The sequence below is a fragment of the Arthrobacter sp. Z4-13 genome (assembly GCF_054792705.1).
Window position 1 is genome coordinate 2,167,241 of record NZ_CP096459.1, and the last position, 113,764, is coordinate 2,281,004.

At 64.8% G+C, this 113,764-nt stretch carries 108 protein-coding genes, 7 tRNA genes, 1 other RNA gene and 1 riboswitch (2 of these 117 cut by a window edge); of the genes, 40 read left to right on the forward strand and 76 right to left on the reverse strand.

Annotated elements, in window-relative coordinates:
• The 4 genes from M1E07_RS11730 to M1E07_RS11745 form a co-directional block, all read right to left on the reverse strand.
• Positions 1-439, reverse strand: the start of a protein-coding gene (locus M1E07_RS11730) for a ribonuclease Z (protein WP_461186884.1). Its footprint begins 488 nt before the window's first position; the window shows 439 of its 927 coding nt (coding positions 1-439); it begins with the start codon at positions 437-439; the stop codon falls past the left edge of the window.
• A gap of 67 nt (positions 440-506) precedes the next feature.
• On the reverse strand, positions 507-695 hold the full coding sequence (locus M1E07_RS11735; RefSeq protein ID WP_461186885.1) for a hypothetical protein: 189 nt from the start codon (positions 693-695) through the stop codon (positions 507-509).
• 123 nt (positions 696-818) lie between these two features.
• On the reverse strand, positions 819-1,247 hold the full coding sequence (locus M1E07_RS11740; RefSeq protein WP_461186886.1) for a hypothetical protein: 429 nt from the start codon (positions 1,245-1,247) through the stop codon (positions 819-821).
• Positions 1,248-1,346: 99 nt separating this feature from the next.
• Positions 1,347-1,559, reverse strand: coding sequence for a hypothetical protein (locus M1E07_RS11745; RefSeq protein WP_461186887.1), 213 nt, complete (start codon positions 1,557-1,559; stop codon positions 1,347-1,349).
• A gap of 582 nt (positions 1,560-2,141) precedes the next feature.
• Between M1E07_RS11745 and M1E07_RS11750 the strand changes: the two genes are divergently transcribed.
• The 4 genes from M1E07_RS11750 to M1E07_RS11765 are packed head-to-tail and all read left to right on the forward strand — an operon-like array spanning position 2,142 to position 4,343.
• Complete coding sequence (locus M1E07_RS11750; protein ID WP_461186888.1) at positions 2,142-2,672, forward strand: hypothetical protein; 531 nt, start codon at positions 2,142-2,144, stop codon at positions 2,670-2,672.
• Entirely contained in the window at positions 2,669-2,866 is a 198-nt protein-coding gene (locus tag M1E07_RS11755) for a hypothetical protein (protein ID WP_461186889.1), read from the forward strand. Before M1E07_RS11750 ends, M1E07_RS11755 begins: the two co-directional genes overlap by 4 nt.
• A 57-nt stretch (positions 2,867-2,923) precedes the next feature.
• The gene (locus M1E07_RS11760; RefSeq protein ID WP_461186890.1) at positions 2,924-3,811 is read left to right on the forward strand and encodes an HNH endonuclease; all 888 of its coding nucleotides are present in this window, start codon (positions 2,924-2,926) and stop codon (positions 3,809-3,811) included.
• A gap of 10 nt (positions 3,812-3,821) precedes the next feature.
• Complete coding sequence (locus M1E07_RS11765; protein ID WP_461186891.1) at positions 3,822-4,343, forward strand: DUF2087 domain-containing protein; 522 nt, start codon at positions 3,822-3,824, stop codon at positions 4,341-4,343.
• Here the strand turns inward: M1E07_RS11765 and M1E07_RS11770 are convergent.
• Positions 4,340-4,513, reverse strand: coding sequence for a hypothetical protein (locus M1E07_RS11770; RefSeq protein ID WP_461186892.1), 174 nt, complete (start codon positions 4,511-4,513; stop codon positions 4,340-4,342). The two genes, M1E07_RS11765 and M1E07_RS11770, sit on opposite strands and share 4 nt — an antisense overlap.
• Before the next feature lie 70 nt (positions 4,514-4,583).
• On the opposite strand from M1E07_RS11770, the gene M1E07_RS11775 reads away from it, so the two are divergent.
• Positions 4,584-5,219, forward strand: coding sequence for a class I SAM-dependent methyltransferase (locus tag M1E07_RS11775; RefSeq protein ID WP_461186893.1), 636 nt, complete (start codon positions 4,584-4,586; stop codon positions 5,217-5,219).
• Between the two features lie 144 nt (positions 5,220-5,363).
• On the opposite strand, the gene M1E07_RS11780 is transcribed toward M1E07_RS11775, so the two are convergent.
• Positions 5,364-5,609 carry a hypothetical protein gene (locus tag M1E07_RS11780; protein ID WP_461186894.1) on the reverse strand — a complete coding sequence of 82 codons (246 nt, stop codon included), beginning with the start codon at positions 5,607-5,609 and terminating at the stop codon, positions 5,364-5,366.
• 322 nt (positions 5,610-5,931) lie between these two features.
• Complete coding sequence (locus M1E07_RS11785; protein WP_461186895.1) at positions 5,932-6,330, reverse strand: DUF5956 family protein; 399 nt, start codon at positions 6,328-6,330, stop codon at positions 5,932-5,934.
• Positions 6,331-6,783: 453 nt separating this feature from the next.
• Here M1E07_RS11785 and M1E07_RS11790 point away from each other — a divergent pair, with 453 nt between their 5' ends.
• The 5 genes from M1E07_RS11790 to M1E07_RS11810 all read left to right on the forward strand — a co-directional run bounded on the left by M1E07_RS11790 (position 6,784) and on the right by M1E07_RS11810 (position 10,815).
• Positions 6,784-7,131, forward strand: coding sequence for a DUF6176 family protein (locus tag M1E07_RS11790; protein WP_461186896.1), 348 nt, complete (start codon positions 6,784-6,786; stop codon positions 7,129-7,131).
• 345 nt (positions 7,132-7,476) lie between these two features.
• On the forward strand, positions 7,477-8,169 hold the full coding sequence (locus M1E07_RS11795) for a histidine phosphatase family protein (protein ID WP_461186897.1): 693 nt from the start codon (positions 7,477-7,479) through the stop codon (positions 8,167-8,169).
• Between the two features lie 24 nt (positions 8,170-8,193).
• On the forward strand, positions 8,194-8,748 hold the full coding sequence (locus M1E07_RS11800) for a DUF3090 domain-containing protein (protein WP_461186898.1): 555 nt from the start codon (positions 8,194-8,196) through the stop codon (positions 8,746-8,748).
• Positions 8,748-9,515, forward strand: a complete 768-nt coding sequence (locus tag M1E07_RS11805; RefSeq protein WP_461186899.1) for an SCO1664 family protein — start codon at positions 8,748-8,750, stop codon at positions 9,513-9,515. The genes M1E07_RS11800 and M1E07_RS11805 overlap by 1 nt, the downstream gene beginning before the upstream one ends.
• A 133-nt stretch (positions 9,516-9,648) precedes the next feature.
• Positions 9,649-10,815 carry a cytochrome P450 gene (locus M1E07_RS11810; RefSeq protein ID WP_461186900.1) on the forward strand — a complete coding sequence of 389 codons (1,167 nt, stop codon included), beginning with the start codon at positions 9,649-9,651 and terminating at the stop codon, positions 10,813-10,815.
• Between the two features lie 179 nt (positions 10,816-10,994).
• On the opposite strand, the gene nrdF is transcribed toward M1E07_RS11810, so the two are convergent.
• The 5 genes from nrdF to M1E07_RS11835 all read right to left on the reverse strand — a co-directional run bounded on the left by nrdF (position 10,995) and on the right by M1E07_RS11835 (position 16,641).
• Positions 10,995-11,969 (reverse strand): class 1b ribonucleoside-diphosphate reductase subunit beta, encoded by a 975-nt coding sequence (gene nrdF, locus M1E07_RS11815; protein WP_461186901.1) that lies wholly within the window; start codon positions 11,967-11,969, stop codon positions 10,995-10,997.
• Positions 11,970-12,059: 90 nt separating this feature from the next.
• The gene (gene nrdE / locus M1E07_RS11820) at positions 12,060-14,180 is read right to left on the reverse strand and encodes a class 1b ribonucleoside-diphosphate reductase subunit alpha (RefSeq protein ID WP_461186902.1); all 2,121 of its coding nucleotides are present in this window, start codon (positions 14,178-14,180) and stop codon (positions 12,060-12,062) included.
• A gap of 20 nt (positions 14,181-14,200) precedes the next feature.
• Positions 14,201-14,653, reverse strand: coding sequence for a class Ib ribonucleoside-diphosphate reductase assembly flavoprotein NrdI (gene nrdI / locus M1E07_RS11825; protein WP_461190385.1), 453 nt, complete (start codon positions 14,651-14,653; stop codon positions 14,201-14,203).
• Between the two features lie 128 nt (positions 14,654-14,781).
• Positions 14,782-15,027 carry a glutaredoxin-like protein NrdH gene (nrdH, locus tag M1E07_RS11830; protein WP_013601222.1) on the reverse strand — a complete coding sequence of 82 codons (246 nt, stop codon included), beginning with the start codon at positions 15,025-15,027 and terminating at the stop codon, positions 14,782-14,784.
• 414 nt (positions 15,028-15,441) lie between these two features.
• On the reverse strand, positions 15,442-16,641 hold the full coding sequence (locus M1E07_RS11835) for an FAD-dependent monooxygenase (protein ID WP_461186903.1): 1,200 nt from the start codon (positions 16,639-16,641) through the stop codon (positions 15,442-15,444).
• A gap of 175 nt (positions 16,642-16,816) precedes the next feature.
• On the opposite strand from M1E07_RS11835, the gene M1E07_RS11840 reads away from it, so the two are divergent.
• Entirely contained in the window at positions 16,817-17,734 is a 918-nt protein-coding gene (locus M1E07_RS11840) for a LysR family transcriptional regulator (RefSeq protein WP_461186904.1), read from the forward strand.
• 45 nt (positions 17,735-17,779) lie between these two features.
• Complete coding sequence (locus M1E07_RS11845; protein WP_461186905.1) at positions 17,780-18,283, forward strand: DUF2004 domain-containing protein; 504 nt, start codon at positions 17,780-17,782, stop codon at positions 18,281-18,283.
• A 50-nt stretch (positions 18,284-18,333) separates the two neighbouring features.
• Here M1E07_RS11845 and metE read toward each other — a convergent pair whose 3' ends face one another.
• From metE to M1E07_RS11885, 8 genes are all read right to left on the reverse strand, one after another.
• Positions 18,334-20,670: a 5-methyltetrahydropteroyltriglutamate--homocysteine S-methyltransferase gene (metE, locus tag M1E07_RS11850; protein WP_461186906.1), complete on the reverse strand. Its 2,337-nt coding sequence runs from the start codon at positions 20,668-20,670 to the stop codon at positions 18,334-18,336.
• A 59-nt stretch (positions 20,671-20,729) separates the two neighbouring features.
• On the reverse strand, positions 20,730-21,695 hold the full coding sequence (locus M1E07_RS11855) for a methylenetetrahydrofolate reductase (protein WP_461186907.1): 966 nt from the start codon (positions 21,693-21,695) through the stop codon (positions 20,730-20,732).
• Between the two features lie 354 nt (positions 21,696-22,049).
• Positions 22,050-22,787 (reverse strand): hypothetical protein, encoded by a 738-nt coding sequence (locus tag M1E07_RS11860; protein WP_461186908.1) that lies wholly within the window; start codon positions 22,785-22,787, stop codon positions 22,050-22,052.
• Positions 22,784-23,827: a vWA domain-containing protein gene (locus M1E07_RS11865; protein ID WP_461186909.1), complete on the reverse strand. Its 1,044-nt coding sequence runs from the start codon at positions 23,825-23,827 to the stop codon at positions 22,784-22,786. Before M1E07_RS11865 ends, M1E07_RS11860 begins: the two co-directional genes overlap by 4 nt.
• Positions 23,824-24,822, reverse strand: coding sequence for a vWA domain-containing protein (locus tag M1E07_RS11870; RefSeq protein ID WP_461186910.1), 999 nt, complete (start codon positions 24,820-24,822; stop codon positions 23,824-23,826). The genes M1E07_RS11865 and M1E07_RS11870 overlap by 4 nt, the downstream gene beginning before the upstream one ends.
• On the reverse strand, positions 24,813-25,289 hold the full coding sequence (locus tag M1E07_RS11875) for a hypothetical protein (protein ID WP_461186911.1): 477 nt from the start codon (positions 25,287-25,289) through the stop codon (positions 24,813-24,815). Before M1E07_RS11875 ends, M1E07_RS11870 begins: the two co-directional genes overlap by 10 nt.
• Positions 25,279-26,148, reverse strand: a complete 870-nt coding sequence (locus M1E07_RS11880) for a DUF58 domain-containing protein (protein WP_461186912.1) — start codon at positions 26,146-26,148, stop codon at positions 25,279-25,281. Before M1E07_RS11880 ends, M1E07_RS11875 begins: the two co-directional genes overlap by 11 nt.
• A gap of 7 nt (positions 26,149-26,155) precedes the next feature.
• A complete protein-coding gene (locus tag M1E07_RS11885; protein ID WP_461186913.1) occupies positions 26,156-27,163 on the reverse strand; it encodes an AAA family ATPase in 1,008 nt (335 codons plus the stop codon).
• A 139-nt stretch (positions 27,164-27,302) separates the two neighbouring features.
• Here M1E07_RS11885 and M1E07_RS11890 point away from each other — a divergent pair, with 139 nt between their 5' ends.
• A complete protein-coding gene (locus M1E07_RS11890) occupies positions 27,303-27,506 on the forward strand; it encodes a hypothetical protein (RefSeq protein WP_461171592.1) in 204 nt (67 codons plus the stop codon).
• 57 nt (positions 27,507-27,563) lie between these two features.
• Here the strand turns inward: M1E07_RS11890 and M1E07_RS11895 are convergent, their stop codons facing one another.
• From M1E07_RS11895 to M1E07_RS11920, 6 genes are all read right to left on the reverse strand, one after another.
• On the reverse strand, positions 27,564-28,445 hold the full coding sequence (locus M1E07_RS11895; protein WP_461186914.1) for a carbohydrate ABC transporter permease: 882 nt from the start codon (positions 28,443-28,445) through the stop codon (positions 27,564-27,566).
• Positions 28,442-29,323, reverse strand: a complete 882-nt coding sequence (locus tag M1E07_RS11900) for a carbohydrate ABC transporter permease (RefSeq protein ID WP_461186915.1) — start codon at positions 29,321-29,323, stop codon at positions 28,442-28,444. The genes M1E07_RS11895 and M1E07_RS11900 overlap by 4 nt, the downstream gene beginning before the upstream one ends.
• 3 nt (positions 29,324-29,326) lie before the next feature.
• Entirely contained in the window at positions 29,327-30,679 is a 1,353-nt protein-coding gene (locus M1E07_RS11905) for an extracellular solute-binding protein (RefSeq protein ID WP_461186916.1), read from the reverse strand.
• Positions 30,680-30,784: 105 nt separating this feature from the next.
• Positions 30,785-31,987 carry an ROK family transcriptional regulator gene (locus tag M1E07_RS11910; protein WP_461190386.1) on the reverse strand — a complete coding sequence of 401 codons (1,203 nt, stop codon included), beginning with the start codon at positions 31,985-31,987 and terminating at the stop codon, positions 30,785-30,787.
• Positions 31,988-32,180: 193 nt separating this feature from the next.
• Positions 32,181-33,335 carry a class I SAM-dependent methyltransferase gene (locus M1E07_RS11915; RefSeq protein ID WP_461186917.1) on the reverse strand — a complete coding sequence of 385 codons (1,155 nt, stop codon included), beginning with the start codon at positions 33,333-33,335 and terminating at the stop codon, positions 32,181-32,183.
• Between the two features lie 49 nt (positions 33,336-33,384).
• On the reverse strand, positions 33,385-34,467 hold the full coding sequence (locus M1E07_RS11920) for an FAD-dependent oxidoreductase (protein ID WP_461186918.1): 1,083 nt from the start codon (positions 34,465-34,467) through the stop codon (positions 33,385-33,387).
• Between the two features lie 67 nt (positions 34,468-34,534).
• Between M1E07_RS11920 and M1E07_RS11925 the strand changes: the two genes are divergently transcribed.
• The gene (locus M1E07_RS11925; protein WP_461186919.1) at positions 34,535-35,851 is read left to right on the forward strand and encodes a class I SAM-dependent methyltransferase; all 1,317 of its coding nucleotides are present in this window, start codon (positions 34,535-34,537) and stop codon (positions 35,849-35,851) included.
• A gap of 84 nt (positions 35,852-35,935) precedes the next feature.
• Here M1E07_RS11925 and M1E07_RS11930 read toward each other — a convergent pair.
• The 13 genes from M1E07_RS11930 to M1E07_RS11990 form a co-directional block, all read right to left on the reverse strand.
• Positions 35,936-36,008: transfer RNA gene (locus M1E07_RS11930), tRNA-Ala, on the reverse strand.
• A gap of 177 nt (positions 36,009-36,185) precedes the next feature.
• Positions 36,186-36,258 (reverse strand) — tRNA-Ala (locus tag M1E07_RS11935).
• A 114-nt stretch (positions 36,259-36,372) separates the two neighbouring features.
• Positions 36,373-36,774: a ribosome silencing factor gene (rsfS, locus tag M1E07_RS11940; protein ID WP_461186920.1), complete on the reverse strand. Its 402-nt coding sequence runs from the start codon at positions 36,772-36,774 to the stop codon at positions 36,373-36,375.
• A gap of 45 nt (positions 36,775-36,819) precedes the next feature.
• On the reverse strand, positions 36,820-38,166 hold the full coding sequence (locus tag M1E07_RS11945; protein ID WP_461186921.1) for a hypothetical protein: 1,347 nt from the start codon (positions 38,164-38,166) through the stop codon (positions 36,820-36,822).
• 7 nt (positions 38,167-38,173) lie between these two features.
• Complete coding sequence (nadD, locus tag M1E07_RS11950; protein ID WP_461190387.1) at positions 38,174-38,842, reverse strand: nicotinate-nucleotide adenylyltransferase; 669 nt, start codon at positions 38,840-38,842, stop codon at positions 38,174-38,176.
• Between the two features lies 1 nt (position 38,843).
• Positions 38,844-39,074 carry a hypothetical protein gene (locus tag M1E07_RS11955; RefSeq protein ID WP_163164071.1) on the reverse strand — a complete coding sequence of 77 codons (231 nt, stop codon included), beginning with the start codon at positions 39,072-39,074 and terminating at the stop codon, positions 38,844-38,846.
• A gap of 78 nt (positions 39,075-39,152) precedes the next feature.
• Complete coding sequence (locus M1E07_RS11960; protein WP_461186922.1) at positions 39,153-40,523, reverse strand: glutamate-5-semialdehyde dehydrogenase; 1,371 nt, start codon at positions 40,521-40,523, stop codon at positions 39,153-39,155.
• A 26-nt stretch (positions 40,524-40,549) separates the two neighbouring features.
• Positions 40,550-41,701, reverse strand: a complete 1,152-nt coding sequence (gene proB, locus M1E07_RS11965) for a glutamate 5-kinase (RefSeq protein ID WP_461186923.1) — start codon at positions 41,699-41,701, stop codon at positions 40,550-40,552.
• Complete coding sequence (gene obgE / locus M1E07_RS11970; RefSeq protein ID WP_461186924.1) at positions 41,691-43,280, reverse strand: GTPase ObgE; 1,590 nt, start codon at positions 43,278-43,280, stop codon at positions 41,691-41,693. The genes proB and obgE overlap by 11 nt, the downstream gene beginning before the upstream one ends.
• A 115-nt stretch (positions 43,281-43,395) precedes the next feature.
• Positions 43,396-43,659: a 50S ribosomal protein L27 gene (gene rpmA, locus M1E07_RS11975; protein WP_009372867.1), complete on the reverse strand. Its 264-nt coding sequence runs from the start codon at positions 43,657-43,659 to the stop codon at positions 43,396-43,398.
• Positions 43,660-43,718: 59 nt separating this feature from the next.
• Positions 43,719-44,027 carry a 50S ribosomal protein L21 gene (rplU, locus tag M1E07_RS11980; RefSeq protein ID WP_091422877.1) on the reverse strand — a complete coding sequence of 103 codons (309 nt, stop codon included), beginning with the start codon at positions 44,025-44,027 and terminating at the stop codon, positions 43,719-43,721.
• A gap of 263 nt (positions 44,028-44,290) precedes the next feature.
• Positions 44,291-45,814 (reverse strand): bifunctional hydroxymethylpyrimidine kinase/phosphomethylpyrimidine kinase, encoded by a 1,524-nt coding sequence (gene thiD, locus M1E07_RS11985; protein ID WP_461190388.1) that lies wholly within the window; start codon positions 45,812-45,814, stop codon positions 44,291-44,293.
• A gap of 7 nt (positions 45,815-45,821) precedes the next feature.
• A riboswitch (TPP riboswitch) is annotated at positions 45,822-45,919 on the reverse strand.
• Positions 45,920-46,091: 172 nt separating this feature from the next.
• Positions 46,092-49,562, reverse strand: coding sequence for an Rne/Rng family ribonuclease (locus M1E07_RS11990; protein WP_461186925.1), 3,471 nt, complete (start codon positions 49,560-49,562; stop codon positions 46,092-46,094).
• Positions 49,563-50,011: 449 nt separating this feature from the next.
• Here M1E07_RS11990 and M1E07_RS11995 point away from each other — a divergent pair, with 449 nt between their 5' ends.
• Positions 50,012-50,695 (forward strand): vitamin K epoxide reductase family protein, encoded by a 684-nt coding sequence (locus M1E07_RS11995; RefSeq protein WP_461186926.1) that lies wholly within the window; start codon positions 50,012-50,014, stop codon positions 50,693-50,695.
• Positions 50,696-50,772: 77 nt separating this feature from the next.
• Here the strand turns inward: M1E07_RS11995 and ndk are convergent, their stop codons facing one another.
• The 5 genes from ndk to M1E07_RS12020 all read right to left on the reverse strand — a co-directional run bounded on the left by ndk (position 50,773) and on the right by M1E07_RS12020 (position 57,468).
• Positions 50,773-51,192, reverse strand: coding sequence for a nucleoside-diphosphate kinase (gene ndk, locus M1E07_RS12000; protein ID WP_461186927.1), 420 nt, complete (start codon positions 51,190-51,192; stop codon positions 50,773-50,775).
• 39 nt (positions 51,193-51,231) lie between these two features.
• Positions 51,232-51,699, reverse strand: coding sequence for a DUF4233 domain-containing protein (locus M1E07_RS12005; protein WP_461186928.1), 468 nt, complete (start codon positions 51,697-51,699; stop codon positions 51,232-51,234).
• Between the two features lie 3 nt (positions 51,700-51,702).
• The gene (locus M1E07_RS12010; protein ID WP_461186929.1) at positions 51,703-53,061 is read right to left on the reverse strand and encodes a bifunctional folylpolyglutamate synthase/dihydrofolate synthase; all 1,359 of its coding nucleotides are present in this window, start codon (positions 53,059-53,061) and stop codon (positions 51,703-51,705) included.
• A gap of 3 nt (positions 53,062-53,064) precedes the next feature.
• Positions 53,065-56,385: an isoleucine--tRNA ligase gene (gene ileS / locus M1E07_RS12015; RefSeq protein ID WP_461186930.1), complete on the reverse strand. Its 3,321-nt coding sequence runs from the start codon at positions 56,383-56,385 to the stop codon at positions 53,065-53,067.
• Between the two features lie 324 nt (positions 56,386-56,709).
• Positions 56,710-57,468, reverse strand: coding sequence for an SDR family oxidoreductase (locus tag M1E07_RS12020; protein WP_461186931.1), 759 nt, complete (start codon positions 57,466-57,468; stop codon positions 56,710-56,712).
• Between the two features lie 128 nt (positions 57,469-57,596).
• Between M1E07_RS12020 and valS the strand changes: the two genes are divergently transcribed.
• Positions 57,597-60,218, forward strand: coding sequence for a valine--tRNA ligase (gene valS, locus M1E07_RS12025; protein ID WP_461186932.1), 2,622 nt, complete (start codon positions 57,597-57,599; stop codon positions 60,216-60,218).
• Positions 60,219-60,558: 340 nt separating this feature from the next.
• On the opposite strand, the gene M1E07_RS12030 is transcribed toward valS, so the two are convergent.
• From M1E07_RS12030 to M1E07_RS12055, 6 genes are all read right to left on the reverse strand, one after another.
• Positions 60,559-61,188 carry a mycothiol-dependent nitroreductase Rv2466c family protein gene (locus M1E07_RS12030; protein WP_461186933.1) on the reverse strand — a complete coding sequence of 210 codons (630 nt, stop codon included), beginning with the start codon at positions 61,186-61,188 and terminating at the stop codon, positions 60,559-60,561.
• Positions 61,189-61,290: 102 nt separating this feature from the next.
• Entirely contained in the window at positions 61,291-62,571 is a 1,281-nt protein-coding gene (gene clpX / locus M1E07_RS12035) for an ATP-dependent Clp protease ATP-binding subunit ClpX (RefSeq protein ID WP_461186934.1), read from the reverse strand.
• A gap of 175 nt (positions 62,572-62,746) precedes the next feature.
• Complete coding sequence (locus M1E07_RS12040; RefSeq protein ID WP_461186935.1) at positions 62,747-63,406, reverse strand: ATP-dependent Clp protease proteolytic subunit; 660 nt, start codon at positions 63,404-63,406, stop codon at positions 62,747-62,749.
• 36 nt (positions 63,407-63,442) lie between these two features.
• A complete protein-coding gene (locus tag M1E07_RS12045) occupies positions 63,443-64,066 on the reverse strand; it encodes an ATP-dependent Clp protease proteolytic subunit (RefSeq protein WP_461190389.1) in 624 nt (207 codons plus the stop codon).
• A 259-nt stretch (positions 64,067-64,325) separates the two neighbouring features.
• Positions 64,326-65,708: a trigger factor gene (gene tig / locus M1E07_RS12050; RefSeq protein WP_461186936.1), complete on the reverse strand. Its 1,383-nt coding sequence runs from the start codon at positions 65,706-65,708 to the stop codon at positions 64,326-64,328.
• 82 nt (positions 65,709-65,790) lie between these two features.
• Positions 65,791-65,865: transfer RNA gene (locus tag M1E07_RS12055), tRNA-Pro, on the reverse strand.
• A 152-nt stretch (positions 65,866-66,017) separates the two neighbouring features.
• Between M1E07_RS12055 and M1E07_RS12060 the strand changes: the two genes are divergently transcribed.
• A tRNA-Gly gene (locus M1E07_RS12060) sits at positions 66,018-66,091 on the forward strand.
• A 349-nt stretch (positions 66,092-66,440) separates the two neighbouring features.
• Here M1E07_RS12060 and M1E07_RS12065 read toward each other — a convergent pair.
• The 3 genes from M1E07_RS12065 to M1E07_RS12075 all read right to left on the reverse strand — a co-directional run bounded on the left by M1E07_RS12065 (position 66,441) and on the right by M1E07_RS12075 (position 68,968).
• Positions 66,441-67,379 (reverse strand): Fpg/Nei family DNA glycosylase, encoded by a 939-nt coding sequence (locus M1E07_RS12065; RefSeq protein WP_461186937.1) that lies wholly within the window; start codon positions 67,377-67,379, stop codon positions 66,441-66,443.
• Complete coding sequence (locus M1E07_RS12070) at positions 67,379-67,873, reverse strand: ribose-5-phosphate isomerase (RefSeq protein WP_461186938.1); 495 nt, start codon at positions 67,871-67,873, stop codon at positions 67,379-67,381. The genes M1E07_RS12065 and M1E07_RS12070 overlap by 1 nt, the downstream gene beginning before the upstream one ends.
• Positions 67,874-67,951: 78 nt before the next feature.
• Positions 67,952-68,968 carry a hypothetical protein gene (locus tag M1E07_RS12075; RefSeq protein ID WP_461186939.1) on the reverse strand — a complete coding sequence of 339 codons (1,017 nt, stop codon included), beginning with the start codon at positions 68,966-68,968 and terminating at the stop codon, positions 67,952-67,954.
• A gap of 168 nt (positions 68,969-69,136) precedes the next feature.
• Between M1E07_RS12075 and pepN the strand changes: the two genes are divergently transcribed.
• Positions 69,137-71,716, forward strand: a complete 2,580-nt coding sequence (gene pepN / locus M1E07_RS12080) for an aminopeptidase N (protein WP_461186940.1) — start codon at positions 69,137-69,139, stop codon at positions 71,714-71,716.
• On the forward strand, positions 71,713-72,186 hold the full coding sequence (locus tag M1E07_RS12085; RefSeq protein ID WP_461186941.1) for an OsmC family protein: 474 nt from the start codon (positions 71,713-71,715) through the stop codon (positions 72,184-72,186). The genes pepN and M1E07_RS12085 overlap by 4 nt, the downstream gene beginning before the upstream one ends.
• 6 nt (positions 72,187-72,192) lie before the next feature.
• On the opposite strand, the gene M1E07_RS12090 is transcribed toward M1E07_RS12085, so the two are convergent.
• Complete coding sequence (locus M1E07_RS12090) at positions 72,193-73,221, reverse strand: Rossmann-fold NAD(P)-binding domain-containing protein (RefSeq protein WP_461186942.1); 1,029 nt, start codon at positions 73,219-73,221, stop codon at positions 72,193-72,195.
• Between the two features lie 120 nt (positions 73,222-73,341).
• Here M1E07_RS12090 and M1E07_RS12095 point away from each other — a divergent pair, with 120 nt between their 5' ends.
• Together M1E07_RS12095 and M1E07_RS12100 are read left to right on the forward strand one after the other, a co-directional pair.
• Entirely contained in the window at positions 73,342-74,028 is a 687-nt protein-coding gene (locus M1E07_RS12095) for a mechanosensitive ion channel family protein (RefSeq protein ID WP_461186943.1), read from the forward strand.
• A 2-nt stretch (positions 74,029-74,030) separates the two neighbouring features.
• Entirely contained in the window at positions 74,031-74,480 is a 450-nt protein-coding gene (locus M1E07_RS12100) for a globin (RefSeq protein WP_461186944.1), read from the forward strand.
• Between the two features lie 66 nt (positions 74,481-74,546).
• On the opposite strand, the gene M1E07_RS12105 is transcribed toward M1E07_RS12100, so the two are convergent.
• The gene (locus M1E07_RS12105; protein WP_461186945.1) at positions 74,547-75,206 is read right to left on the reverse strand and encodes a hypothetical protein; all 660 of its coding nucleotides are present in this window, start codon (positions 75,204-75,206) and stop codon (positions 74,547-74,549) included.
• Positions 75,207-75,269: 63 nt separating this feature from the next.
• On the opposite strand from M1E07_RS12105, the gene M1E07_RS12110 reads away from it, so the two are divergent.
• Positions 75,270-76,250, forward strand: coding sequence for an acyl-CoA thioesterase (locus M1E07_RS12110; protein ID WP_461186946.1), 981 nt, complete (start codon positions 75,270-75,272; stop codon positions 76,248-76,250).
• 102 nt (positions 76,251-76,352) lie between these two features.
• Here M1E07_RS12110 and ettA read toward each other — a convergent pair whose 3' ends face one another.
• From ettA to M1E07_RS12125, 3 genes are all read right to left on the reverse strand, one after another.
• Positions 76,353-78,035: an energy-dependent translational throttle protein EttA gene (gene ettA / locus M1E07_RS12115; protein ID WP_461186947.1), complete on the reverse strand. Its 1,683-nt coding sequence runs from the start codon at positions 78,033-78,035 to the stop codon at positions 76,353-76,355.
• 52 nt (positions 78,036-78,087) lie between these two features.
• A complete protein-coding gene (locus M1E07_RS12120; protein ID WP_461186948.1) occupies positions 78,088-78,675 on the reverse strand; it encodes a DUF6993 domain-containing protein in 588 nt (195 codons plus the stop codon).
• 120 nt (positions 78,676-78,795) lie between these two features.
• Complete coding sequence (locus M1E07_RS12125) at positions 78,796-79,353, reverse strand: single-stranded DNA-binding protein (protein ID WP_461186949.1); 558 nt, start codon at positions 79,351-79,353, stop codon at positions 78,796-78,798.
• 212 nt (positions 79,354-79,565) lie between these two features.
• Here M1E07_RS12125 and M1E07_RS12130 point away from each other — a divergent pair.
• Positions 79,566-79,638: transfer RNA gene (locus tag M1E07_RS12130), tRNA-Arg, on the forward strand.
• 83 nt (positions 79,639-79,721) lie between these two features.
• On the opposite strand, the gene M1E07_RS12135 is transcribed toward M1E07_RS12130, so the two are convergent.
• Both M1E07_RS12135 and M1E07_RS12140 read right to left on the reverse strand, forming a co-directional pair.
• Positions 79,722-80,429, reverse strand: a complete 708-nt coding sequence (locus tag M1E07_RS12135; RefSeq protein ID WP_461186950.1) for a CPBP family intramembrane glutamic endopeptidase — start codon at positions 80,427-80,429, stop codon at positions 79,722-79,724.
• A 189-nt stretch (positions 80,430-80,618) separates the two neighbouring features.
• Entirely contained in the window at positions 80,619-81,845 is a 1,227-nt protein-coding gene (locus M1E07_RS12140; protein WP_461186951.1) for an ROK family protein, read from the reverse strand.
• A 141-nt stretch (positions 81,846-81,986) separates the two neighbouring features.
• Here M1E07_RS12140 and xylA point away from each other — a divergent pair, with 141 nt between their 5' ends.
• Positions 81,987-83,174 (forward strand): xylose isomerase, encoded by a 1,188-nt coding sequence (xylA, locus tag M1E07_RS12145; RefSeq protein ID WP_461186952.1) that lies wholly within the window; start codon positions 81,987-81,989, stop codon positions 83,172-83,174.
• A gap of 2 nt (positions 83,175-83,176) precedes the next feature.
• A complete protein-coding gene (xylB, locus tag M1E07_RS12150; protein ID WP_461186953.1) occupies positions 83,177-84,595 on the forward strand; it encodes a xylulokinase in 1,419 nt (472 codons plus the stop codon).
• A gap of 115 nt (positions 84,596-84,710) precedes the next feature.
• On the opposite strand, the gene M1E07_RS12155 is transcribed toward xylB, so the two are convergent.
• Genes M1E07_RS12155 through M1E07_RS12165 form a run of 3 tightly spaced genes read right to left on the reverse strand, consistent with a single transcriptional unit; the run spans position 84,711 to position 87,948 of the window.
• Complete coding sequence (locus tag M1E07_RS12155) at positions 84,711-85,568, reverse strand: sugar phosphate isomerase/epimerase family protein (RefSeq protein ID WP_461186954.1); 858 nt, start codon at positions 85,566-85,568, stop codon at positions 84,711-84,713.
• On the reverse strand, positions 85,565-86,779 hold the full coding sequence (locus tag M1E07_RS12160) for a dihydrodipicolinate synthase family protein (protein WP_461186955.1): 1,215 nt from the start codon (positions 86,777-86,779) through the stop codon (positions 85,565-85,567). The genes M1E07_RS12155 and M1E07_RS12160 overlap by 4 nt, the downstream gene beginning before the upstream one ends.
• Complete coding sequence (locus M1E07_RS12165) at positions 86,779-87,948, reverse strand: Gfo/Idh/MocA family protein (protein ID WP_461186956.1); 1,170 nt, start codon at positions 87,946-87,948, stop codon at positions 86,779-86,781. Before M1E07_RS12165 ends, M1E07_RS12160 begins: the two co-directional genes overlap by 1 nt.
• Positions 87,949-88,121: 173 nt before the next feature.
• Between M1E07_RS12165 and M1E07_RS12170 the strand changes: the two genes are divergently transcribed.
• Both M1E07_RS12170 and M1E07_RS12175 read left to right on the forward strand, forming a co-directional pair.
• Entirely contained in the window at positions 88,122-89,246 is a 1,125-nt protein-coding gene (locus M1E07_RS12170; RefSeq protein WP_461186957.1) for a LacI family DNA-binding transcriptional regulator, read from the forward strand.
• 2 nt (positions 89,247-89,248) lie between these two features.
• Positions 89,249-89,998: an alpha/beta hydrolase gene (locus tag M1E07_RS12175; protein ID WP_461186958.1), complete on the forward strand. Its 750-nt coding sequence runs from the start codon at positions 89,249-89,251 to the stop codon at positions 89,996-89,998.
• A 79-nt stretch (positions 89,999-90,077) separates the two neighbouring features.
• On the opposite strand, the gene mptB is transcribed toward M1E07_RS12175, so the two are convergent.
• Entirely contained in the window at positions 90,078-91,634 is a 1,557-nt protein-coding gene (gene mptB / locus M1E07_RS12180; protein ID WP_461186959.1) for a polyprenol phosphomannose-dependent alpha 1,6 mannosyltransferase MptB, read from the reverse strand.
• 167 nt (positions 91,635-91,801) lie between these two features.
• On the opposite strand from mptB, the gene orn reads away from it, so the two are divergent.
• From orn to def, 3 genes are all read left to right on the forward strand, one after another.
• Positions 91,802-92,431, forward strand: a complete 630-nt coding sequence (gene orn, locus M1E07_RS12185) for an oligoribonuclease (RefSeq protein ID WP_461186960.1) — start codon at positions 91,802-91,804, stop codon at positions 92,429-92,431.
• Positions 92,432-92,560: 129 nt separating this feature from the next.
• Positions 92,561-92,633 (forward strand) — tRNA-His (locus tag M1E07_RS12190).
• 100 nt (positions 92,634-92,733) lie between these two features.
• Positions 92,734-93,306 carry a peptide deformylase gene (gene def, locus M1E07_RS12195; protein ID WP_461186961.1) on the forward strand — a complete coding sequence of 191 codons (573 nt, stop codon included), beginning with the start codon at positions 92,734-92,736 and terminating at the stop codon, positions 93,304-93,306.
• 49 nt (positions 93,307-93,355) lie between these two features.
• Here def and M1E07_RS12200 read toward each other — a convergent pair whose 3' ends face one another.
• The 4 genes from M1E07_RS12200 to rnpB all read right to left on the reverse strand — a co-directional run bounded on the left by M1E07_RS12200 (position 93,356) and on the right by rnpB (position 96,742).
• Positions 93,356-94,153, reverse strand: coding sequence for an HNH endonuclease family protein (locus tag M1E07_RS12200; RefSeq protein WP_461186962.1), 798 nt, complete (start codon positions 94,151-94,153; stop codon positions 93,356-93,358).
• Between the two features lie 109 nt (positions 94,154-94,262).
• Positions 94,263-94,472: a hypothetical protein gene (locus M1E07_RS12205; RefSeq protein WP_461186963.1), complete on the reverse strand. Its 210-nt coding sequence runs from the start codon at positions 94,470-94,472 to the stop codon at positions 94,263-94,265.
• A 78-nt stretch (positions 94,473-94,550) separates the two neighbouring features.
• Complete coding sequence (locus M1E07_RS12210; RefSeq protein WP_461186964.1) at positions 94,551-96,029, reverse strand: glyceraldehyde-3-phosphate dehydrogenase; 1,479 nt, start codon at positions 96,027-96,029, stop codon at positions 94,551-94,553.
• A gap of 321 nt (positions 96,030-96,350) precedes the next feature.
• Positions 96,351-96,742, reverse strand: an RNA gene (rnpB, locus tag M1E07_RS12215) — RNase P RNA component class A.
• A gap of 56 nt (positions 96,743-96,798) precedes the next feature.
• On the opposite strand from rnpB, the gene M1E07_RS12220 reads away from it, so the two are divergent.
• Positions 96,799-97,563 (forward strand): YaaA family protein, encoded by a 765-nt coding sequence (locus tag M1E07_RS12220; RefSeq protein ID WP_461186965.1) that lies wholly within the window; start codon positions 96,799-96,801, stop codon positions 97,561-97,563.
• Positions 97,564-97,572: 9 nt separating this feature from the next.
• Here M1E07_RS12220 and M1E07_RS12225 read toward each other — a convergent pair whose 3' ends face one another.
• Both M1E07_RS12225 and M1E07_RS12230 read right to left on the reverse strand, forming a co-directional pair.
• Complete coding sequence (locus tag M1E07_RS12225) at positions 97,573-98,310, reverse strand: zinc ribbon domain-containing protein (RefSeq protein ID WP_461186966.1); 738 nt, start codon at positions 98,308-98,310, stop codon at positions 97,573-97,575.
• A gap of 207 nt (positions 98,311-98,517) precedes the next feature.
• Positions 98,518-99,441, reverse strand: a complete 924-nt coding sequence (locus tag M1E07_RS12230; protein ID WP_461186967.1) for a Nif3-like dinuclear metal center hexameric protein — start codon at positions 99,439-99,441, stop codon at positions 98,518-98,520.
• Between the two features lie 101 nt (positions 99,442-99,542).
• On the opposite strand from M1E07_RS12230, the gene msrA reads away from it, so the two are divergent.
• From msrA to epsC, 3 genes are all read left to right on the forward strand, one after another.
• Positions 99,543-100,067, forward strand: coding sequence for a peptide-methionine (S)-S-oxide reductase MsrA (gene msrA, locus M1E07_RS12235; protein WP_461186968.1), 525 nt, complete (start codon positions 99,543-99,545; stop codon positions 100,065-100,067).
• 65 nt (positions 100,068-100,132) lie between these two features.
• The gene (gene cysK, locus M1E07_RS12240; protein WP_461186969.1) at positions 100,133-101,068 is read left to right on the forward strand and encodes a cysteine synthase A; all 936 of its coding nucleotides are present in this window, start codon (positions 100,133-100,135) and stop codon (positions 101,066-101,068) included.
• A gap of 40 nt (positions 101,069-101,108) precedes the next feature.
• Positions 101,109-101,693, forward strand: a complete 585-nt coding sequence (gene epsC, locus M1E07_RS12245; RefSeq protein ID WP_461186970.1) for a serine O-acetyltransferase EpsC — start codon at positions 101,109-101,111, stop codon at positions 101,691-101,693.
• A gap of 87 nt (positions 101,694-101,780) precedes the next feature.
• Here epsC and gndA read toward each other — a convergent pair whose 3' ends face one another.
• Entirely contained in the window at positions 101,781-103,217 is a 1,437-nt protein-coding gene (gene gndA / locus M1E07_RS12250) for an NADP-dependent phosphogluconate dehydrogenase (RefSeq protein WP_461186971.1), read from the reverse strand.
• A gap of 198 nt (positions 103,218-103,415) precedes the next feature.
• On the opposite strand from gndA, the gene M1E07_RS12255 reads away from it, so the two are divergent.
• The gene (locus M1E07_RS12255; protein ID WP_461186972.1) at positions 103,416-104,141 is read left to right on the forward strand and encodes a FadR/GntR family transcriptional regulator; all 726 of its coding nucleotides are present in this window, start codon (positions 103,416-103,418) and stop codon (positions 104,139-104,141) included.
• Between the two features lie 224 nt (positions 104,142-104,365).
• Here M1E07_RS12255 and M1E07_RS12260 read toward each other — a convergent pair whose 3' ends face one another.
• From M1E07_RS12260 to M1E07_RS12280, 5 genes are all read right to left on the reverse strand, one after another.
• Positions 104,366-104,644 carry a hypothetical protein gene (locus tag M1E07_RS12260; RefSeq protein ID WP_461186973.1) on the reverse strand — a complete coding sequence of 93 codons (279 nt, stop codon included), beginning with the start codon at positions 104,642-104,644 and terminating at the stop codon, positions 104,366-104,368.
• A gap of 115 nt (positions 104,645-104,759) precedes the next feature.
• Positions 104,760-104,832 (reverse strand) — tRNA-Val (locus M1E07_RS12265).
• A gap of 110 nt (positions 104,833-104,942) precedes the next feature.
• On the reverse strand, positions 104,943-105,863 hold the full coding sequence (locus tag M1E07_RS12270) for an NAD-dependent protein deacetylase (RefSeq protein ID WP_461186974.1): 921 nt from the start codon (positions 105,861-105,863) through the stop codon (positions 104,943-104,945).
• 6 nt (positions 105,864-105,869) lie between these two features.
• Positions 105,870-106,364 carry a peroxiredoxin gene (locus tag M1E07_RS12275; RefSeq protein ID WP_461186975.1) on the reverse strand — a complete coding sequence of 165 codons (495 nt, stop codon included), beginning with the start codon at positions 106,362-106,364 and terminating at the stop codon, positions 105,870-105,872.
• A complete protein-coding gene (locus M1E07_RS12280; protein ID WP_461186976.1) occupies positions 106,361-106,780 on the reverse strand; it encodes a DUF3052 domain-containing protein in 420 nt (139 codons plus the stop codon). Before M1E07_RS12280 ends, M1E07_RS12275 begins: the two co-directional genes overlap by 4 nt.
• A 427-nt stretch (positions 106,781-107,207) precedes the next feature.
• On the opposite strand from M1E07_RS12280, the gene aceE reads away from it, so the two are divergent.
• The 5 genes from aceE to M1E07_RS12305 all read left to right on the forward strand — a co-directional run.
• Positions 107,208-109,949, forward strand: a complete 2,742-nt coding sequence (gene aceE / locus M1E07_RS12285) for a pyruvate dehydrogenase (acetyl-transferring), homodimeric type (protein WP_461186977.1) — start codon at positions 107,208-107,210, stop codon at positions 109,947-109,949.
• Between the two features lie 220 nt (positions 109,950-110,169).
• A complete protein-coding gene (locus tag M1E07_RS12290; protein WP_461186978.1) occupies positions 110,170-111,414 on the forward strand; it encodes a PucR family transcriptional regulator in 1,245 nt (414 codons plus the stop codon).
• An 88-nt stretch (positions 111,415-111,502) separates the two neighbouring features.
• Positions 111,503-112,432, forward strand: coding sequence for an ACP S-malonyltransferase (locus tag M1E07_RS12295; protein ID WP_461186979.1), 930 nt, complete (start codon positions 111,503-111,505; stop codon positions 112,430-112,432).
• Entirely contained in the window at positions 112,429-113,490 is a 1,062-nt protein-coding gene (locus M1E07_RS12300; RefSeq protein WP_461186980.1) for a beta-ketoacyl-ACP synthase III, read from the forward strand. Before M1E07_RS12295 ends, M1E07_RS12300 begins: the two co-directional genes overlap by 4 nt.
• 80 nt (positions 113,491-113,570) lie before the next feature.
• Positions 113,571-113,764: the 5' portion of an acyl carrier protein gene (locus M1E07_RS12305; protein WP_009359314.1), read on the forward strand. It continues 52 nt past the right edge of the window; 194 of the gene's 246 nt are visible here — the first part of the coding sequence; the start codon lies at positions 113,571-113,573; its stop codon lies off the right edge, out of view.

Here is a 113,764-nt window from a genome sequence, read left to right on the forward strand (position 1 = left end):
TGTCCGGTTCGACGAGCCTGTAGCCGTAGGTCTCAATGCGGTGCTTGAGTGGCCGGACTTCCAGCCCGTCTGCGACGGTTCCGCTGCCGCCGTGCGGATGAAGCCTCAGGTCTATCCCTGGCGAGCTGATGGACACCAGGGCGCGGACCACGCCCTCTCCGGACGCCGGGTAGTGCAGGTGGACGGGGTGCGCCGCCCCGTCCAGTGCCATGCGCGACAGCACGCCGGGCAGGCCGAAGCAGTGGTCACCATGCACGTGGGTGAGGCAGATGCGCGTAACTTGTGTTGCGGAGACGCCTGCAAGGATCATCTGGCGCTGAGTTCCCTCGCCGGGGTCGAAAAGCAGCCCCTGGCCGTCCCAGCGAAGCAGGTAGCCGTTGTGGTTGCGGGTACGGGTGGGGACCTGGGAGGCGGTGCCCAGGACGATGAGTTCACGCATGGTTTGGGGGACCAAAAAGCAGGTTCCGGAATCATCCGGGACCTGCTTTTGGGTTGGTTGTGAGGGGTCAGCGCCGCTTGAGCATGCCCATTATTCTGCTGGCCATGCCGCCGGTGCCGGGCCTGCCGCCCATGGCACCTGTGGTGTTGGGCGTCCGCCCCGTGGCGTTCATTCCGCTGCCGCGGACTGTTCCGCCGGTGCCGGACCTGCCTGCGAACCGTCCAGCGGCATTCCTGATCATGCTTCCCAAGTTCATCTGAAACTCCTTCAGTCTTGATCCTGCCAACCGATATTCATCAGCCTGCTTATCATTTTAGCGCAGTTTCGGTTTCCGGCCAGAGCGGGCTTTGATTGATTCTCCGCGCCCGGGCTGTGGGCCTTAGCGCTCCAGGTCGTTGGGGTCGAACTCGCTCAGGGGCGAGCCGCCGAAGTTTTCCTGGTCGTCGCTTGAATCGGCTTCCCGGCCAGTGGGGTCTTCGCCGAAGTCGACGTCGGCAACCGCTTCACCCAGGGTAGGCGTGCTTGCCGGCGGTTCCTCCCCGGCTCCGTCGCGGGTCGCTTTCATGTCATCGCGCAGGGTCTGGTCACTGAGGAAATCCTCCTCCTCGCCGGAGACCTCGCCCTGAAGCAGCGGATCCTCCTGCCAACGGTCCGGGTTGTCCTCCGCGGCGCCGGGGTAGCTGTCAGGTTCGCCGCTCGTTACGGGATCCAGTTCGAGGGATGAAGCTGCGCCGGGGGTCTCGTCAAGGAGCACGTCATTTTCCTCGACAATTTCAAGTTCATCGTCAGGCAGGTTCTGTTCCGTCATGGTGATGCCTTTCTCTTCGGCGGCTTACGGGTAATAGTAAGCATACTGATGAAGGGTCTGCCGTGTGAACCTTCGGCTTGGGCTCGCGGGGCGTTCCCATCAATGCAGGAGCCACGATCCGTCCTGGGGTGGTTCGGGCTTCCGGCGCAGTTTACGGATCAGGATAAGGAACGGCCACGCCAGTAACTGCAGCAGGCCTGCGGCCAACAACAGGCCCACCACAAGCAGGAGGACTGGCGAGTAGAGAAGGAAAACACCAAATGCGGCTGCAATGTATCCGGCAATCAGCGCCAATGCTGCTCCAGGATCCACTGAAACTCCTCTCGGTTGTCGGGGTGAATCTGATGGCGGGGATTGCCAGCAGAAAAGAGGGCCGCAGCGGGCGGTGCCAGAGCCGATGCGCGGGAGAACACGCCCTTGGCGGCGGGAGTGACAGAAGGAATTCGAGCGGCCACGAGGCAACCCTCCGGAAAGCTGGGGAAATCCACACCCAGTGTGCGATGGCGGCCGCATACTTTTAAACGGTGAATTAAGCGTACTCTCCTGCCCTCAGGCGAGGAAGAAGCAGCGTGCCATGGCCGGCCATGACCGTGACCTTTGGCCCTACAACTCCTGTCGGGTCAGCGCCAGTCTTTAAGGTGACCATGCCGCACGAAACCAGGAAGAGCCGTGACGCTCCGCACACCACTCACAGCCGGCGCAACATCAGGGCCTGAAACAATCGGTTCAATCGCCCACGCCGTTCTTCACCACTCCCATGGTCCGGTGCTCGTCTCCCGGCGCGTGCACTGAACCCTGCGCAGAGGATCGTGACGTTCCGGACATGGGTGATGAGGGCTTTCGAATCCCGCGTTTATCCCCGCTGAGGGACTTGCCGCAACATATGCTGACCGAGTGACTCCTGCCCCGTCTCCCGCCCCGCTTGATGTCGTAGTCCACTCGGGGCCGGCCGACTGGTGGGTTATCCTCGCAGGCCTGGGTCCGTTGGCAGTTCTCGTCGCGGCCTTGCTGGCCTTTTACATCAACTGGCGGACGCTGAAGCAGCGCACCGCGGCTGACAAGACTTCGCTGGACCAGAAGCGGGAAGCGGACGCCCAGGCGCTGCAGCAGAAGACTGAAGCGGACAGCCGCGCGGAATGGTGGCGCCGCACCCAGTGGGCGCTGGACCGGGCGTTGGACGAGGATGAAGGTACGAAGGCGTTGGGGCTGGCGACCCTGGAAGTTCTGGCGCGCAGCGACCTGGCACGTACCGAGGAACTCGAGTTGTTCGACATCGCCTGGAAAAACGTCTCGGGTGATGACAGCGGAGATGAAAACGGGCAGGAAGACCGCCTGGACAAGGAGTTCGCGTTCGTGGACGCAGGTGGCAACATAGGCGAGAATGGAACGACCGATGAGGACAGGATCAAGGAGGCTGGACAATGAGCGCAGCGTCATCTGAACACCGTTTCGTCCATCCCCCCAGGAGCGGCTCATCCTCCAAACCGGCCCAACGGAAGACCACCCCGGCGGAGCACCGTGTCCAGGTTGCAGCGGCGCGGCTGCGCGTCACGCTTGATGAGCGGCTCGGGCGCGAAACGCCGGCCAAGACCAAAGCACTCGCCAAGGAACCCATCTAGGTCCCGCCGGTAAAGGCTATGGGCCGCGACTTGGTGTGTGCCTGGAGCAGGTGAGTGGTGGCTGCAGTAATTCTGGGATGGAACCCAAACCGGCAGAATCGCTGGGACTACCGCGCCGTCGTCGAGCAGGTGGCGGAGTCCGGCAGGTTCCTGGACCGCTGGAGGGTTGGCCGCAACCGGAACATCGGGGCGGGGACCGAGGCCTGGCTCGTGCTGCAGGGCAGCAGCGACGCCGGTACCGGCCTGATCGGGCATGGAACGGTGATGTCCGAAGCGTTTGAGGCCGTACGCCCAGATGATCCCGACGCCACTGAGTGGTACGTCAGCGTCGCTTTCGACGCGCTCCTCCCCCTTGGCGAGCAGATACGTCCTGACCTCCTCAGTGCAGCCGTCCCGGCGGTTCTATGGCATGACGCCATTAGTCGCTCAACTTTGGCCGTTCCGCCTGCAGCGGGCCCTGGTCTTCGTCAACTGTGGCGGGACCACGGGCCGGCGGCGATGGAGCCGCTGCTACTCATTCCGGGAGCCTGCCCGCCGGACGCCGTGAGCACTGTTGAGGTGAACCGCTACGAGCACAACCCGGACGCACGCCGGGTGTGCCTGGCATTCCATGGAACTGCCTGCGCCGCCTGCGGCTTCTCCTTCGAGGCCGCCTACGGCGACAGTGGCACGGGTTTCATCGACGTGCACCACGTGGTGCCGCCGGCAATGCTTGAGGGCGGGTACCAGCTGGACCCCATTACTGACCTCGTACCGCTGTGCCCCAATTGCCACGCCATGGTCCACCGCGCTGTGGGCCCGGCGCGCACAGTCTCAGAACTCCGGAACATTATTGCTGCTTCCGGCCACATGCGGGGCGAGACGGTGAGCGAGCGTGCCCTCGAAGCCCAGGAGGATGCGCGGCGGATCCTTGAAGGGCGCGCAAGCCTGAAGGACCTGAGCTGAGGAGAATCCGGTGACCGAACGGGCGAGGTACAGCGGACCGCACTGGCGGCGAGTGATGGCTGCTCTCGCCAATAGCGATGCCCGAACCGCCTACGCACAAATTGTGCTCGGAGCAAAGCTTTCCGAGGTGCTTGCCGATATGCAGGATCAACGTCGGGACCGGGCGCTCGCCGTCCTCCTCGGGTCAGGGCTGGTTGAGCGGAATGCCGACGGCGGGCTGGTTGCGCCTGAGTCAATCTTCCGGGACCTTCTGGCTCAGCAGCCCCGGCGGCAGGCTCAGACCGGGTTGGCCCGCTTCATGCGCCTGGGCAGGATCGAGAGGTATCCAGCCAACATAGCGGAGCGTCGGGAGCTCCTGGCCTGGATTATCAGCGAGGCCATGGAACCGGGCGAGCATCTGACGGAGAAGCAGGTCAATGAACGGCTGCTCAGCTATACAGACGACGTCGTGCTGCTGCGCCGCTACATGGTGGACTTCGGGCTGCTGGACCGGACCGCCTCGGGGTCTTCCTACTCCCGGCAGGAAACTTAGCGTCCAGCAGCCGGCATTCGCATTCCGCTGTAGGCTGCCACGACCCCGGCCAGGAAGATGACGACGGCGAGGTAGACGGGACCGAGGTGTCCAAGCGTGGCGAGGCCCCACGGGTAGTCGAGGCCCCACTGGTAGTGTGCAGGGACGGCCACTGCGGGTCCGGGGGTCACAGCCCAGGCCCGTCCGATTTCTAACCCACCTTCCGGTTACTATCGAACGACACATGTCCGGGAGGTCGAAGTGCGCCGTACGAGCAATGAAGACATCAAGAAGGCCTTCAACAAGAACGCCCGCGTCTACGACCGGTGGATGGGCTACTTTGAGCGGTATATCGCCTTTGGAGCCCGAGCTTGGGCCGTGTCCAGGGCCCAGGGGGCGGTGATTGAGATAGGGGTAGGTTCGGGTCTGAACCTCCCGCTTTACGGTCCGGGCGTGGAACATGTGACCGGGGTCGAGCTTTCCAAGGAGATGCTCGCCATCGCCCGCAGACGCGCAGCGGAAAAACGCATCGACCGCGTCGAGTTGCATCAAGGCGACGCGCAGGCCCTGGACCTACCATCGGAAAGCGCCGACACCGTGCTTTCCACCTTCACGTTCTGCACCATCCCCGATCCGCTGGCCGCCAGCCGCGAGGCCTACCGTGTACTCCGCCCCGGCGGAGTATTCGTCCTCGCCGAACACGGGCGCTCCACGCGCAAGCTGGGCAGCGCCGTCATGCGGGCAATCGAACCACTGATCATCCGCGTCAGCGCCGAGCACATCACCCGTGATCCTGTGCCGTACCTGAAGGACGCGGGCTTCACCATTACCGAGGTTCAGCGGGGAGGACCGGGCGGCGTCGTCTTTCGGATACTTGCCCACAAGCCCGACCTTTAGGGGGCCTGCCGAGGGCGGGCAGTTGTTGCGCTTGGAAGGTTATCTCTGCTGCCGTTCTCGGCGCTGTCATATCGGCGGCCAGACGAAAGCGCCCACCGCCCCTTTTGCGGAAAGGAGCAGCAGGCGCTGTGGTGCTTGTACGGTCTAGCCGACGCGGGTGTAACTGATTTCCGTCTTTCCCAAGGGAGCCGAGTGAAGCGTCACATACGTGCCCTGGCGCTTGTTGGCATTGCCGGGAAAAACTCCGGACAGCGACACGTAGCTCCCCTCAACGCGGGATGGGATTTCCCGGTCAGCCGGGAGGGTGACGTAGCTGCCTCCACGCGGTGTGCTGTTGGGGACGGTCGATCGGGTTTCCTGGGTTACGGCCAGTTCGGTCAGCAGAGTCATAGTGTCTCCTAGTTATTGGGGGGGTCTTGCCGGCGTCGCCGGTGCAGTAGCGCCTTGTCCCAGTCAGGGGCCTGGGCGGAAGCATGGCGGCCAGAAGCGGCGGCCGACTGCCAGCACGCAGGGACGGTGTATCCGGCGGCAATCTGAGGGCTTCGGCGGCCTGCTATCAAGTCTACGGAGTTAATTTGAGCCATTCATAATAAGGTGTGCGATCTCACGGGGACCAGCCCGTGAACCGAACCGATCTCCTTGCCCTCGACGGCGAGCGGATGAAACGTGGCGTCGAAGGATTCACCGATGCAGCGGGGCTTCCTACTTGGGGCTACCCGTTGTCCTGCCGGGAGTAAAGAGGATGCAGGAAGGCTTTTACAAGGGCGCACAGTTCCTGCGGGTGGGATGCCTGTGGACTGTATTTCCATATGAACTCGTTGAGGTCTTCGTGTAGGGCCTGCAGGCTTGAGGGCCGCGGAGGCGGCCGCAGAAACCATTTGTAGCCCCGGGGCCGGGGAGAAACGTCCGCAGCGGCCAGGTGCTCATCAATGAAACCATCGATGATTTCCTGGTCGCCGTCGGAAAATGCCTTGCTTTGGTGAAGCCGCCTCAGGAGATTCTCTTCGCCCGCCATCGCTGAAATAAGCGCATCCCACGTTGAGTCTTCAAGCGCAAACCACCCAACGGGCGGGGAGGAGACCTTGACGAGGTCCCACTCGGTGCCGATCATTACGCCTCCTATTTACGGCATTATGCCCTTGCAGCTTCTGTAGAACTTACGTTGGGCATAAGCGGAAACATAGGAGTGACTTGGCTTGGGAGCCGTTCACGGCTAGGGCCCAATAGAGCGACTCCGCGTGTCGAAGACAACCAGGGCCAGGGTGTCCGGACTTCTGTGACGGCGCGCCTTGGACTCGGCCGCGCCAGCGGCCGCGGTGGGCATGCTTCTGCTGTAACCAGAACCGATGCCGGGGACGGCCAGGACGGCCAAGTAAGCCAGTCCAGAGTTCGGAGCCCATACAGACGCGAGAGGCGCTTCCACACCCCCATTGTCAAGGATCAGCCGTCGCAACCTGGCCGATCTATCCCACCTCAATCGCAAGGACTACCATGCAGGTGCACGGCTACCGTTGCCGCGGTGCTGCGGCAATCAAAGCAAGCTGTTGCGGGGGAAGGACATGTCATGGAATGCATAACCTGGTTCGCGCCGATACTGCCCGGGAAATTGGAGGAGTGGAAGTCGCTGCTTCAAGAAATGAACGGCCCGCAGAAGGAGGAGTACCGAAAATCACGTGAGCGTATGGGACTGACTAGAGAAGTTGTCAGCCACATGGAGACGCCCCAAGGGGACTTTGTAGTCCTGTTCCAGGAGGGTGAAGACATCTCCAAAGCATTTCAAGCACTTGCAGCATCAAAGGAACCCTACGATGAGTGGTTCAAGGAGAAAATCTCTGATGTCCACGGCATCACGTCAGAGATGCTGCAGGCTCCTCTTCCTGCCAAAGTCCTTCTCAACTACAAGGCCGCCTGACCAAAGGGGAGGCCGTAATCGGGTCCCTTCACTGAGAATGTCTTGCCCGAAGATGACTCCGGACCGATAGCTGCTCAGCTGCACCCGTACTGACCGCCATTCTGCCCGCTCATCCCAGTGAGGCAACAGGCCCTCGGCCGAGGGTATCCACGCGGTTACCGCGGCCCCATGATGGCGCTAAAGACACGCCCATCGGGTCCTTACGTCGTCCACGCAGGTGAAGGCGACGTCATTGGTGAGCCCGGGATGCTCGACCGGTACCTCTTGAGAGCGGGTCGCTACAGCCGGCAAATTTACATAGGCGTAGGTGGACAGCGCCGTCGAGCAGGTGGTTAGGCTGGGTGGATGGCCACAGTTATTCTCGTGCGGCACGGCCGCACCACAGCCAATGCCACTGGACTGCTAGCCGGTCGGGCCGTCGGCATCGGCCTGGACCAAGTCGGGCTCGAGCAGGCGGCTTTGACCGGAGACCGGCTCTCGGCCGTGCCCCTAGTCGGAGTGGTATCGAGCCCTCTCGAGCGTTGCCAACAGACCGCGCAGCTCATCCTCGATCGCCAGGCTGGCACGCCGTACGCGCCGGTCGAACCCGATCTTACCGAGTGTGATTACGGCCAGTGGCAGGGACGCACACTGAGTGATCTCGCAACTGAAGATCTGTGGTCCGTTGTGCAGTCGCAGCCAACCGCCGTCATCTTTCCCGGCGGTGAATCCATGGCTGCGATGCAGGCTCGGTCGGTAGCAGCAATCCGACGCCACGATGCTGCCTTCGAAGCCGAGTACGGCCCAGGAGCCGTGTGGGTAGCGGTGAGTCACGGTGACATCATCAAGTCAATCCTCGCCGACGCGCTCGGCATGCACCTTGACCTGTTCCAGCGCATTAACGTGGGCCCCGCCTCCGTATCGATCGTGCGCTACGGCGCGAGCCGGCCGAGCGTCTACGCGACCAACACCGACGCGGGGGATCTGTCGTGGCTGTCGAACGGCCTCCACTCTGACGACGCGCCGGTGGGCGGCGGTGCAGGGCAAAGGGCGCCATGAAGCTCATGTGCCTAAAATGCTCTTATGCCTACACGTGTTCATGAGTTTGCCTGGCCAGATCGGGTCGTCGTTGGCACCATCGGCCTTCCGGGAGCACGCACGTTCTACCTGCAGGTACGCGCAGGGACTCAGATCGTGAGTATTGCCCTGGAGAAGCAGCAGTCGGCTCTGCTCGCCGACAAAATCGACGAAATTCTCGACCAGCTTCTCACCGTCGACGGCAACCCCCACAGCGTTCCCACCAGTACTCCCATCGAGCTCGTCGACAATGACCAGCTTGAGGCCGTTCAGGAGCAGTTTCGGACCGGCGCCATGAGCTTAGGTTGGGACCCGACGACGGCGCAGGTCGTGTTAGAGGCCTACCCGATCACAGATGTCGACGCTGATTACAACGACGCATCGCCTGATGAGGACAACGCTGACGTGCCGGAAATGCTGATGGTGCGGATGCCGGTTGGCACCGCCCGCGCATTCGCCCAGCGCACCCGTGAGGTTGTGGGCGCCGGCCGGCCCGCATGCCCGCTCTGCGGTTACCCCGTAGACGCCGACGGGCACGTCTGCACACTGCCCGAGGTCTGATGCCGGCGCCCGACCTGTTGACGGCCGAGCTGACGCTCACTGGGCGCATCACGACGGCGTCGAACGCCACCTTCCTGGGCAGGATCGGCGACACGACGGTCGTCTATAAGCCGATAGCCGGGGAGAAACCGCTGTGGGATTTTCCCGACGGCTTCCTTGCCCACCGGGAGGTTGCCGCCTACCTCGTCTCGGAGGTCCTCGGCTGGAACGTGGTACCACGCACCTGGCTCCGCGAGGGTCCTTTAGGCAAAGGAATGGTGCAGCTGTGGCAGGAGACTGACCGCGACCGGAACGCGGTGGATCTCGTTGCGGCGGACGACGTACCTGAAATTGGTTGGAAACAAGTTCTCGAGGGCCAGGATCAGCAGGGACGGATGGTCGCCCTCATACACGAGGACTCTCCGGCGCTCAGACGCATGGCGGTGTTCGACGTCGTCGTCAACAACGCCGACCGCAAAGGCGATCACATCCTGGCCATGTCAGACGGACACCGGCATGGCGTGGACCATGGGCTCACCTTTCACCGCGACCACAAGCTGCGCACGGTGCTGTGGGGGTGGCTGGGAGAAGCTCTAACCGCCGAGGAACGCGACGGCGTCGACCGTGTCAGCGAAGAACTGCACGGTGAGCTGGGCCGAAACCTGGCGGACTTGCTCAGCGCGGAAGAAATCGATTCGCTCGCCGCACGCTGCGCCCGGTTCCGCTTGGCGGCTCGGTTCCCGGCTCCGAGCGGTGAGATGTCGGCGGTGCCCTGGCCGCTGTTTTAAGCGGAACCACGGCTTTGTAGGCCTGCTGATGACCGAGGAGGCGGCATTGGCTAAAATCAAGGTTCAGCGCTCAATTGGCCGGGCTCCGGCGCCCGCAGGTCGATAGAGCCCCAGGCGAGCAGAGAGGCCGGCCGTGGACTTCATCCAGTCCGCTGAACATCAGCTCAACCCCTTTCCGCACTACGAACGAATGCGGGAAACTGCCCCTGTTTATTTCGACGAACAGTCGGGAAGTTGGCACGTCTTCCGGTACGACGACGTCCAGCGGGCACTGTCCGAATATGCAACGTTCTCGTCGCACATGGGCGGGGACGATGCATCGGGGACCGGCCAACTGTTCGCCTCGAGCCTGATCGCCACCGATCCCCCAAGGCACCGGCAGCTGCGATCCCTGGTGACCCAGGCGTTCACGCCCAGAGCTGTGGATGCGCTGGCTCCCCGCATCGCCGCGCTCACCGACGAGCTCCTTGAGGGCATCGCGGCCCGCGGCAGCGCAGACCTGATTGAGGAATTGGCGTACCCGTTGCCGGTCATAGTGATCTCCGAACTCATGGGCATCCCCGCGCAGGACCGTGAGCGCTTCAAACAGTGGTCCGATGTGATTGTCAGCCAAACGCGGACCGGCTCGGCCAGTGAGAACCACTACGCCACAAACATGGAGATGACGGAGTATTTCCTTGCCCTGATCGACCAACGTAGGAGCCGGCCAGGCCAGGACCTGATCAGCACCCTGCTGGCAGCGGAAATTGACGGCCACAAACTGACGGTGCCCGAACTGCTCGGTTTTTGCGCTCTACTGCTCGTCGCAGGCAATGAGACCACCACCAATCTGATCGGCAACGCCGTTTTGTGCCTGGCTGAGTACCCCGGCACCATGGACCGTCTGCTGAGAGAGCCCGCCCTGCTTCCCCAGACCATCGAAGAAGTGCTGCGCTTTCGATCGCCTGTCCAGTCCATGTACCGGTTGACGGTCGCGGAGACTAGCTTGGGAGACGAACTTATTCCCGCCGGTGCACCGATCGTGGCTTGGATCGGTTCCGCCAACCGCGACGAGCGGCAGTTCCAGCGGCCTGCCGAGTTCGATGTGGACCGCGGCCAGAATCGGCATCTGGCGTTCGGCCACGGCATTCACTTTTGCCTCGGCGCGCCGCTGGCCCGGCTCGAAGCCAGGATAGCGCTGGAGGCCCTACTGTCCCGTTTGCCCGGACTTTCTCTGGTTCAGGGAGCGCACCTGGAACGAATGGAAAGCACCATCATTTATGGGCTTAAGGCCATGCCTGTGAGTTGGCAGCCGTCCTGACCGACAACGGACGGCGTGTACGCAAGCTGGTGACCGGCCATCAGCTCCAAGCAGGACGGCGGCAATTCCAGAGCGTGGTGTTAACGCCGTCGAGCCGGTTCTGCCGGAAGGCGAACGATACCGTGCAGGGCCCCACTTTAATAACAGCTACTTCAAATAGATGGACTTCTCACAAGAGACTAGAAGTCCCAGTCCTCGTCTTCGGTGTTCACGGCCTTGCCGATCACGTAGGACGAACCTGACCCCGAGAAGAAGTCGTGGTTCTCGTCGGCGTTCGGGGACAGCGCCGAAAGGATGGCCGGGTTCACGTCGGTAACGGAGGACGGGAACATGGCCTCGTAGCCCAGGTTCATCAGCGCCTTGTTGGCGTTGTAGTGCAGGAACTTCTTGACGTCCTCGGCCAGGCCAACGCCGTCGTAGAGGTCATGCGTGTACTGGACTTCGTTCTCGTACAGCTCGAAGAGCAGCTCGAAGGTGTAGTCCTTAATCTCCTGGCGGCGCTCCTCGGAAACCGTCTCCAGCGCACGCTGGAACTTGTAGCCGATGTAGTAGCCGTGCACTGCTTCATCACGGATGATCAGGCGGATCAGGTCGGCAGTGTTCGTCAGCTTGGCCCTGGAGGACCAGTACATCGGCAGGTAGAAACCCGAGTAGAACAGGAAGCTCTCCAGCAGCGTGGAGGCCACCTTGCGCTTCAGCGGGTCATCGCCCTGGTAGTAGTCCATAACGATCTGCGCCTTCTTCTGAAGGTTTGCATTCTCGGTGGACCAGCGGAACGCCTCGTCGATCTCCTTGGTGGAGGCCAGCGTGGAGAAGATGGAGGAGTAGCTCTTGGCATGCACCGACTCCATGAAAGCAATGTTCGTGTAGACGGCCTCCTCGTGAGGAGTCAGGGCATCAGGGATGAGGCTGACAGCGCCAACAGTTGCCTGCACAGTGTCGAGCAGGGTCAGGCCGGTGAACACGCGCATGGTGAGCTGCTGCTCGGCGGGGGTCAGCGTGTTCCAGGACTGGACGTCGTTGGACAGCGGCACCTTCTCCGGCAGCCAGAAGTTGTTCACCAGGCGGTTCCAGACGTCGACGTCCTTGTCGTCCTGGATGCGGTTCCAGTTAATGGCCTCGACGTGGCTCAGCAGCTTGACCTTCTCGGTCATGTCATCCCCTAAAAGTTGGGTTGGTTCTTACTTAAAGCGTACGACGGCGGGCGGGCGCCCGCCGTCGTACCATTACGATTTAGTTGAAGATTAAAGCATGCAGCTGACGCAGCCGTCCACCTCCGTCCCTTCCAGCGCGAGCTGGCGGAGACGCATGTAGTAGATGGTCTTGATGCCCTTCTTCCAGGCGTAGATCTGGGCCTTGTTGATGTCGCGCGTGGTGGCGGTGTCCTTGAAGAACAGCGTCAGCGACAGGCCCTGGTCCACATGCTGGGTGGCGGCGGCGTAGGTGTCGATGACCTTCTCGTAGCCGATTTCGTACGCGTCCTGGTAGTACTCCAGGTTGTCGTTGGTCAGGTACGGCGCCGGGTAGTACACGCGGCCCAGCTTGCCTTCCTTGCGGATTTCAATCTTGGACGCCACCGGGTGGATCGAGGAGGTGGAGTTGTTGATGTAGGAGATCGAGCCCGTCGGCGGAACAGCCTGCAGGTTCTGGTTGTAGATGCCGTGCTCCATAACCGACGCCTTCAGCGCCAGCCAGTCTGCCTGCGTGGGGATGTGCACGTTCTTGAACAGCTCCGCAACCTTCTCGGTCTGCGGAACCCATTCCTGCTCCGTGTACTTGTCGAAGAACTCGCCGGAAGCGTACTTGGACTTTTCGAAGCCGCCGAAGGTCTGGCCGGTCTCGATGGCCAGCAGGTTGGAGGCGCGGACCGCGTGGTACACCACCGAGTAGAAGTAGATGTTGGTGAAGTCCAGGCCCTCTTCGGAACCGTAGTGGACCCGCTCACGGGCCAGGTAGCCGTGTAGGTTCATCTGGCCGAGGCCGATGGCGTGGCTCTGGTCGTTGCCCTTGGCGATGGACGGCACCGAGGTGATGTTGGACATGTCAGACACAGCCGAGAGCGATCGGATGGCCGTCTCGATGGTCAGTCCGAAGTCCGGAGAGTCCATGGCCTTGGCAATGTTCAGCGAGCCCAGGTTGCAGGAGATGTCCTTGCCGGTGTCCGCATACGACAGGTCATCGTTGTACGTGGTGGGCTGGGAAACCTGGAGGATCTCGGAGCACAGGTTGGACATGATGATCTTGCCGTCAATCGGGTTCGCCCGGTTCACGGTGTCCTCGAACATGATGTACGGGTAGCCGGATTCGAACTGGATCTCGGCGAGGGTCTGGAAGAACTCGCGTGCCTTGATCTTGGTCTTCTTGATCCGGGAGTCGTCCACCATCTCGTAGTACTTCTCGGTGACCGAGACGTCGGAGAACGGCATGCCGTAGACGCGTTCGACGTCGTACGGGGAGAACAGGTACATGTCCTCGTCACGCTTGGCCAGCTCGAACGTGATGTCCGGGATGACGACGCCGAGGGAGAGTGTCTTGATGCGGATCTTCTCGTCAGCGTTCTCGCGCTTGGTGTCCAGGAAGCGGTAGATGTCCGGGTGGTGCGCATGCAGGTACACAGCACCGGCACCTTGGCGGGCACCGAGCTGGTTGGCGTAGGAGAAGCTGTCCTCGAGGAGCTTCATCACGGGGATGACGCCGGAGGACTGGTTCTCGATCTGCTTGATGGGCGCGCCCACCTCGCGGATGTTGGTCAGCGCGAACGCCACGCCGCCGCCGCGCTTGGACAGCTGCAGTGCGGAGTTGATGGACCGGCCAATCGACTCCATGTTGTCTTCGATGCGGAGCAGGAAGCAGGAGACCAGCTCGCCGCGCTGCTTCTTGCCGGCGTTCAGGAACGTGGGCGTGGCCGGCTGGAAGCGGCCCTCGATGATTTCGTCCACCATCTGCAGGGCGAGCTGCTCGTTGCCGCGGGCCAGGTGCAGGGCCACCATGCAGACACGGTCCTCGTAGCGCTCCAGGAAACGCTTGCCGTCGAACGTCTTCAGCGTGTAGGACGTGTAGAACTTAAAGGCGCCCAGGAAGGTTTCGAAGCGGAACTTCTTTTTGTAGGCGCGGTTGAACAGCTCACGGATGAAGTTCATCGTGTACTGGTCCAGGGTTTCGCGCTCGTAGTAGTCGTTCTTGACCAGGTATTCGAGCTTCTCTTCCAGGTCGTGGAAGAACACGGTGTTGTTATTCACGTGCTGCAGGAAGTACTGGTGCGCAGCCTCGCGGTCCGCCTCAAACTGGATTTCGCCGTTGGGGCCGTAGAGGTTCAGCATGGCGTTCAGCTCGTGATACCCCAGGCCCTTGTAGGCGGCAGGCATCTCAGGCTTCTGGGCCCTGGTTACTTCTGTGTCTGCGACAGTCGTGTCCAAAACGTGTCCAATCCATTGTTTACGCGGGACACGTCTTCTGGCGTGCCCATTAATTCGAAGCGGTAGAGGTGCGGCACTCCGCACTTGGCGGCGATGATGTCCCCCGCCATGCAGTAGTTGTCCCCGAAGTTTGTGTTGCCGGCGCCGATCACGCCGCGCAGGAGTTGCCTGTTCTGCGGAATGTTCAGGAACCGGATGACCTGCTTGGGGACAGAACCCTCTCCCCCGGTGCCGCCGTACGTGGGCACCACCAGCACGAACGGCCGGGTGGCGAGGAGGGGTGCATCCTTGGCGAGCAGCGGAATCCGGGCCACCTCACGGCCGAGCTTTGAGACAAAGCGGGCGGTGTTCTCGGATGCCGAGGAAAAGTAGATGAGCCGACTGCTGGTAACAACCGCCGGAGCCGGCCCGGGAGCGTCCACGCGCTGAGCCGCGTGAAGTTCCCTGGATGCCTGGGATTCCTGTGCTGTATGGAATTCCTGGGCTGCTGGTGCTGCCGTGGGAGTCACCTCAGCTGGTTGTTTGTTGCCGGTAGGAAAAGGGGTGACCCCTAGGCCACGGAGGAAACAGCGGAGAGCGCCAGTTCCTCGATCTTGTCCGGGCGGAAGCCTGACCAGTGGTCCTGGTCCGTGACCACAACGGGTGCCTGCATGTAGCCAAGTGCCTTCAGGCGCTCAAGTGCCTCAGCGTCCTGGGAGATGTCAACGCTCTGATAGGTGATGCCCTTTTTGTCGAGCGCCCGGTAGGTGGCGTTGCACTGAACACAAGCAGGCTTTGTGTAAACCGTTACGGTCATGGTTCCTGTCCCCTTTGCTGAAAAACTTGCTCAACCGGTGTCCCGCCCAAGCTGTATGTAGATACTACATCTAGTGCAGACGCCTCTTTTGAACCCCAAGATGATGTATTACAAGTATGTCATTTTGTGCACCTTTAATCCACAGGCAGGGGGCTTCAAAATGTCCGGAATCCCGCTGTTTTTATGGACGCAATCCACATCCTGTGGAGTAGTTAGCCACATTTAACGCCCAGCGTGTCGTGGAAAAGACGGCGTGTCGGCCCTTGTGCAGGGGCGGGGTTTGGGCTGCCGGGAGCATCCAACAGGGGCGCCGAAGTGACCCTCGGAACGCCTTATGGTGACCAAGCCCACCGCAATGAATGCACGACGGCGGCTGCTGCCAATTCCGTCAAGGCACCATCACTGCCGGCTTCCTCAGCCGGACCCTAACTTTGCGGTCCTCCCCACGATCCGGCGGGCAACCAGCCGATCGATTCCCGGCACCTGGCTTGCCCATATTGTCCAGCGGCGCAGGAGGCGCTGGGCCTGATTTGCAGGGAGGAACGATGCGGCGGCGCGCCGACCGGTGGCCTGTGCCGCCTCCACCACGGGCCGCCAGATTCGCTCAAACTCAACAAGGGCCGGACCGATACCATCCGGTGAGGTCACGGGTCCGAGGACGTCGCCCAGCCGCGCGGCGCCGGCAATTGCCAGCGAGCCGCCCTGGCCCGCGAGGAGCGACACGGCACCGCAGGCGTCCCCCACGAGAACTGCCCGCCCTCGCTGCCAGTGCGGCATGACAACCTGTGCGACGACGTCGTCGTACGGATGCTCGGGACACAATTCCAGGACCCGGTCAACCGTGTCGCCCAGTCCGTCGAACTCGCGGCGCAGCCGCTCCCGCGGACTTTCTGATCCCTGCTGCCCTGCCGCCCTTGTTGCGTCCCTGTAGACCATGAGTGCCGCCACCTCCTGCGCGCGCAGGCCGTACAACCCGGCCACCCGGTCAATGGTGTCGGTAAGGACAAATCTGTTCCCGAAGCGGGCATTCAGGAGCGGTTCGGTGACGATGAAGGCGGCAGCACGCATGCCCAGCGGTCGCAGGTAGTCATCCTCTGGGCCGAACATCCGGGCGCGCACTCCGGAATGGATGCCGTCAGCGCCGATGAAGACGTCAGCGGCGAGAGTCATCTCCGGTGCGCCGCCGACGGCAACCTGCACTTCGGAACCATCGCCCCATGCCCGGGAAAACGGCACCCCGTACCGCACCCGCACCCGGCCGGAGCCCACGTCGTCAAGGGCAGCGAGCGCGGCACGCTCCATATCGGGGCGCAGCAGGCTCAGGACCTTCCCGCCGGCAAGCCGGGCGAAGAGGCCATAGTCCAGCCTTGACGTGGGGCGTCCGGTGGCATCGATATACTCCGCTGCGTCAACGTGGTAGGCCACCGCTGCGAGCCGCGGATAAAGACCGATCCTCTCGGCCGCCTCCACTCCTGGACCGAAGAAGTCCATCATGTAGCCATCGGGGCGCGGACCGGCTGCCTTCTCGAGGACGTCGACGTCCCAGCCGGCCAACGCCAGCTGGCGTGCCGCGACGAGGCCTGCGATGCCCGCCCCGACAACCACGGCCTTCATGTCCTGCCCCAAAAGATCGGATCAACCCGGGCCGCAGGAGTCCGGCCTGGCCGGAGCCCAGGAGTTCCGCTGCCCGTTGGCTCATTCTTGACTCTTTGCCCGCAGAGTGTCCAGTAGCAGCGGACGGGTGCGCTGCCGGCCGCTTCTACGGCGCTGGGCGGAGTACTGTGGGCAGGTGGTAAATCCGGTACACCTGAAGACCCTTCTGGAGGTCACGCGGCTGGGCTCGTTCGCGGCCGCCGCAACAACGCTGGGCTACACGGCCTCGGCAGTCTCGCAGCAGATGTCTGCGCTGGAACGGGACACCGGCGTGGTCCTCTTCCAGCGCTCCGCGCGCAGCGTGGTGCCCACGGAAGCCGCGGTCGTGATGACCCGGCACGCCGCAAAGGTGCTTACGGACATGGAGGCACTCATGGCCGCGGCTTCCAAGACCCAGGACACAGCCAACCAGGAACTTCGGCTGGGCATCTTTCCCAGCCTGGCAACCTACGTCCTGCCCCGGATCCTGAAGAACCCCGCCTGGAAGAACCTCGGCATCGACCTGAAAGTGTCCGTGGCCGAACCGGGCCAGACCATCCAGGGGCTGCGCACCGGCGGCGACCTGGACCTGGCCGTGGTGTTCCAGGTAGGCCAGACCGGGTTCGCCTGGCCGAACACCATCAACCGGCAGTGGATCGGGGACGACAACTTCCGTGTGGTGCTGCCTTCCGGCTGGGGTTTCCGCTCGGACGCAAAAGTGGCGGCCGACCATCTCTCCGAAATGCCCTGGATCATGCACCACCCTGGCACCAGCGATGCCATGGTCATCGAACGCCTCTTCGCGGGCTGCAACCTGCATCCCCGGGTAGTGGCCCACAGTGACGACTTCCACGCAAGCCTCGAAATGGCCGCGGCAGGGCTCGGGGCGGCGCTGGTTCCCGAACTGGCACTTCGCCACCGCCCTGAGGGCGTCGTGGTGCTCGACGTTCCCGAGATCAGGCTGGCCCGCAACGTTTTCGCGCTGCTGATCAACGACAGGAAAACCGCCCGGTTGCAGCTGTTTGTTGACCTGCTGGCTGAAACTCTCGCTGGAATGCGCACGGCGGTGAATTAGGCCTGAACGCTGGAATGCACCGCAGTTCGGGTCTATGTTGAAAGTATGAACAAGGTAGCGAGCCAGCACTTTGGAGAGATCGAGCTCAACCACGGCAAGGATCACTCCATCGCCGCCAAGCATGAACTGCGCGGCCATCCGCTGGAAATCGACCTTAACGTCAGCGCCCATGACCACTTTGACGAAGCCGCCCTGCGCAAGGTGGACTACCGTTTGCGCTTCCTGCCCGAGCTTGTTGATGAGGTGCGCGACATGATCGCCGAGGAGCTGGAGCAGGAAGGCACCAGTCCCCAGGAATACCTCCACTTCCACTGCAACGCACTCAAGGATGAGCACCTGCAGAAGGTTTTCGGTGTGTCGGACCGCAGCCAGCTCACCCATGCAGTGTTCCTGAAGGCACTGAAGCTTGGCCATGTTGGCATCTACCCTGGCCAGCCCGAACGCTATTTCGTCATGGACTTCACCCTCGGCGAGCATTTCACCGACGAGGTCCTGGTGGCATCGGCCGATGAAGATGGCGTGGTGGACGACGAGATCGTCTGGTCCTGAAAACGCAAAGCGGTGGTTGAGTTGGACTCAACCACCGCTTTTTTGTTGTCTTACTTGGCTGTTTCCAGCAGGCTGGCGCGGACCTTCTTGGTGGCCTCCACCAGGTTCCGCAGGGATTCCTCAGTCTCGGTGTAGCCGCGGGTCTTCAGGCCGCAGTCCGGGTTGACCCAGAGCTGGCGGGTTGGCACGTGTTTGACGGCGGTGCTCAGCAGCTCGGTGACTTCCTCAGTGCCGGGAACGCGCGGCGAGTGGATGTCGTACACGCCCGGGCCAACGCCGCGGCCGAAGCCGTGGGACTCAAGGTCGTGCACAACCTCCATGCGGGACCGGGCGGCCTCGATGGAAGTGACGTCCGCGTCCAGGCCGTCGATGGCGTCGATGATCACACCGAACTCCGAGTAGCAGAGGTGGGTGTGGATCTGGGTGGCGTCGGCCGCGCCCGCAGTGGACAGGCGGAAGGAGTCCACGGACCACTTCAGGTAGCCGGCGTGGTCAGCCTTGCGCAGCGGGAGGAGTTCGCGCAGTGCTGGCTCGTCCACCTGGATGACCTTGATGCCGGCGGCTTCGAGATCGGCGATCTCGTCGCGCAGGGCCAGGCCAACCTGGTTGGCGGTCTCGCCCAGCGGCTGGTCGTCGCGGACGAAGGACCAGGCAAGGATGGTGACCGGACCGGTGAGCATGCCCTTCATCGGCTTGCTGGTGAGGGACTGCGCGTACGCTGCCCATGCCACCGTGATGGGAGCGCTGCGGGTGACGTCTCCCCAAAGGATGGACGGACGGGTGCAGCGCGAGCCGTAGGACTGGACCCAGCCGTGGACGGTGACCTCGAAGCCCTCGAGGTTTTCGGCGAAGTACTGCACCATGTCGTTGCGCTCGGGCTCGCCGTGCACCAGGACGTCGTAGCCGAGCTCCTCCTGCAGATCCACGACGCGCTTAATCTCGTCCTTCATGAGCTTTTCGTACTGCTCGTTGGTGAGATCGCCCTTGTTGTTCCGGGCACGGGCCGAACGGATCTCCGAGGTCTGCGGGAAAGAGCCGATGGTGGTGGTGGGCAGCGGCGGAAGGTGCAGCGCCTCTTCCTGGGCAGCTTCGCGGACTGCATATTCGGAGCGGCTGAAATCAGCAGCAGTCAGGGCCTCGGTACGGGCACGGACGTCTGAACGGCGGACGCCTTCAGCGGTGGCGCGGGAGGCGATCACGGCGGTTGCTTCGTCGATGGCTGCTTTGGCCGAGGCCGGGTGGGCCAGGTAGGACGCGAGGGTCTTGACCTCAACCGCCTTCTGGTCAGAGAAAGCCAGCCAGCTGCGAAGTTGCTCGGAGAGCAGGGTCTCCTCGGCGACGTCGTGCGGGACGTGCTGGGTGGACGTGGAGGTTGAGACGGCGAGCTTGCCGGCCGCTGCCTTCAGTTCCTCCAGCTTTGCGGCGGACGCGGCGAGGTCGTTCCGCCAAATGTTGTGTCCGTCAACGACGCCGGCAACGAGGGTCTTGTTACCCAGGCCGGCGAGGGCGGCGGCAGAGGGAACGGCGCCCTTGAAGACGTCGATGTGCAGGGCGTCGATGTTGGTGGCTGAGAGCGTGCCGAGTTGGCCGTCCAGCGAGCCGTACGGCGTGGAAACGAGGATCTGCGGGCGGTTTGCTGCAGCCGTGAGGACCTCGTAGGCACGGGCTACGGCTGCTTCGATTTCTGCGGCCGGGGTATCCTGGTCCACCACCAGCGCGGGCTCGTCGAGCTGGACCCAGCTGGCGCCGGCGGCTGCAAGCTTCCCGAGCAGCTGCACGTAGACGGGCAGGATGTCCTCGAGGCGGGACAGCGGAGCGAAGCCGGCAGGAGCGTCGTCGGAAGCCTTGGACAGCAACAGGTAGGTGACCGGGCCAACAATGTACGGGCGGGTCTCGATGCCGTTGGCCAGGGCGAAGGCGAACTCGTCAACCTTGGCGGTGGAGGCGAGGGTGAATTCGGTTTCCGGGCCGATCTCCGGCACCAGGTAGTGGTAGTTGGTGTCGAACCACTTGGTCATTTCCAGTGGCTGCTGTTCCTTGTTGCCGCGGGCAAGCGTGAAGTAGCCCTCGACGTCGAGCTGTCCCTCAGCGTTGAGGAGCTTGCCGAAGCGGGCCGGCACTGCGCCGAGGTGCGCGGTGGTGTCCAGGACCTGGTCATAGTAGGAGAACGTGCCGGGCACGGCTGCGGCTTCGGTCAGGCCGAGCTCCTGCAGTCGCCTGGCGATGGTCAACTGGATGTCCTTGGCGGCGGCGTCCAGGGCAGCGGCATCGATCTTGCCGGTCCAGTAGGCCTCGACGGCCTTTTTGAGCTCACGGCGGCGGCCGATGCGGGGGTAGCCCAGGACAGAAGCTGCCGGGAATGGAGTGACGGGGGTGTTTTCAGGCATGGCAATTCCTAGGTTTGTGGGGGCCGTAGCGTCTACGGCAGTAAGGATGGAAGAGTCGTTCAGCTGGCGAGCTGGCGGCTGGCCGCCGGTGCCTGGCGGATGCCGGACCGGCTGCGCCGCGGAAGGGCCAGTTTGTCCAGCACCTCCAGCGCGCTTTGGTGCTCGTTGAAGGTGTAGATGTGGATGCCGGGTGCTCCTGCATCCAGGGCGGCGTTGGCCAGGTCCACGGTGGCGCTGACGCCGATGTGGAGGCGTTCGAGGTCGGTGTCCGCCGCGGCGAGGCGCGCCATCAGTTCCGGAGCGGGTTCCACGCCGGTCAGTTCGCCCAGCCGGTTCAGGCGGCGGAGACTGGTGAGCGGCATGACGCCGGGGATGATGGGGATGGTGACCCCGGCACGCCGTGCCCTGGTGAGGAGGTCCGCGTACTGCTCGGTGTGGAAGAACACCTGGGTGATGGCGAAATCGGCGCCTGAACGCTGCTTGGCAAGCAGCACCTCGACGTCGTGCTCCTCGCTGGGTGATTCCGGGTGCCGGGTGGGATACGCCGCTACTCCCACCGCGATTTTTCCGGCGCACAGCAGGGCAGACCGGCGCTGCTCCACCCGGCGGATGAGTTCAATCAGGTCCTGCGCATAGCGCAGTGAGCCGGCAGCAGGTTCCCCGCCGTCCTTGGGAAGGTCACCGCGAAGCGCGAGGATTCCCCGCACGCCGGTGTCCAGCAGCTCACCCACGATCTCCGCCAGTTCCTGGGGCGTGTTGCCAACGCAGGTCAGGTGGGCCAACGGCCGGAGGGTGGTCTCCAGCAGGAGCCGGTTGATGAGTTCGACGGCGGTGTCCCGGTTGGAGCCGCTGGCACCATAGGTGACAGAGACGTAGTCCGGTTCGGTGCTTTCGAGCTCGCGGATGGTGGTCCACAGCGTCTCAGCGGCTGCCGGCGAACGTGGCGGGAACAGCTCGTAGGAAAGCGCCACCGGGGCGGCTTCAGAGAGATTCGGATGTGTGTCAATAAGGCTGGGTGGTGACATTTGCGTCCTTGGCTTTGGGCCATTGAGGGCTGCCCGTCAACAGTTTCGACGGGACACCGGCAATGAATTGAGTTTGGGGAACACGGAAAAACTCCACTAGGACGCAGCCGCGACTGTTACGCCTGGAATGAAGTTGTCCGTGAGCAAATGTCAGGCCCACATGGAGGCACCCACACCCTCCGCAACGGAGGATCGCTGACACGTTACCGCGGTAACTTGTATAGAACTCTAGGAGCGGCTGGAAGAGCATTCAAGTTCTACGCCGAATTAAGACGCAGTCTTACGACTTATTTCCTCGTGCCGCAGAACTTTCTTCGCCCTCAGCGCCGTTCGCTTGTTGGCCGCTGCCTCTCGTTACCAAGGCCTGCCGGGGCCGGGAGTGTACCCGCTGTCCCGAAGGTACTCCTCGCGTTCCCGTCCGCTGTGACGTTCGCGCTGGGACTCCCGGGCGCTTTCCGCCAGCTCTTCCAGCTGGGTTTTGTTAGGAGCGTCGGGTTGCGGGTCCTCCCCGCCGGCCTCCTGCTGCTTGCCTTCCTGCCCGTCGCCGGCTTGTTCCAATTTTTCTTCCAACCGCCCTGCTGCCTCAGTCAGCTTCCCGCCGGCTTCTGCAGCAGCGCCGCCGGAGAAACAACCGCCAGGCGCCGCAGCGGCAATGTCCAGCGCCTCCGTGAACAAGGCAGCCGCCGCCGGATCCTGCGAGCGCAGCTTGTCGTCGCCGAGCCTCTCGATGGCCAGGACAAGGTTCAGCCGGACGGTGCAGGCATCGGCTGATTCAGCCGGTGCAAGTGCCAGGGCTTCCTCAAACCGGAGCCTGGCAGCTGTGAAGTTGCCGGAAAGTACCAAGGCGTCGCCTGCTGCGAACGGGGCCTTGTGCCGTTCGAGGATGTTCGCCAGCCCCAGCCCCTCTGCAGCCATTCCGACGGCGGCGGCATCGTTTGCTGCGAAGGCGCGGGCCGCCTGCCCTGCGAGGGGACCCACGCTGAGCAGTTTGGCGGCCACGCACAGCAGCAGGAGTACAGGCAGTACCGACCACAGCAGCAGGCAGCGCCTTCGCACCCGTGCCGGGTTGGCATGGGCTTCGGCAGCCTTCATCGAGCTGCCTCCTTTGCTGCTGAGGACCGTGGGGCCGGATGCTGCCGGGAAGCCGGCCGCAGTTCGCGGAATTGCCGGATAATTCCAACGGCCTCCGCCAGGCCGAGCACAAAAGCCGCGGCCGCGAACAGCCAGTAGAGCTCTGTCCGGCCGCCCAGGCTGCTCTCTCCAGCAGGGCGTTCCAGTTCACCGGGGCCCGCCTCCTGCATCATTGCGGACACAGGGTCCCCCGCAGCCCGGTGCACGTAGGGCACGTCAAGCTGGGCCGCGATCTCCCGTAGCCTGCCTTCATCGATAACGGACACCGCGTCCCTGGTGGCACTGCCGCTGCTGTCCTGTATGTAGGGCGCATCGCCGTCGGACTCCTGCCCGGTATTTTCCTTCATCCGCCCGCCGCCGGCGGTGCCGTATCCCAACACTGCTCCCCCGGCCACGAGGCCGCCCTCCAGCTTGAGTGGCTCCGGTTCCTTCCCGCTGGTCTGCTCGCCGTCGCCCAGGTAGAAAACGAACCGGGGCCGCCCCGGGTGGCTCTCCCTGGCGGCGGCCAGGCGCTCGGCGAGCACGTCACGGGCGGCCGTGATACTGCTGCCCTTGGCATAGAACGTGACCTGCGGCTCGAGGATGGAGGTGATGGTTTGCAGCGCCGACGTGTCGGTGGTCAGGGGCATCCTGACATGCGCTTTGGTGTCAAAGGTGATGAGTGAAAAGCGGGCGCCGGGCAGCTCCCCGGCAATCGCCAGGATGTCCTGGCGCACGCCGTCCAGCCGCGGCGCGCCATTTCCGTAGTCTTCGGCCACCATGCTGCTGGTGGCGTCCACCACGAAGAATACGTTGAGGTCCGCGGTGGCTGCTGCACCTGACCCGCCCGGCAAACCCGGCCGCAGCGCCGCTGCGAACAGCAGCAGCACCAGCACGGCGCGGCGGACCTCGACGCGCGTGCCCCGCTGTGGTTCGAGGAAGACTTTCCATCCCAGGAGCACCAGCATGGCCGCGATGACGGGAACCATAAGCCACCACGGCAGGATCGGCTGCAACGTCATGGCCGGAGCCGCCTGTACGCCACAGCGAGCGCCAGTCCCGAGAAGAGTGCAAGTCCCAACGGGAGGTCAGGGCGGTCCGAGACCACCGCCCGGGGAGCGTCCTGGAGGGCAAGGGCCTCGGTTTCCTGCACCGCACCCACGATTCCCGGCACAGCCTCGGGGCTTTCCAGCGCATAGTAGGTTCCGCCGCTGAACTCGGCGGCCTTCCTCAGCTGCGCCCCGGGCTGATCCGCGCCGGTGCCGTAGTCCAGGTCCCCCGGGTTGAGCGCATACACGCGCACTGCCCTGTCCTTTGCGATGCCTGCCGCTTCCGGCAGTGTCATGATGGGCTCTCCGGAGACGACGTTGTCCGTGGCCAGGACCACCGACCGCGAGCGCTGCCGCTTGGTGTCCGGCTCCGTGCCGGGCGGGAAGCTGTTGAGGCATGAGGCCAGGCCGTCCCCGATCAGGGATGAACCGCGGCCGCTCCAGGTTCCATCGAGGAAGCCGGAGGTGCCGGGCTTTCCTTCGAAGGCGTCCCGCGCGAGCGTCAGCTGTTCCTGGGCGTAGGAGTAGTCGTCAGTAAGGGGGAAGACCTGGATGGCGGTGCTGTCGAATATGGTGAGTCCGATCCGTTCACCATGGAAGTCTTCGGCCAGCCGGGCAAAGACATCCACCACCGCGGCGTCCGCGCTGCTCATGGATCCTGAGACGTCCAGGCACAGGACGATGTCCCGGTTGTGCTGCTCCGGCCGGATAGTGGTGATGTCCGCAGGGCGTGCGGCCGCGAACACGGTGGACGCGAGCAGGAAGGCGCATGCGGTTGCCGCCACGGCCAGCCATCTGCGGTGCCGCCGCAGTGCCGCCTGGTATTCCGGCAGCATGGTGAGCCGGTCAGTGTGGGCAGCCGGCCGGCGTCGTGCGTTGAGTTTCCTGTCAGGACGCAGTGCGAGCCATCCTGCCAGGCCTGCGGCCATGACAGCGAAAGGGATAAGCCCCCAGTAGATCAGCTCCATGAACTCACCGTCGCGCGGGCCGTGGCGGCAGAGGCGTCAACGGCAGGCAACGGCTCCGGCCCGAACTCGCCCGGGTACAACGCGGCGATGGCCGCGGCGGCCGCAGGCAGGGGATGTTCGGCAAGGTCAGCGTGCGTCATGCGTGGCGCGTCCACGCCGGTGGCATCCCGGACGAAACGGCGCAGCAGGAGGCTGATTTCCTGGTGGGCTGAGCGGGCTGTTAGCTTTCCGGCGGCCGCGCTACGCTCCACGTCGCTGATCCGTTGAAGGTACGCCGCCTTGAGTGCCGGCAGTTCGGTCAGCGGAGCCGCTGCCTGCGCGGTGTTCGGGCGCGGCCGCTTCGTCTGCCGGGTGCTGCTGAACACGAAAATGTACCAGGCAGCCACCAGCAGGAGCAGCCCCAGGCCCGCCCACATCCACACCGGGCTGTACTGCAGGGGGCCTTGGAATCCGGGATCAGCCTGCACGCCGGTGCCTTTCCAGGAGTGCGAACAGTGCGGTGATGACGTCGTGGCTGCCGGCAACCGAACCTTGGGTAATGCCCGCCTGGCGCAGCATGTCCTCCCGGCCGGCGTCCCGCCCAGCGGCAGCCTTCCTGTAGGCTGCCGCAACAGCCGGCGACTGTGCCAGGTGGCTCAGGGACGAGGAATCGTCAACGCTGTACCAGTCAGCCGCCGCGGCCAGCTGAGCGTCCCGGACGGTGAGCCACAGGATCTCGTGCTGTGCCCGGAGCCGCCGGAGCAGCCGGTCCATCTCCGGATCCGCCGCGATCTCGTCCGCCACGACGAACAGGAGGTTCCTGCCTTTGACGGTGTGCGCCACGTGCTCCAACTGCTCCTGGATCCTGCTGCCGGCTGCGTCCTCGGAAGTACGGGAATGGACGTGGCGCAAGAGCCGTTCAAGATGCGCCTCACCGCCCTTCGCCGGAAGGCTTTGGGTCCCGGCGGAGTCTCCGCTGACCAGGCCCACTACATCGCCGTGACGGTGGGCGAGGTACCCAATGACCCCCAGCGCCATCACGGCAATGTCCTTTTTCATTTCGCCGCTTTGGGCCACGGCTGCCATGTTGCGTCCGGTGTCGGTGATGAGGAGGACGGTCTGCCGGCGGACCGCGACGTACCTTTTGATCAGCGGCGACCCGTGGCGGGCGGTGGCCTTCCAGTCGATGTCGCGCACGTCGTCGCCGGGAACATAGGCCCGGAGGTCGTCAAAGTCCAGGCTTCGTCCGCGGAACACTGAAGCGTACTCGCCGTCGAGCATTCCGCGGGCCTTGCGGTGCGCGAAGATGGCCATCTTTGATTTCACCCGTTGAAGGAGCGTGGTCATCCCCGGCTCAGGGTGTCTGGACTGCCGCGACGACGGCGTCGATGACCGTTTCCACCGCAACCTGCTCGGCCACAGCCTCAAAGTTCAGGATGAGCCGGTGCCGCAGCACGCGGTGGGCGAGGGACTTCACATCCTCGGGGATGACGTGGTCCCGGCCACTCAGAAGGGCCACGGCGCGGGCCGCCTGGCTGAAGGCGATGCTGGCGCGGGGGCTGGCACCGAACTCGATGAAGCCAGCCAGCCGCGCGTCAATGTACTGGCCGGCGTTCCGGGTCACATAGACCAGGCCCACGATGTAATTGACGATGGCCGGATCGATGTAGATCCGCTTCACCACGTCCTGGACCCGGACCACGGCGTCCAGCGACGCTGCCGCCGCCGGTTTCTGCTCCTGGGTGAAGACCCCGGCGTCGATCCGGCGGATGATCTCAGCTTCCTCGGCAGGCGAGGGGTAATCGAGGACGTCCTTGAGCATAAAGCGGTCCATTTGGGCTTCCGGAAGCTGGTACGTTCCCTCCTGCTCGATGGGGTTCTGGGTGGCCAGGACCAGGAACGGGGATGGCAGGCGGTATTCCTGGCCGCCGATGGACGTCTGGCGCTCCTGCATGGCCTCCAGCATGGCGCTTTGGGTCTTGGCGCTGGAGCGGTTGATCTCGTCAAGGAGCACAATGTTGGCGTGGACCGGGCCGAGTTGCGTCACGAAGGTACCCTTGGCGGCGTCGTAGATCTGGGTGCCCACAATATCGCTCGGCAACAGGTCCGGCGTGCACTGGATCCGCCGAAATTCCGCGCTCACTGCTTCGGCCACAGTCTGCGCTGCGGTGGTCTTGGCCAGGCCCGGTACGCTCTCCAGGAGGATGTGGCCCCCGGTCAGAAGGCCCACCAGCAGGGATTCCCGCAGCCGGGACTGCCCCACCATTTTGGCGTCAAAGCTCCGGGAGATGTCCGCGGCAACCTGCTGTGCCCTGGCCAGCTCCACCGGTTCAATCCTTGCGGACACGCTGGTTTGAAGCACTGGTATTCCCCCTGATGACTGTACTGGCGGGTAGCGGACTACTTGCCGGACTCCGCCGCCATCCTATCCAAGACCGGCCTGCCGGTTCCGGCAATGGGGACCCCTCCCCACCGGGCCCCGCCGGGTCTATCCTTTTGACATGAGCGAGCTTCCAGCCAGTTATAAGGAGTTTCTCGCCGACAAGAGCGAGATGTTCATCAATACCGTCAAGCCTGTCCTCCAGCAATCAGCCGCGGACAAGCTGCACGGGGTCCGGGTTGTTTACAACCCCGGCTCCACCGGCCACCAGGCCCACCTTGATGACAGCCTCCCGTACGGTGTGGTCCTCGAGGACATCGACTAGGAAGGCACAGGCCGGGCCTTTGCGCCTTCGCGGCGGTTCAGCCCTGGCCGTGCCCATTCACCCCCTCACCGCGCCCGCGAGGGCGAACGAGCTGCCGGCGCCCTTGGCCACGATGGCGTACAGGGCCAGTACCGGCAGTGAGTACAGGATGGAGAACGCGGCAAGCTGGCCGTAGGCAACTGCCCCGTGCTGTCCGAAGAAGCTGAAGATGGACACTGCGGCAGGCTGGTTGGCCTCGGACAGGAGCAGCACGAACGGGACGAAAAAGTTCCCCCACGCCTGAATGAACACAAAGATGAACACCACGCCAAGGCCTTGGCGCATGAGCGGCAGGACGATGGTGCGCAGGGCGGTCATCCTCGATGCCCCGTCCACCCAGGCAGCCTCTTCGAGGGAGGCCGGCACTGCATCCATGAAGTTCCGGGTCATCCAGATGGCCATGGGCAGGGCGGTGGCGGCCAGAAAGAGGATGGTGGCGGGCATCGAGTCCAGCAGTTCCAGCTGGACGAACAGTCCGTAGACCGGCACCATGATGGCCGTGATGGGAAGGCAGGTGCCGAAAAGGACGGCATACATAAACGGCGTGTTGAACCTGGACCGGTAGCGGGACAGCGGGTAGGCGGCCAGGACTGCTGCCCCGAGGGTGACTGCGGCCGTGCCGGCGGAGAGCACCAGGCTGTTCCACAGTGGCTGGAGCAGCAGCCCGGGCGTCATGATGGCGGCGAAGTTTTCGAGACTGAACTGGGCCGGAATCCTTGTTTCGTGGCTGGCCTCTGCGTCCAGTGAGGCCAGGACCAGCCAGAGCAGCGGCAGCAGGAAGCAGACGCCGAGCAGCAGCAGGGACACGTTTGCGGGAGTACTGCTGCGGTACCGCCTGCATGCGCGGCCGGGAGTTTCGCCGTGCGGAACGGCCTTGGTTGTGTTGACGTGGGCGGTCATTGCTTCGACTCCCGGAGCAGCCGGATGTAGACCGCACCAAAGACGCCTCCAATGAGGATCAGCACGGTAGCCACGGCAGTGCCGTAGCCGATGTCACCAAACTTGAACGCCTCCTGGTAGGCAAGGATGGGCAGCGTGGTGCTCGCGTTGGCCGGGCCGCCGGCGGTCATCACCCAGATCAGCGTGAAGACAGCGAGGGTCTGCAGCGTGATCAGCATCAGGTTGGTGGCGATGCTCCCTCGGATCATGGGCAGCGTGATGAAGGCAAGCCGCCGCCAGCCCCCGGCACCGTCCACCTGGGCAGCTTCGGCCACTTCAGTGGGAATATCGTTCAGCGCCGCGCGGTACACGAGCATTGAGAAGGCTGTACCGCGCCAGATGTTGGCCAGCACCACCGCCGTCATGGGCCAGGTAAAGAGCCAGTCCGGCTGGCCCATCCCCAGGCCGCCCAGCAGCTGGTTAAGCGTCCCGCCGCGGCTGAAGTAGGCATAGACGGCAAAGGCAGCAACAATCTCCGGAAGCACCCAGGCTGCCACCACCGCTGTTCCAACTACGGCGGAAACAACCCGGCGGGCACGGCGCATGAGGACGGCAAGTGCCAGACCCAGCAGGTTTTGCCCCAGGACAGCCGAGCCGATAACGAACAGCACCGTTAGCCCCAGGGACAGGGGGAACACCGGATCCACCAGCAGCCGCTGATAGTTTTCCAGCCCGATCCATTCCGGGCTGCGCGCGTTGCGGCCCGTCAGGCCGGCGTTGGTGAAGGACGCGTGGAACGCCCACAGCACGGGACCGGCGAGGAAAACCACCAGGAGCAGGACGGCAGGCAGGACGGGCAGGTAACGCAGGAACCGGCGTCCCCCGGTTCGGGCCGGCACCGCTTACTTCCGGACGGTGTTGTCGCCGCCCACGATGTCCGTGACCGCTGTATCGTATTCCGCCGCGGCCTGTTCCGGCTGACGCGTCCCGGTAATCACGGCCTCCGTTGCCTCCTGGACCGCGGCGGAAATCCGGGGGTAGTCGGACGTTGCCGGGCGGTAGCGCGTGACGGAAACAAGTTCGGAAACGTCCTTCACAAACGGATTGCCGGCCTGGTAACCGGAATCATCGGCAACGTCGCGGCGGACGGCGATCTGCGAACTGTCGAGCGTGAAGGCAAGGGAATTTTCCCGGTTCATCGCCGTGCTGAGGAAGTTGAAAGCGAGGTCGGGTTCCTTGGTTCCGGCACCGATGGCCAGCGTCCAGCCGCCTGACATGCTCACGGCCCCCGGGGCGCCGCCGTCCTGCGTCGGGAACGGGGCAACTCCCATGTCCTTCTCATAGCCGGGCCATTCATAGCTGCCGCCGTCCTGCCAGAACGACGGCGCGTAGGAACCTTCCACGGTGGCGCCCAGCTTTCCTTTCGGGAACCATTCACCGAACACCTTCTTCCAGACGTTGGCATCCAGGGCCTCGGCCGGCGTCACCGCAAGCCCCTCGTCGTAGAGGGTCTTGAGGAAGGCCAGGGAGTCCTTGAAGCCGGCGGATCCCACCACCCACTTCTTAGTGTCCTCGTCGTACAGCGTGGACCCGGTCCCGTACAGCAGTTCGTAGAAGCCCTGCATCACGGTTCCTTCGCCGGTGCCCTTGCCGGCATACATGTTGAACGGGACCACCGACGGATCGTTCGCCTTGATCTTGCGTGCAGTGTCCAGGATGTCCTGCCAGCTGCGCGGCTCCCAGGGAACGCTGATCCCGGCTGCTTCGAGGACCTTCCTGTTGTACCAGATGGCCCGGGTGTCGGTGCCCAGCGGCACCGCGTAAGTCCCGCCGTCGTCCGCCCGCCCCGCTGCCTTGGCGCCGTCGTCGAATTTATCCCAGTCAGCCCAGCCGTCAAGGTGGCTGTCCAGCTTCAGGAGGTAGCCGGCGTCGACGTCGGAGCGGACCTTAAAGGTGTCCTCGTAGAAAACGTCCGGCGCGGTGGAGGGCGATCTCAGGGCGAGGGCCAGCTTGGTGCCGTAGTCGTCGTCGTTCCCCTGAATGGGCTGCAGCTCGATCCTGACACCCGGGTTTGCGGCCTCAAACTCCTGTTTGGCTGCCTGGAACATGGTCTCCAGGGCGGTGAAGGAATCGGTCTTCTGGTAAACCACCTTCAGCGTCTTCGATCCCTCCTCGGGAGCAGCGGGCGTACAGGCCGTCAGGACGATCAATGCGGCAGCGATCAGGGACATGCTCTTGAGGGCCGGGCGACGCATGGTGCTCCATTCGATCAATGGCTGCGGTCCCCGTTGTCAGCGGGCCCCAGCCGCGGCAATACGCAAATGCTAGATCGGTGCCCAGTCCCAGGCAAGGGCACCGTTTCAGCTCTCCAGCAGGAGCCTTTGGGCGCGGGGAGCGAGGGTGTGTTCCAGAACCAGGGAGGCTGCGCCGATGGCCCCCACGTCCTCGCCCACGCCGGTTCCCACCACCTCGATGGGATGGATCAGCCGGGTGGCGCTGTTGGCATCGAGCAGGGCCGGGATCTTTTCGAGGTAGCGTTCGGCGAGGCGGCTCCAGAACGGTCCGCCAAACACCACCCGCTCAACGTCCAGCGTGTTGGTCACCACGGAAGCTGCCCGTGCCACCAGCACCGCGGACTTGTCGATGATGGCCAGTGCCTGTTCATTTCCCTCGTCGGCGAGGTCGCACAGCGCGGCGAAGCTCTGCTGAATCTCAGCCCCGCTGTTGCCGGACCGGGAGCCGTCCAGGATGCCGGCGGCTTCGGCCTCAGCCACGAGCACCTGCGGAATGCATGAGGACTTCACACAGCCGCGCATGCCGCAGTCGCATGGCGGCCCGTCGGGATCAACCATGATGTGGCCGATCTCGCCGGCGTTGCCGGACGCGCCCCGGACTACCTCGTCGTTCAGCACAATCCCGCACCCGATGCCGGTGCCCATGTACATAAAGATGAAGCTGCCGGCTCCGCTCGGGCCGCCGGCCCAGGTTTCCGCCACTGCCGCGCTGGTGACGTCCTTGTCCATCAGGACGGAGTAGCCGGTGGCTTCCGAAAGCGCGTTGCGCAGTTCCACCCTGTCCCAGCCCGGGAGGAGCGGCGGGTCAACCACGGTGCCGTTGTCCAGGTCGATGGGGCCGGGAGCCGCCACGCCAAGGCCGGCGATCCTGTCCCTGTCCACGCCCGAATCCACCACGAGCTGGGAGATCTCGGCCGCGATGGTGGCAATGACGGCGGCGGGATCATTTCCGCCGGGTGTCTCGATCCGGGAGTGCTGTACCACCGCGCCCACCAGGTCCAGGACCACGAAGGTGGTCACCGCGGGGTCGAGGTGGACGCCAACGGCGAACATGCCGCCGGGATTGAGGCGGAGGATGGTGCGTGGTTTGCCCGGGCCGCTGCCCTCCTTGCCGGCCTCGACAATGAGGTTCTGGTCCAGGAGGCGCCGGGAGATGTTGGAGATGGTCTGCGGCGAAAGGCCCACGATCTGGGCGAGCTCCACCCTGCTGAGCCCGCCGGCGGTCCTGCGGATTGCGTCCAGGATCACCGTGAGGTTGAAGTCCCCCATCCGGGGCAGGTTGGTGCCGCGTCGTGGTGAGGATTGGCGGATCTCAGTCACGGCGTCCCCTTCGTCTCCGGCACATAGTTGCTGATGTCTGAATCGTACGTTACGCGTGTGCGTAGACCCATAGGGGCGGCCGACGGCGCGGCGCAGCTTTGGCCGGCCTCTGTCCTGGCCGTGCCCGCTTCCCAAACCATGGTCACCGCGGACTGCGGCGGGTGCTCAATGTCACCGTGAATTTGGGGTTCTGGCCTTTCACAACGGTGGGGCCAACGTGACGCTCCAGCGCCGGCAGATAGGCAAGGTGGCGGTTGTAGACGGTCCACAGTTCACCGCCGGGGGCCAGCACCCGCCCGGCTGCTTCGATCAGCTTCAGGCCCGCCCCCGCATGGACACCCGCTCCCACGTGGAAGGGCGGATTCAGCAGTATCAGGTCCGCGCTTCCGTCCGGCAGGGTGGCCATGGCATCGTCCTGCAGGACACGGATCTGTCCCGCGAGGCCGTTAGCCCGGGCAGTTGCCAGGGCGGATGCGGCGGCGGCGGCTGACTGGTCCGTGGCAGTGACTGTTGAGCCGGGGTGCTGCCGGGCATACATGGAGGCAAGGATTCCCGTGCCGCAGCCGAGGTCGATGGCGTGCTGCGCGGACCGCATGGCCGGCAGAAACGCCAGCAGGAACCGGGTGCCGATATCCAGCCGTGGCCCGGCGAAGACGGCACCATGGGCTGCAACGTCAAGATCGATTTCGGCCAGGTGCTCGACGACGGGGAAGCGCTCCGGGTCCCCGCTCCCCTGCGGGCCGGCGGCCACGATCACCCGGGACTTCTGCCGGGCAAGCTGCGGGGTGACAGACCTGAAGTGGTGCTCCAGGACCGCGTTCATGCCAAGGGACATGTGCTTCACGCGGCCGCCGGCCAGGAGCACCGCGTCCGGGGAGGCGTACCGGGCTACCGCCGCCGCAATCTCGTCCAGCTCGGCAAGGGTCTTGGGCAGCTGCAGCAGAACGGTTTCTGCATCCTCCAGGAGTTCGCGTCCCAGGGGAAGCTGGACGAACGGCAGGCCACTTTCGGCCCCGATTCCGGGCACCTCCGCGGCATTAAGGCGCAGCGCCTGCTCGCCGGTGATGAGGTCCTGGTGCACACGCACCGTACCGGGGCTGAGGACTGCAAGGGCGCCCAGGGTCAATGCGCCGTACCGGTCGCCAATGACCGTCAGCCTGCTTCCGGCGGACATGTGCGCGGCTGCGTAATCAAGCAGCAGGCGGTCTGTGGCATCCCAGGCCTGCAGGTTGGGCGCTTCCACGTCCGGCCGCCGCCGAAGTGCCGGAAGAACGTCCTCAAGAGTCTGTAGTGCCACCTGGTCCCTGCCGCCTTGTCCTGTTGCAACGTTTGCCCGGCTCCCGCCGTCAGCCCCAATTTACCGTCCTGGCGGTGGGCCGGATTCCCGGCAGTTTCAGGATGGCCGCTACTGCAGCCCGGCCTGCCCGGTTAGCGCCGATGGTTGACGACGACGGTCCGTAGCCCACCAGATGGACGCGCGGCTCCGCTGCCACCTGGGTTCCGTCCATCACGATTCCCCCTCCCGGTCCCCGAAGGTGCAGCGGGGCGAGGTGCTCGAGTTCGGGCCGGAAACCAGTGGCCCACAGGATGACGTCTGCTGCCAGGAAGCGCCCGTCCGCCAGCCGGACGCCGTCGGGTTCGATCGCTGAGAACATGGGCTGCCGGTCAAGGGCACCACGTGCTGCCGCCGAACGCAGGGCCGATGTCCAGATGAGCCCGGTCACCGAGACAACGCTTTGCGGCGGCAGGCCTTGGCGCACCCGCTCCTCCACCAGTGCCACGGCGTCGTGGCCGGCCTTGGCGTCGAATGCGGCGTCACGCCACACCGGCTCCCGCCGGGTGAACCAGCTGGTGGAGGTGACGCGGGAAATTTCGTCCAGGAGACCGACGGCGGAAATTCCCCCGCCAACCACCAGCACATGCTTGCCCGCGAACTCCCCGGCTGAGACGTAGTCGGCCACATGGAGCTGCCTGCCACGGAACGTTGACTGGCCGGGATAGATGGGCCAGAACGGCCGGGTCCAGGTTCCGGTGGCGTTGATGACCGCCGCTGTGCTCCAATCGCCGGCGGAGGTGCTGACCAGCAACCTGCCGGCGGGGTCCGTGTCTTCGCGGCTGACCGACGCTACCTTGACGGGCCGCTGGACGGACAGGCCCAGTTCCTCCTCATAGGCGCGGAAATAGCGTGTCAGGAACTCCGAGCTCGGTTCCTTGGGGTCCACTGCGGGCTGGGCGATGCCGGGAAGGTCGCTGATGCCGTTGACGGTGGCCATCCGAAGGCTCTTCCACCGGTGCCGCCACGCGCCGCCCGGACCTTCCTCGGCGTCGAGCACTGCAAAGTCCAGCCCCCGGCGCTGGAGGTGATAGGCGGCGGAAAGACCGGCCTGGCCCGCGCCAATGACAACAACGTCGGCGCGGGCAGAATTCACCCACCCATGATAGTCGTGCGGGGGGTGCCTGCCTTAGTCTTGGCCCAAGGACACAGGGAGGACTGCCATGACCGCCAGCAAGGGGAACGCTGCACTGCTCGCAAAGGCCCTGGCCATCGTGCTGGGTACCGAAGACATCCCGCTCCGTCTGCGGGCGTGGGACGGCTCTGAGGCCGGGCCTGAAGGAGCGCCGCTGCTGGAGTTCCGTTCCCGGCGTGCCCTGCGGCGCATCTTGTGGTCCCCGGGGCAGCTGGGCCTGAGCCGGGCCTACGTTTCCGGTGACATTGATGCACCCGGCGATGTCTTTGATGCCTTCACCGCTTTGAGCTCGGCCGGCAAGTTCGCAGAACCGGGACCTTTCCGGCCGCTCAGGGCGGGCGAACTATGGACTCTGCTCCGGACCGCGGTGAGGCTGGGAGCAATCGGCCCCAACCCTGCTCCTCCGCCGGAGGAAGCGCAAATTGCCCGAAAGGGCAGGCTCCACTCCCGGCGGCGGGATTCCGCCGCTATCTCCCACCATTACGACGTCGGCAATGACTTTTACGCCCTCGTCCTGGGTTCGTCAATGATCTACTCCTGCGCCGTGTGGCCCGAAAAGGAGGATGGGCTGGTTCCCGACGGCGGCCGGCTTGCCCGCGGCCTGGACGCCGCCCAGGAGGCAAAGCTGGACCTGGTGTGCCGCAAGCTGGGCCTCAAACCCGGAATGCGGGTGCTGGACGTTGGCTGTGGCTGGGGAAGCTTCGCCCTGCATGCTGCCGGAAAGTACGGCGTTACCGTGGTGGGCGTGACCCTGTCCCAAGAGCAGGCCATCATGGCGCGCAAACGTGCTGCCGACGCCGGCCTGACCGAAAACGTGGATATCCGCGTACAGGACTACCGCGATATACAGGACGGGCCCTTCGACGCTATCAGCTCCATCGGAATGTCCGAGCATGTGGGACGGGCCGAGATGCCCCGCTACACAGCGGCGCTGTTCAACCTGCTGCGCCCCGGCGGGCGGCTGTTGAACCACGCCATTTCCTGGAACGCCGGACCCACCGCGCCGGACCCTGATTCGTTCATCCCCCGGTACGTTTTTCCCGACGGCGAGATGATCAGCCTGGGCGAGATGAGCACCGCCCTGGAATCTGCAGGCTTCGAGATTCTGGACGTGGAGGCCCTGCGCCGGCATTACGCGCTCACCCTGCGGGCATGGGTAAGCCGGCTGGAAGAGCAATGGGACCACGCCGCGAAGCTGACCAGCCTGGGACGGGCGCGGGTGTGGCGGCTGTACATGGCTTCCAGTGCGCTGGGCTTTGAGAACGGCCTGACCGGCCTCAACCAGGTTCTTGTCCAGCGGCCCGGCGGGGACCCGCCGCCGCTGCGGCGGACGCTGTGGCTGTAGCGGACCGGCGACTGCTGGAAAGAAAAAAGGAACCATCCCGCGGGATGGTTCCTTTTTTCTTCCTCCGGCAAGGAGGATGACCGGTGGAGCTGAGGGGACTCGAACCCCTGACCCCCTGCATGCCATGCAGGTGCGCTACCAGCTGCGCCACAGCCCCGGACTTTGCTGCAGTGGGAGGATCTCCCGCCGAAGCAACCTGATCAGCTTAATGCACTTTCGTCCCGTGCGCCAATCGGCGCGTTCTCTCGTCTTCGTTCGCGGCACTACCGCCGGATACGCCTGGTTCCTGGAAATAAAAATCCGCCGGAATCTGATGATTCCGGCGGATTGTCGGTGGAGCTGAGGGGACTCGAACCCCTGACCCCCTGCATGCCATGCAGGTGCGCTACCAGCTGCGCCACAGCCCCGAATTATTGCCGCTCAACGAGCTTTTCTTTCGGGTTTCCCCGAAGCAACTCAAATATCTTAGAACAGCAATTCCGAAAATTCCAAATCGGGCATATTTGGCTTGGTTGACGCCTTTACTCCGTGTCGGTGGAGGCGGCAGCCTTGGCTGAGGTGTCGTCGCCCAGCTGGAGGTCCACTACGGGGCAGTCCTTCCACAGGCGTTCCAGCGCGTAGAAGACGCGGTCTTCTTCATGCTGGACGTGGATGACGATGTCCGAGTAGTCGAGCAGGACCCACCGGCCGCCCGAGCGGCCCTCGCGCCGGATGGGCCGCAAATCCTGCTTGGCCAGTTCTTCTTCGATACCGTCAACGATGGCGTTGACCTGCCGCTCGCTGGGGGCGGAGGCAATAAGGAATACGTCTGCCAGGGCGAGGCGTTCGCTCACGTCCAGGGCCACAATGTCCTGGGCAATCTTGTCCGCAGCTGCCTTGGCGGCGGTGCGGGCTGTGATGATGGATGAATCTGATGCAGTCACGGGACTCCTTGTTGGTTTAGAAAGTATGGGTGCCGGCAGTGCCGGTTAGCGGGACATTCCGCTGATGATCAGGAAGATGCCGGCGACGAGGGCCAGAATCCCGAAGGCGAGGACACACAGCTGGAGGACGCGGTTCCGGGTGGCACGGGCCAGGCCGGCCGTCGCGGCGTCCAGCGGATCCAGTCCGTGGGCCTGCCGGGCCGGGACCCGGGGCAGATCCTCGAATGCCTCCTCGGTGTGGTTCTCCGCCACCACTGCCGGCGCCAGCACAGCCGGCTTGGGCCTGACGGCAGCCTTGGCAGCAGCCTCGGCCCGGGCAATCACCTGCGAACGGCCGGATGCGGCGTCGGACGTGGCCGGCCGTTCACCGCCGGCCGGGCGCCGCTTTTTGGTGCCCGCCGGAACTTTTGTACCTGGGCGGGTGGTGACCGGAACGTGGCTCGTTGCCGGCGGCTTCATTACCGGCCGGTCGACGCCTGGCACCTGGACGAACTCAAGCGGCGTGACCATGGCCAGGTTGCTGGCGGTGGAGGGGGCCGGCCGCTGCGCCGGAACGTGTGGCGACTTCGGTCCCTGCTGCCGGGGGGCAGGGACCGGCTGGCCTGCTGCTTCCGGGGCGGACGATGGCTCGGCGGCGGGGGCAGGTACGCCGGTCTGCTCGGCAAGCTTCTGCTTGGCCAGGGCCCGCCGGTTCATCACAGCCGCACGTTCCGCCAGGGCAATCTGCTCCGCCAGGATCTCCGGATCCACGGCTTCCGGATCCAGGGAAGCGATGTGCTGCATCTTCGCGATCTGGTTCTTGGCCTGCTCGGCGATCAGCGACCTTGCTGCCAAAGCCTGCTCGACGGTCATCCCATTCGGAGCTGCCGACATTGGGGAGGGCGCGCTGTTCTGAGCAGGCGCAGCACTCGGGGAAGGCGCGCTTCGGACAGGCGCAGTACCCAGGGAAGGCACACCCTTTGGCACTTGAGGGGCCGGCTCCCCCGCCGTGTTCTCCCGGGAGGCCGGTAGCGCGGCGCTCTTGGCTTCCGGATCAACGGGTCCGGCCGGGGCAACGATCGGGTTGGCAGCGGTAAGCGCCTGCTCCTTGAGCTGCTGCAGGCGCAGTTGGCGCCGCGTGGGCGGGCCTCCTGCTGCCAGCTGGCCCTCTTTTTCCTCCAGCTCCTTGATGGTGCGCAGCGCGGCACGGTCCCGCGCCCGGATCTGGGAGGAACGCTGGGTGTGCGTCTGTTCAGGGGCGGCCGGTGCAGTGAACGGGGCAGGACGGTTTGCGGCCGGAGTCTTTGGGGCAGGCCAAACCTCATCCGTGGCTGTGGACACGGATGGCTGTTGCGCGTCCCTGGCCTGCCGGAGTTCCCGGCGGCTGCGGATGGGGGGCTGTTCCTGACTCATAGAGAACTCATTCAGTGCTGGCTGGTTCGCTTGCTTCGGAGGTTTGAGTATCGGTACCTGCCGCGGGGTCCAGGTAGAGGCCGTACTTGGCGATGTACTGGACAACGCCGTCGGGCACTAGGTACCACACAGGGTTGTTCGCGGCCACGCGGGCACGGCAGTCCGTGGATGAGATGGCCATTGCGGGCACCTCCAGGAGGCTGACGTCTTTCCGGCCCATGCCGTCCAGCACGTGCCCCGGCCTGGTCACTCCGACGAAGTGGGCCAGTGACCACAGCTCGTCGATGTCCTTCCAGGAGAGGATCTGCGCCATCGCATCGGCCCCGGTGATGAAGAAGAGATCAGCGTCCGGGCGCTGGGCCCGGAGGTCCCGCAGGGTATCGATGGTGTACGTGCGGCCAGGTCGGTCAACGTCCACCCTGCTGACCGTAAACCGCGGGTTGGAGGCCGTGGCGATAACAGTCATAAGGTAGCGGTGCTCGGGCTCGCTGACCTGTTTGTGGGACTTTTGCCACGGCTGGCCGGTGGGAACAAAAACCACCTCGTCCAGGTCGAACTCGGCAGCCACCTCACTGGCTGCCACCAGGTGGCCGTGATGGATGGGATCAAACGTCCCGCCCATCACGCCCAGGCGCAGCCGGCCGTTGGCACCGTTGTGGTGAAGAACGCGGGAAATGTTAGTGGCCCTGCCCGTGATCGTGCTTGTTGGGGTGCTGGCGGTGCGGATCCGCGTGCTCCTCGGTGGCGGCGTGGCGCTTGCCAAGGTTGGAGTAGGACAGCGTGATAAACATCATCACCAGCAGGATGGCGAAGATCACCACTCCGAAGACCCACGGCTCAGCCCACAGCGGGGCGAGTTCGTGTTCTTCGCCTTCGGCGATGGTGGTGGCAATCTGCTGGAACAGCATTTTCTCCCCTTGGTTTCAAACGATTGTGGCAGCGGAAAGCTCCGCCGTTTCTGACTTCTGGTCTATGTTACCGCGTTGCTACCCGCGGACCTGGCCCTCGCCCTGCACGATCCACTTGGTGGTGGTGAGTTCGGTCAGGCCCATCGGACCGCGCGCGTGCAGCTTCTGGGTGGAAATCCCCACCTCGGCGCCAAGGCCGAGTTCGCCGCCGTCGGTGAACCTGGTGGAGGCGTTGACGATGACGGCTGCGGAATCCACTTCGGCGATGAACCGCTCGGCGTTGGCGAGGTCGTTGGTGAGGATCGCCTCGGTGTGCCCCGTTGACCAGGTGCGGATGTGCTTGACGGCCTCGTCCAGGCTGTCCACCATGGCAACAGCGAGGTCGAGGTCCATGTACTCGGTGCCCCAGTCCTCGTCAGTAGCCGGTTCGGACTCAATCGAAGCGGGAAGGGAAGCGCGGACACGCTCGTCCGCGTGCAGCCGGACGCCGGCCTTGCTCAGGGCTGCGGCAACGGCGGGCAATACCGTTGAGCCGGAGTGGACCAGCAGGGTCTCGACGGTGTTGCACACGCTGGGCCGCTGCGTCTTGGCATTAAGGAGGATTTCCACGGCCATGTCCTCCTTGGCGGATTCGTCAATGAAGATGTGGACGTTCCCCTCCCCCGTCTCGATCACGGGAACGGCGGAGTTGGTGACCACTGTCTGGATGAGCTCACGGCCGCCGCGGGGAATCAGCACGTCCACCCTGCCGCGGGCGCGCATCAGGACGTTGGCGCCGGCGCGGCCGTACTGGTCAACGGTCTGGACGGCGTCGGCAGGCAGTCCAACCGCTTCGAGGGCTTCGCGCAGGATACGCACCAGGACTTCGTTGGTGGCCTGGGCCGCACTGCCGCCGCGCAGGATCACGGCGTTGCCGCTCTTGAGGGCAAGCCCGGCGATATCCACGGTGACATTCGGCCGTGCCTCGTAGATGGCAGCCACCACGCCCATGGGGACGTTGACCTGCCGCCCGTTGGGGAGGGTTTGCCCGCGGACCACGTTGCCCACGGGGTCCGGCAGGCCGGCAAGGTTCTCGAGGGCTGCCACGAGTCCAGCGATCCGGGTTTCGGTCAATGTGAGCCGGTCCAGCATGGCGGCCGAGGTGCCGTTCGCCTTTCCTGCTGCCACGTCCGTGGCGTTCGCGGACAGGATGGCGGCAGTGCCCTCCTGCAGGGCAGCACCGACGGCTCGAAGGGCACGGTCCTTCCAGGCCCGGTTCGCCATGGCCATCCGGCGCGCTGCGTGGCGGGAACGGTCTGCGATGGCATGGACTGCTGCTTCGACGTCATCGGAAGAAAGCGGAACCTCAGCCGGGACCGATGCTGCAGGTGACTCGACGGGCGGCAGGCTGGCGGGCGCAGCGGTGTCTCCGGAGTTTTCAGCGGTCTTGTGGATCAGGGCCTCAGTCATGTTCCAAGTTTAGGCGAGCCCGGGGCTCAAACCAGCACGAGGTCATCCACATGAACAACTTCGCGGTCATAGCCGCTGCCCAGCGCCTCTCCGAGGTCCCTGGTGGACCTGCCCAGCATCTGCGGCAGCTCGGCGGACGAGTAGTTCACCAGTCCGCGGGCCACCACGGCGCCGTCGGCACTGGCGATCTCGACGGCGTCGCCCGCTTCGAAGTCGCCATGCACAGCGGAGATGCCGGCAGGCAGCAGCGAGGTGCGGTGATGGCGCACAGCCTTCACGGCGCCGTCGTCAAGGACCAGGCGGCCCTGCACGGACGCCACGTGCGCCAGCCATAGCAGGCGGACCGGTTTCCGTGCGCCATTGACGGTGAACCAGGTGCCCACGTCCTCGCCGTTCAGCGCCGCAGCAGCGTTTGGCGTTGACGTGACCAGGGCGTGGATGCCCGAGCCGGCGGCAATGGTTGCTGCCTCTACCTTGGTCAACATCCCGCCGGTACCGACGCCGGCTTTGCCGGCCTTACCGATGGATACGCCCTCCAGGTCATGGGGGCCTTCAACGAGTGGAATCCTTTTTGCACCGAGCGCCGGCGGTCCGTCGTACAGCGAGTCGACGTCGGACAGCAGCACCAGCGCATCCGCCCGTACCAGGTGTGCCACCAGGGCAGCGAGGCGGTCATTGTCGCCGAACCGGATCTCGTGCGTGGCCACCGTGTCGTTTTCATTCACCACCGGAACCACGCCAAGGTTGAGCAATCGGTCCAGGGCCCGGAAGGCATTGGTGTGCTGGCTCCGCCGCATCAGGTCCTCGGCGGTAAGCAGGACCTGGCTGACCGTCACTCCGTGTGCACCGAACGCCTGCGTGTAGCGGGCCATCAGCAGGCCCTGCCCAACGCTCGCGGCCGCCTGCTGGGTGGCCAGGTCCCGCGGACGCTTGGCCAGGCCCAACGGAGCCAGGCCGGCGGCGATGGCGCCGGAGGAGACCAGGATGATCTCAGTTCCCGCATTCCGTTTGGCCGCCAACGCGTCCGCAAGGGCCGTCAGCGACTCTTCGGAAATGCCGCCCTTGATGCTTGTCAGCGACGACGACCCCACCTTGACCACCACGCGGCCGGCGTTGGCGAGGACGCTCCTGTCCACGGACCGGGTGAGCGGTTCCGCGGCTGCTGCCCTAGAACTCATCGCCTGTGTCCAGTCCACTCTCCTTGAGGGGCTTGGCCGCCCTGCGGCTGCTGACGGACTCGGTCCAGATGCCGGCCTTGCGTTCCGCTTCGAGCTCGGCCCGGGCGGCGGCCCTGGCATCCTTGCGTTCCTGCTGCTCTTCGCGCTTCTGGCCACGGGTGGGGCGGTCACCGATATCGGCGAAGCGGATGTCCGTGCCACGGGGCGAGGCCAGGAGTTCCGCGCCTGCCATCATGGTGGGCTCCCAGTCGAAGACGACGCCGTCGTCCCCGCCGATGACCACGGTATCGCCGGGCTTGGCGCCCTGCTTGAACAGTTCCGTTTCCACGCCCAGCTTGGCGAGGCGGTCAGCCAGGTAGCCGATGGCTTCCTCGTTGGTGAAGTCCGTCTGTTTGACCCAACGCTCCGGCTTCTCACCAAGGACGCGGAACAGCGGCTCGAGGCCCTTCTCCTCCCGGCGGATCTTGAATCCGGATTCGTTGACAGCACGCGGCCGCAGTACGGCCGGCTGGACCTTGGGCGGCGCGGTTGCCACGGCATCGCGCGCGGCTTTGACGATCCCGGCCATGGCAAAGCCGAGCTGGCGCAGGCCCTCGTGGCTTGTGGCTGACACTTCGAACACCTGGTAGCCGCGGGATTCAAGCTCCGGACGCACGAAATCAGCCATGTCCTTACCGTCGGGCAGGTCCACCTTGTTCAAAGCCACCAACCGGGGGCGGTGGTTCAGCGGAACCACGTCGCCGTCCTGGCCGGCATAGCTCATGTCCACGGCGTACTTTTCCAGCTCAGCCTCGATGATGGCCAGGTCCGAAAGGGGATCGCGGTCAGATTCAAGGGTGCCGCAGTCCAGGACGTGGACCAGCGCGGCGCAGCGCTCCACGTGGCGCAGGAAGTGGTGGCCCAGGCCCTTGCCCTCACTGGCGCCCTCGATGAGGCCCGGGACGTCGGCGATGGTGAAGCGAACATCACCTGCCTGGACGACGCCCAGGTTGGGAACCAGCGTGGTGAACGGATAGTCGGCGATCTTGGGGCGTGCCGCAGACATGGCAGCGATGAGGCTGGACTTGCCTGCGGACGGGAAGCCCACCAGGGCAATGTCAGCGATCGACTTCAGTTCCAGCACGATGTCGCTGGATTCGCCTTCGATACCCAGCAGGGCGAAACCTGGGGCGCGCCGCTTCTGGGACGAGAGCGCGGCATTGCCCAGGCCGCCGATGCCGCCGGCCGCTGCCACGTACTGGGCGCCTTCGCCCACCAGGTCAGCGAGGACGGTGCCGTCCTTGGACTTGACCACTGTGCCGTCCGGGACAGGGAGGATGAGCGTCTCGCCGTTCTTGCCGCCGCGCCAGTCGCCCATGCCCGGACCGCCGTTGGTGGCGTGGCGGTGTGGTGCGTGGTGGTAGTCAAGGAGGGTGGTGGTCTGGTGGTCCACGCGCAGGATCACGTCGCCGCCGTTGCCGCCGTCGCCGCCGTCGGGACCGCCCAGCGGCTTGAACTTCTCACGGTGGACGGAGACGCACCCGTTGCCGCCGTTACCGCCGGATACGTGCAGTACTACCCGGTCTACAAAGCTGGCCACGTGGATCTCCTCAGTGCTGTTTCCTGGACGCCGCGGGCGCCAAGACGATTGTAATGCGGTTAAAAGAACAGTGGAGCGGACCAACTGGCCCGCTCCACCGCTTCAGAAATATTTGTTACTCTGCGGCTGCAGCAGCAACGATGTTGACGACGCGGCGACCGCGGCGGGTGCCGAATTCAACGGCTCCCGGGGTCAGTGCGAACAGGGTGTCGTCGCCGCCACGGCCAACGCCGGCGCCCGGGTGGAAGTGGGTGCCACGCTGGCGGACGATGATCTCGCCTGCGGAAACAACCTGGCCGCCGAAGCGCTTGACGCCGAGGTACTGAGCGTTGGAATCACGACCGTTGCGAGTGGAGCTCGCGCCCTTTTTATGTGCCATTTGAAATGCCTGCCTCTAAATTCTGGGGATCTGCTGAAAAACCTGAACAGTAACGAAGGTTACTGGATACCAGTGATCTTGACCTTGGTCAGTTCCTGGCGGTGACCCTGGCGCTTCTTGTAACCGGTCTTGTTCTTGAACTTCTGGATCACAATCTTCGGACCACGGAGGTCGTTCAGGATCTCAGCCGTAACGGTTACCTTGGCCAGGTCAGCAGCGGCGGTGGTGATCTTGTCACCATCAACCAGGAGCAGCGCGGGCAGCTGAATGGTGCTGCCAGCTCCACCGGCGACGCGGTTCAGGGTAACGAAGTCTCCAACGGAAACCTTCTCTTGGCGGCCGCCTGCGCGGACAATCGCGTACACCACTTGGGAACTCACTTCTCTCGACGTTTATTACTAGATTTGCGTGCGGAACCGGCCAATAAAAGCCTGGCTTCTCGCTGTGCCTCAACGCCGTGGGGTCGTAACCCAAGTGTTGGCGTAAGCACCGAAGATCTAGAATACGCTAACTCTGTCTTTGGCCGCAAATGAGGCTGGTCCCGGCGGGTTGACTGTGATAGCTACCACAGCTCAATTCCGGCGTCCGCACCGTGCCCCACCATAGTACCGGCCAGCCCGCCGGCAGGTGGTCAGGAATGGAGGCGCGGCGCGTCGAAGAAGTCCACTTCCAGCCTGCAGGACTGCTTAAACGCCGTGACCATGGCGGCCCGGTCCGCGGCGGAGGCCTTGCGCCCCGCTTCATCCACGATGGCAATGGCAGTGCGGGTGGCAGCTGCGAAGTCTTCGTCGGCGTAGGTGCGCAGCCAGTCCGCGTAGGGATGTGCCGAGGGTTCACCGGCGGCAACGAACTGGGTGTGGAGCGTGACACCAACCTCGGCGTACAGCCAGAAGCAGGGCAGGACTGCCGCCGCCAGGACCGCATAACTGCCCGACGCCGATGCCGCTGTCAGGTGGTCCACGTAGGACTTGGTCACGGGGCCCAGCCGGGGCTGGACCGTCCGCGTGCTTAGCCAGGAGCGGTGGAGCTCCGACTCGACTTCCAGGCACTGCCCGGCAGAAGCAGCCCAGAAGAGCTGCTCTGCCTCGGTGGGCGCCAACGCACTCGCCCTGGCCAGCACCCGCGAATACCCGTTGAGGTAGATGGCGTCCTGCGCAAGGTAGTAGGCAAACTCGTGCTCCTGCAGGCTGCCCGAGGCCAGGTTGCGGATGAAGTCCAAGGCATAGATATCGTCCAGGTCCTGCTGCGCCTCACCCCACAGTTGTGCCGCGAAGCTGCCTTCGGACGGCAGCGGCTGCAGGTGGTGGAAGTGGTGTACCGGCCCGTTTCCCGTTCCCACTTCCAGTGTTTCGGATGCCCTCAGTGCGCCGGCCAGCCAAGGTTTGACTTCCCGAAGTGATGCTTCCCAGTCCCCCCGCCGCGCTTGGGCGGTTGCCATGGCGGAGGACAGTGAACAGCCGGTGCCGTGGCTGTTCCGCGTTTTCAGCCGCTCCCCCGGCACCACCACCACTTCGTTGGACAGCAGGCCCTTGGTGTTGACCAGTGCATCCGGGCACTCCTCGCCGTCCAGGTGGCCGCCCTTGACCAGCACCGTTGCGCCGGTGGCAGCGGCAAGCGCGCGGCCCTGTTCCAATGCGCCGGCCCAGCTGTCCTGCAACTGCCCGCCAACGAGTATGGCGAGCTCCGCCAGGTTGGGCGTCACAAGGTGGGCCAGCGGCAGGAGCCTGCGCAGCGCCGCTTCCGCGGACTCGTGCAGGAGCCGGTCACCACTGGTGGCAACCATCACCGGGTCCAGGACCACGACGGCGGGGCGCACCTTCCGGAGCCACGCCCCCACCGCCTCGATCACGTCTGCGTTGCCCAGCATTCCGATTTTCACGGCGTCGATGCCGATGTCCTCACTGATCGCATCCAACTGCTCAGCCAGGAACGCTGCAGGGGGCACATGAACGGACCGGACCCCGCGCGTGTTCTGGGCGGTAAGGGCAGTGATGGCAGCCATCCCGTAGCCCCCGAGCGCGGCGATGCTCTTCAGGTCGGCCTGGATACCGGCCCCGCCGGAAGGATCCGAGCCGGCGATGGACAGGACCCGGGGTACCGACCGGCAAGGCATTGTTGCTGCCGCAGTGAAGGTTGCCGGGATGGCAGTGGGCATTACAGTAGTCGCAGACATGAGACATCCCTTCGCCGGTGCTAACCGGACAGGTTCAACGGGTGTGTATCTCAGCCGGCTCTCTGCGCGGCACCCCGTGTCAGTTCCCCAGCCTAGCTTTTTTGCCGGACACAGGCCGAAGGTGACACATTGCGACCGGGAGCCCTGCCCTTGGGATGTCCTGCTTTAGGTTCCGGCCGCACTGCACTTACTGGCGTTAAACACGGAATGCCCGGCCGGCCACTGCTGTGGCTGGCCGGGCATTCCGTGCTGCTGACTCTTAGAGCTCCGAGGCCGGAACCCCTACACCCAGGATGATGGGCGCCTCGGCGGGCTTTGTTGCCGCCTTCTCAATTCCGGTGTCTCCCCCGGTGCCGGCCGGTACCGGGGCCTTTGCCTCGTGGGTATGCCCCGTGCTGGCCGCCGCCACGCTTTCGTGATGCTGCACGGTGGTTTCGTTGGCAGCCCCCTGGGCACGGCTGGCACTGCGGTTGCGCCGCGGCCGCCGCTGCCGGGACTGCTCCAGCGTGTGGTCGGTGTAGTCCTTCGCCGGTGCTGCAGCAGCTGCCGCAGCAGGTGCCTGTGCGGGCTGCACCGGTTCCATGGGCCCCGCCGGCTCCTGCTCCGGTTCTGCCTGCTCGGGCTGGGCAACAGCGGCCGCGGGCTGGCCCAGGTGGGCGAACGCCTCGGCGAGTCGGTCCAGGGTCAGGGCCGGCTTCTGCTGCTGCTCTTCAGCATGCTCAACGAACGGCAGCACCACTTTCTCACCGCCGAAGGTGAGCACGGCAGCGTGACGCGCTTCGTCGTCGCGCTTTGCAGCCTCCGCTGCAGCAGCGGGGGCTGCAGCGGGCTGGTCTGCGGCCGCCTGCCTGGCTGCCGCCACTTCGTCGTCGTGCAGGTGGGCTGCATGCGCGGCGGCGGCAATGTTGGCAAGGGCCAGCCGGGTGGCCTCCGCCTTGGCGTGCCGCTCAGCGTCCGATGGGTCGGGCTGAACTGTGTGGACGTGCACGGCAGCTGCCGGGGCAACCTCAGGCTGCTGGCCGCCGCGGCCCCGCCGGCGCTTCCGGTCCGGACGTGCGCCCGGCTGGTTGCTGTCGATGCGCTGGGCGTCGGTCCGGTGGCTTTCGCTGCGGGCTTCGGGCCGGCTGTCGGACCGCTGGACGTGGTGCTCGGCAGCCACGATGTTGGCCCGCCGGTGCTCCACGGGGTCGTCGTGGGTGACCATGCCGCGGCCGGCGCACGTTTCGCACTGCTCTCCGAATACTTCCAGGAGCCCGGTGCCCATCCGCTTACGCGTCATCTGCACCAGGCCGAGTGACGTCACTTCGGCAACCTGGTGCTTGGTGCGGTCGCGTCCCAGGCATTCCACCATGCGCCGCAGAACGAGGTCGCGGTTGGATTCGAGGACCATGTCGATGAAGTCGATGACGATGATGCCGCCGATATCGCGGAGTCGGAGCTGGCGGACCACTTCTTCCGCAGCCTCGAGGTTGTTTTTGGTCACCGTCTCTTCGAGGTTGCCGCCGCTGCCGGTGAACTTGCCGGTGTTGACGTCCACCACGGTCATGGCTTCGGTACGGTCGATCACCAGCGAACCGCCGGACGGCAGGAAGACCTTCCGTTCCAGCGCCTTGTGGATCTGCTCGTCGATGCGCCAGGCAGCGAAAATGTCCTGGTCCTTGGTCCACTTCTCGAGCCGGCCCACCAGGTCCGGCGCCACGTAGGTAACGTACGCCTCGATGGTGTCCCAGGCTTCCTCCCCGGAGACGATCAGCTTGGAGAAGTCCTCGTTGAAGACGTCACGGACCACCTTGATGGTGAGGTCCGGTTCGCCGTAGAGCAGCTCCGGGGCAAGGATCTTGGTGGACTTCGACTGGCTTTCGATGCCTTCCCACTGCGCGCGCAGCCGGTTGATGTCGTGCGTCAGCTCTTCCTCGGAAGCGCCCTCGGCGGCGGTGCGGACGATGACGCCGGCCTGCTCGGGGAGGCGGTCCTTGAGGATGCGCTTGAGGCGGTTGCGTTCGACGTCGGGCAACTTGCGGGAGATGCCGGTCATGGAGCCGCCGGGCACGAACACCAGGTAGCGGCCGGGCAGGGAGATCTGGCTGGTCAGGCGGGCACCCTTGTGTCCCACGGGGTCCTTGGTCACCTGGACCAGAACGGTGTCGCCGGACTTGAGGGCGTTTTCGATACGGCGCTGCTTGCCCTCGAGGTTGACGGCTTCCCAGTTCACCTCACCGGCGTAGAGGACGGCGTTGCGGCCGCGGCCGATGTCCACGAAGGCGGCTTCCATGGAGGGCAGCACGTTCTGGACCTTGCCCAGGTACACGTTGCCGATCAGGGAGTCCTGCTGGGTTTTTGACACGAAGTGCTCGGCCAGGACACTGTCTTCAAGGACTGCGATCTGGATTCTGTCATCGCGCTGGCGCACAATCATCTGCCGGTCAACAGACTCGCGGCGGGCCAGGAACTCGGCCTCGGTGATGACAGTACGGCGGCGGCCGGTGTCACGGGACTCGCGCCGGCGCTGCTTCTTCGCCTCCAGGCGGGTGGATCCCTTGACGCTGGTGACGCGGTTGCTGACCGCCGGTTCGCTCACGGCGCGCGGTGCGCGGACGCGGGTGACCGTGTTGGGCGGATCGTCGTCTCCCCCGCCCGTCAGTTCAAGGTCCTGGTCACCACGGCGGCGGCGACGACGACGGCGGGACGTTACGCCCTCGCCTTCTTCGACCTGCCCGGCAGAATCATCGTCGGCGTCGTCCGATGCCTCGCCGTCAACACCCTCGGTGTCGTCGAGTTCGGCATCGGCTTCCCGCTCACCGATCCGGCTGCGTCCGCGGCGGCCACGGCCCCGGCGCCTGCGGCGTCCGTTGGCGTCGTCCGCATCGCCCTCATCGGCGTCGTCCTCTCCTGCTTCTTCCACAGCGGCCGGAACCGGGCGCACCACGGTGCTCAGGTCCGGTGCCTGGAAGAGTACCGAGGTGGGGGAAGCGGGTTCCATGAACAGGGAGCCGAAGGGGCTGGAAGGAGCCGAGGGCACCTGCTCCCCGGAAGCTGCTGCCTGCGGCGCTTCAACCTTGGAAGCCGCCTGTGCAGCCGCTTCTGCAGGGGCTTCTTCCTCTGGAGCTTCTTCTGCAGGGGCCTCTGCTGATGCCTGCTGGGTTGCTGCTGCTGCTGCCTCAACGGTGTCAGCCGGAGCAGTTGCTGCCTGGACATTTGCCGTTTCGGCCGCGGGTTCAGCCGTTGAAGGTTCTGCCGTTGCGGCTTCCGTCTCGACGGCCGGTGCGGAGGTTTTCCGGGTGGCAACGCGACGGCGCCGGACGGGCTTCGTGTCAGCCGCCGCGGCGGGAAGCTCCTCCGCCGGGAGCCCGGGAGTGCCGGCACCTGCGCTGGCATCAGCGTCTGCGCCGGTAGTGGCATCCAGGCCGGATACTGCTGCTTCCGGTGCTGCATCTGCTGCGAAAGCCGGGAGTGGTTCAGCGGTTTCTGGCTTCTTCCGGGCGCGCGTCCGCCGGACAGGAGCCTTGGCCTCCGGTCCGGCGGATTCCGCCGCGTCCGCAACGGCCGCGGAAGCATCGACGTCGGCGGGGGCGCTTTCTGCGGTGCCGGCTCCGGCGAGGTCGGTTTCCGGGATCATGGCCTCGGCCTTGGGGGCGGCCTTCCGGCGGGTCCTCGTGGCCTTCTTGGGGGCAGCGTCTGCCTCCGCGGCCGCTGCTTCGTCGTTAACAGCTATAACTTGTTCATTATCCATATGTGGCAACACTCCTGCCCCTGACGTACCGCCACATCCGGCACCCATTGGGGCACATATTGTCAAAACCCGCAGGCGTTGACAGAAGTCAAGTGGATACCCCCAGGTTCGCACCGGCAGTGGGGTGCGGCAGCCCGTGGGGGCCGGCGGGATGTTCTGAAACCCGTTGTTCTACGTGCCACAACCAGGTGCCGCTCAATGGAGCCGCGGGAGGCTGCGTCGGTGAGACCCACGCCTGCCCTGCTCGTCATTGGCGGTCTTGGGAACAAGCCACCGGACCGGAGTCCGAATGTGGATCGGCTTCCAGCCATGTTCATTCTCTCATACCCGGACTAAATCACGCCGGAGGCAGCACCGTATCCGCGGCTGTCCCACTCATCTGGACGGTCCTTCCAGCCTCCGGCGTTACAATCAGGCTAGGAGCACCGGATGAAAAGGACGCCACACCAATGCCCAGCATCTCCCCCCTCAGCGGCACCCCTGCCCAGGAACGGAGCCTGAACGAGGACAGCGACCCGGCCGGCAGGACAGCAGCCGCTGTCCCGCCGATGACCCGGAACCGGCCCTTCGGCTGGCTGTTGGTGATCACAGGTGTCATCGGCTGGCTCGCCTCGGGAACCCTGGTCCTGGAAAAGCTTGCGGTGCTTCAGGACCCCAACCACACCACGGTGTGCGACGTGAATCCGTTTATCTCATGCGGCCAGGTGATGCAGACGTGGCAAAGTTCGCTGTTTGGCTTCCCGAACATGTTCATCGGCATCGTGGCGTTCGGCGTCATCATCACGGTGGGCATGGCGCTACTGGCCGGGGCGACCTTCGCCCGCTGGTTTTGGGCGGGCCTGCAGGCAGGAGTCACGCTCGGTTTCATCTTTGTGGTGTGGCTGTGGTCGCAGGCCCTCTACGACATCCATATCCTCTGCCCGCTCTGCATGATTGTTTGGGCAGCCATGATTCCCCTGTTCGTCTGGGTGACCATCCGGAACATTACGGCCGGGGTGATTCCCGTGCCGGCGAACGCAGCACGCATCCTGGGCGACTCCGGCTGGATCATCACCGCGCTGCTCTACGTGGCGGTCATCGCCACCATCTTCTTCGCCTTCATCCAGGTCTTCGCCGGCACCTCGGGCTTCTAAGCCTGCCCATGAACCTCGCGATATGACAGATAAGGCCGATGTTCTTGAAGAACATCGGCCTTATCTGTCATGTCGGGCTATGCCTCGAACCAGATCTTGATCTCACGCTCAGCAGAATAGGTGGAGTCGGAGCCGTGCACCAGGTTCTGCTGGACCTTCAGGCCCCAGTCGCGGCCGAAGTCGCCGCGGATGGTGCCGGGGGCTGCAGTGGTGGGGTCGGTGGTTCCGGCGAGGGAGCGGAAGCCTTCGATGACGCGGTCGCCTTCGAAGATCGCTGCCACCACGGGGCCTGAGAGCATGAATTCCACCAGGGGCTCGTAGAAGGGCTTGCCCACGTGCTCCTCGTAATGCTGCTCCAGCAGTTCGCGGGTGGCGTCCACCTTCTTCAATTCGGCCAGCGTGTAGCCCTTGGCTTCGATCCGGGCCAGCACAGCGCCGGTGAGGTTGCGGGCGACGCCGTCGGGCTTGATCAGGACGAGGGTGCGCTCAGTAGTCACAACTGCTCCAATGCGTTGGTAAGGGGTTTCGGTTCAAGTCTACGGGGACTGCGGCTGCTGGCCGGGCCCGGCGGACTCCTCCGGATGGGCGGCTTCCCACGCTGCCTGCTCGCGGGCCCGCTCACCGGCTTCGCGGTCCAATCGAATTCCGGTGCGGATCCCATACCACCAGGCCAGTGCGAACAAGGCGCCGACCAGGAACATGGCGGGCTCGAAGATGCCGGTGAGGATCAGGACAAGCTGCAGGATCCACCCGAGTCCGATGCCCCAGGGCTTGGTGAGGAAGGCGCAGGCCACAATCATCACCACGCTCAGGCCGATGCCGACGCCGAGGATCAGTGCCGGCGGGAACTCCCCGCGCCGCAACCCGAATACTGCGAGGGTGGCGAAAAACATCACGAAGGCTTCAAGGAGCAACACGGTGGAAGCGAACATCACCTTGGTGGAGCGCCGCTTCCTGGGCATGCCCGGCCGCCATTCGCGCTGGGCTTTGGTCAGCTTGGCCATTGGCTATGCCTCCGTTTTTCCGAGCAGGATCCGGGCTTCGGCCACCAGTGTGATCGAGCCCGTCACCAGCACGCCGCCGGAAAGATCGTCATTTGCTTCAGCGCGCTCCACCGCCCACTCCAGGGCGTCGTCGAGCTTCTCCTCGATGTGGACGTTGTCCTCGCCGAAGCCGAGGTCGATGGCGAGCTCGGCAAGTTCGGCAGCGGGAACAGCGCGCGGAGAATTGGACTGCGTGAAGCAGAACTCCTCGGCCACCTCGCCGAAGGACTCCTTGAGCTGGCGAAGGATCTCCTCGGCGTCCTTTTCCTTGAGGATTCCAACCACCGGGACAAGCCTGGTGAAGGTGAAGGCTTCCTGAAGGGCAGCCGCGGAGACTTTGACGCCCTCGGGGTTGTGGGCGGCGTCAACCACAATGGTGGGTGCCGTGCGCACCACCTCAAGCCGGCCAGGGGAAGTAACCTCCGCGAAGCCTTCCTGCAGCACCTCGAAGCCAAGTTCCTTGTCGCCGCCGAAGAACGCTTCCAGCGCTGCCACAGCCACGGCTGCGTTCTGCGCCTGGTGGGCACCGTGAAGCGGCACCAGCAGATCCGGGTAGCGGCCCGCGATGCCCTGGATGGTGACCATCTGGCCACCAACTGCCACGGTCCGGGATTCGACACCGAACTCCACCCCCTCGAACTTGAAGGGCACGCCGGCGTCCTTGGCCTTCTCGAGCAGGACCTGCGCGGCGTCAAGGGGCTGGGCGGCGCTGACGAGGTAGCCGCCGGGCTTGATGATCCCGGCCTTTTCGTGGGCGATGTCTTCGGTGGTGTCACCCAGCAGGTCCGTGTGGTCCAGGGAAATGGGCGTGATCACCGAAACCTGCCCGTCCCCCACATTGGTTGCGTCCGTGATGCCGCCGAGTCCCACTTCGATGACCGCCACGTTCACGGGCTGGTCCGCGAAAATCGCGAAGCCCAAAATAGTGAGGCATTCAAAGTAGGTTAGGCGTGGCTGCGCGTCGGCCTCCAGCTCGGAGTCGACCATCTCCAGGTACGGCCGGATTTCGTCCCAGATCCGGACGAAGGTCTCGTCCGGGACGGGATGGCCGTCGATGCTGATCCGTTCGGTGACTTTGGTCAGGTGCGGGCTGGTGTACCGTCCGGTGCTCAGGCCGTGGGCCCGCAGCACCGATTCGATCATGCGGGCGGTGGAGGTCTTGCCGTTGGTCCCGGTCACGTGGATGATCGGGTAGGCCTTGTTCGGCTCCCCCAGGATGTCCATGGCCCGGAACAGCGGGGCAAGCCGCGGCTCCATCTTGTTTTCTGGCGCCCTGCCCAGCAGCTCGGCGTAGACGCTCTCTACGGAAAATTCGTCAGTCATGGTTTACGCCTCTACTTTTTCGACGGCGACAGCCGGTTCTGCGATGTCCGCGGGTTCCGCCCTGAGGTCTACGGTGAGGGTCTCGCCCTTGACCAGGTCAGCGTTGGCGAGCAGGGCGTCGACGACGTTCTGCTGGGCAGTCACGGAGGTCCGGATCCGGTCGCTGACATTCAGTCCGGCGTCCTTGCGGGCCTGCTGGATGGCGCGGACCATGTCGCGGGCCAGGCCTTCGGCTTCCAGCTCGGGGGTGACCTCGGTGTTGAGGACCACGAAGCCGCCGGTGGGCAAGACTGCGACGGAGGCGGACCCGCCGTCGTTCTCTGCCACCACTGTTTCCAGCGTGTATTCCTGCGGTTCCAGTTCGAGGCCGCCTGCGGTGACCACACCGGCGTCGGAAACCGACCAGTCACCGGATTTCGAGCCCTTGATGGCCAGCTGCACGTTCTTGCCCAGGCGCGGTCCGGCAGCACGTGCGTTGACCACCAGCTTCTGCTGGATCCCGAACTCCTCCGGTGAGGCGGTCGCCGCGTCCAGCAGGCGCACCGAGCGGAGGTTGAGCTCATCGGCGACGACGGCGGCGAAGCCTTCCAGGGCATCGGCACCGGGTGCCACCACAGTGAGTTCCTGCAGCGGCAGGCGGACGCGCAGGTTTGCGGCCTTGCGGAGCGAGGAACCGCTGGAACAGATCTGCTGGACCTTGTCCATAGCCTCCACCAGGTCCGGGTTGGCCGGGAACAGGTTGGCATCCGGCCAGTCGGCCAGGTGCACTGAGCGGCCGCCGGTAAGGCCGCGCCAGATTTCCTCGGAGACCAGGGGCAAGAGGGAAGCTGCAACGCGGGAGACGGTTTCCAGCGCGGTGAACAGGGCGTCGAAGGCGTCCTGGTCCTCGTCGAAGAACCTCTGGCGGCTCCGGCGGACGTACCAGTTGGTGAGCATGTCCAGGTAGCTGCGCAGTTCGTCGCAGGCGCCGGAGATGTCGTAGGTGTCCAGCTGCACCGTCATGTTCCGGACCAGTTCGCCGGTGTTGGCCAGCAGGTACTGGTCCAGCGTGTCGGCGTAACCGTCGTAGCGGAGCCTGGCGTCATACCCTGCGCCGCCGGAAGCGGCGTTCGTGTACAGCGTGAAGAAGCTGTAGACGTTCCACAGCGGCAGGATGACCTGGCGGACGCCGTCGCGGATTCCCTGCTCGGTGACCACCAGGTTGCCGCCGCGGAGGATGGGGCTGGACATCAGGAACCAGCGCATGGCGTCGGAACCGTCGCGGTCCAGCACCTCGGAGACGTCCGGGTAGTTGCGCAGGCTCTTGGACATTTTCTGCCCGTCGGAGCCCAGCACGATGCCGTGGCTGATGACGTTGCGGAACGCAGGCCGGTCGAACAGTGCCGTCGACAGGATGTGCAGCATGTAGAACCAGCCGCGGGTCTGGCCAATGTACTCCACGATGAAGTCGGCCGGATTGTGCGTATCGAACCAGGCTTCGTTCTGGAACGGGTAGTGCACCTGGCCGTACGGCATGGAGCCGGAGTCGAACCAGACGTCCAGCACGTCCTCAACGCGCCGCATCACTGACTGACCCTCTGCCGGAGTGCGGGGATCATCCGGGTTGGGCCTGGTCAGTTCGTCGATGAACGGGCGGTGCAGGTCCACCTGGCCGTCGTTGTTCAGCGGCAGGCGCCCGAAGTCCGCCTCGATCTCCGCCAGGGAGCCGTACACGTCGGTGCGGGGGTATTCAGGGTCGCTGGACTGCCACACGGGGATGGGACTGCCCCAGTAACGGTTGCGGCTGATGGACCAGTCGCGGGCGTTGGCCAGCCACTTGCCGAACTGGCCGTCCTTGACGTTGCCGGGGATCCAGTTGATCTCCTGGTTCAGTTCGGACATCCGGTCCTTGAACTTGGTGACCTCCACGTACCAGGAGGAGACTGCCCGGTAGATCAGCGGGTTGCGGCACCGCCAGCAGTGCGGGTAGCTGTGCTCATAGCTGGCCTGGCGGACCAGGCGGCCCTGGGCCCGCAGCACCTGCGTGATGGGCTTGTTGGCTTCGAAGACCTGCAGGCCCACGATGTCATGCAGGTCGCCGTGCTTGAACAGCGGGAGGAATTTCGCTCCCTCGTCGACGGAGAGGATTACCGGGATGCCGGCTTCCTCGCAGACCTTCTGGTCATCTTCACCGTACGCGGGAGCCTGGTGGACGATGCCGGTGCCGTCGGTGGTGGTGACGTAGTCGGCCACGAGGATCCGCCAGGCATTCTCCATGCCGTACTTTTCGTTGTCGGCGAAGTCCTGCCACAGCGGCTGGTACGCCAGGCCTTCCAGCTCGGTACCGGTGTGGGTGGATACGACGGCGGCCTGTGCTGCGTCGAAGTCGTCGTACCCCAGGTCCTTGGCGTAGCTGGCCAGCAGGTCCGCGGCGAGCAGGAAACTGCCGCTCACCGGTGCGTCGGCGGAAGCGGCCTTGATCCCGTTGGGCCCCGCCGGCAGCACGGCATAGGTGATGGAAGGCCCGACGGCGAGCGCGGCGTTGGTGGGAAGCGTCCAGGGCGTGGTGGTCCAGGCGAGCGCCTGCACGCCGGCCAGCTGCCGCGACAGATTGGACTCCCCTGCGGTGATGGGAAAGGTCACCGTTACGGTCTGGTCCTGGCGGTTCTTGTAGACGTCGTCGTCCATGCGCAGCTCATGGTTGGACAGCGGCGTCTCGTCCTTCCAGCAGTAGGGCAGCACGCGGTAGCCGTTATAGGTCAGGCCCTTTTCGTGCAGCTGCTTGAAGGCCCAGAGGACGGACTCCATGTACTCAACGTTGAGGGTCTTGTAGTCGTTGTCGAAGTCCACCCAGCGCGCCTGGCGCGTGACGTAGTTGCGCCATTCGTCGGCGTACTTCATCACAGAGGCGCGGCAGGCGTCGTTGAACTTGTCGATGCCCATGGCTTCGATCTGGGTCTTGTCCGTCATGCCGAGCTGCTTCATGGCTTCCAGCTCCGCAGGCAGGCCATGGGTGTCCCAGCCGAAGCGGCGCTCCACGCGCTTGCCGCGCTGGGTCTGGTAGCGGCCCACGAGGTCCTTCGCGTACCCGGTCAGCAGGTGGCCGTAATGCGGCAGGCCGTTGGCGAACGGCGGGCCGTCATAGAAAACGAATTCGTTGCTGCCGGGTTCACCGCCGGGGGCGTCCGCACTTCGCTGGTCGATGCTGGCCTGGAAGGTGCCGTCCTGATCCCAGTACTTGAGGATGCGCTCTTCGATTTCCGGGAACTTCACGGAAGCGGAAACGCCGGCACCGCTGGAGGAGGTGCCACTGGTGGAGGCAGAGGCCTTGGGGTAATACGTCATTCTCGACATCCTGGGTTGAGCTTGGCGAACTTCCGGCTTGCGCCTTTCAGTTCCGTTCAGGATGCGAGGACGGTTGCCGTGTTGTCCGCCGGACTACACGCTCACCGCGGTACCACCTCACTTACCGGCGCTGCCAGTTCCCGGGGGAACGTGCCTGCTCCGGCCTCTCATTACTGCTGTGACGGGCTTACCCGTCCGGTTCTACTGACGCTTCCCCCCTTGCCGGTGGTTTGCGCGTTCTTCCGGAAGCTCACCGGTGATAGCCGGGTCGTAGCCGCTTACGAGTCTACTATTCCCACGGCCGGGCCACCAATAAGGGAAGCGCTAGCCCTTGCGGATCAGTTTGTGGTTCGCCGCCTGTGCCACCGGCCGGATCACAATCTGGTCCAGGTTGACGTGGTGCGGCGCCGTCACGGCGTACCGGACCACCTCCGCCACGTCTTCTGCCGTGAGCGGCTTCTCCACTCCCTGGTAGACCTTTTCGGCAGCCTGCCGGTCACCCAGCCGGTTCAAGGCGAATTCCTCGGTGTAAACCAGGCCAGGGGCCACTTCGATAACGCGGAGATTGTTTTCCACTTCCTCGAGCCGCAACGCCCCGGTCATGGCATGCTGGGCGAACTTCGCGGCGTTGTAACCGCCCCCGCCCTCGTACGCTGACAGCCCGGCCGTAGAGGTCAGGTTCAGTACCGTCCCTTCGCCGTGGGCGCGGAGCATCGGCAGGAATGCGCGGGTGAGCTTCATGGTGCCCAGCACGTTGACCCGGTACATCCACTCCCAGTCCTCCGTGCTTGCGTCGCCAATGGCGTCCGCTCCCCTGGCTCCGCCGGCAATGTTGACCAGGGTGTCTATTCCCCCCGCTTCGGTCACCCGGGCAACCAGCCGGGACACGTCGTCGTCCTCGGAAATGTCAGCAGGAATCGCGACGGCGCCTGTCTCGGCTTCGAGGTCGGCAAGGCGTTCTGCCCGGCGGGCCACGGCAAACACTGTCCACCCTTGGGCGGCAAGGGCGCGGACTGCTGCTTCCCCGATTCCGCTGCTTGCGCCGGTTACCAAAGCTGCCTTTTTCTGGAAGTCCTGAGTCATGGCACCACCCTAGCGGGAGCCGCCCGCAGAAGGTCCGGAGGCATGTCGCCAGATGACACCGGCGCCAACGCTGGCCGCCGGAGCCGCTGCCGACAGGCGGATGAGTCCGTCCATGGAACAATTGGCAGATGGCTGAAGACAATCAGGGTACAGACACGCCCAACACCGCCCCCATCAACGTTCCGGACAAGCCGGCCCTCGAAGGCCTTGAAGCTGCCTTGACGCAGCGCTGGCTTGCCGAAGGGACCTACAAGTTCAACCGGGACACCACCCGGGAGCAGGTCTACTCGATCGACACTCCCCCTCCCACCGCCTCCGGATCACTGCACGTGGGACACATGTTCTCCTACACCCAGACAGACGTGCTGGCCCGCTACCAGCGCATGACCGGCAAGAACGTTTTCTACCCGATGGGCTGGGACGACAACGGCCTGCCCACCGAGCGACGCGTGCAGAACTACTACGGCGTCCGCTGCGATCCCTCCATCCCGTACAACGCCGACTACCAGCCGCCGGCACAGCCTGCGAAAAACCAGCGGGACTTCGACGTCGTGTCCCGCCGGAACTTCATCGAACTGTGTGAAGAGCTCGCTGTCGAGGACGAGAAGGTTTTCGAAAACCTGTTCCAGACGCTTGGCCTGTCCGTGGACTGGGAGCTGACCTACCGGACCATCGACGATAACTCCCGTGCCGTCTCGCAGCGCGCCTTCCTCGCGAACCTCGCCGCCGGTGACGCCTACATGGCCGAGGCACCAACACTCTGGGACGTGACGTTCCGTACGGCGGTGGCCCAGGCCGAGCTGGAAGACCGCGAGGTGCCCGGGGCGTACTACCGCTACCCGTTCTTCACCGAGGACGGGGAGCGGATCTACATCGAGACCACCCGTCCCGAACTGCTGGCGGCGTGCGCCGCGCTGGTGGCCAATCCCGACGACGAACGGTACCAGCCGCTGTTCGGCAAGAAGGTCACGTCCCCTGTTTTCGGCGTCGAGGTCGAAGTCAAGGCGCACCCGCTTGCCAAAGCGGACAAGGGCTCCGGCATCGCCATGGTGTGTACCTTCGGCGACCTGACGGACGTGACCTGGTGGCGCGAACTGCAGCTTCCCACCCGCGCCATTGTGGGCCGGGACGGCCGGATCATCAGCGAGGCTCCCGAGTGGATCACCACCGACATCGGCCGTGAAGCCTTCGCCGCGATTGCGGGCAAGACCGTCTTCAGCGCCAAGGAAGAGGTGGTGAAGCTCCTCACCGCCGCCGACCTGCTCGAGGGCGAGCCCAAGAAGATCATGCACCCTGTGAACTTCTACGAAAAGGGCGACAAGCCCCTTGAAGTTGTGACCTCACGCCAGTGGTACATCCGCAACGGCGGCCGGGACGAGGACCGCCGGGAGCGGCTCATCGCCCGCGGGCAGGAGATCGACTTCCACCCCGCCTTTATGCGCTCACGCTACGAGAACTGGATCTCCGGCCTGAACGGTGACTGGCTGGTGTCCCGCCAGCGCTTCTTCGGTGTGCCCATCCCTGTCTGGTACCCATTGGATTCCGACGGCAACCCGGACTATGACTCCCCCATCGTGCCGTCGGACGCACAGCTCCCGGTGGACCCGGCCGCGGACGCCGCTCCCGGCTTCGATGAAGCCCAGCGCGATGTTCCCGGCGGCTTCACCGGCGACGCCGACATCCTGGACACCTGGGCCACGTCCTCCCTGACACCCAAGATCGTGGGCGGCTGGAAGCGGGACGAGGACCTGTTCGCCAAGGTGTTCCCGTTTGACGTCCGCCCCCAGGGCCACGACATCATCCGGACCTGGCTGTTCTCCTCGGTGGTCCGCGCGGATGCCCTGGAGAACAGCGCGCCGTGGAAGCACGCTGCCATCTCCGGCTGGATCCTCGATCCCGACCGCAAAAAGATGTCAAAGTCCAAGGGCAACGTGGTGGTCCCCACCGACGTGCTGGAGGAATACGGCTCCGACGCCGTCCGCTACTGGGCCGCTTCAGCGAAGCTCGGAGCCGATACCGCCTACGAGATTGCCCAGATGAAGATCGGCCGCCGCCTGGCCATCAAGCTGCTGAACGCCTCGAAGTTTGTCCTGAACCTCGGCGCCACAGAGGCGTCCGTACTGTCCGGTGACCTCTCATTGCTGACCAACCCGCTGGACCGGGCCGTACTTGCCCAGCTCGCCGAGGTTGTGGCCCAGTCCACCAAGGCGTTCGAAAACTACGATTACGCCCGCGCACTGCAGATCACCGAAAGCTTCTTCTGGCAGTTCACGGACGACTACGTGGAGCTCATCAAGGACCGGGCCTATGGCGCCGCGGGCGAGGCCGAACAGGCTTCCGTGCTTGCAGCGCTGGCCACCACCCTGGACACCCTGCTCCGGCTGTTCGCGCCGTTCCTGCCCTTCGCTACCGAAGAGGTCTGGGGGTGGTGGCGCAACGGTTCTGTCCACCGCGCCCAGTGGCCTGCCCCGCTGGACGTGCGGGGCGGTGACACCACGATGCTTGCCACCGTTGGAGTTGCGCTGAGCGGTGTCCGCAAGGCGAAGTCCGAAGCGAAAGTTAAGCAGCGTACGGAAGTTCTCTCGGCCACCATCACGGCTTCGGAGGCGCTGACCACGCAGCTGAAAGCGGGCCTTGGGGACCTAAAGGCCGCGTCCAACGCCCGGGAAATCACCGTCCTGGTGGGCGACGGCGACCTCACTGTCAGCGACGTGGCGCTGGCTGCCACAGAGGAGCCGGCACAGGCCTGACCCGATCTCAGCCTGTTTTAGGGCAAAGGGGAAGCCCCATCAGCGTTTTGCCGTTGGTGGGGCTTCGACTTTCGGCCATTCCGGTGACGTCTTTAATGGTCTGGCAGAATCCTCGGATCTTCAGGTCTTCCTACCTCGTCACTGGTAGCTTGCTTCTGACTTTGCCGATGGCTGCGTCGAAGACATATCACTGAATCTTTGGTTTCTGCGTCCCACTTCTTTCGAAGTGGGTAAAGACCATTCTTGTCCTGCCCATCTGCAAGCGCAAGAGCCCCGGCAGAACTACAGGCGGGTAGTTCTACCGGGGCTCTTGGGCCCTGCCCGGCTGGCAGGATCAGTCCTAGTCGAATTCAGGCCGCTCGGAGCGGCTGCGCTTGAGCTCGAAGAAGTGCGGGTAGGAGGCAAGTGCCGTGGTGGCGTCCCACAGCTTGCCCGCAACCTCGCCGCGCGGAATGCGGGTGAGGACCGGGCCGAAGAACGCGGTTCCGTTGAAAGCCACCACAGGCGTACCAACGTCCTGGCCCACCAGGGAGATGCCTTCCTCGTGGCTTGCGCGCAGCTGGTCATCAAAGGCGTCAGTGGTGGCTGCTGCTGCCAGCCCGGCAGGAAGACCGCATTCCGCCAGCGCCTTGGTGATAACAACGGAGCGGTCCTTCTCGCCGCGCTCATGGATCAGCGAACCCATGGCGTCATACAACGCCTTGACCGCTTCCTGGCCGTGGTCCTGCTGTGCCGCGATAATCACGCGGACCGGGCCCCAGGCGTTGTCCATGGACTCGCGGTACGCGGGCTCCAGGTCGCGGCCCTCATTCAGGACGGCAAGACTCATTACATGCCATACAGTTTCGATGTTCCGCACGGCCTCCACTTCGCCGATCCAGCGCGAGGTGATCCAGGCGAAGGGGCACAGCGGATCGAACCAAAAGTCCGCCTTGTTCTGTGCAGATCCGGTGGTGGCAGCTTCTGTCATGGGAGATCCTTCCAGATGGCTGGCCGCGCAGAACGCAGCCATAAACAGCGTGGTGGGTACAGCGCCTCGGTCAGGCAGATATCGCAGTCAGTTCGCCCCGGATCAGGCAGTCTTCCGGCGCTTGGTGACGTGCGGGATCATGGTTGGCTCCGCGCCGTTCAGGACGACGTCCTCCGTGATAACCACACTGGCGACGTCTTCGCGGCTGGGAAGATCGAACATTACCGGGAGCAGCACTTCCTCCATGATGGCGCGCAGACCGCGGGCACCGGTGCCGCGCTCGAGTGCCTGCTCGGCGATGGCGTCCAGGGCGGTGTCATCAAACACCAGTTCCACGCCGTCAATCTGAAACATCTTCTGGTACTGCTTCACCAGGGCGTTCTTGGGCGTGGAGAGGATCTGGATCAGGGCGTCGCGGTCCAGGTTGGATACGGTGGTGATCACGGGGAGCCGGCCGATGAATTCGGGGATGAGTCCGAACTTCAGCAGGTCCTCCGGCATCACTTCACCATAGGAGTCGATCTTCTTGCTGGCCTCGTTCAGGGGTGCGCCGAAGCCGATCCCCTTCCGGCCGGACCGGGAGCCGATGATCTCCTCGAGGCCGGCGAAGGCACCGGCCACGATGAACAGGACGTTGGTGGTGTCGATCTGGATGAATTCCTGGTGCGGGTGCTTCCGGCCGCCCTGCGGAGGAACGGAGGCAACAGTGCCCTCCAGGATCTTCAGCAGCGCCTGCTGGACGCCCTCGCCGGAGACATCACGGGTGATCGAGGGGTTTTCGCTCTTGCGGGAAATCTTGTCGATCTCGTCGATGTAGATGATGCCCTGCTCGGCTTTTTTGACGTCATAGTCCGCGGCCTGGATGAGCTTGAGGAGGATGTTCTCCACGTCCTCACCCACGTAGCCGGCCTCGGTCAGGGCCGTGGCGTCAGCTACCGCAAAAGGCACGTTCAGGCGACGGGCGAGCGTTTGGGCGAGGTACGTCTTTCCGCAGCCGGTGGGTCCGATAAGGAGGATGTTCGACTTGGCGATTTCGACGTCGTCGTGGTGGCCGCCCTCGGCCAGGCTTCCCGACTTCGGCGCGTGGCCTGCCTGGATCCGCTTGTAATGGTTGTAGACGGCGACGGCGAGGGAGCGCTTCGCAGGCTCCTGGCCGATGACGTACTCCTGCAGGAAGTCGAAGATTTCACGCGGCTTGGGAAGCTCGAAGCTGCCAAGATCGGCAACCTCCGCAAGTTCCTCTTCGATGATTTCGTTGCAAAGCTCAATGCATTCATCACAGATGTAGACACCGGGCCCGGCAATGAGCTTGCGCACCTGCTTCTGGCTCTTTCCGCAGAAAGAGCACTTCAGCAGATCCGTGCTCTCGCCAATCCGAGCCATATGTGAACCCCTTAGTATCTTGCTGCCAGGCAGCCTTGCACCGTTGCTGGAATCTCCACCAGCCTGCTTGGACCGGTTGTGACAACATCCACTCTAGGTCACATTCGCTTCCGAGGGTGGAAGGGAAAGGCCGGTGGAGCCAAATGATTGGCGCCACCGGCGCTTTACTTCGCCGCTACCTCGTGATGGCCTGCGGTTTGATCTTCCGTGAATCCAGGACCTGGTCGATCAAGCCGTAGGCCTGGGCTTCGTCGGCGGTGAGGATCTTGTCGCGCTCGATGTCGTTGTTGACCTGCTCGGACGTCCGTCCCGAGTGGTGCGCCAGCGTGTCCTCAAGCCAGGAGCGCATACGCATGACCTCGGCGGCCTGGATCTCAAGATCCGAGGCCTGGCCGCCCTGTCCTCCGGACAGTGCCGGCTGGTGGATCAGGACGCGCGCGTTCGGCAGGGCGAGGCGCTTGCCGGGCGTGCCGGCGGCCAGCAGGACTGCAGCAGCACTTGCCGCCTGGCCCAGGCATACGGTCTGGATCTCCGGGCGGATGTACTGCATGGTGTCGTAGATGGCCGTCATGGCGGTGAAGGAACCGCCCGGCGAGTTGATGTAGATGGTGATGTCGCGGTCCGGGTCGGTGGACTCCAGGACCAGCAGCTGCGCCATGACGTCGTCAGCCGATGCGTCATCCACTTGGACACCGAGGAAGATGATGCGGTCCTCGAAGAGCTTGGTGTACGGATCCTGGCGCTTGAAGCCGTAGGGCGTGCGCTCCTCGAACTGGGGCAGGACGTAGCGGCTGGACGGAAGATTACCGGCGGACCACCCGAAGTTGTAGTTCATTTTTGTTGCTCCTGATCTGAGTGTTCTTGTGCCGGTTTAGTTCGCGGAGGCTGATTCGCCCGAGGTGCCGTTCGACGTGCCGCCGCCGCCGGCAACAGATCCTGCGTGCGCGGCGATCTTGTCGAAGAAACCGTAGTCAAGCGCTTCCGTGGCAGTGAACCACTTGTCGCGGTCGTTGTCCTTGAGGATGGTGTCCACGGTCTGGCCGGTCTGCTCTGCCGTGAGCTCGGCCATGACCTTCTTCATGTGAAGGATGAGTTCGGCCTGGATCTTGATGTCGGAGGCCGTGCCGCCGATGCCGCCGGACGGCTGGTGCATCAGGACGCGAGCGTTCGGCGTGGCGTACCGCTTGCCCTTCGTGCCGGAGGAAAGCAGGAACTGCCCCATGGAGGCGGCAAGTCCGGTGGCGACGGTGACGACGTCGTTCGGGATGAACTGCATGGTGTCGTAGATCGCCATGCCTGCCGTGACGGAACCGCCGGGAGAGTTGATGTAAAGGTAGATGTCCTTTTCCGGGTTCTCAGCAGAAAGGAGGAGGAGCTGCGAGCAGATGGCGTTTGCGTTCTCGTCACGCACCTCTGAGCCCAGCCAGATGATCCGCTCCTTGAGGAGGCGGTTGTAGATGTAGTTGTCCTGGGCTGCAGGATCGACAGTAGCCATCCGGGGGGCCTCTGCGTGCTGTGACATGTGTACTTACCTCTCACTGGTGACGGTGACATCACTGAAAATCTCTACTTGGACACTAACCGGTTTCACCGACGTTTTGTTCGCGCACCGTGGGCTGTTCGCTGACGGCGCACGATCGGCGGGCCCCTTGCGGAAGCAGGCCCGGATCCTATGCAAAACGGCCCCCGGATCAATGGATCCGGGGGCCGTTAACAACTGCTTTACCGCAATGTACTTCGTTTACAGCAAGGAATTAGGCCTTCGCCTCTGCCTTGTCTTCCTCGACAGCCTCAGGCGCTTCGGTCACTGCTTCGTCTGCATCCAGGGCGGGAGCTTCCTCTTCACCACCAGGGCTGACGAAGTCGGTGAGGTCAATGGTCTTGCCCTCGGTGTCGGTCACCGTGGCCTGGCCGAGGACAACAGCCAGGGCCTTGCGGCGGCGGACCTCGGAAACCATCATGGGGACCTGGCCGCTCTGATCGATGATCTGGGCGAACTGGTTGGGATCCATGCCGTACTGGCTGGCGGTGGTGACGATGTAGTCGATCAGCTCGTTCTGGCTGACGTTGACTTCTTCCTTCTCCGCGATGGCGTCGAGGATGATCTCGTTCTGGAAGGCGCGGGCGGTGTTGGCCCGGACTTCTTCACGGTGCTCCTCGGTGTCGTGCTCGCCTTCACCGTGACCGTTGCCCTCCTTGAAGTGGGCTTCGAGCTGCTCTTCGACAACTGAGTCCGGAACGGGAACCTCTACCAGCTCAACGAGCTTGTCCAGGACCTTGTCGCGGGCTTCGACGCCCTGCTCGACGATCTTGGAGTCGGCGGCCTGCTTGGCGAGGTCTTCGCGGAGCTCGGCCAGGGTATCGAACTCCGAAGCCAGCTGGGCGAAGTCGTCGTTGGCCTCGGGGAGTTCGCGCTCCTTGACGGCCTTGACCACTACCTTGACCTGCGATGCTTCACCGGCGTGGTCGCCGCCCACGAGGGTGGTGTCGAAGATGGCGTCTTCGTCGGCGCTGAGGCCGGTGACAGCCTCGTCGAGGCCCTCAAGCATGGTGCCGGTGCCGACCTGGTAGGACAGGCCTGCGGCGGAGTCCACCTCTTCGCCGTCGATGGTGGCGTTGATGTCGATGGTGAGGAAGTCGCCGTCGGCAGCGGGACGGTCCACGGACTTCAGCGTGCCGAAGCGGCCGCGCAGTTCGTCCAGGGCCTTGTCAACGTCTTCATCAGAGGACTGGGCTGCAGCAACCTCAACCTGGATGCCGGCGTAGTCCGGGAGTTCGATCTCAGGGCGGACGTCAACCTCGGCGTGGAACTTCAGTTCACCGTCCGTGGAGGTGGGGTCCGGAACCTCGGTGATTTCCACCTCGGGACGGCTCAAGGGACGGATACCGGATTCCTGCACAGCAGACTGGTACCAGCCGTTGAGGCCTTCGTTGATGGCAGTCTCGAGGACGTAGCCGCGGCCGACGCGCTGGTCGATGAGCTTGGCCGGTACCTTGCCCTTACGGAAACCGGGGACCTGGATCTGCGAAGCAACGGTCTTGTAGGCCTCGTCGATGCTGGGCTTCAATTCCTCAAAGGGGACCTCAACATTGAGCTTGACCCGCGTGGGGGTGAGGTTCTCGACAGCGCTCTTCACGGTCTAAGTACTCCTGGGTTTGTGGGATGGGTTTCTGCAAACGCAATGGTCTTGCCAGGGCCAAGTGGTCCGGGCCGCAGAGTCGGGGTGACAGGATTTGAACCTGCGACTTCCTGCTCCCAAAGCAGGCGCTCTAGCCAAGCTGAGCTACACCCCGTAAGTGCACAGGCAAGTCTACGGTCATACGCGCCGTCTTTGCACATTTGACACGTAGGGCATGAATTAGGTTTAGTTGTATCCGGCTTGAACAGCCAGCCCGAAGTTGCCAGCCTGCCAGGGCCTCACGGAACTGCAGAAGGACCTTCTTTCGGGGACGTAGCTTAATGGTAAAGCCTCAGTCTTCCAAACTGATTACGCGGGTTCGATTCCCGTCGTCCCCTCCAAATACGAAAGGCCCCTCAGTGAGGGGCCTTTTGCGTTAATCCGCAGGACAGCGTGGATTAAGGGCAAACCCGCCATCATCTTCTGCCACATATCGCAAGACGCCCCATCACCTTTTGCCTCAAATCGGGGAACGCGCTATCACTTATGGCGCCTCCCGGAAAAACCTCGTGAACACTGCCCGCGGCAGCACCGCCGTCGAACACCAGCCTGAACTGATGGGGCGTCCCGGGGAAACCTGCAGGACGTGATGGGGCGTCCCGGGGGAACCTGCAGGACGTGATGGGGCGTCCCGGGGAAACCTGCAGGACGTGATGGGGCGTGCCGGTGCGCCGCCTGGGGTGGGCGCGGCTAGGACTGCTGGCAGTACGGGCACCAGTAGAGCTTGCGCGCCACCAGTTCGGCCATCAGCACCTGGGTGCCGCATACCCGGCAGGGCAGTCCGTTACGTTTGTACACAAAGTGGGCATTCTCCCTGGGCGGGAAGGTGCCGCTCTTGAGCGCGGCGTTCTCCGCCGCGGCCTTGGCCGTCCTGCCGTTGCCCGACCAGTACCTGGGCGTTGTGGTGATGATCCGGCCGTCGGCCACGCCATCGTTCATCACCGAGACGACGTCGCGCCACAGCCTGCGTGCCTCAGAGTCCGGAACCTCGCTGCCGGGCAGCCACGGATCGAGGCGCCGCCGGAAAAGGACTTCCGCACGGTACACATTCCCCACTCCGGCTATGACCTTCTGGTCCATGAGCAATGCGGCCACCGGTGTATTGCGGCTTCGAAGAGTCGCGGCAAAACGGCCGGCATCACCCCGGCGGTTGAGCAGTGGATCCGGGCCCAACCGGGCCAGCACGGCGTCGGACTCGGCAGCTGTAATGGTTTCGCAGGTAGTGGCCCCGCGCAGGTCGGCCCAGCCGTTGCTGCCGATAATCCGGACGCGCACGGCTCCCACCGGCGCAGGCGGCCCGGCGTACACGCCGGAGTCGTCACCGTCACCGAAGGTTTCCTGCTCCCCCACCCGGCGCGGGGCACCGATGCTGGAGGACCCTGCAAACGTGCTGTCGCCGCCGAAGGTCCAGGCCCCGTAGAGGCCCAGGTGGACGTGCAGCACCAGCGAGTGGTCAAAATGCAGGAACAGATGTTTTCCGTGGGCCTCGGCAGCAACAAGGGTGTGCCCGTCCAGCAGCGCGGCTCCCCCAATGAACCGGCCCTGCGGGCTGGACACGTTAAGCCGCTGGCCGCCGAAAACGTCCCCGAACTGCCGCGCCAGGCGCCGGAGTGTATGGCCTTCAGGCACTACTCGATGACCTCGCCGGTAGTCTCATAGGCCGCGATTTTGCCGATCCGGCGGACGTGCCGCTCGTCGTTGCTGAAGGGCTCGGCAAGGAAGGCCTCGATCAGCTCCGTTGCTTCCTCCACGGTGTGCTGGCGGCCGCCCACGGCCACCACGTTGGCGTCGTTGTGCTCACGGGCGAGGGTGGCAGTGGAGCGGTTCCAGGCCAAGGCTGCCCGGACGCCCTTGACCTTGTTGGCCGCGATCTGTTCGCCGTTGCCGGAGCCGCCCAGCACGATGCCGAGGGCGTGGACGCCGGCCTGCTGGTCCGCCACCACCGCAAGAGCCGCGTTGATGCAGAACGAGGGGTAGTCATCCAGGGCGTCGTAGACCTTGGGACCGTGGTCCACCACCTCGTACCCCTTGGCGGTCAGGTGGGAAACCAGGTGGGCGCTGAGTTCCATGCCTGCGTGGTCGGTGGCAATGTGGACCCGCGGGAAGGCAGGGGAAGAAGTCACAAGCAGAATCCGTTCGGTGTGGGCGCTGGCGGCCCGCACGGAAGGCGCAGGCCGGGGTCAACAACACGGACAAGAATACTAGGACTCGGGCTGGCCGGCCGCGGCCGGACCGCCGCCCCGGTGTGCCCTGTCCGCCACCCTGGTGAGGACTTCAGCGAGCCGCGCAGCGGAGTCCTGGCTCCCGCTGCTCACTGCCAGGCTCTGCCCGTCGGTTTTTTTCACCACGACGGCGGGGCCGCTGCTGACGAGCATCGCGGCAGTTCCGCTGTGGTGCCGGTAGCCCCACCCGCCGTAATCGGCAGCGCGGACGTCCGCTGCGCTGGCGGCCGAGATGGCGCCTGCCGGGACATCCATGACGGGGACGACGCCGGCCAGCAGGACTTTCAGGCCGCGCCGGTCTGCCTTGATCCTGGCACACAGGAATGCCGCGCCGATGATAGCCAGGACCACAAGGAGCACGCCAAGCCAGGGCACGGCGATGGCAATCAGGGCAGACGGAAACAGCGAGGCTATGCCGATCATGACGAACACGGAGCTGCGGGCATGGACCCAGAGCCGGATGCTGTCCCGTGCCAGATCAGGGTCCAGCTCCCTGGCAATGGCAAGCTGGAGGGCCCTGTCGTCGTTGGTCGACCATTGCTGGTCCGCCTTGTAGACAAAGCCCATAATCACGCCGAGGGACACGGCGGCTCCGCTTCCGAGCGCCAGCACGGTGAGGTCCACCCTGGACTCACGGGCGTCCGCCAGGCCGGTCTGCCCAACGAGGCCCGCAGCGAGCGCCGTGGCGACGAAGAGGCACAGGAACAGTCCTGCCCCCATCATGATCCGGCGCATCGGCACCGGCCTGCTGACCGGCAGGGCCTGGGAGAGGACCAGCCAGCCGGCGGCGACAATCATCAGGGCGCCCGCGGTGACGTAGGCGGCAAAGGGCGCGAAGGAGGCGCCGCCGTCGTCCGTCCACCGGATGGCGAGCGGCTCGGGAAGGTCAGGCCGAAGCAAAAAAGCGCACACCACGAAAGCGGTTGCGACCACCACCGGGAACCCCGCGATAAAACGCAGGGCCTTCGTGTCCACCGACTCCATGAACTTCCCCATGATTTAACGCTACTCCCGCCGCCGGCCATTGACCTGGTACCTGTCTCCCTACCCACTGTGAGCTGCGCTACTTGTTCCCGGGTGAAGGAATGCAAGAATGATCAGTGCCGCCGCTGGGCATCGCCAGCCGGCAGACGCAATTATTCTGGAGGCCCCACTTTGCCAGGTATGAATCTGACGCGCGCTGAAGCCCGCGAACGTGCCGAACTGATCACCGTCGAGTCCTACGAGGTCAGCCTGGACCTGACCCGCGGCGGGAAGGTCTTTGGCAGCACCACCGCAGTGAAGTTCAGCGCGAAGCCCGGGTCCTCCACCTTCATCGACGCTGTCACCGCCGCCGTTCACAGCGTCACGCTCAACGGCCGCAGCCTTGACCCGGACACTGTGGCGGACGGCGTCAGGATCCAGCTGCCGGAGCTCGCGGAGGACAATGAGCTCATCATCGTGGCTGATGCCCCCTATATGAACACCGGCGAAGGCCTGCACCGCTTCGTGGACCCGGTGGACAATGAGGTCTACCTCTATACCCAGTTTGAGGTCCCGGATTCACGCAGGATGTTCGCGGTGTTCGAGCAACCGGACCTGAAGGGGACCTTTACTTTTACCGTCACGGCACCCTCGCACTGGGATGTCATCTCCAACTCCCCCACGCCGGTGCCCGTGGAAACCACCCCCGGGGACGACGGCGGAGCCCGCGCCGTATGGTCCTTCTCTCCTACCCCGCGACTGTCCTCCTATGTCACCGCCCTGATCGCCGGCCCCTACCAGTCCGTGCGCAGCGAGGTGAAGAGTTCCGACGGCCGGGTCATTCCGCTGGGGGTCTTCGCCCGGAAGTCGCTGATGCAGTACCTGGACGCGGAAAACATTTTCGAGTTGACCCGCCAGGGTTTTGAATTCTTCGAGGCACAGTTCGGCTGCCCCTACCCGTTCGAAAAATACGACCAGCTCTTCGTGCCGGAATTCAACGCCGGCGCCATGGAGAACGCCGGGGCCGTGACCATCCTCGAAGGCTACGTTTTCCGCAGCAAGGTGACCGGCGCGCAGATCGAACGCCGGGCCATCACTGTCCTCCACGAGCTTGCGCACATGTGGTTCGGGGACCTGGTGACCATGCGCTGGTGGAACGACCTGTGGCTCAACGAGTCGTTTGCCGAGTACATGTCCCACCTCGCCGCCGTGGAGGCCACAGACTTCACCAGCGCCTGGACCACCTTCGCGTCGGTGGAAAAGTCCTGGGCATACCGCCAGGACCAGCTGCCTACCACCCATCCTATTTTCGCTGACATCAACGACCTTCAGGACGTCGAAGTGAACTTCGACGGCATCACCTACGCCAAGGGCGCCTCTGTCCTCCGCCAGCTCGTGGCGTGGGTCGGGCCGGAGCACTTTATGGCCGGGGTCCGCGAGTACTTCGCCAAGCATTCCTGGCAGAACACCGAGCTGGGCGATCTTATGGTGGAGCTGGAGAAGGCCAGCGGCCGCGACCTGGACGAATGGGGCCGGCAATGGCTGGAGACAGCCGGGGTTAATACCCTCACGCCGGAACTGGAAGTGGGCAGCGACGGCCGGCTGACCTCCTTCGCGATCCTGCAGTCCGCGGTGGAGGAGTGGCCCACCATCCGTCCGCACCGGCTGGCAGTGGGCTTCTACAACCTGGACGACGCCGGAAAGCTTGAGCGGGTGCACCGCGAGGAACTGGACGTGGACGGCGTCCGCACCGAGGTCCCGGCGCTGGCAGGGATGACGCAGCCGGACCTGATCCTGGTGAACGACGACGACCTCGCCTACGCCAAGGTCCGGTTGGACGAGAAGTCGCTTGCCACGGCCACCACGCATCTCAAGGACTTCAACCAGAGCCTGCCGCGGACCCTGGTGTGGAATTCCGCGTGGGACGCCGCCCGCGACGGCGAGACGCCTGCGCGGCGTTACGTGGAACTGATCCTTGCCAATGTTGCCGCCGAGTCCGATTCGTCGGTGATCCTGGTCCAGCTCCGGCAGCTGGCCACCACCCTGAGCTTCTACGTGGCTGAGGAGCACCGCGAGGCGACGACCGTGGCTGCTGCTGACAGGCTGTGGGAGCTGGCATCTGAGGTGCCGGGGGGCTCGGACGCCCAGCTGCAGTTCGTGAAATCCTTCGCACTGCTGGCCGGCGGTGGGAGTCAGCTGGACACGGTGGCCGGCCTCCTCGACGGTTCGCTGGTCCTGGATGGGCTGAGCATTGACCAGGACCTGCGCTGGGAGCTGGTGACCTCACTGGTGGTGGGCGGCCGGCTCGCGCAGGACGGCATCGATGCCGAGCTTGCACGGGACAACACCTCCAGCGGCCAGAATGCCGCCGCCCAGGCCAAAGCGGCCATCCCCACTCCCGAGGCCAAGGCCGCGGCCTGGGAATCCATTGTGGTGAACGGCGAGCTGTCCAACGCCCTTCAGGCGTCGGCGGTCAACGGCTTTATGCGCGTCCTGGACCGGTCCCTGCTGGAGCCGTACGCGGAGAAGTACTTCCAGGCGGTGCCGGCCATCGTGGAAACCCGGACGAACGCACTTGCCCAGCAGATCGTCGTCGGCCTCTACCCGGCGTTGCTGACCACCCAGGCGACCGTTGACCGCACTGACGGCTTCCTGGCAGCGCTCCCGCCGCAAAGCGCCGCCCTGCGGCGGATGATGCTGGAAAACCGCGACGGCGTCGCACGGGCCCTGCGCGCACGCGCCGCTGATGTCCTTCCCGGCGAAGCAGGGCCGGGGTTGTGAGTCTGAGTGAGCACCGCTATGCGCTGACGGTGCAGTGGACGGGCAACCTGGGTGGTGGGACGTCCTCGTACCGCGGCTATTCGCGCGACCACGACATCCTGATACCCGGGCTGCCGGTTCTCAAGGGCTCGGCCGATCCCACCTTCCATGGCGACCGGGAGCGCTATAACCCGGAGCAGCTGCTTCTGGCCGCCCTGGCGCAGTGCCATATGCTTTCCTTCCTGCATGTGGCGGTGAAGCACGGCGTAGTGGTCACGGACTACCGCGACGAGGCCACCGGGCTGATGAAGCTCAACCGCGACGGCAGCGGCCAGTTCGAACGTGTGACGCTGCGTCCGCAGGTAACGCTGGCGGACGAGATGCACCTGGCGCTGGCCGCGCAACTGCACCATGAGGCCAACCAGGTGTGCTTCATCGCCCGCAGCGTGAACTTCCCGGTGGAGCACGCTCCGGTGACGGTGGCCCGCTAGCGTAGCTCAGGCGGCGTCCTGCGGTGCAGCGGCGGGTCCGTCCGTGTTCCCGTCCCGCAGGATGCCGACCAGCCGCGCCTCCGTTTCCGGCGTCAACCCGGCCTTGCGGGGCCGGTCCAGTCCGCGGCGGCGTTCGTCATCCAGTGTGTCCGCCAGCGTTTCCTGCCACGGCCGGATCGGCAGGCCGGCATCCACCGCGGCCTTGTTGCTCCTGGCCATAAATCCCCCATGCGCGGGCGGGAGCCAGAGCGGCAGCGAATCGGGCCCCGCCCAGTAGCCGACGCCATGCGCCGCGAGCCAGTCCACGGCCGCCGGCACCACGTCGCCGCCATAAGCTGCCGCCTGCCGGGAAGCGCTGATGTACTCCCCGAACGGTACTTGGTCCCCCAAGGCATTCAGTGCTCCGGTGACCCTTTGCTCTGCTGCCAGCAGGATCCAGGCGGCAAGGTCCCGGACATCGATCACCTGCGTGGGGTGGGTGTCGATGGCCGGCACAATGGCCGGCCGGCTGTCCCTGGCGAAGCGGGCGGGCCAGTAGCCGTAGCGGTCCGAACCGTCGCCTGGTCCGCCGATCAGGCCGGCACGGCAGAGGTGCGCTTTTCCGTGGGTGGCACGGAGGGTTGCCTCCTCGATGGCGACTTTGGACTCGCCGTAGTTTTCCGGCGTCGAAGGAGTGCCAGGCGCAAGGGCCGGGAGCAGGCCGGCGTCCTCAGCGGCGCCGGGAACCGACGCTTCGGCATAAACGGAGCAACTGGAGACGAAAGTCCAGTGGGCGGTGCGGTGTGCGAGGGCGTCCAGTGCTTCGCTTGCGGGCAGCGGATCGCGGGCAACGTCGATGACCTCGTCCCACTCCCCCTCAACGCTGTCGTAGGCCGTGGCGCCCCGTGAGCGGTCGGATTTCAGCCAGACGGCTCCCTCTGGTGGTTCAGCGGCGGAACCCCGGGCAAGGCAGGTGACGTTATGCCCCCCGGCGACGGCCTGGCGGACGATTTCTGCGGAAAGGAAGGCGGTTCCGCCCAGGACGAGAATGCGCATGCGACCACGCTACGGCGCTAGGGTTAAAGGAGAACAGAGCCTTCCGCGCCGGGCGTAACCGGCGCTCCGGCACCCCCGTATCCCGGCGCCGCCGGGGAACCCCAGGAGTATTTCCCCCCTATGGTCAGCATGTTGTCGATCCTTCCTTCCGCCACCACCGAGCCGGACGGCATCAGCATCACGGGCATCGTGATCAGCCTCGGCGTGGGCGTTGCCATTTGGCTGGTGGCCACCTTTGTTATTTCCCGCATCACCGGCCGCGTCGCGGCAGGCAGCAACTTTTTCAAGCGGCCCACCTTCAAATGGGCGGCCCCGGCCCTGCGCGCCCTGGACCACGAGCGGAGGGTCCAGCGCGCGGAAACCATCGGTTCCCTGCTGAACAGCATCGTCGGCGTGCTGGTGGTGGTCATCACCAGCATGTACGTCCTGCAGAACCTGGACATCGACATCGCGCCCCTTCTCACCAGCGTGGGTATCTTCGGTGTTGCCATCGGTTTCGGCGCCCAGCAGCTGATCCGCGACTTCCTGGCCGGGATCTTTATTACCATTGAAGACCAATACGGAATCGGCGATGTGATCGAAACCAGCGAGGTAGTTGGTGTGGTGGAGTCCATGGGCCTGCGCATCACCCGCGTGCGGTCCGACGACGGCGCCATCTGGTATCTCCGCAACGGCGAGATCCTCCGCGTGGGCAACCGTTCGCAGGGTACCTACGTGCCCCTGCACGAGTCACCGGACGGGACCACGGACCAGGCCGGCGATCACGGCGCCGAAACCAAAAAGACTGACCAAAAGGCCGGAGACTAGCAATGACCATCCCCGTCGAACCGCAGCGGCCCCGCCAGCTGATGCAGAACGATCCGTTCAGCCAGCCCGGCTACACGGACAACTTCTATGACGCCGTGGGCGGCCACGAAACCTTCGTCAAGCTGATCGATGTCTTTTACGACGGCGTCGCGACCGATCCGCTGCTGCGGCCCATGTACCCGGAAGAGGACCTGGCACCGGCCAAGCGCCGGTTCCTGATGTTCCTTGAGCAGTACTGGGGCGGACCCACCACCTACGGGGAAGAGCGCGGCCACCCCCGGCTGCGCATGCGCCACATGCCCTTCACTGTGACGCCTGAGGCCAAGGACCGCTGGCTCTTCCACATGCGGACTGCTGTGGACGCGCTGAAACTTCCGCCCCTGTATGAGGGAACCCTTTGGGACTACATGGAGCGCGCAGCACTGTCGATGGTGAACAGCCCGGCCGGTTAGCCGATAGCTGGCTGACACAGGGGTGGTTTCCGCCAGGAGTGGTTGCCGCCGGGCAGCGGCCTGCCGTTAGAGAAGTCCGCTGCCCGTCCGCGCCAGGACGTGTCCCCGTGGACCTGTGAGACGGAACCAACGGCCTGCGCGGTACAAATTCTGGTCGCCGTCCGCGAGGAAACCAAGGGCCAGGGCTGCGAAAGCGGCACCTGCCGGAAGCCCGGAGTCATCAAGTTCCCTGCCCCACACTGCGGCCCGGGCGTTGTTGACGATCAGCGCTCCCGGCTTATCGGGAACGATGCCGGCCACTTCAGCGATGCCGGCCTCTGCAGCTTCCCGCAGGGCTGTATCGCTTCGCGAACCCAGCAGTTCCCACCCGCCCCTTGGGGCGCCGACGCCAGTCCAGGACTCGGTGACGGTGGACGGCGGTACCGGCAGCTCGACGTCGTCCTCCCCCGCCCGCGCGAGCCGGTCCAGCACCGCCGCCAGCGGAACGGTGACGTCCGTCCCTGACGGCTCAGCCAGCGCCATGGTGCGCAGTCCCAGGATGGTGGGGGTCGATTCACCGAGCACCCGGGGCCGCAGCACGCAGACGTACGCGGCAAGGACGGAGCCTGCGGCCTGAAGCCGGATGGCGCCGTCGTCAATCGTTTTGGCGCGCGTGGCGAAGGTTTTCAGGTCGGCGAGATCCTGCGGATCGGCGAAACGGAAGGACGAGGTGAGGAGATCAGACACACCAAGAACACTACCGGCTGCACCTTTGTTGAGCGGTGCCGGGGCGCCGTCTAGAGTCGAACCATGACTGAAGCCGACGCCGGACTCCTGGCGCTCCCCAGCGAAGACCCCACCTCCTCGCTCATCTCCCTGCTTGATCTCGGCGAGCTGGAGGGAGCCCGGACCGACGAGGACATCTTCCTGGGTCCGTCGCAGCAGCAGCCCCATCACCGGGTCTTTGGCGGCCAGGTGCTGGCCCAGTCATTGATTGCCTCCATCAGGACGGTGGACCCGGGCCGTTTTGTCCATTCCATGCACGGCTACTTCCTCCGCCCGGGGGACGCGAACAAGCCCATCACCTTTGGGGTTCAACGCCTCCGCGACGGCCGGTCCTTCTCCGCCCGCAGGGTCCACGCCTATCAGGAAGGCGTGCCCATCCTGTCGATGATCGCCTCCTTCCAGGGCGAGGACGAAGGCGTCGAGCACGAGTCCGTGATGCCCAGCGGCATTCCCGACCCCGAGTCCTTGCCCAGCACAGCGGACCTGCTGGGAAAGTTCGACCACCCCGTGGCACGGCACTGGGCCTATGAGCGGCCCTTTGACATCCGGCACGTTGATCCGCCGCTGTACGTATCAGCAAAGGGTGAACGGGAAGCACGCAATGCCGTGTGGATGAAGACCTTCGGCCCGATGCCGGACAACCCCAACCTGCACCGTGCTGCCCTGGCCTACGCCAGCGACTACACACTGCTTGAGTCGATCCTGCGCCGCCACGGGCTGAGCTGGATCACTCCCGGGATGAACGTTGCCAGCCTGGACCATGCCATGTGGTGGCACCGTCCCGCACGGGTGGACGAGTGGCTGCTGTACGTCCAGGAATCGCCCAGTGCCCAGGGTGCCCGCGGACTGGCAACAGGCAAAATCTTCAACCAGGCAGGGCAGCACGTGGCCTCCGTGGCACAGGAAGGCATGGTCCGTGTGCCCACCGATCTGAAAAACAAGGTGGTGGGTGCGTTCCAGTCAAAGGTGATGGAGCACCAGATCCGCAGAGCCGGCCGGGACTAGCTCCCTGGGCTGTATTCCTGGAGCCGTGTCCCGGGCGTGAACGCAAAACAGGCCGGCACCCTCGGGTGCCGGCCTGTTTGCGCCAGACGCGTCGACGACTTATCAGTCGCGGGTCAGGCGGCGGTGCGTGACGCGGTGCGGCTTGGCCGCATCCGGACCCAGCCGCTCCACCTTGTTCTCCTCGTACGATTCGAAGTTACCCTCGAACCAGTACCACTTGGACGGGTTTTCCTGGTCGCCTTCGTACGCGAGGATGTGAGTGGCCACCCGGTCCAGGAACCAGCGGTCGTGCGAGACCACCACGGCGCAGCCCGGGAACTCCAGCAGCGCGTTTTCCAGGCTGCTGAGGGTTTCGACGTCGAGGTCGTTGGTGGGCTCATCGAGGAGCAGCAGGTTGCCGCCCTGCTTGAGGGTCAAAGCCAGGTTCAGGCGGTTGCGCTCACCACCGGAGAGCACGCCGGCCTTCTTCTGCTGGTCCGGGCCCTTGAACCCGAAGGCCGCAACGTACGCGCGGGACGGCATTTCCACGTGGCCCACCTGGATAAAGTCCAGACCGTCCGAAACGACCTCCCACAGCGTTTTGTTGGGGTCGATGCCGCCGCGGCTCTGGTCCGCATAGGAGATCTTGACGGAGTCGCCGATCTTCAGGTCGCCGCCGTCGAGCGGCTCCAGCCCGACGATGGTCTTGAACAGCGTGGTCTTGCCGACGCCGTTGGGGCCGATGACGCCCACGATGCCGTTGCGGGGCAGGCTGAAGGACAGTCCATCGATCAGTGTGCGGTCCTCGAAGCCCTTTTGCAGGTTCTTGGCCTCGAGCACCAGGCCACCCAGGCGGGGCCCCGGCGGGATCTGGATTTCCTCGAAGTCGAGCTTGCGGGTCCGGTCAGCCTCTGCGGCCATTTCCTCATAACGGGCGAGGCGGGCTTTGGACTTGGTCTGGCGGCCCTTGGCGTTGGAGCGCACCCATTCCAGTTCCTCGCTGAGGCGCTTGGCCTGCTTGGCGTCCTTTTTGCCCTGGATTTCCAGGCGCGCCCGCTTCTTCTCCAGGTACGTGGAGTAGTTGCCCTCGTACGGGTACAGGTGGCCGCGGTCCACTTCGGCAATCCATTCGGCCACGTGGTCCAGGAAGTAGCGGTCGTGGGTAACGGCCAGGACGGCGCCGGCGTAGCTGGAGAGGTGCTGTTCGAGCCACAGCACGCTCTCGGCGTCCAGGTGGTTGGTGGGCTCATCCAGGAGCAGCAGGTCAGGCTTCTGCAGGAGCAGCTTGCACAGGGCCACGCGGCGGCGCTCACCGCCGGAGAGGTTGGTGACGTCGGCGTCCGCGGGCGGGCAGCGGAGCGCGTCCATTGCCTGCTCGAGCTGGGAGTCAAGGTCCCAAGCGTCTGCGGCGTCAATGGCCTCCTGCAGGTGCCCCATCTCCTCGAGGAGGGTGTCGTAGTCAGCATCGGGGCTGGCCATTTCCTCGGAGATTTCGTTGAAGCGCTGGATCTTGCCGTAGATCTCGCCCACGCCTTCCTGGACGTTGCCCAGGACGGTTTTTTCTTCGTTCAGGGGTGGTTCCTGGAGGAGGATGCCCACGGTGTAGCCGGGGCTAAGCCGGGCCTCACCATTGGAGGGGGTGTCCAGCCCGGCCATGATCTTGAGGATGGTGGACTTACCGGCACCGTTCGGGCCCACAACACCGATCTTGGCGCCAGGAAAGAAGGACATGCTTACGTCGTCAAGAATGAGTTTTTCGCCAACGGCTTTGCGGGCCTTGGTCATTGTGTAGATAAATTCCGCCATGGTTCCAAATCTAGTGGGTTGGCGGGCATATCTCACATTCGGTGCATCAGGGTCAGGAGCCTACAAAGCACTTGCCGCTTGCCAGCACCGGAAGGACCGTCACTGTGACGGCGCCATCACGGACCTGGCCGATCACACAGTCGCGGCCCTGGAGCACGGAAGCTTCGATGGCGTCGGCTTCCAGGCCCGTAGGGGTCCGGCTCTGCGAAACCTGCAGTGCTGCCGGTGCGATGCCCGCTCCCGTCAGGGCTTCTGTAACCTGGGCGGTAGCCGGTTTCGGCGATCCCGCCGCCAGCCGCCCAAGGGCGTCCGTAACGGTTTTCCTTACCGTTTCGGTGGCGGCATCCGCGCCGGCCGTTGATGCCTGTCCGGAAGTTTCCGCCAGCGGTTCGGCAGCCGATGTTTCCGTTGTTGCCGCACCGGCACCAGAGCCGGCGGTGGTTGGCGTATCGGTTGCCGGTTCCGCTGCCCCGGGCTGGACAACCGACGGTACCCCGCCCACGCATCCCGCCAGCGCGGCCGCCAGGGCGGCTCCGGCCACTGCTGCCACCAGGCGGCGTGCGGCCCGGCCGGAAGCTGGGGAAGCGGCCGATGATGCGCCGGCCACGAGGTTCTGCCGGTGGTCAGGGGTGGTCCGCATGGTGTCATTCTGCCATGTGGTCCGGCAGCGGCTTCACAACCTGGGCGGGCAGGGCGCGGCCGGGGGGTGCCGCGGTCCTGCCCGCCCAGGAAACCAAGGGGACGTTGATATAGGAGATTCCTAGACTCGGGATTCGGCGAGTTCCCCCGTTTCCAGGTTTAGGGCGAGCAGGTCCCCGTTGCTGTCCTCAACGAGAGCTGCGGCGGGGTCGCCGCTGTCCGCCAGGTCTTCTTCGTTGTCCTCAGGCTCGTCCAAGGGTTCATCGGTACGGGGATCTGCATCGAAGCCCGGTTCCTGCTCCACGAGCGAGAGGAGTGGTTTGGTGGAGGACCGGATGAAGTTGGCCGTGCCCCATGTGAGGTCATGACCCACAGCGTCAGCATCAATGATGTGTGAGTAGTAGACCCTGCCGTCCTTTTCCCAACTGCGGATCTTCAGCTTGCCAACAACGATGACGGGCTGGCCTTTCCGGATGCTGCAGCCCATGCTTCCCGCCAGGTGTCTGTAGCCCTGTACCAGGAACCAGTTCGTGTGGCCGTCCGTCCACGTGCCGGTTCCCTTGTCGTAGCGGCGGGAATTGGATCCGATGCGGAAGGAGGCTGTGGCCACTCCCCCTGTTGTGGTGGAGCTCTTGATCTCGGTGGCAACGAAGCCCCGGATCGTTATGGTGTCGCTCATCTTTTACGTCCTGTCTTCTAGTGATGCCTTAGCAGGCAAGACCAGCATCGCGCCCGCACCGAACTCCGGGGAGGCAGCGCTTTCGCTATGTGCACAACCCGAACCTTGATGTGCCTGTGGAGGAAAAGTCCGCCACTGCACAACTGTGAAGGCGCCTGCACTTCAGGCAATGTAAACTTTTTGAGGCGCCGGAATTCAGCTCCGAAACCACTGCCTCAGTAGCTCAGGGGATAGAGCAGCGGCCTTCTAATCCGCCGGTCGGGGGTTCGATTCCCTCCTGGGGCACTTGGAGAAGCAGCTTTGGCTTGCGGATTTCCGCAGGCTAAAGCCGCTCGCCGGGGGTTTTCAGCACGCCGTCCCGGCGTCGTTCACAGGGGACGCTTCCTGAGGGAGAACCCACCGACGGCAGTGGCCGGGCGGCGCGACTTGCGCCAAGCCTGGCGGTCAAGCGCCATAGTCCCCAGCACGGTTAGGACGACGACCACGAAGTAGACCAGTTCCACCCGCACGGCATCGGTACCGGTGAAGCCAAAGGAACCCATGGTGAAAGTGCCCTGGCTGTTGTGGAACAGGAGTGTCAGCAGGACGCTGCCGCCCGTGTGGTTGAAAAGCCATACGTAGAGGAAGGTGATGGCGAACGTCGTCGGGAGTCCGATCAGGCTAAGCCCGGCAAAGAGGACCAGTGGCAGGTGCCACAGGGCCACGAGGACACCAAGGATTGCCGCGGACGCCAGCGGAGTGCGGGACGCCTGAAGCAGCGGAAGTGCGTAGCCGCGGAAGCCGGGCTCCTCCCCCAGCGCTCCGTCCAGGGGATTGACCAGCCGGACGGCGAAGACGGTCAGCATTCCACTCCACGTCACCTGGGTGAGGCCGGGTGCCGGGGACCCGAGGGCCATGGTGATGAACCCCGAGGCGAGGACAAGGAGGACGGGGAGGAACAGCGCGACGGCGTACCAGACCCACCCTGCGCGCCACCGGATGAGCCGCCGTCCCCAGGCGCGGAAGCCTTTCCGGCCCTCGGCCAGGGCGATGACGATAAGTGCTGCAGCAAGCGGGCCTATGGGCAGAAATTCCATGCGGGGAATCAGCCCTGCTGCGTACGCGGGCCACGATGCCCAGGAAATCGCGTAAGTCAGGATGAAGAAGGCCAGAAGCCTATGATGTTTTAGCCAGCCGGTGGAACGCATGATGGCTCCAAACAGTCACTGTACGAAGCTCCAATTGTCCACCCCTGCCCACGGGCAGGCCAGTGCTGCTGCAGGAGGCTAAGACTGCAGCCGGTGGGGTGCTTCCACGAGGGATCGGACAACACTGCCGGCGGCCCCCAGCAGGGCGCCGTTCTCCCCGGCGGCAGCCGTGGTGATGTGCCCGGGCAAAAATTTTCCCGGCGCGTACCTGCTGAGGCTGTCGAGCAGCGGCGGGCGCAGCCAAGACTCGAGGACGGCGAAGTGCCCGCCGAGCACCACCGCCCTGATATCCACCACCCGGGACGCGGACGCAACCGCCACGCCCAGGGACCGGCCGGCCCTTTGGACGGCCAGCAGTGCGGCAGGTTCCTCGGCGGTGAGCGCACGCGTCAGGGCGGACATGCTTTCCGACCTCGCGTGCCCTTTGCCCGATAGTCCCGCCGCAGAAAAGATCGCGTCCTGCCCGGCTATGGTCTCCAGGCAGCCCGTTCCTCCACAGGAGCAGGGGTTGCCCTCGGGGTCGACCACTATGTGGCCCACCTCCCCAGCGTGGCCTTCCGGGCCGGTAAAGAGCTCCGACCTGATGACCAGTCCGCCACCGACACCCACCTCGCCGGAGATGAAGAGGAAGTCCTTCCTGCCGCTGGATCCGCGGGCCAGTTCTGCGAGGGCAGCAGCATTGGCTTCGTTGAAGAGTGTGACGCCCAACGGCGGGCCCGGGAGCAGACCGCCGACGTCAAGCTGCACGTCCCGCCACCCCAGGTTGGGGGCAGTGATGACAGTTGAACTGCCGCCATTGACGAGTCCGGGAACAGCGAGTCCTCCGCCCAGAATCTCAACGCCCCTCAGCGCGGCCGCGTCCCGCACCTCGGCGGCCAACACGGCCAGGGCGGTCATCACCGGCCCACTCGCACTGTCCCGGTTGTCCCGTTCACGGATTTCCTGCACCACTACGGCACCGGAAAGATCTGTCACCCCCGCAGCAATGTAGTCAACGTTGATTTCCATGCCCATAACACCCCGTGCAGGGTTCAATTCCAGTCCGACGCCCGGGCGGCCGCGCTCCCCCTGCGGGTTCAGGCCAATCTCATGCAGAATACCGGCTTCGAGGAGGTCAAGGACGATGCTGGACACCGACGCCTTTGTCAGCCCGGTGGCGGCGGCGATCTGCGCACGCGTCAGATGGAATCCGGCCGGGGACTGTGACACCGTGCCCAGGACGAGGGCAAGATTGCCCCGGCGCACGTCGCCCATGCTTCCCGGTGTACCGGCGTCCGACGCAGGCGCTGTTGCCGTGTTCGCCATGACGTGCCTCCTCGTGCTGTCAGCGGGACCGTTGGCTTGCGTTCCCTTTGCTATTGACCCTAGCGTAATCACCGCTATATAGTTCAAACGATAAACTAACTCGCCGGACTGACGGCGATACCACTATTGCAAGGACGCATCATGACTCTTTCCCCCACCCCCGCCGACAAGTTCACTTTTGGCCTTTGGACTGTTGGTTGGACCGGCGCTGACCCGTTCGGTGTTGCTACCCGTGCTGCCCTGGATCCGGTGGAGGCTGTGCACCGGCTCGCCGAACTGGGCGCGCACGGCATCACGTTCCATGACAATGACCTGGTCCCGTTTGAGGCAACGGCCTCGGAGCGGGAGCTGATCCTGAAGAACTTCAAGGCAGCCCTGGCCGAGACCGGGCTGAAGGTCCCGATGGTGACCACCAACCTCTTCAGCCACCCGGTGTTCAAGGACGGCGGTTTCACTTCCAACGACCGCTCCATCCGCCGCTTCGCCCTGTCCAAGGTCCTGCGCAGCATCGATTCCGCCGCCGAGTTCGGCGCCGAAACCTTCGTGATGTGGGGCGGGCGTGAGGGCAGCGAATACGACGGTTCCAAGGACCTCGCCGCGGCCCTGGACCGGATGCGCGAAGGCGTGGACACCGCCGCGGCGTACATCAAGGACAAGGGCTACAACCTGCGCATCGCGCTCGAGCCCAAGCCCAACGAACCCCGCGGCGACATTTTCCTGCCCACCGTCGGCCACGCCCTGGCCTTCATCGCCCAGCTCGAGCACGGCGACATCGTGGGACTGAACCCCGAGACCGGCCACGAGCAGATGGCCGGGCTGAACTTCACCCACGGCATCGCCCAGGCGCTGTGGGCCGGGAAGCTGTTCCACATCGACCTCAACGGCCAGCGCGGCATCAAGTACGACCAGGACCTCGTCTTTGGCCACGGCGACCTCACCAGCGCGTTCTTCACCGTTGACCTGCTCGAAAACGGCTTCCCCAACGGCGGCCCCCGCTACGAAGGCCCGCGCCACTTCGACTACAAGCCCTCCCGCACCGACGGGTACGACGGCGTCTGGGAATCAGCCAAAGCCAACATGGCCATGTACCTGCTCCTGAAAGAACGCGCCCTCGCCTTCCGCGCCGACCCCCAGGTCCAGGAAGCCCTCGCCACCTCCGGCGTCTTCGAACTCGGCGAAACCACCCTCGCCGCGGGCGAAACCGCCACCGACCTGCTCAACGACACCACCGCGTTCGAGGACTTCGACGCCGACAAGGCAGCCGAACGCTCCTTCGCCTTCATCCGGCTCAACCAGCTCGCCATCGAACACCTCCTCAACGCACGCTGACCATGGCACTCGTAGCAGGCATCGACAGCTCCACGCAGTCCTGCAAAGTGGTGATCCGTGATGCGGACACCGGAGCACTTGTCCGCGAAGGAAGGGCCAAACACCCGGAGGGCACCGAAATCCACCCGGACCACTGGTGGACAGCCCTGCAGGAAGCAATCGAGCACGCCGGCGGACTGGATGACGTGGCTGCGGTTTCGGTGGGCGGCCAGCAGCACGGTATGGTCTGCCTGGACAGCGACGGCCGGGTGATCCGGCCGGCGCTCCTCTGGAATGACACGCGCAGTGCGGGCGCGGCCCTTGAACTGATCAGGACAGCTGGCGACGGCGACCCTGCTGCCGGCGCCAGCTATTGGGCCGGTGCCACCGGAACTGTCCCGGTAGCGTCGCTGACGCTCACGAAGCTGCACTGGCTGGCCGTCAATGAGCCGGAGAACGCGGCAAAGGTTGCAGCGGTCTGCCTGCCGCACGACTGGCTGACCTGGCGGCTTCTGGGCTATGGCGAGGGCAGCGGCCCTGGAAGCCTGGACGCCTTGACCACGGACCGGTCCGACGCATCCGGTACGGGCTACTATTCGACGGCAGCAGGCCGGTACCTGCCGGAGGTCCTGGAGTCATCACTGGGGCACGTTCCGCTGCTGCCCGGAGTGCTGGGCCCGCTGGACGTGGCAGGCAAGACCCCCGCCGGTGCCCTCGTGGCCGCCGGCGCCGGGGACAACGCCGCAGCGGCGCTGGGCGTTGGAGCCGGCGTAGGCGATGTGGTGATGTCGCTGGGCACCTCCGGAACCGTCTTTGCCGTGTCCGATATGGCGGCCGCCGATCCGTCCGGGCTGGTGGCAGGGTTCGCGGACGCGGCCGGAAACTACCTGCCGCTGGTATGCACGCTGAACGCCACCCGGGTTTTTGATGCCACCGCAGCCTTGCTGGACGTCAGCCTGGCGGAGTTCAACGAGCTGGCAATGTCCGCCGAAAGCGGTGCCGGGGGCTTGACCCTCGTACCGTACTTCGACGGCGAGCGCACGCCAAACCTGCCCGACGCGACAGGTTCACTGCACGGGATCACCCGTCACAACTACACGCCGGCGAATTTGGCGCGCGCCGCCGTCGAAGGTGTGGTGTGTTCGCTGGCGGACGGCCTGGCTGCCCTTCAGCAACAGGGCGTTGAGGCCAAGCGGATCATCCTGGTGGGCGGCGGGGCACAGTCCACGGCCGTGCAGGAGGCGGCAGCGCAGCTGCTGGGTGTCGAGGTCACCGTGCCCCGCCCCGGGGAATACGTGGCCGACGGCGCCGCACGCCAGGCCACCGCGGCACTCACTGGGCAGTTTCCGCAATGGGCGCTCGACGCCGTCGACCTCCCCGCAGGGCAGGACGAGGGAGCGGTGCTCACCCGCTACCGCAGGTGCGCGTCGCTGTACGCCTAGGTATCCACCAAGTGAAGGACCCGGACCGCAGAGATGCGGTCCGGGTCCTTTCTATATAGCGCGCAGGCTCCTGCCTGATCAGCAAAGGTGGCAGGAGCCCGCGGTCCGGATCAGGTCAGGCGTACGGGAGGACGAGCTCCGCGTAGCGCTCCTTTACTGTGGCAAGGACGGTGTCGCCGTCCGTGTCCCAGATGTCCTGATTGAAGATTTCCACTTCGATGTCACCGGTGTACCCGGCATCCCGCACCCAGGTGCCGATCGTGGCGAAATCCACGACGCCGTCGCCCATGTATCCGCGGGACAGCAGCGGATCAGCCGCGATGGGCATGTTGAAGTCGCAGACCTGGTAGGAGGCGATCCGGTTCTCACGGCCGGCCCGTTCGATTTGTGCCTTCAGCTCGGGGTCCCACCAGACGTGGAACGTATCGACGGCGACGCCCACCGTTGAAGCGTCGAAGGGCGCTGCGAGGTCCAGGGCCTGCCCCAGCGTGGAGATCAGGGCACGGTCCGCCGCGTACATCGGGTGCAGCGGCTCCAGGACCAGGCGGACGCCGTTGTCGGCGGCGAAGGGAACCAGGTCGGCGAGGCGGTCCGCGACGCGCTGGCGCGCCGCCACCACGTCCTTCTCCCCCGGCGCCAATCCGCCCACCACCAGGAACAGTTCCCTGGTGCCCAGCGCCACAGCTTCCAGGATCGCGGCGCGGTTGTCCGCCAGAGCGGCGGCCTGCCCCTCCGGGTCGGCGGCGGTGAGGAATCCACCGCGGCACAGGGAGGAGACGCGCAGGCCGGCGTCCTTGATCAGGCGCGCTGCCTTGTCCAGCCCGGCTTCCTCCACGCGGTCCCGCCAGGGCCCGATGGACGGGATGCCGGCGTTGACGCAGCCCTCAACAACCTGGGCGAGGGTCCATTTCTTGGTGGTGGCACTGTTAATGGCCAGGCGGGAGAAGGTGGACGTTCCTGAATCGATTGTCATACTCCCACCCCGTTGATGCGCAGGTAATCGGACATCCGGAAGGCGGCCAATGCCGGATCCCTCAGCAGGCCGGCCTGGTCTGCCAGTTCGAAGGTCTTGGCAAGGTGGCACACGGACCGGCCGGAGTGCAGGCCGCCCACCATCTGGAAGCCCTGCTGCTTGCCGTTAAGCCAGGACATAAACGCGATGCCTGTCTTGTAGTAGAACGTGGGGGCGCTGAAGATGTGCTTGCCCAGTTCCCGGGTGGAGTCCAGGATTTCGCGTGCCTTGACGGCGTTGCCGGCGTCGTAGTTCTGCAGGGCCACCGAAGCGGCGGGGTAGATGGCCGCGAAGATGCCCAGCAGGGCGTCAGAGTGGTGGCTGCCATCGCCGTCGATCAGTTCCGGGTAGTTGAAGTCGTCGCCGGTGTAAAGGCGGACGCCTTCGGGCAGGGCAGCGCGCAGGGCCACCTCATGGCTGGCGTCGAGCAGGGAGACCTTGACGCCGTCCACCTTGGCCGCGTTGTCCTTGATGAGCCCCAGGAACGTATCGGTAGCAGTCGCGACATCCTCCGAACCCCAGTAGCCGGCGAGCGCCGGATCGAACATGGTGCCCAGCCAGTGCAGGATCACGTGCTGGTCCACTTCCTGCAGCAGGGTGGAGTACACCTTCAGGTAGTCTTCCGGACCGCTGGCAACTTTGGCCAGGGCGCGCGAGGCCATAATGATGACCTTGGGTCCGGCCTCGGTGATGACCGCGATCTGCTCGCGGTATGCCTCGAGGACCGCCTTGATGCCGGCCTCGCCGACAGGCAGGGACTCGATGTCCAGCTGGTCAGTGCCCGCGCCGCAGGACACAAGGTCCCGGACGGACTTGCCGGCGGTGGCTGCATTGTTGGCGGAAACCACGGAGGCGGCCTCAACGCCGGTGCGCTTGATGAGCTGCTGCGTGGCGGCCCAGTCCAGGCCCATGCCGCGCTGGGCGGTATCCATGGCATCGGCAACACCGAGGCCGTAGGACCACAGTTCATGGCGGTAGGCCATGGTGGCTTCCCAGTCGAGCCGGGCCGGCGCGCCGGGGGTGTTGTCTGCTAGGACCTCGGGGATGACATGGGCTGCTGCATAGGCGCGGCGGGCTGTCAGCGGGGCGGTGGGACGGGCCCAGGACGTAGCGCCCTGGAGCCGGTATTCCCTGGTGCCGCCGTCGTGGGAGGGAAGGATAAGAGAGGTCATTAGAGCGTGATCTCCGGGATGTCGATGGTACGGCGTTCGTCGTTGGACTGCAGCCCGAGCTCGGCGAGCTGGACGCCGCGGGCGGCGGACAGCAGGCCGAAGCGGTGCTCGCGGCCGGCAACGACGTCGCGGAGGAACTCTTCCCACTGCAGCTTGAAGCCGTTGTCCAGCTCAGCGTTGGCCGGAACTTCCTGCCACTGGTCGCGGAAGGATTCCGTGACGGGCAGGTCCGGGTTCCAGACCGGCTTCGGGGTGTGCGCACGCTGCTGGGCAACGCACTTGTTCAGGCCGGCGACAGCGGAACCATGCGTACCGTCGATCTGGAATTCCACCAGCTCATCGCGGTAGACGCGGACAGCCCAGGAGGAGTTGATCTGGCCGATGACCTGCTCGCCCGCCGGGGTTTCAAGTTCGAAGATGCCGTAGGAGGCGTCATCGGCCGTGGCCTTGTATTCCTTGCCGGCCTCGTCCCACCGTGCGGGGATGTGCGTAGCGGTCTTGGCATTGACGCTCTTGACCTTGCCGATGATGCCCTCAAGGACGTAGTTCCAGTGGCAGAACATGTCCGTGGTCATTCCACCGCCGTCTTCCTTGCGGTAGTTCCATGAGGGGCGCTGGGCAGCCTGGACGTCGCCTTCGAAGACCCAGTAGCCGAATTCACCGCGGATGGAGAGGATGCGGCCAAAGAAGCCTTCATCCACGAGGCGGCGGAGCTTGACCAGGCCGGGCAGGTACAGCTTGTCGTGGACGACGCCCGCGGTGACGCCGGATTCCTTGCCGATGCGGGCCAGTTCGATGGCTTCCTCGAGGGTTTCGGCTGTGGGCTTTTCGGTGAAGATGTGCTTGCCGGCGAGCATGGCCTTTTTCAGGGTGGCTGCGCGGAGGCTGGTCATGGAGGCGTCGAAAACGATGTCGACGGTGGGATCGTTGATCACGGCATCCAGGTCGGTGCTCCACTCGGAGACCTTATGCTTTTCGGCCAGTTCGCGGATCTTGGCTTCGTTGCGGCCCACCAGGATGGGCTCTACCTGGACACGGGTGCCGTCTTCCAGGGTGAAGCCGCCGGCGTCCCGGATGGGAAGGATGGAGCGCAGCAGGTGCTGGCGGTAACCCATCCGGCCGGTGATGCCGTTCATGGCGATGCGGATCGTCTTTGTTTCGAAGCCCATGTGTCCTCCACGGTGAGTGAGCAGTTTTACTCTGGCTGAATTGGGAAAGCGCATTCCCACTACGTCAATGATGCACCCGGCCGGACATATTGGCAAGCGCTTTCCGGAAGGGTCTTAAAACTGCCATAATGTGAGCACACTTACTGTTCCTTTGAAGCCCACCAGGAGTTGCTGTGGCTGCAAGTACCCTTACCGAGGTGGCACGGCTGGCCGGAGTGTCCCCGGCCACCGCCTCGCGTGTCCTCAACGGCTCCGCGCGGAAGCCCGGCCATGACATCGCGGACAGGGTCCGACAGGCCGCCGACTCGCTGGGATACATTCCGAACGCCCAGGCCCAGGGCCTTGCAAAGTCCAGTTCAGGGCTGATCGGCCTGATTGTCCACGACATCGCAGACCCCTATTTCGCCGCCATTGCCAGGGGCGTGCAGGAAGCGGCCCGGGAGCAGCGCAGGATGGTGCTGCTGGCCACCACTGGCGGGGCTCCATCAGAGGAAAAGGAAGCCGTTGCTGCGTTCGCCGCGCGCCGGGCCGATTCAATTGTGATTGCCGGATCCCGCTCTGCCCAGCCAGAGAACCAGGACGGCAACGCTGAACTGGCCGCCGAACTGGACAGGTACTGCCGCAACGGCGGCCGGGTAGCAGTAGTGGGCCACCCGGTGGTGGGTGCGGAGGCACCGGAGGGCTACTACGTGGTGGCCGTGCCGAACCAGGAGCTCGCCGCGGCGTTGGCGGGCAAGCTCGCTTCGGGCTGGGACGGCGACTTTGTGATCATCGGCGGACCCGAGGGGCTTTTTACTTCCGATGACCGCATCCGCGGCTTCCAGGAGGGCCTCGCCGCCGCCGGGCGTGAACCTGCAGACATCAGGCGCACCACGTTCAACCGTGCCGGCGGCTACGAGGCCGGCCTCAAGCTTGCCGCCCTGATCAAGGCACGCCAGGCGGCGACCGCGGACGGGCCCGGGGACAGGAAGCTGTGCATCTTTGCCGTCAACGACGTGATGGCCATCGGTGCCGCAGCAGCACTTCGTTCAGAGGGACTGCGCATTCCGCGCGACGCCATCATTGCCGGCTTTGATGACATCGAAACACTCCGTGACTTCCGCCCGGCGCTCTCCACAGTCCGCCTCCCGCTCGAAGAGATCGGGCGCCTTGCCACCCGTGCAACAGCTCCAGGAACCGCCGCCGTCGAGGGAGGGCCGGACGGCGCAGGCGCAGAAAATGCAGGGCCCGACGGCGGAGGGCCACGTCCGATCACCGGCGAAGTGACGCTTCGGCGCAGCACCGAGACGGCGGCCTGACCGTGGCGCCCCGCCTGACAGCTGTCCCCTCCCGTACCGGCGCGACCGGGAACCGGCCCGCCATCCTGGTCCTCCCCGGCGGTGGATACGCACGGCAGGCTGATCATGAGGCGGAGCCTGTCGCCGAATGGCTCGCCGGGCTGGGCATTCACGCTTTTGTCCTGCGATATCGCGTTGCCCCGGACCGGCACCCCGCACCGCTCGAGGATGCAAAGCAGGCCATGCTCCACATCCGTGGCGGTGCGCACGGCCTCGCAGTTGACCACGGACGGGTGGGGGTCCTGGGATTCTCCGCAGGCGGACACCTTGCCGCAACGCTTTCCACTGCGGTGGCCACCGGGAGCGCTAATCTCGACGTCCCGCAGGCAGTCCCCAACCTCACCGTGCTGTGCTACCCGGTGGTTTCCTGCACGGAGGAGGTGCACCAGGGCTCGGTGGACAACCTGCTGGGGGACGCGCCGCCGTCGGACATCCTGGCGGAACTGTCAGCGGAACAGCAGGTCACCGCCGAAACGCCGCCGGCGTTCCTATGGCACACGGCCGACGACGCTGCCGTGCCGGTGAGCCACAGCCTTGGCTACGCAGGGGCGCTGCTCAGTGCCGGCGTGCCCGCTGAGCTGCATGTTTTTCCCCACGGTCGCCACGGGCTGGGCCTTGCCGTGGGCGAGCGCGGGCCCGATCAGTGGAGCTCGCTGTGTGCCGACTGGCTGGGCCGCGCGGGCTGGACCAGCCCATCACCCAACGCCTTCTGAAAGAGCTCCTCCGCAGCGTGATCGAACCGAACCTTGCCGATCCCGGGTTCTTCATCAGGAAAGCGATCGGCTGGCCTGGCTAAATGACAGGCCGTTCAACCACAGGTTCGGGGCTCTTCCGGAAGAGGCTCCTCGTGCGGGGATCCCAGAAAATAAGGTAGAGGCCAAACAGCAGGCCGGTAACGGCAGCGGCCACCCGCGCCAGGGCGAGCGCCAAGCCAAGGTCCGCAGTCTGCAGGTACGGGAAGACCTCCAGCTGGTCGGAAATGGCGTAAATCATAAAAAACGAGACCACGAAGTAGAGTGCCTTGACCTGCCAGTCGTTCCGGATGCCGGTCACGGCAAACAGCGGAATGAGCCACACCACATACCAGGACTGGATCATGGGCGCCAGCAGGACAATCGCCGCGAACGCAAGGGTAAGCCGGCGGATCAGCCGGTCGTACTCACCCCTGAAGATCAGCCAGGCGGCGATGCCCACCGCCAGCAGCTTCCCGCCGTCGAACACCCAACCGGCGAGGACTAAGCCGTCCAGCCCGAACGAGTTGGCCAGTGAGGCGACCACCAGTCCGATCAGCCCCACTGGCGCGTACCAGATAAAGATGCTGCCCGGGGCCGAGAGCCCGTTGATCCAGCCGAAGCCAAAACCGTTGACCAGGCTCATGAGAACCAAAAGCCCCAGGCTCAGGGCGGCCGTCAGGCCCCAATAAGAAAACTTGCGCAACCAGCCCGCGTTCTTCCCGGCCCACAACAGACCGATGAAGGGCAGGAAAACAATGGTGATGGGTTTGACGGCGATCGAAAGCGTCACCAGGACGATGCCCCGGACAACGCGGCGCGTCGCTGAGTAGTACAGTCCGGCCAGCGCCAGCCCGATCATGAGGGCGTCGTTGTGGACACTGGCGATGAAATTGGTCAGGAAAAGGGGGTTGGCCGCCGTGAGCCACAGCGCCCGGTTGGGGTTGACCCCGTGCAGTTCGGCAAGTTTGGGCACATAGATCACGCAGAGGACCACCCCGGCAAGCGCCACCAGCCGGAACAGCATCACGCTGGTTTCGGGCTGGACGTTGGTGGCCCACACGATGAACTGCTCGATCCACAGGAACAACTGTCCGTAGGGAACGGGCGCCTCGGTCCACATCTTGTCCGCGCCCAGCTGGAAGTAGTTGGACAACGCCGAGATGCCGTTCTCGTACGGGTTGAAGCCCTCCACCATCAGGCGGCCCTGGCCGATGTACGCGTAGACGTCGCGGCTGAACAGCGGCACGCTGAACATCATGGGCAGCCCCCACGCGACCACGGCCATCAGGGTCGCCTTGCGGGATTCTTCTCCCCAGACACGGACACGCTGGCCCAGCCGGAGCCAGGCGCGGACCAGGAGCATCCCGCCTACGGCCAGCAAAACGATTGATAGGGCCACGCCGGCTGCTTCCGCACGCATCCAGATGAACAGCGGCATCCGCCGGAGTTCCGAGACCGGGGCCAGCCAGCCCACGCCCAGGGATCCGACCAGCATAAACATCGAGCCCGCGAATCCGGCCAGGAGCGGTGAGCGGGGATTGTCGACTTCGGCACCCACTGCTGCAGCAGTGTCCGCGGCCGCCAGTTCCCCGGCTGCAGGCACAGGCGCCGTCATCTCAGGATCGTCCAATCTCTTGGTCTGCGCTCTTGGGTTTGCGCGGTTCTGCCCGGCGGGCTCAATGGCCGGCCCAGGCTGGTTACAACTGCGGCAACGTGTCCCGCCGCGTATCCGAAATCCTAGCACCGGCGGGCAGCCGGAAGGTGTAACGGTAGGCTGGTCCGGTGCCTATATCTAACGAACGAATCGTCTGGATCGACTGCGAAATGACCGGCCTGGACATCAAGAATGACGCTTTGATCGAGGTGGCCGCCCTGGTCACGGACTCCGAACTGAACATCCTCGGCGACGGGGTGGACGTAGTGATCAAACCCGATGACGCCGCCCTGGCCCAGATGAACGACTTTGTCCGGGACATGCACACCAAGTCGGGGCTGCTCAAGGAACTCCCCCACGGCACCACCATGGCCGAAGCAGAGGCAGCAGTTATGGAGTACATCGAAAAATGGGTACCGGATCCGCGCAAGGCACCCCTGGGAGGCAACTCGGTAGGCACCGACCGTGTGTTCCTTTCGCGCGACATGCCGTCCGTGGTGGAACACCTGCACTACCGCGTGATCGATGTGAGCACCATCAAGGAGCTTTCGCGCCGCTGGTTCGCCAGGGCCTACTTCCAGTCGCCGGCAAAGAAGGGCGGCCACCGCGCCCTGGGAGACATCAAGGATTCCATCGATGAGCTCCGCTACTACCGTGAAGCTGTCTTTGTGCCGACGCCAGGACCCGACAGTGCCACAGCCCAGCAGATCGCAAAGCGCATCACTGCAGCTGCCGATGCCAAACAGCCTGAAGTGTAATCTGCGCCACGTTTGCGGGAAATATCAGAGAAATCGCCGAAAGTGGACAAAGCACCCCTCGGGAGCAGGTAAGCTATTTGAGTTGCCTTTCCAGGGAGCCGGTTCGCCGGTAAAGCTGCAGGGCACATGGTGGGCTTAGCTCAGTTGGCAGAGCGCCTGGTTGTGGTCCAGGAGGTCGCGGGTTCAACCCCCGTAGCTCACCCTCACAGGATGGTACTGACAGCCATCCAGCAAGGAGGCCGCACCGGATATCCGGTGCGGCCTCCTTTCTTTTGCACAAGATACCGCCGAAGGACCGTGAGATGACTGTTCTGCCAATCACCATCTGGGGAGAGCCCGTGCTGCACCGCAGGGCAACCGAGGTGGAAGTGTTCGACGACGAATTGCGGACCCTTATTGCGGACATGTTCGAAACGAACGATGCAGCCAACGGCGTGGGCCTTGCAGCCCCGCAGGTTGGCGTGGGCAAGCGGATTTTCGTCTACAAGTACGCCAACGACGACGGCGCTCCGCCCACCGGCGTGCTGGTCAACCCGGTCCTTACCCTGTCAAAAATCTCCGGGGCGGTTCCCGACCCCGATGAGGAAGAGGAAGGTTGCCTGTCCTTCCCCAGCGGGCAGTACCCGCTCAAGCGCGCAGAGTGGGCCCGGGTGGAGGGCTTTGACGGCCATGGCCAGCCTGTCAAGTTCGAGGCGACGGGTTGGTTCGCCCGCGTACTGCAGCACGAGTACGACCACCTTGACGGCAAGCTCTACGTCAACCGGCTGATGGACCGCTACGCGCGCAAGGCCATGAAGCAGGCCAAAAAGAACGGCTGGGGCGTTCCCGGGCTGACCTGGATGCCGGGCGTGGACCCGGACCCCTTCGGCCACTAGGTCCGACGGCGGCACGACGCCTGGCTGCCTCCACGCGGCGCGTGCGGGGTCAGTTGGCTGAAATAGTCTGCTGGTCCGGACAGGATCCGAGGACGCGCTTCATGGCGTCCTTTTCCGCCTCAGTAACCCACAGGCCGTAGGCTGCCTTGACGGAAATCTGGCGCGACACGTAGTGGCAACGGATCGACTTGTTCCTGGGGAGCCAGGTGGCGGCGTCGCCGGCGCTCTTCTGCTGGTTGGCCGGACCGTCCGCAGCGATGAGGTTCAGCGGATCGTTGGCGAGGCTTTGACGCTCCCCAGCCGTCAGGCCCTGGGCGCCCTTCTGCCACGCGTCTGCCAATGGAACCACATGGTCTATTTGAACGGCGCGGCTGCTTTCGGAGCCCCGGCGGAAGTCCACATACTGTCCCAGGTAGGGTTCCTGGAAGGAGCCGGCTGCCACCCGGCACTTCGAGCCTTTCATAAACACCACGGCCGTAAGGTCGCGGCGGAGGATGTCGTTGCGGGTATCACAGCCGTTGCGGTCCACGTCCTGCCAGGCCTGTCCGAAGGCCTCGCGGCTGTAGTTGTCCTTGGCGGCCCGCCCCTTCACGGTAAGCCCGTCCAGAGCGGAGAGTGCCGTTCCTGCAGGCACGGGATGCACCGGCGCAACGGGCTTCATCCAGGCAGGGTCAAAAACGGGAGCTTCCGTGGGCCCGGACGCGGCGGGCTCCGCTACGGCAAACTGGCCGGCGGTAAAAAACCAGCACAATGCTCCCAGGGCCGAGACGGCAGCAACTGCCAGGAGTGCCCACGCCTGCCGGGACCGGCGGCGGGCCCGTCGATAGGCGGACCAGCTCACGGTCATGGGGTTCCTGCCCTTCCGGTATCGTCATGCACCAGAAGAGCCTAGGACACCTGCCGGCCGTCCCGGCCGATATCCACAGTGTGGAGGGCGGGTGAAAGGCAGCGGGGAGCTATTGCTCCCGCATCACGCGCCGGAGGTCCTCCTCGGCGATGGCCAGGAGTCCCTCAAGCTGCCGCACCCGGTCCTCGCCGACGTCGCCCGCCTGGTAACCGGCCCGGGCGCCGTCAAGCAGCCGGCCGGCCTCTTTGTGGTTGGCCTTTGCCACGTCCAGGGCGTGTTCCAGGGTGGTTTCGTGCTGGAGCGTCGAATCTTTATCCATGGCACAAGTGTGGTCCCGTTTCCCGGCTGATTCCAGAGGAATCAGCCGGGAAATCCGGATGGCGCCGGGGTGGTGGGATCAGACGGAAATTGCGGCCAGGGCGGCGGCCGTTTCCTTGGCCGGGAAGGACGGCGGGTTCACGCCGGCCATTTCCTCCATGACGCGTACCACCTGGCAGCTGTAACCGAACTCGTTGTCGTACCAGACGTAGAGCACCAGGTTCTTTTCGTTGGAGATGGTGGCGAGGCCGTCAACGATGCCCGCACGGCGGGAGCCGACGAAGTCGGTGGAGACCACCTCGGGTGAGTCGATGTAGTCGATCTGCTTGCGCATGTCCGAGTGCAGCGACATCTCCCGCAGGTATTCGTTGACCTCGTCCTTGGTGGTTCCGTTTTCCAGGCTCAGGTTCAGGATGGCCAGGGAAACGTCGGGGGTGGGGACGCGGATGGAGCTGCCGGTGAGCTTGCCCAGCAGTTCCGGCAGGGCCTTTGCCACGGCCTTGGCGGCACCGGTTTCGGTGATCACCATGTTCAGCGCCGCCGAACGGCCACGGCGGTCACCCTTGTGGAAGTTGTCGATCAGGTTCTGGTCGTTGGTGAAGGAGTGGACCGTCTCGACGTGGCCGTGGACTACGCCGAACTTGTCGTTGATGGCTTTGAGGACCGGCGTGATGGCGTTGGTGGTGCAGGAGGCCGCGGACACGATCTGGTCGGTGTCCTCGATGGTGCGGTGGTTGATGCCGTGGACAATGTTCTTCAACTCGCCCTTGCCCGGGGCTGTCAGCAGCACCCGTGCCACACCCTTGCTCTGCAGGTGCTGGGACAGGCCTTCGGCGTCGCGCCAGCGGCCGGTGTTGTCCACCACCAAAGCGTTGCTGATGCCGTAGGCGGTGTAGTCGATGGTGGCGGGGTTGTCCGAGTAGATGACCTGCACCTGGACACCGTTGGCCGTGATGGTGTTGGCGGCCTCGTCAACCCGGATGGTGCCCTCGAAGGAACCGTGCACCGAGTCGCGGCGCAGCAGGCTGGCACGCTTGGACAGGTCGTTGTCCGAGCCCCTGCGCACAACGATCGCACGCAGCCGCAGGCCGTGGCCGCCGCCTGCCTTTTCAATCAGGAGGCGGGCCAGGAGCCGGCCGATGCGGCCAAAGCCGTACAGCACGACGTCGGTGCTGGTCCGGTCGTCACCGCCGCGCTTGCCCACGATCTCGGCAAGTTCCTCGCGAAGGAACTCCTCCAGGCTCGCGTCGCCACCCTCTTCCTTGAACTTCTGGTTCAGCCGGGCGATGTCGATTGCTGCCGCGCCGAGCTCCAGCCCGGCGAGGGTGTTCAGGAGCGGAGCGGTTTCCTCCAGCCGCAGCTCGTCCTTGCTCATCCGGCGCGCGAAGCGGTGCGCCTTGAGGATGTTCATGGTGGACTTGTTGATCAGGCTCCGGCCGTGGATGCTGGTCACCACGTTGTTTTCGCGGTACAGCCGGCCGATCACCGGAATCATGGCCTCGGCGAGGGCCTCCCGGCCCATCCACGTATCAAGACAAGAATCTGACGTCTGGCTCACAGAAATACCTTCCTCGGTTCAGCCGCGTACGTCCTCGTACGCGAATGTCGGCCACCTGATGATGTCCAGGGGCGCCGGCACCTGCGGGATTTGGCCCCCAGGCGCCTGGATGTGTGCAAAAGAAAACCGCCGGTTGCGAACGCAACTCCGGCGGAAGAACTCCTGCGTCCGTTATCCATTCTAAATTGGCTGACTGCTGTGGGGATGCTCGAGTCGCGTGAAATCACTCACACAGCAGTGTCGCACCCGGTCCATCAGTACCAGCGGCAGGGTCCAGCAGGCCCAAGGCGCCCAAGGCGCCCAAGGTCAAACCGGCTTAAGTGGATGGGTTGACCGATACGCCGGGTTCTGTGTTCCCGCGCCGTTGCCGGCACGGGAGTAGCGGCCATCCATCTACGAACGCCGTTGCCGGCGCCCTCCAGCGGCCTACCCGGACACTCGGGCGGGCAGCCCTCAAACGTGCCCTGTCTGGCCTTGCTCCGGGTGGGGTTTACCTAGCCTTCCCGGTCACCCGGGAAGCTGGTGGTCTCTTACACCACCGTTTCACCCTTACCTGGTTCGTGCCGCTTTCAAACCGGCGCGACCCAGGCGGTCTGTTTTCTGTGGCACTGGCCTGCGGGTTACCCCGAGTGGGCGTTACCCACCACCCTGCCCTGCGGAGCCCGGACGTTCCTCGAGCCACTTGCGTGACGCGCGGCCGCCTGGTCAACCCATCCGGGTCCAGTCTACCGGCGCCGTGCAGCTTTCCCTCCGCCGGTAGGATCGGACGGTGCTGATTCTGCTTCCCCCCTCTGAAGGCAAGACACCCGCGGTCCGTGGATCCGCCGTCGACTGGCCTTCGCTGAGCTTCCCGCAGCTGAACCCCTGCCGGGCCAAGGTGCTGGATGCGCTGGGTACGGTGAGCGCGCACGAGGACGCCCTCGCGTTGCTGGGGGTCGGGGCATCGCTGAAGGACGACGTCGACCGCAACACCCGGCTCCACGCTGAACCTGCCGCTCCGGCGCACCAAATCTACTCAGGGGTGCTTTACGACGCCCTGGGCTACAAAACACTGACCGCCGGCCAGCGCCGCAAGGCAGACGAGTCGGTACTCGTCATTTCGGCACTATGGGGCGCCATCCGCTTCGGCGACAATGTGCCTGCCTACCGGCTGTCCATGGGAACTGCACTGCCCGACGTCGGACGCCTGACCTCATTTTGGAAACCCCAGCTCTCTGACGCGCTGGCGGAAGCCGCTTCCGGGCATTTGCTGGTGGATTGCCGGTCAAGTACCTACACGGCAGCGTGGGCTCCCCCGGCGGCCCAAACCGTTGCCGTCAACGTCTTTACTGAGGTCAACGGGGTCCGGAAGGTAGTCAGCCACTTTGCGAAGCACACCCGCGGTGAGCTGGCGCGGCACCTCCTCGTGCGGCGCGGCAAGGCGCCGGAGACGCCCGCCCAGCTGCTCAAGGCAAGCCGCGAAAAGTGGGAAGCCGAGCTCGTGGAGGGTTCGGAGCGAAAGCCGCACGCGTTGAACATCCTCCTGCCGGGCTAATTGCCGCCCCTAGACCCACTCTTCCGAGCGAACCAGGATGGCGCCGGAGTCGGGGCAGAACACGATGTCGTCGGCGGCAGCTGCCTTGATTTCCGCGAGGTCGCCCGGGCTCAGCTTCATTCCCGAGGCCTCGGACGTACCGTGGAACAGCCGGGCAGCGCCCACCCCACGCTTGGCCAGGGTCTTTTCGTACACGGCCAGCATCCCGGCGTCGAGTGCGGCGGCGAATTCGGCGCGCCGGGCGCGGAGTCCGCCGGCTTCCGCCTCAACTTGGGCCAGGGCTGCATCCAGCTCTGCCCGGATGCTGCCGAAGGATCCCTGGATGTCGTCCACGATCCCCTGCTGTTTTGCCTGCCGGGCCCGGAGCAAGTCGAGCCGCTCCAGCACCTCGAGCTCCACGTCCTCCAGGTCCGAGCGCCGCTTGTTCAGGGAAGCAATGTCCTTCTGCAGAGCAACGAGATCCTTGGACAGGCCCGTCCCGCTGTTGAGCTTTGCCTCATCCCGTTCGATGCGCGAGGCCACCTGCTCCACGTCTGCCTCGGCGCGCTTCAGTTCTGCCTCGGCATCGTGCACAGCCACCTTCGCGGAGCCCAGCTCGCCGTTCGCGACGGACAGGGCAGCTTCGAGGTCCTTGATCCTGGGATCGTTCTCCAGTGCGCGGCGGCGGTTGGCGAGTGACTTTAGCCTGGCGTCCAGCCCCTGCAGCTCAAGCAACTTCAACTGTTCCGCCGGTGCTGCCTTCGCCACTGTTACCTCCGCTTGATCCATTCCGGCCGGAGCCGGGCACCTGAACGGCGCTTCCTAGACTCTAGCGCCTGGCCTGCTCCCCTGCCTCGCTGCGTCCCCACCGGCTCCCAAACCTCGCTGCGCTCGGCGTGGGTCCCTCGCCGGTGTGGGCCCTGCAACGGACCAAACCCCGCTGCGGGTCCGGCGGCGGACTTCGCACACCCGGGCTTAGCCCGGAGTCAGGATGAAGTCCCACGGATCGCTGTTGGTGGTGCTGACCTGGATTTCGACGTCGTGGCCCTGGTCAGCCAGGACGTTGCCCAGCGCTGCGGCTGCTGCCGGCAGCCACAGCCACTCGCTGGCGAAGTGAGATACGTCCACCAGGTAGGGCCGGCCGTTCAGGGCTGCCTCCCGTGCCTCGGACGCCGGGTGGTGGCGCAGGTCAGCGGTCACGTAGACGTCAGCGTTGCTGGCACGCACCTCATTGAACAGTGAATCCCCGGCGCCGCCGCAGACGGCAATCCGCCGTACCAGGCCATCCTTGTCGCCGGAGACCCGGACTCCCCCGGCAACGGAGGGCAGGATACCGAAGACACGCCCTGCAAAATCACCGAGCGTCATGGCCTCTGCCAGGTCGCCTACGCGCCCGATCCCCTCTTCCGGAAGGCCGTTGGCTGCCACGGTCAGGGGGGCGACGTCCTGCAGTCCCAGAGCGTCGGCAAGTACATCGGACACGCCCCCGACGGCGGAATCACCGTTGGTGTGCACGGTCAGGAGGGCGGTGCCGGATTCAATAAGCCGGTGAACGGCCCGGCCCTTGGGGGTGGTGGCAGCGACAGTGGTGACGCCCTTCAGGAGCAGCGGATGATGGGTGATCAGTAGCTCTGCGCCCCACTCCACCGCCTCCTCAATGACCTCAAGCGTGGGATCCACGGCAAACATCACACGGGTAACCGGAGCGGAGGGGTGCCCTGCCACCAGGCCAACCTCGTCCCAGTTTTCGGCCAGGGACTCAGGCCACAGTTCCTCAACTGCCAGGAGCAGGTCAGCCAGGGTGGGAGCCTCGGGCTGGCCGGCCGCGGCCTCCTCGCCGGCGGGGGCATCGCCGTCGTGATTCTCCTGGCCGGTAACGTCAGTGTCCACAGGTTCCATAGTCTTAGTTTTACCCCATCACGACGCCGGGACCCCACGTTTGAAGCGGCGCCGCAAACTGGCCCGGGAATCATCCCGTGCCGCGAACCATTGAAGAGGTCATGAAAACTTTTGTTTTGGGCGGAGGCTGCTTCTGGTGCCTCGACGCCGTCTACCAGAAGACCAAGGGTGTCACCACGGTGGTGTCCGGCTACACCGGCGGCCACGATCCCCACCCCGACTACTACTCGGTCTGCAACGGCACCACCGGCCATGCGGAGGTGGTGGCGGTGACGTTCGACGAGGACGTGATTCCGGCGGAGGTCATCCTGGACATGTTCTTCGCCCTGCACGATCCCACAACGCCCAACCGGCAGGGATACGACGTGGGCACGCAGTACCGCTCGTCCATGTTCTACGAGACCACCGAAGAGAAAATCCTGTTTGAGGAAGCCATCGACCGGAACCAGGCTTTGTGGGCGAACCCCATCGTCACCGAGGTCAGCCGGCTCCCCCGGTTCTACGTTGCCGAGGAATTCCACCAGAACTACTACGCCAAGCATCCCGAGCAAGGGTATTGCCAGGTGATCATCAACCCCAAGCTCGCCAAGGCCAGGAAATATTACTCTGCATGGCTTAACGCTTAGCGGGTGTTACGTGGCCTCGTTAGGCTGACCTCAGTATTCACCCCTGACGAGATAGGCGTATGTACATGGCACGGATCTATGACGATGTAACACAGCTGGTAGGCGGCACGCCGCTGGTCAGGCTCAACCGGCTCAGCGAGGGGCTGGATGCCACCGTCGCCGTAAAGCTTGAGTTCTACAACCCGGCCAACAGCGTCAAGGACCGCATCGGTGTGGCCATCGTTGATGCAGCGGAGAAGTCCGGTGCCCTGAAGCCCGGCGGAACCATCGTGGAAGGCACCTCCGGCAACACCGGCATCGCCCTGGCCATGGTGGGCGCTGCCCGCGGCTACAAGGTCATCCTGACCATGCCGGAGACCATGTCCACCGAGCGCCGGGTCATGCTGCGCGCTTTTGGTGCCGAAATTGTCCTGACGCCAGGCTCCGAGGGCATGCGCGGCGCCGTCGAGAAGGCCCAGGAAATTGTGGCCAACACCGAGAACTCCATCTGGGCCCAGCAGTTCGCCAACGAGGCCAACCCGGAGGTCCACCGCAACACCACGGCCGAGGAGATCTGGGCTGACACCGAAGGCGCCGTGGACATCTTCGTCGCCGGCGTCGGCACCGGCGGAACCGTCACCGGCGTCGGGCAGGTCCTGAAGGAACGCAAGCCCGGCGTCCAGATCGTGGCTGTGGAGCCCAAGGACTCCGCGATCCTCAACGGCGGCGCTCCCGGCCCGCACAAGATCCAGGGCATCGGCGCAAACTTCGTTCCCGAAATCCTGGACACCAATGTCTACGACGAGGTCCTGGACGCCACCCTCGAAGACTCGGTCCGCGTAGCCCGCGAGCTTGGTGTCAAGGAAGGCATCCTGGGCGGCATTTCCTCCGGCGCCATCGTATGGGGAGCCCTGGAACTGGCCAAGCGCCCGGAGAATGCCGGCAAGCTGATCGTTGCCGTGGTGTGCGACTTCGGCGAGCGTTACATCTCCACGGTCCTCTATGACGACATCCGCGGCTAACCAGAACCGCTCTCCGCCCGTTTCCTGTAGAAAGAACTTTGTGGGCTTTTTTGCAAGACTGAAGGAAGACCTCGACGCCGCCCGGTCCCACGACCCGGCGGCTCGAGGTTCTTTTGAGAACTTTTTCGCATACTCCGGACTGCATGCCATCTGGGTACACCGGCTGACGCACCGCATGTGGCAGAACCCTGCCCTGCGGTTCCCGGCGCGGCTGCTTTCCCAGTTGGGCCGGTCCTGGACCGGCATCGAAATCCACCCGGGTGCCACGATCGGCCGCAGGTTTTTTATTGATCACGGCATGGGGGTGGTCATCGGTGAGACCGCCGAGATCGGGGAGGACGTGATGATTTACCACGGCGTCACGCTCGGCGGCCGCTCCCTGGCAAGGATCAAACGGCACCCCACCATCGGCGACCGGGTGACCATCGGCGCGGGCGCCAAGGTCCTGGGACCGATCACCATCGGCCGGGACAGTGCCGTGGGCGCCAACGCCGTGGTGGTCAAGGACGCACCACCGGAATCGATCGTTACCGGGGTTCCCGCCAAGTGGCGCCACCGGGACGCGCAGCGGGAAACCAAGCCGGCCGTGGATCCGGCTGAATACGATATCGAATACCGGATCTGACGCCGCTGAAGGGTTACTAGCCGGACAAGCGGAAGGCCGGCAGTTCCAAGTGGAACTGCCGGCCTTCCGCTTACCTGATTGTGGCTTCTAGTGGGTATCCACTGCCTCGATCTCGGACTTGTCCTCGCCCCAGAGGGTGTGGAAAGTGCCCTCCGCGTCGACACGGCCGTAAGTGTGGGCGCCGAAGAGGTCACGCTGGCCCTGGATCAGGGCTGCAGCGACGCGCTTGCGGCGCAGGCCGTCGTAGTAGGCCAGCGAGGAGGAGAACACCGGCACCGGGATACCCAGCTGGACAGCGGTGGCCACCACGCGGCGCCAGGCCGGAACAGCTTCGGCGATGGCCGCGGTGAAGGCGGGCGCGAACAGCAGGTTGGCGGGCTTCTCATCCGCGGCGTAGGCCTTGGTGATGTCCTTGAGCAACTCGGCGCGGATGATGCAGCCGGCGCGCCACAGCGAAGCGATCTCGTCCAGCTTCAGGTCCCAGCCGTATTCCTTGGCTGCGGACGTGAGCATGTCCAGGCCCTGGGCGTAGGAGACCAGCTTGGAGGCATAGAGTGCCTGCCGGACATCCTCGACGAAGGTCTCCGGGATTTCAACCGAAGCCTCGTTGCCGGCCAGGAGCTCCTGGCCCAGCTTGCGCTGGCCCGCCTGGGAAGACAGGGCACGGGCAAACACGGATTCTGCGATTCCGGAGACCGGGGAGCCAAGTTCCAGTGCGGAGATGACCGTCCAGCGGCCGGTGCCCTTCTGGCCGGCGGCGTCAACTACGACGTCGACGAACGGCTTGCCGGTCTTGGCGTCAACGTGGCCCAGGACCTCTGCCGAGATTTCGATCAGGAAGGAGGAGAGCTCGCCCTTGTTCCACTCGGAGAAGATCTTGGACTGCTCTGCCGGCTCGATGCCTGCACCGGAGCGCAGCAGGTCGAAGGCTTCGCCGATGACCTGCATGTCGGCGTATTCGATGCCGTTGTGGACCATCTTCACGAAGTGGCCGGCGCCGTCGGTTCCCACCCACGCGCAGCACGGTTCGCCGTCGACCTTGGCGGAGATTTTTTCCAGCAGTGGACCGAGGGCCTTGTACGATTCCCTGGAACCGCCGGGCATGATGGAGGGGCCGTTCAGGGCGCCTTCTTCACCGCCGGAGACGCCGACGCCTACGAAGTGAAGGTCCTTCTTGGCCAGCGCGGCCTCACGGCGGCGGGTGTCCTCATAGTGGGAGTTGCCGGCGTCGATGATAATGTCGCCGGCTTCCAGCAGCGGTTCCAGCTGCTCGATGACGGAGTCAACCGGCTTGCCGGCCTTCACCATGATGAGGACGCGGCGGGGCTTCTCCAGGGAGTCCACCAGTTCCTGGAGGGTTTCAGTCCGGACAAAGTCGCCGTCCGTGCCGTGCTTTTCGAGCAGCGCGTCGGTCTTTTCCACAGACCTGTTGTGCAGTGCGACCGTAAAGCCGTTCCGAGCGAGGTTGCGGGCCAGATTGGCACCCATCACCGCGAGGCCGGTGACACCGATGTGTGCAGACATCAAAACTCCAATTCATACTGTGCGTTGGATGTGCAGTGGCTCCCTTTGCCCGGAAGCACGCCTTGCAGACCAAGGGTCTGAATAAAGCATATATATTCAACGGGTCACAGGAAAGTAACGCCCACCTAGTGGAACCTTTTGTGTCGACCATCGAGAACGAAAGGCCGACGGACGCAGGCCCGCACTAGGCTTAGCTGCATGACCACCAGCCTGCATCACCGTGCCATCGAGAATCTTGGCACCCGAATCGTCGCAGGCAACCTGCCCGCCGGCCACGTGATGCTGGCGGAACAGCTGGAGGATGAGCTGAAGGTGTCCCGGTCTGTCATCCGCGAGGCCGTCCGCGTGCTGCAGTCCCTGGGCCTGGTGGAAACCACCAAGCGGGTGGGCATCCGGGTCCTGCCGGCCAGCCGCTGGAACCCTTTTGACCCGCAGGTCATCAGGTGGCGCCTGGCAAGCGACGCGCGTGGCGCGCAGCTGCGCTCCCTTGCCGAGCTGCGTGCCGCCGTCGAACCTGCGGCAGCGGAGCTGGCCGCCGAGAACGCCCCCGCGCCGTTGCGGCTGGAACTCGTGGACGTCGCCTATGCGATGCGCGACGCCGGACAGAGCGGCGAGGTGCCCCGCTTCCTGGAGTTGGACATCCAGTTCCATTCCCTGCTGCTGTCCGGCTCGGGCAATGAGATGTTTGCCAACCTGATGGGGCAGGTGGCCGAGACTCTTACCGGACGCACTGTTCACGGCCTGATGCCGGACCACCCCCACGAGGGTGCCCTGCAGTGGCACGTGGACCTGGCGGAGGCCATCGCCAGGGGTGACGCCCCCGCAGCCCGTGACGCCTCGGACCGGATCATGCGCCGGACCATGTCCCGGATGTCGGACACCTGGACCGAGCAGCCGCGCGTATTTATTCCGGTGCGCCACTGAACGGAAAGCCAGGCCAGGCCAGGCCGGGAAGTCCAGCAGGAGCTTCCGGTTCAGTCGCCGGAACCGTCGCGACCCAGGGCCGAGACGCGCTGGGGACCAACTTTCATGTTTTCGGAAGTTCACGGTATATTCATCTCAGGCCCTCCACCGCGGCATCCCCCAATAGTCGCGGTGGAGGGTTTTCCAATGCCCCGCAGCAGCCCCCTGGCCAGGGAAGGCCGCGATCAGGCGGCGTCCGCGACTGCTTCGCGCAGGCGCCACCCGCCGCCCACCCCGTCCCTCTCCAGCAGCATGGTGGTGAGGGCAGAACCGCTGTTGCCCCCCAGCCTCACCTGTACCTGCAGGACTTCCACGTCCACCCGGCTGAGGCCCCTCGGCATCCTCCGGTTGAATTCCCACCAGTTGACCCGCTCAAACCACCGGACTGGTTCGGCACCCACTGTCCATTTCCTGCCGTTGCTCACAACCGCCGTCGGCATGCCGTTGATTCCCGTTTGCACCATCACGTGTTCCATTCCTGAAAACTACGGCGGGGCCCTGACATTCCGCCCCCGCATGCAGGACAACGAAAAAACCCTGCCGTTTCCGCCTTGAGGCGGAAACAGCAGGGTTTCCTTGTGGGTCCTACCGGGATCGAACCGATGACATCCACGGTGTAAACGTGGCGCTCTACCAGCTGAGCTAAAGACCCAAACGCGCTGAATCCGGCGCTCCAGCGCCGCAACCAACGAACATAGACTCTACCGGACGACTGCCGGGAAACGCGAATCGGCGCCGCAACCGTCCCCCATGGGGGTCCTCCTACAGGGGTGGGAGCTCAGCGGCCAGCCAGGTGAGGGCTTCACTGACTCCGGCCTCCAGCTTTATCGTTGCTTTGTCATCACCGCGCGTCTGCCCCCGGTTGATGATGATCACCGGTTTCCCGTCCTTGGCAGCATGCCTGACGAAGCGCAGGCCGCTCATCACGGTCAGTGACGATCCCGCCACAACCAGCCCATCGGCGTCGTCCACCATCGCGTACGAGCGTTCAACGCGCTCTTTGGGGACGTTCTCTCCGAAGTACACGAAATCGGGCTTCAGCGTACCGCCGCACGCAGGGCAGACAGCAACCACGAAGCTGCTGATCAGCACCTGGTCTTCAACGGTGGCGTCCGCGTCCGGCGCCATTTCCACCAGGCCTGTGTCCGCTGCCCGGGACAGGAAGTCCGGGTTCAGTTCCTCCAGCACTCCCGCCAGCAGGCGCCTGGAATAGGTACGGCGGCAGTCCAGGCACACCACCTGGTCATACCTGCCATGCAGGTCAACAACGTTGACACTGCCGGCGTCCTCGTGCAGGCGGTCAACGTTCTGGGTGATCAAGCCGGTAAGGTAACCCCGCCGCTCAAGCTCGGCGGAAGCATGATGGCCCTGGTTGGGATCAGCGTGGCGGAGGTGGGACCAGCCAATGTGGTTCCGGGCCCAATAGCGCTGACGGTTGGCTGCGTCCTTTATAAACTCCTGGTATGTCATGGGAGAACGCGGGGTGGACTCCGGCCCGCGGTAGTCCGGGATACCCGAATCGGTACTGAGTCCGGCGCCCGTCAGCAGGGCAAAGCGCTTGCCGGCAAGAACGTCCCGGATCCGGAGCAGGACGTCGAGTTCCTTCGGAGAGGGACGCGCTGCAGCCACCGGCGGCATGCTGGCGAAGCCTGTAAGGCCCACACCCGCCCGCCGCTGTTCCATGGGCCGTCAGGCCCGCCCGAGGCCGGCCAAAGCCGCGCGGTATTCCTGGAGGTCCCGGGCCTGGCCGCGGGGGTTCACCACTGAGTACCGGACATTTCCGCCGGCATCGATGATGAATGTGCCACGATTTGCCATGCCGCTGTCCGCATCGAAGACGCCGTAGGCAGTGGCTACGGCACCGTGCGGCCAGAAGTCAGCCAGCAGGTCAAAGCCGTACCCTTCCTGGGCAGCGTACGCGCGCAGGCTGAACTTGCTGTCAACAGACACAGCCAGGACCGTTGCATTGGCATCCTCGAACATCGCCAGGTTGTCCCGTATCTCGCACAGTTCCCCGGTGCAGATGCCGGAAAAAGCGAAGGGATAGAACACCAGGACCACGTTCTGGCCGCGGAATGAGGACAGCCGAACCGGTTCGCCGAACTGGTTGGCGAGTTCGAAGTCAGGTGCCGGTCCGCCCACAGCAGGCACAGCTTGAGTGGCAGCGTCAAGCGCTGCCGTCACTTGTTTTTCCTGCTCACCAGCCGGGCTGCGCTCCAGTCCTTGGACACGCCGGCCGATGTTGTGACGTGCAGGCCGGCCGTCGGTGCAGCTTCCTGGATGTCAGCCGGTGACACATACCCGGCCCTTCCGGACTTCGGAGTCAGGATCCAGACAACGCCGGTTTCGCTGAGGGTGGTCAGCGAATCCATCAAGCTGTCCACCAGGTCGCCGTCGCCGTCGCGCCACCAAAGGATAACGGCATCCGCCACCTCATGGTCGTCCTCATCCAGCAGTTCTGAACCCGTGAAGTCTTCAATGTCGTCACGTAAGTCGAAATCGACGTCGTCGTCGTAACCGAACTCCTGAATCAGATCCCCGTTCTTGAAACCCAATTTTTCCGCCACATTTACCGAAGTGGCGGCGTCGGCCTCGCTCACGTGTTCCTCCAATGCCTCGCACATACAATGCGCATAGTGATTTCCATTACTCCCAAGCCAACACCCTTTGTGCCTGCGCTTCAAGCTGACGCCCCCGCTATGGCGCATATTCTGCGTCACACCTGATGAGGCCAGCCCGCCGCGCAGCGGCTTTTCGTCACACAACCAGTATGACGGCGAAATACAACAGAGCCGCCCAAGCCGCGGCTACGCATCGTCATCCTGACAGAGTTAGAGTGGCAGGTGACAACTATGCCTGCGGGGCAACAACCCTGTAACTCCAATGCAGACGTAGCAATGCTAGGACCCTGCCCGGCACACATGACCGGGCTGTTGTAACCGATACGTCGCACACGGCGTATATACGCCGGGCGGTCACCCTGCCCGGCCTGAGTGCGCCATCAATGCGCGCAAAGAGAGGTTGGACGTGGCTGCAGGAGAAGATACCTCCCATATCCTCAGCGGGTTGACTAACCAGCTGCCTGATCGTGATCCGGAAGAGACCGCCGAGTGGGTTGAGTCCCTGGATTCGTTGATCAGGGAACAGGGCACCGAGCGTGCCCAATACATCATGCGGAGCCTGCTGCAGCGTGCCGGTGCGCAGAGCGTCGGGGTGCCGATGGTGACCACCACCGATTACGTGAACACCATCCCGGTGGACCAGGAAGCTGCGTTCCCTGGCAACGAGGAGTTCGAGCGCCGGTACCGGGCGTACATGCGCTGGAACGCCGCGGTGATGGTGCACCGGTCCCAGCGGCCGAACATCGGCGTGGGCGGGCACATCTCCACCTACGCCGGCGCCGCGACCCTGTACGAGGTGGGCTTCAACCACTTCTTCCGCGGCAAGGACCACCCCGGCGGCGGGGACCAGGTCTTCTTCCAGGGCCACGCCTCCCCCGGCATGTACGCCCGGGCCTTCATGGAAGGCCGGCTCGCCGAGGAGGACCTGGACGGGTTCCGGCAGGAAAAGTCCCGGCAGGGCCACGCCCTGTCCTCCTACCCGCACCCGCGCCTGATGCCGGACTTCTGGGAATTCCCCACCGTGTCCATGGGCATCGGGCCGATGAACGCGATCTACCAGGCCCAGTCCAACCGGTACCTGCACAACCGGGGCCTGAAAGACACCTCGGACCAGCAGGTCTGGGCGTTCCTGGGCGACGGCGAAATGGACGAGCCCGAATCCCGCGGCCTGCTCCAGCTCGCCGCGAACGAGAACCTGGACAACCTGAACTTCGTCATCAACTGCAACCTCCAGCGCCTGGACGGACCGGTCCGCGGCAACGGCAAGATCATGCAGGAACTCGAAGCGTTCTTCCGCGGCGCGGGCTGGAACGTGATCAAGGTCGTCTGGGGCCGGGAATGGGATGACCTGCTCACCCGCGACACCGACGGGTCACTGGTGAAGATCATGAACGAAACCCCCGACGGGGACTACCAGACCTACAAGGCCGAATCCGGCGGGTTCGTCCGCGAACACTTCTTCGGCAAGGACCCCCGGACCAAGGACCTCGTCGCGGACCTGTCCGATGACCAGATCTGGAACCTCAAACGCGGCGGCCACGACTACCGCAAGGTCTACGCCGCGTACAAGGCAGCCACCGAATTCAAGGGCAAACCCACCGTCATCCTCGCCAAAACCGTCAAGGGCTACGGACTCGGACCACACTTCGAGGGCCGCAACGCGACCCACCAGATGAAGAAACTCACCCTGGACGACCTGAAGAAGTTCCGCGACCACCTGCGGATCCCCATCACGGACGAGCAGCTCGAAAAAGACCCGTACCAGCCCCCGTACTACCACCCCGGCACGGACGCCCCGGAAATCCAGTACATGATGGAACGCCGCGCCGCCCTGGGCGGGTCGGTCCCGGAGCGCCGGTCCAAGCACGCCGAGATCACCTTGCCGGACCCCAAGTCCTACGAGGTGGCCAAGCGCGGTTCCGGCAAGCAGCAGGCCGCCACCACCATGGCCTTCGTCCGTTTGCTCAAGGACCTGATGCGGGACAAGGAGTTCGGCAAGCACATCGCCCCGATCATCCCGGATGAGGCACGCACCTTCGGCATGGACGCGTTCTTCCCCACCGCGAAGATCTACAACCCCAAGGGCCAGAACTACCTCTCCGTGGACCGGGACCTCGTCCTGGCCTACAAGGAATCCCCCGCGGGCCAGCTGATCCACCCCGGCATCAACGAAGCCGGCGCCGTCGCGGCATTCACCGCCGCCGGAACCGCCTACGCCACCCACGGCGTGCCCCTGGTCCCGGTCTACGTCTTCTACTCCATGTTCGGCTTCCAGCGCACCGGCGACGCCTTCTGGGCAGCAGCCGACCAAATGACCCGCGGCTTCATCATCGGCGCCACCGCAGGACGGACCACCCTCACCGGCGAAGGCCTCCAGCACGCCGACGGCCACTCCCCCCTGCTCGCCTCCACCAACCCCGCAGTGGTCACCTACGACCCCGCCTACGGCTACGAAATGGGCCACATCATCCGCGACGGCATTGAGCGGATGTACGGGCCGGACTCGGAAGACCGGAACCTCATGTACTACCTGACGGTCTACAACGAGCCCATCTCCCAGCCCGCCGAACCGGAAGAACTGGATGTGGAGGGCGTCCTCAAGGGCATCTACCTGCTCGCCCCTGCAAAGATCGACGGTCCCCGGACCCAGGTCCTCGCGTCCGGTGTCTCCGTGCCCTGGGCGCTCGAGGCCCAGCAGCTCCTGGCCGATGACTGGGGCGTCTCCGCCGACGTCTGGTCCGTCACGTCCTGGAACGAACTGCGCCGCGACGGCATGGCCGCTGAAGAGGAAGCCTTCCTCAACCCGGGACAGCCCGCGCGCGTCCCGTTCGTGACCCGGCAGCTCGAAGGAGCCACCGGACCCGTCGTGGCTGTGTCCGACTACATGAAGGCCGTACCGGACCAGATCCGCCAGTTCGTGCCCAACGAGTTCGCCACCCTCGGTGCGGACGGCTTCGGCTTCTCGGACACCCGCGCCGCAGCGCGCCGCTTCTTCAAGAACGACATCCACTCCATCGTGGTGCGTTCACTGGAGATGCTGGCCCGCCGCGGTGAGGTTGACGCCCAGGCACCGATGAAGGCGATTGACAAGTACCGGCTGCACAACGTCAATGCCGGTTCCACCGGCAACGCCGGAGGCGAGTCCTGACACCCTCCCTTTGAGTTTTTGGAACAGCTGCAAGATTTACGAGCCCCGGATGTCGCCGTAGCTGTCTAAAAACCCAGGCAAGCAACAACGACGGCGGCCCCACCGAAAGGCGGGGCCGCCGTCGTCCGTTTACAGCACGAACCGGGTGTGACGCACAACCAACGGGATTGTAGCCTTTGCACAAATGGAGCTTGCCGGTCAGTGGCCGTATGCTCAAAGAATGCCAGCACCAGCTACCCCGTCCGCCAAGCGCAAACCGTCCACGCCGAGGGTCACGCCGGAGAAGTCCGAAACCCTTAAGCAGCTGCGGGCAAACGTGGGCCAGCTTTCCACCACCACCATGCGGGAGCTGGAAAAATCCCTGCCCTGGTACGGCCGGCTCAGCTCGGACGAACGGTCCGCCCTTGGCATGGTGGCCCAGAACGGCATCGCGGCGTTCGTGACGTGGTATGAACGCCCAAGTTCCCCGTCCTGGATCCTCACCGACGTCTTCGGTACGGCCCCAACGGAATTGACCCGGTCCATCAGCCTGCAGAAAGCGCTGCAGCTGATCCGGATCGTGGTGGAGGTGGTGGAGGAGCAGGTTCCGGTCATTGCTCCGGAGGCTGACCAGCCTTCCCTTCGCGAGGCCGTACTCCGCTATTCGCGCGAAGTGGCGTTCGCCGCGGCCGACGTTTATGCACGCGCCGCCGAATCCCGCGGGTCCTGGGACACCCGGCTGGAAGCGCTGATCGTCGATGCCATCCTTCGCGGCGAAAATACTGACGCCCTGCGCTCGAGGATCGCGGCCTTGGGCTGGAAGGCCCAGGAACGGTTCACCGTTATGGTGGGCAACTCCCCCTCCGAACCAAGCGCCAGCTATGTCAGCGAACTCCGGCGGATGGCGGGCCGCTATGCGGAGGATGCCCTCGTGGGCATCCAGGGCGACCGTCTGATCCTGATCCTGGGCGGCGTTTCAGACCGGGAAACCGCCTATGTGAAGCTCAGCGACATGTTTGCGCCCGGCCCCGTGGTGTACGGGCCCGAAGCCGGCTCCCTGCTGGAGGCCAGCGGCTCGGCACAGTCCGCCTTCGCCGGCCTGACGGCAGCCCGGGCCTGGCCTTCCGCGCCACGGCCCGTCGCCGCCGACGACCTGCTTCCCGAGCGGGTGATCTCAGGCGACGACGCCGCCCGCCGATCGCTGGTCAAAAACATCTACCGCCCGCTCCTGGCAGCGTCCAACGGGCTGGTGGAAACCCTTGGAACCTACCTGGAACTGGGCCATTCCCTTGAGGCCACAGCCCGCGAACTCTTCGTCCACGCCAACACCGTCAGGTACCGGCTGAAGCGGGTTTGCGACGTCACGGGCTGGGATCCGCTCCTCCCGAGGGAGGCGTTTGTCCTCCAGGCAGCGCTTGTGGTGGGCCGCCTCTCCGCCCCGCCGAAAGCGGCAGTTGAGCGTCAACCGTCACGGACGCAGCCCTGAGGCGTTGTAGACTTCCTACAACCTGACCCCGTGAGCTTGGTGCGGACAAACACCGCTGAATCACACAGTAATTTGGAAAGCTGGTTACGTGCTTGCAATAGTCTGCCCTGGACAGGGCTCGCAAACCCCGGGTTTTCTGGCCCCCTGGCTGGAACTGCCCCCGGTGGCAGGCCAGTTGGCCTCACTAAGCGACATCGCAGGCATCGACCTGATCGCCCATGGGACCACTTCGGACGAAGAAACCATCAAGGACACTGCCGTGGCGCAGCCCCTGATTGTTGCCGCCGGGCTGGTCGCCGCAGCTTCCCTCTTCGACGTCGAGCTCAGCTCCCTGCCGGTCATCCTGGCGGGCCATTCCGTTGGTGAAATCACCGCTTCGGCCCTTGCGGGCGTCCTGTCGGAACAGGAAGCCATGACCTTCGTCCGCGAGCGTGCCAACAGCATGGCCGCCGCCGCAGCCGTCACCCCCACCGGCATGAGTGCCGTGGTGGGCGGGGACCCGGCGGAGGTGCTGGCAGCCATCGAAGCGGCCGGTGCCACGCCCGCGAACGTCAACGGAGCGGGCCAGACAGTTGCTGCAGGCACCTTCGAACAGCTGAAGGTCCTCGCCGAAAACCCCCCGGCGAAGGCACGCGTCATCCCGCTGAAGGTGGCAGGAGCGTTCCACACCAGCCACATGTCCCCTGCTGTCAGCGCCTTGACGGCACTGGCGCCGGCGCTGAAGCCGCAGGCGCCGAAGGTGCCCCTGCTGTCCAATTACGACGGCGGCCAGGTCACCGACGGCGGCACCGCCGTCGACAGCCTGATCGCCCAGGTGTCGCGCCCGGTCCGTTGGGACCTGTGCATGGAAAGCCTGGTCCAGCGCGGTGTCACCGGCGTCATCGAGCTTGCTCCTGCCGGAACCCTCGCCGGCCTGGCCAAGCGCGGCATGCCCGGCGTCAAGACCGTTGCGGTCAAGACCCCCGATGATCTTTCCGCCGCCCTGGCGCTCTTCGCAGAACTGGAGGGCAACGCATGAGCGTTCCCACACTGAAACAGGCTCCCCTTCAGGAACACACCCGCATCCTCGGCCTCGGCGCCTACAGGCCGGACGTCATCGTCACCAACGAAGATGTCTGCCAGTGGATCGACTCCTCGGATGAATGGATCCGGCAGCGGACGGGAATCGTGACCCGGCACCGTGCCGCCGCTGACGTCAGCGTCATCGACATGGCTGAGGGCGCTGCCCGCGAAGCCATGGAAAAGGCCGGCATTGAAGCATCGGACCTCGGCGCTGTCATTGTTTCCACGGTTACCCACCCCTACGCCACGCCCTCAGCCGCCGCGAGCCTGGCAGACCGCCTCGGCGCCACCCCCGCACCTGCCTTCGACATCTCCGCAGCCTGCGCGGGTTACTGCTACGGCATTGCCCAGGGCGACGCCCTCGTCAGGTCAGGCACCGCCAAGTATGTCCTGGTGGTTGGCGCCGAGAAGCTGTCCGACGTCATCGACAACCGGGAACGCACCATCTCCTTCCTGCTCGGAGACGGAGCCGGCGCCGTCGTCATCGGCCCGTCTGAGACACCCGGCATCGCACCCTCCGTCTGGGGATCGGACGGCAGCAAGTGGGACGCCATCGGAATGACCCGCTCCATGCTGGATGTCCGCGACCTTGGCATGGCTGCCCGGCAGTCAGATTCCACTGGTGACCTTGCCCTGCTCGAGGAGGCCCAGGAGCTCTACCCGACACTCCGGCAGGACGGCCAGACCGTATTCCGGTGGGCAGTTTGGGAAATGGCGAAGGTGGCACAGCAGGCACTGGACGCGGCCGGCGTAGAAGCCGAGGACCTTGTGGCTTTTATCCCCCACCAGGCCAACATGCGCATCATTGACGAGATGGTGAAGAAGCTTAAGCTGCCCGAGACGGTTACAGTGGCACGGGACATCGCCGACGCCGGAAACACCTCTGCGGCGTCCATTCCGTTGGCCACGCACCGCCTCCTGGCGGAGAAGCCGGAACTCAGCGGCGGGCTGGCCCTCCAGATCGGCTTCGGTGCCGGGCTGGTCTTCGGCGCGCAGGTAGTTGTCCTTCCCTAGGAACGCCCCCAACAGGCCGCAACCGCGTCCTGAACCATTTCCGGCAGCCCCTGCCGGCAATACAAGAAAAGGAGCCATCAATGGCTAGCAACGAAGAGATCCTGGCCGGCTTGGCTGAAATCGTCAACGAGGAAACCGGTCTGGCCCCCGAGGCCGTAGAGCTGGACAAGTCCTTCACGGAGGACCTGGACATCGACTCCATCTCCATGATGACCATCGTGGTCAACGCCGAGGAAAAGTTCGGCGTTCGCATTCCGGACGAAGAGGTCAAGAA

Bases quoted from the DNA above. Each gene is read 5' to 3' on its own strand.
- M1E07_RS11740 (WP_461186886.1), bottom strand. From the start codon at position 1,247: ATGACGGAACAGAACCTGCCTGACGATGAACTTGAAATTGTCGAGGAA.
- M1E07_RS12140 (WP_461186951.1), bottom strand. From the start codon at position 81,845: ATGGCGAACACGGCAACAGCGCCTGCGTCGGACGCCGGTACACCGGGA.
- M1E07_RS12125 (WP_461186949.1), bottom strand. From the start codon at position 79,353: ATGAGCGACACCATAACGATCCGGGGCTTCGTTGCCACCGAGATCAAG.
- M1E07_RS11855 (WP_461186907.1), bottom strand. From the start codon at position 21,695: ATGTCACCACCCAGCCTTATTGACACACATCCGAATCTCTCTGAAGCC.
- M1E07_RS12100 (WP_461186944.1), top strand. From the start codon at position 74,031: ATGACCATCCCCGTCGAACCGCAGCGGCCCCGCCAGCTGATGCAGAAC.
- M1E07_RS11780 (WP_461186894.1), bottom strand. From the start codon at position 5,609: ATGACTCTGCTGACCGAACTGGCCGTAACCCAGGAAACCCGATCGACC.
- nrdF (WP_461186901.1), bottom strand. From the start codon at position 11,969: ATGACCGAGAAGGTCAAGCTGCTGAGCCACGTCGAGGCCATTAACTGG.
- M1E07_RS11905 (WP_461186916.1), bottom strand. From the start codon at position 30,679: ATGCGTCGCCCGGCCCTCAAGAGCATGTCCCTGATCGCTGCCGCATTG.
- M1E07_RS12090 (WP_461186942.1), bottom strand. From the start codon at position 73,221: ATGCGCATTCTCGTCCTGGGCGGAACCGCCTTCCTTTCCGCAGAAATC.
- M1E07_RS11910 (WP_461190386.1), bottom strand. From the start codon at position 31,987: ATGGGGGACTTCAACCTCACGGTGATCCTGGACGCAATCCGCAGGACC.
- M1E07_RS11800 (WP_461186898.1), top strand. From the start codon at position 8,194: ATGCCTACACGTGTTCATGAGTTTGCCTGGCCAGATCGGGTCGTCGTT.
- metE (WP_461186906.1), bottom strand. From the start codon at position 20,670: ATGCCTGAAAACACCCCCGTCACTCCATTCCCGGCAGCTTCTGTCCTG.
- M1E07_RS12255 (WP_461186972.1), top strand. From the start codon at position 103,416: ATGACCACCAGCCTGCATCACCGTGCCATCGAGAATCTTGGCACCCGA.
- M1E07_RS11790 (WP_461186896.1), top strand. From the start codon at position 6,784: ATGGAATGCATAACCTGGTTCGCGCCGATACTGCCCGGGAAATTGGAG.
- M1E07_RS11785 (WP_461186895.1), bottom strand. From the start codon at position 6,330: ATGATCGGCACCGAGTGGGACCTCGTCAAGGTCTCCTCCCCGCCCGTT.
- clpX (WP_461186934.1), bottom strand. From the start codon at position 62,571: ATGGCTCGGATTGGCGAGAGCACGGATCTGCTGAAGTGCTCTTTCTGC.
- M1E07_RS11890 (WP_461171592.1), top strand. From the start codon at position 27,303: ATGAGCGAGCTTCCAGCCAGTTATAAGGAGTTTCTCGCCGACAAGAGC.
- valS (WP_461186932.1), top strand. From the start codon at position 57,597: ATGGCTGAAGACAATCAGGGTACAGACACGCCCAACACCGCCCCCATC.
- M1E07_RS12230 (WP_461186967.1), bottom strand. From the start codon at position 99,441: ATGGAACCTGTGGACACTGACGTTACCGGCCAGGAGAATCACGACGGC.
- thiD (WP_461190388.1), bottom strand. From the start codon at position 45,814: ATGCCCACTGCCATCCCGGCAACCTTCACTGCGGCAGCAACAATGCCT.
- M1E07_RS11955 (WP_163164071.1), bottom strand. From the start codon at position 39,074: ATGCTGTTCCAGCAGATTGCCACCACCATCGCCGAAGGCGAAGAACAC.
- M1E07_RS12110 (WP_461186946.1), top strand. From the start codon at position 75,270: ATGACTGAAGCCGACGCCGGACTCCTGGCGCTCCCCAGCGAAGACCCC.
- gndA (WP_461186971.1), bottom strand. From the start codon at position 103,217: ATGTCTGCACACATCGGTGTCACCGGCCTCGCGGTGATGGGTGCCAAT.
- M1E07_RS11960 (WP_461186922.1), bottom strand. From the start codon at position 40,523: ATGACTGAGGCCCTGATCCACAAGACCGCTGAAAACTCCGGAGACACC.
- xylB (WP_461186953.1), top strand. From the start codon at position 83,177: ATGGCACTCGTAGCAGGCATCGACAGCTCCACGCAGTCCTGCAAAGTG.
- M1E07_RS12020 (WP_461186931.1), bottom strand. From the start codon at position 57,468: ATGACTCAGGACTTCCAGAAAAAGGCAGCTTTGGTAACCGGCGCAAGC.
- xylA (WP_461186952.1), top strand. From the start codon at position 81,987: ATGACTCTTTCCCCCACCCCCGCCGACAAGTTCACTTTTGGCCTTTGG.
- def (WP_461186961.1), top strand. From the start codon at position 92,734: ATGACTGTTCTGCCAATCACCATCTGGGGAGAGCCCGTGCTGCACCGC.
- M1E07_RS11945 (WP_461186921.1), bottom strand. From the start codon at position 38,166: ATGAGTCAGGAACAGCCCCCCATCCGCAGCCGCCGGGAACTCCGGCAG.
- M1E07_RS12290 (WP_461186978.1), top strand. From the start codon at position 110,170: ATGCCAGCACCAGCTACCCCGTCCGCCAAGCGCAAACCGTCCACGCCG.
- ileS (WP_461186930.1), bottom strand. From the start codon at position 56,385: ATGACGTATTACCCCAAGGCCTCTGCCTCCACCAGTGGCACCTCCTCC.
- M1E07_RS11845 (WP_461186905.1), top strand. From the start codon at position 17,780: ATGAACAAGGTAGCGAGCCAGCACTTTGGAGAGATCGAGCTCAACCAC.
- M1E07_RS12005 (WP_461186928.1), bottom strand. From the start codon at position 51,699: ATGGCCAAGCTGACCAAAGCCCAGCGCGAATGGCGGCCGGGCATGCCC.
- M1E07_RS11995 (WP_461186926.1), top strand. From the start codon at position 50,012: ATGCCCAGCATCTCCCCCCTCAGCGGCACCCCTGCCCAGGAACGGAGC.
- M1E07_RS11735 (WP_461186885.1), bottom strand. From the start codon at position 695: ATGAACTTGGGAAGCATGATCAGGAATGCCGCTGGACGGTTCGCAGGC.
- M1E07_RS12040 (WP_461186935.1), bottom strand. From the start codon at position 63,406: ATGAACTACAACTTCGGGTGGTCCGCCGGTAATCTTCCGTCCAGCCGC.
- pepN (WP_461186940.1), top strand. From the start codon at position 69,137: ATGAATCTGACGCGCGCTGAAGCCCGCGAACGTGCCGAACTGATCACC.
- M1E07_RS12030 (WP_461186933.1), bottom strand. From the start codon at position 61,188: ATGACAGAAGCTGCCACCACCGGATCTGCACAGAACAAGGCGGACTTT.
- M1E07_RS12045 (WP_461190389.1), bottom strand. From the start codon at position 64,066: ATGGCTACTGTCGATCCTGCAGCCCAGGACAACTACATCTACAACCGC.
- proB (WP_461186923.1), bottom strand. From the start codon at position 41,701: ATGAGTTCTAGGGCAGCAGCCGCGGAACCGCTCACCCGGTCCGTGGAC.
- M1E07_RS12095 (WP_461186943.1), top strand. From the start codon at position 73,342: ATGGTCAGCATGTTGTCGATCCTTCCTTCCGCCACCACCGAGCCGGAC.
- M1E07_RS12205 (WP_461186963.1), bottom strand. From the start codon at position 94,472: ATGGATAAAGATTCGACGCTCCAGCACGAAACCACCCTGGAACACGCC.
- M1E07_RS12300 (WP_461186980.1), top strand. From the start codon at position 112,429: ATGAGCGTTCCCACACTGAAACAGGCTCCCCTTCAGGAACACACCCGC.
- ettA (WP_461186947.1), bottom strand. From the start codon at position 78,035: ATGGCGGAATTTATCTACACAATGACCAAGGCCCGCAAAGCCGTTGGC.
- mptB (WP_461186959.1), bottom strand. From the start codon at position 91,634: ATGACGGCGCCTGTGCCTGCAGCCGGGGAACTGGCGGCCGCGGACACT.
- M1E07_RS12270 (WP_461186974.1), bottom strand. From the start codon at position 105,863: ATGGAACAGCGGCGGGCGGGTGTGGGCCTTACAGGCTTCGCCAGCATG.
- M1E07_RS11880 (WP_461186912.1), bottom strand. From the start codon at position 26,148: ATGACCACGCTCCTTCAACGGGTGAAATCAAAGATGGCCATCTTCGCG.
- M1E07_RS11860 (WP_461186908.1), bottom strand. From the start codon at position 22,787: ATGAAGGCTGCCGAAGCCCATGCCAACCCGGCACGGGTGCGAAGGCGC.
- M1E07_RS11865 (WP_461186909.1), bottom strand. From the start codon at position 23,827: ATGACGTTGCAGCCGATCCTGCCGTGGTGGCTTATGGTTCCCGTCATC.
- M1E07_RS11835 (WP_461186903.1), bottom strand. From the start codon at position 16,641: ATGAAGGCCGTGGTTGTCGGGGCGGGCATCGCAGGCCTCGTCGCGGCA.
- M1E07_RS12010 (WP_461186929.1), bottom strand. From the start codon at position 53,061: ATGACTGACGAATTTTCCGTAGAGAGCGTCTACGCCGAGCTGCTGGGC.
- M1E07_RS11990 (WP_461186925.1), bottom strand. From the start codon at position 49,562: ATGGATAATGAACAAGTTATAGCTGTTAACGACGAAGCAGCGGCCGCG.
- M1E07_RS12075 (WP_461186939.1), bottom strand. From the start codon at position 68,968: ATGGGGAAGTTCATGGAGTCGGTGGACACGAAGGCCCTGCGTTTTATC.
- M1E07_RS11755 (WP_461186889.1), top strand. From the start codon at position 2,669: ATGAGCGCAGCGTCATCTGAACACCGTTTCGTCCATCCCCCCAGGAGC.
- rpmA (WP_009372867.1), bottom strand. From the start codon at position 43,659: ATGGCACATAAAAAGGGCGCGAGCTCCACTCGCAACGGTCGTGATTCC.
- M1E07_RS12200 (WP_461186962.1), bottom strand. From the start codon at position 94,153: ATGACCGTGAGCTGGTCCGCCTATCGACGGGCCCGCCGCCGGTCCCGG.
- M1E07_RS12160 (WP_461186955.1), bottom strand. From the start codon at position 86,779: ATGACCTCTCTTATCCTTCCCTCCCACGACGGCGGCACCAGGGAATAC.
- M1E07_RS11925 (WP_461186919.1), top strand. From the start codon at position 34,535: ATGACCGCCAGCAAGGGGAACGCTGCACTGCTCGCAAAGGCCCTGGCC.
- M1E07_RS11870 (WP_461186910.1), bottom strand. From the start codon at position 24,822: ATGGAGCTGATCTACTGGGGGCTTATCCCTTTCGCTGTCATGGCCGCA.
- M1E07_RS12135 (WP_461186950.1), bottom strand. From the start codon at position 80,429: ATGGAATTTCTGCCCATAGGCCCGCTTGCTGCAGCACTTATCGTCATC.
- M1E07_RS12165 (WP_461186956.1), bottom strand. From the start codon at position 87,948: ATGGGCTTCGAAACAAAGACGATCCGCATCGCCATGAACGGCATCACC.
- M1E07_RS12260 (WP_461186973.1), bottom strand. From the start codon at position 104,644: ATGGTGCAAACGGGAATCAACGGCATGCCGACGGCGGTTGTGAGCAAC.
- M1E07_RS11795 (WP_461186897.1), top strand. From the start codon at position 7,477: ATGGCCACAGTTATTCTCGTGCGGCACGGCCGCACCACAGCCAATGCC.
- nrdE (WP_461186902.1), bottom strand. From the start codon at position 14,180: ATGCCTGCCGCCTACAAGGGCCTGGGGTATCACGAGCTGAACGCCATG.
- msrA (WP_461186968.1), top strand. From the start codon at position 99,543: ATGAAAACTTTTGTTTTGGGCGGAGGCTGCTTCTGGTGCCTCGACGCC.
- M1E07_RS12120 (WP_461186948.1), bottom strand. From the start codon at position 78,675: ATGCGGACCACCCCTGACCACCGGCAGAACCTCGTGGCCGGCGCATCA.
- M1E07_RS12155 (WP_461186954.1), bottom strand. From the start codon at position 85,568: ATGACAATCGATTCAGGAACGTCCACCTTCTCCCGCCTGGCCATTAAC.
- nrdH (WP_013601222.1), bottom strand. From the start codon at position 15,027: ATGACCGTAACGGTTTACACAAAGCCTGCTTGTGTTCAGTGCAACGCC.
- cysK (WP_461186969.1), top strand. From the start codon at position 100,133: ATGGCACGGATCTATGACGATGTAACACAGCTGGTAGGCGGCACGCCG.
- M1E07_RS11895 (WP_461186914.1), bottom strand. From the start codon at position 28,445: ATGACCGCCCACGTCAACACAACCAAGGCCGTTCCGCACGGCGAAACT.
- M1E07_RS11805 (WP_461186899.1), top strand. From the start codon at position 8,748: ATGCCGGCGCCCGACCTGTTGACGGCCGAGCTGACGCTCACTGGGCGC.